This is a genomic window from Nitrospira sp. CMX1 (genome assembly GCF_054902215.1).
Window position 1 is genome coordinate 1 of sequence record NZ_JBUBKD010000019.1, and the last position, 115,343, is coordinate 115,343.

The 115,343-nt window shown below is 54.4% G+C and carries 103 protein-coding genes and 3 tRNA genes; 64 read left to right on the forward strand and 42 right to left on the reverse strand.

Translation table 11 applies throughout. The annotated features are described in order from the left end of the window. The first annotated feature begins 567 nt into the window (after positions 1-567). The 4 genes from ACYX34_RS06010 to ACYX34_RS06025 all read left to right on the forward strand — a co-directional run bounded on the left by ACYX34_RS06010 (position 568) and on the right by ACYX34_RS06025 (position 4,674). The gene (locus ACYX34_RS06010) at positions 568-1,938 is read left to right on the forward strand and encodes an MBOAT family O-acyltransferase (protein WP_462075648.1); all 1,371 of its coding nucleotides are present in this window, start codon (positions 568-570) and stop codon (positions 1,936-1,938) included. Between the two features lie 109 nt (positions 1,939-2,047). Continuing rightward, entirely contained in the window at positions 2,048-3,034 is a 987-nt protein-coding gene (locus ACYX34_RS06015) for an SGNH/GDSL hydrolase family protein (protein ID WP_462075649.1), read from the forward strand. Between the two features lie 531 nt (positions 3,035-3,565). Continuing rightward, complete coding sequence (locus ACYX34_RS06020; RefSeq protein ID WP_462075650.1) at positions 3,566-3,889, forward strand: hypothetical protein; 324 nt, start codon at positions 3,566-3,568, stop codon at positions 3,887-3,889. 92 nt (positions 3,890-3,981) lie between these two features. Next, on the forward strand, positions 3,982-4,674 hold the full coding sequence (locus ACYX34_RS06025) for a hypothetical protein (RefSeq protein WP_462075651.1): 693 nt from the start codon (positions 3,982-3,984) through the stop codon (positions 4,672-4,674). Between the two features lie 55 nt (positions 4,675-4,729). Here the strand turns inward: ACYX34_RS06025 and ACYX34_RS06030 are convergent, their stop codons facing one another. From ACYX34_RS06030 to ACYX34_RS06050, 5 genes are all read right to left on the reverse strand, one after another. Beyond that, the gene (locus ACYX34_RS06030) at positions 4,730-5,809 is read right to left on the reverse strand and encodes a type IV pilus twitching motility protein PilT (RefSeq protein WP_462075652.1); all 1,080 of its coding nucleotides are present in this window, start codon (positions 5,807-5,809) and stop codon (positions 4,730-4,732) included. A gap of 290 nt (positions 5,810-6,099) precedes the next feature. Then, a complete protein-coding gene (locus ACYX34_RS06035) occupies positions 6,100-6,510 on the reverse strand; it encodes a hypothetical protein (protein ID WP_462075653.1) in 411 nt (136 codons plus the stop codon). 297 nt (positions 6,511-6,807) lie between these two features. Further along, complete coding sequence (locus ACYX34_RS06040) at positions 6,808-7,584, reverse strand: alpha/beta hydrolase family protein (RefSeq protein ID WP_462075654.1); 777 nt, start codon at positions 7,582-7,584, stop codon at positions 6,808-6,810. Between the two features lie 68 nt (positions 7,585-7,652). Continuing rightward, positions 7,653-8,453, reverse strand: a complete 801-nt coding sequence (gene thiD, locus ACYX34_RS06045) for a bifunctional hydroxymethylpyrimidine kinase/phosphomethylpyrimidine kinase (protein ID WP_462075655.1) — start codon at positions 8,451-8,453, stop codon at positions 7,653-7,655. A 10-nt stretch (positions 8,454-8,463) separates the two neighbouring features. Continuing rightward, positions 8,464-9,432, reverse strand: a complete 969-nt coding sequence (locus ACYX34_RS06050) for a FlgO family outer membrane protein (RefSeq protein ID WP_462075656.1) — start codon at positions 9,430-9,432, stop codon at positions 8,464-8,466. Positions 9,433-9,829: 397 nt separating this feature from the next. On the opposite strand from ACYX34_RS06050, the gene ACYX34_RS06055 reads away from it, so the two are divergent. Both ACYX34_RS06055 and ACYX34_RS06060 read left to right on the forward strand, forming a co-directional pair. Next, positions 9,830-11,101, forward strand: coding sequence for an ammonium transporter family protein (locus ACYX34_RS06055; RefSeq protein ID WP_462075657.1), 1,272 nt, complete (start codon positions 9,830-9,832; stop codon positions 11,099-11,101). Positions 11,102-11,780: 679 nt separating this feature from the next. Continuing rightward, positions 11,781-12,167 carry a transposase gene (locus tag ACYX34_RS06060; RefSeq protein WP_462075658.1) on the forward strand — a complete coding sequence of 129 codons (387 nt, stop codon included), beginning with the start codon at positions 11,781-11,783 and terminating at the stop codon, positions 12,165-12,167. 74 nt (positions 12,168-12,241) lie between these two features. On the opposite strand, the gene ACYX34_RS06065 is transcribed toward ACYX34_RS06060, so the two are convergent. The 9 genes from ACYX34_RS06065 to ACYX34_RS06105 form a co-directional block, all read right to left on the reverse strand. Continuing rightward, on the reverse strand, positions 12,242-12,853 hold the full coding sequence (locus ACYX34_RS06065; protein ID WP_462075659.1) for a hypothetical protein: 612 nt from the start codon (positions 12,851-12,853) through the stop codon (positions 12,242-12,244). Positions 12,854-13,193: 340 nt separating this feature from the next. Beyond that, positions 13,194-13,499, reverse strand: a complete 306-nt coding sequence (locus ACYX34_RS06070) for a hypothetical protein (protein WP_462075660.1) — start codon at positions 13,497-13,499, stop codon at positions 13,194-13,196. 319 nt (positions 13,500-13,818) lie between these two features. Continuing rightward, positions 13,819-13,894 (reverse strand) — tRNA-Arg (locus ACYX34_RS06075). A gap of 222 nt (positions 13,895-14,116) precedes the next feature. Then, the gene (locus ACYX34_RS06080; protein WP_462075661.1) at positions 14,117-14,467 is read right to left on the reverse strand and encodes a fibronectin type III domain-containing protein; all 351 of its coding nucleotides are present in this window, start codon (positions 14,465-14,467) and stop codon (positions 14,117-14,119) included. Between the two features lie 318 nt (positions 14,468-14,785). Next, on the reverse strand, positions 14,786-15,010 hold the full coding sequence (locus ACYX34_RS06085) for a hypothetical protein (RefSeq protein WP_462075662.1): 225 nt from the start codon (positions 15,008-15,010) through the stop codon (positions 14,786-14,788). Between the two features lie 443 nt (positions 15,011-15,453). Continuing rightward, entirely contained in the window at positions 15,454-15,648 is a 195-nt protein-coding gene (locus ACYX34_RS06090) for a MoaD/ThiS family protein (protein WP_462075663.1), read from the reverse strand. Between the two features lie 79 nt (positions 15,649-15,727). After that, the gene (locus ACYX34_RS06095) at positions 15,728-17,113 is read right to left on the reverse strand and encodes a CCA tRNA nucleotidyltransferase (protein ID WP_462075664.1); all 1,386 of its coding nucleotides are present in this window, start codon (positions 17,111-17,113) and stop codon (positions 15,728-15,730) included. Further along, on the reverse strand, positions 17,114-18,118 hold the full coding sequence (galT, locus tag ACYX34_RS06100) for a galactose-1-phosphate uridylyltransferase (RefSeq protein WP_462075665.1): 1,005 nt from the start codon (positions 18,116-18,118) through the stop codon (positions 17,114-17,116). It lies immediately after the preceding gene. A gap of 130 nt (positions 18,119-18,248) precedes the next feature. After that, complete coding sequence (locus tag ACYX34_RS06105; protein ID WP_462075666.1) at positions 18,249-20,450, reverse strand: glycoside hydrolase family 57 protein; 2,202 nt, start codon at positions 20,448-20,450, stop codon at positions 18,249-18,251. Between the two features lie 98 nt (positions 20,451-20,548). Between ACYX34_RS06105 and ACYX34_RS06110 the strand changes: the two genes are divergently transcribed. The 3 genes from ACYX34_RS06110 (at position 20,549) to ACYX34_RS06120 (ending at position 23,331) form a co-directional block, all read left to right on the forward strand. Beyond that, complete coding sequence (locus ACYX34_RS06110) at positions 20,549-20,941, forward strand: VanZ family protein (RefSeq protein ID WP_462075667.1); 393 nt, start codon at positions 20,549-20,551, stop codon at positions 20,939-20,941. Positions 20,942-21,380: 439 nt separating this feature from the next. Further along, positions 21,381-22,484 carry an aminoglycoside phosphotransferase family protein gene (locus tag ACYX34_RS06115; RefSeq protein WP_462075668.1) on the forward strand — a complete coding sequence of 368 codons (1,104 nt, stop codon included), beginning with the start codon at positions 21,381-21,383 and terminating at the stop codon, positions 22,482-22,484. Positions 22,485-22,581: 97 nt separating this feature from the next. Next, positions 22,582-23,331 carry a nucleotidyltransferase family protein gene (locus tag ACYX34_RS06120; protein ID WP_462075669.1) on the forward strand — a complete coding sequence of 250 codons (750 nt, stop codon included), beginning with the start codon at positions 22,582-22,584 and terminating at the stop codon, positions 23,329-23,331. 51 nt (positions 23,332-23,382) lie between these two features. Here the strand turns inward: ACYX34_RS06120 and ACYX34_RS06125 are convergent, their stop codons facing one another. From ACYX34_RS06125 to ACYX34_RS06135, 3 genes are all read right to left on the reverse strand, one after another. Next, a complete protein-coding gene (locus tag ACYX34_RS06125) occupies positions 23,383-24,750 on the reverse strand; it encodes a sigma-54-dependent transcriptional regulator (RefSeq protein WP_462075670.1) in 1,368 nt (455 codons plus the stop codon). 95 nt (positions 24,751-24,845) lie between these two features. Then, entirely contained in the window at positions 24,846-26,171 is a 1,326-nt protein-coding gene (locus tag ACYX34_RS06130) for a DUF1015 domain-containing protein (protein ID WP_462075671.1), read from the reverse strand. Positions 26,172-26,303: 132 nt separating this feature from the next. Continuing rightward, complete coding sequence (locus ACYX34_RS06135; RefSeq protein WP_462075672.1) at positions 26,304-27,308, reverse strand: polyprenyl synthetase family protein; 1,005 nt, start codon at positions 27,306-27,308, stop codon at positions 26,304-26,306. Positions 27,309-27,543: 235 nt separating this feature from the next. Here ACYX34_RS06135 and gltB point away from each other — a divergent pair, with 235 nt between their 5' ends. The 3 genes from gltB (at position 27,544) to ACYX34_RS06150 (ending at position 36,223) form a co-directional block, all read left to right on the forward strand. Beyond that, a complete protein-coding gene (gene gltB, locus ACYX34_RS06140; protein ID WP_462075673.1) occupies positions 27,544-32,061 on the forward strand; it encodes a glutamate synthase large subunit in 4,518 nt (1,505 codons plus the stop codon). A gap of 47 nt (positions 32,062-32,108) precedes the next feature. Next, positions 32,109-33,545 (forward strand): glutamate synthase subunit beta, encoded by a 1,437-nt coding sequence (locus ACYX34_RS06145; protein ID WP_462075674.1) that lies wholly within the window; start codon positions 32,109-32,111, stop codon positions 33,543-33,545. Between the two features lie 485 nt (positions 33,546-34,030). Continuing rightward, entirely contained in the window at positions 34,031-36,223 is a 2,193-nt protein-coding gene (locus ACYX34_RS06150) for a DUF2235 domain-containing protein (RefSeq protein ID WP_462075675.1), read from the forward strand. Between the two features lie 245 nt (positions 36,224-36,468). Here ACYX34_RS06150 and ACYX34_RS06155 read toward each other — a convergent pair whose 3' ends face one another. Next, positions 36,469-36,834, reverse strand: a complete 366-nt coding sequence (locus ACYX34_RS06155; protein ID WP_462075676.1) for a PilZ domain-containing protein — start codon at positions 36,832-36,834, stop codon at positions 36,469-36,471. 158 nt (positions 36,835-36,992) lie between these two features. Here ACYX34_RS06155 and ACYX34_RS06160 point away from each other — a divergent pair, with 158 nt between their 5' ends. Together ACYX34_RS06160 and ACYX34_RS06165 are read left to right on the forward strand one after the other, a co-directional pair. Further along, positions 36,993-37,430, forward strand: a complete 438-nt coding sequence (locus ACYX34_RS06160) for a DUF5069 domain-containing protein (RefSeq protein WP_462075677.1) — start codon at positions 36,993-36,995, stop codon at positions 37,428-37,430. A gap of 174 nt (positions 37,431-37,604) precedes the next feature. Further along, complete coding sequence (locus tag ACYX34_RS06165) at positions 37,605-37,859, forward strand: hypothetical protein (RefSeq protein ID WP_462075678.1); 255 nt, start codon at positions 37,605-37,607, stop codon at positions 37,857-37,859. Positions 37,860-37,871: 12 nt separating this feature from the next. Here ACYX34_RS06165 and ACYX34_RS06170 read toward each other — a convergent pair whose 3' ends face one another. The 7 genes from ACYX34_RS06170 to ACYX34_RS06200 all read right to left on the reverse strand — a co-directional run bounded on the left by ACYX34_RS06170 (position 37,872) and on the right by ACYX34_RS06200 (position 46,378). Next, positions 37,872-38,546, reverse strand: a complete 675-nt coding sequence (locus ACYX34_RS06170) for a hypothetical protein (protein WP_462075679.1) — start codon at positions 38,544-38,546, stop codon at positions 37,872-37,874. A 134-nt stretch (positions 38,547-38,680) separates the two neighbouring features. Continuing rightward, the gene (locus ACYX34_RS06175) at positions 38,681-39,112 is read right to left on the reverse strand and encodes a hypothetical protein (protein WP_462075680.1); all 432 of its coding nucleotides are present in this window, start codon (positions 39,110-39,112) and stop codon (positions 38,681-38,683) included. 196 nt (positions 39,113-39,308) lie between these two features. Then, positions 39,309-40,148 (reverse strand): NlpC/P60 family protein, encoded by an 840-nt coding sequence (locus tag ACYX34_RS06180; protein WP_462075681.1) that lies wholly within the window; start codon positions 40,146-40,148, stop codon positions 39,309-39,311. Between the two features lie 25 nt (positions 40,149-40,173). Next, positions 40,174-41,034 carry a hypothetical protein gene (locus ACYX34_RS06185; RefSeq protein ID WP_462075682.1) on the reverse strand — a complete coding sequence of 287 codons (861 nt, stop codon included), beginning with the start codon at positions 41,032-41,034 and terminating at the stop codon, positions 40,174-40,176. A 104-nt stretch (positions 41,035-41,138) separates the two neighbouring features. Then, on the reverse strand, positions 41,139-42,566 hold the full coding sequence (locus ACYX34_RS06190) for a hemopexin repeat-containing protein (protein WP_462075683.1): 1,428 nt from the start codon (positions 42,564-42,566) through the stop codon (positions 41,139-41,141). Positions 42,567-42,586: 20 nt separating this feature from the next. Continuing rightward, positions 42,587-44,722: a hypothetical protein gene (locus ACYX34_RS06195; protein ID WP_462075684.1), complete on the reverse strand. Its 2,136-nt coding sequence runs from the start codon at positions 44,720-44,722 to the stop codon at positions 42,587-42,589. A 153-nt stretch (positions 44,723-44,875) separates the two neighbouring features. Beyond that, positions 44,876-46,378, reverse strand: a complete 1,503-nt coding sequence (locus ACYX34_RS06200) for a hypothetical protein (protein ID WP_462075685.1) — start codon at positions 46,376-46,378, stop codon at positions 44,876-44,878. A gap of 849 nt (positions 46,379-47,227) precedes the next feature. On the opposite strand from ACYX34_RS06200, the gene ACYX34_RS06205 reads away from it, so the two are divergent. Next, positions 47,228-48,964, forward strand: coding sequence for a hemopexin repeat-containing protein (locus ACYX34_RS06205; RefSeq protein ID WP_462075686.1), 1,737 nt, complete (start codon positions 47,228-47,230; stop codon positions 48,962-48,964). A gap of 28 nt (positions 48,965-48,992) precedes the next feature. Here the strand turns inward: ACYX34_RS06205 and ACYX34_RS06210 are convergent, their stop codons facing one another. Continuing rightward, positions 48,993-49,712 (reverse strand): hypothetical protein, encoded by a 720-nt coding sequence (locus ACYX34_RS06210; RefSeq protein WP_462075687.1) that lies wholly within the window; start codon positions 49,710-49,712, stop codon positions 48,993-48,995. A gap of 84 nt (positions 49,713-49,796) precedes the next feature. Here ACYX34_RS06210 and ACYX34_RS06215 point away from each other — a divergent pair, with 84 nt between their 5' ends. Both ACYX34_RS06215 and ACYX34_RS06220 read left to right on the forward strand, forming a co-directional pair. Continuing rightward, a complete protein-coding gene (locus ACYX34_RS06215; protein ID WP_462075688.1) occupies positions 49,797-50,462 on the forward strand; it encodes a hypothetical protein in 666 nt (221 codons plus the stop codon). 48 nt (positions 50,463-50,510) lie between these two features. Further along, on the forward strand, positions 50,511-51,149 hold the full coding sequence (locus ACYX34_RS06220; protein WP_462075689.1) for an MBL fold metallo-hydrolase: 639 nt from the start codon (positions 50,511-50,513) through the stop codon (positions 51,147-51,149). A 347-nt stretch (positions 51,150-51,496) separates the two neighbouring features. On the opposite strand, the gene ACYX34_RS06225 is transcribed toward ACYX34_RS06220, so the two are convergent. The 4 genes from ACYX34_RS06225 to ACYX34_RS06240 all read right to left on the reverse strand — a co-directional run bounded on the left by ACYX34_RS06225 (position 51,497) and on the right by ACYX34_RS06240 (position 55,674). Then, positions 51,497-51,799, reverse strand: coding sequence for a hypothetical protein (locus ACYX34_RS06225; protein WP_462075690.1), 303 nt, complete (start codon positions 51,797-51,799; stop codon positions 51,497-51,499). 152 nt (positions 51,800-51,951) lie between these two features. Further along, positions 51,952-52,950, reverse strand: a complete 999-nt coding sequence (trpS, locus tag ACYX34_RS06230; RefSeq protein WP_462075691.1) for a tryptophan--tRNA ligase — start codon at positions 52,948-52,950, stop codon at positions 51,952-51,954. Beyond that, entirely contained in the window at positions 52,947-53,687 is a 741-nt protein-coding gene (locus ACYX34_RS06235) for a site-2 protease family protein (protein WP_462075692.1), read from the reverse strand. Before ACYX34_RS06235 ends, trpS begins: the two co-directional genes overlap by 4 nt. A gap of 10 nt (positions 53,688-53,697) precedes the next feature. Next, positions 53,698-55,674 carry a penicillin-binding protein activator gene (locus ACYX34_RS06240; protein ID WP_462075693.1) on the reverse strand — a complete coding sequence of 659 codons (1,977 nt, stop codon included), beginning with the start codon at positions 55,672-55,674 and terminating at the stop codon, positions 53,698-53,700. A 120-nt stretch (positions 55,675-55,794) separates the two neighbouring features. On the opposite strand from ACYX34_RS06240, the gene xerD reads away from it, so the two are divergent. The 22 genes from xerD (at position 55,795) to ACYX34_RS06350 (ending at position 76,078) form a co-directional block, all read left to right on the forward strand. Continuing rightward, positions 55,795-56,745 carry a site-specific tyrosine recombinase XerD gene (gene xerD, locus ACYX34_RS06245; protein WP_462075751.1) on the forward strand — a complete coding sequence of 317 codons (951 nt, stop codon included), beginning with the start codon at positions 55,795-55,797 and terminating at the stop codon, positions 56,743-56,745. A 99-nt stretch (positions 56,746-56,844) separates the two neighbouring features. After that, a tRNA-Val gene (locus ACYX34_RS06250) sits at positions 56,845-56,920 on the forward strand. Between the two features lie 135 nt (positions 56,921-57,055). Then, positions 57,056-57,133 (forward strand) — tRNA-Asp (locus ACYX34_RS06255). Positions 57,134-57,212: 79 nt separating this feature from the next. After that, complete coding sequence (locus ACYX34_RS06260) at positions 57,213-57,914, forward strand: MotA/TolQ/ExbB proton channel family protein (RefSeq protein ID WP_462075694.1); 702 nt, start codon at positions 57,213-57,215, stop codon at positions 57,912-57,914. Then, positions 57,911-58,357 (forward strand): biopolymer transporter ExbD, encoded by a 447-nt coding sequence (locus tag ACYX34_RS06265; protein WP_462075695.1) that lies wholly within the window; start codon positions 57,911-57,913, stop codon positions 58,355-58,357. Before ACYX34_RS06260 ends, ACYX34_RS06265 begins: the two co-directional genes overlap by 4 nt. 14 nt (positions 58,358-58,371) lie before the next feature. Next, on the forward strand, positions 58,372-59,466 hold the full coding sequence (locus ACYX34_RS06270) for a TonB family protein (protein ID WP_462075696.1): 1,095 nt from the start codon (positions 58,372-58,374) through the stop codon (positions 59,464-59,466). 3 nt (positions 59,467-59,469) lie between these two features. Beyond that, a complete protein-coding gene (gene tolB, locus ACYX34_RS06275) occupies positions 59,470-60,810 on the forward strand; it encodes a Tol-Pal system beta propeller repeat protein TolB (protein WP_462075697.1) in 1,341 nt (446 codons plus the stop codon). Between the two features lie 81 nt (positions 60,811-60,891). Further along, complete coding sequence (gene pal / locus ACYX34_RS06280; RefSeq protein ID WP_462075698.1) at positions 60,892-61,605, forward strand: peptidoglycan-associated lipoprotein Pal; 714 nt, start codon at positions 60,892-60,894, stop codon at positions 61,603-61,605. 64 nt (positions 61,606-61,669) lie between these two features. Beyond that, entirely contained in the window at positions 61,670-63,058 is a 1,389-nt protein-coding gene (gene ybgF, locus ACYX34_RS06285; protein WP_462075699.1) for a tol-pal system protein YbgF, read from the forward strand. Positions 63,059-63,061: 3 nt separating this feature from the next. After that, a complete protein-coding gene (ybgF, locus tag ACYX34_RS06290) occupies positions 63,062-63,832 on the forward strand; it encodes a tol-pal system protein YbgF (RefSeq protein WP_462075700.1) in 771 nt (256 codons plus the stop codon). A gap of 64 nt (positions 63,833-63,896) precedes the next feature. Next, the gene (mutL, locus tag ACYX34_RS06295) at positions 63,897-65,675 is read left to right on the forward strand and encodes a DNA mismatch repair endonuclease MutL (protein WP_462075701.1); all 1,779 of its coding nucleotides are present in this window, start codon (positions 63,897-63,899) and stop codon (positions 65,673-65,675) included. Between the two features lie 95 nt (positions 65,676-65,770). After that, a complete protein-coding gene (gene miaA, locus ACYX34_RS06300; protein WP_462075702.1) occupies positions 65,771-66,745 on the forward strand; it encodes a tRNA (adenosine(37)-N6)-dimethylallyltransferase MiaA in 975 nt (324 codons plus the stop codon). Between the two features lie 25 nt (positions 66,746-66,770). Beyond that, positions 66,771-67,670 (forward strand): S-methyl-5'-thioadenosine phosphorylase, encoded by a 900-nt coding sequence (mtnP, locus tag ACYX34_RS06305; protein WP_462075703.1) that lies wholly within the window; start codon positions 66,771-66,773, stop codon positions 67,668-67,670. A gap of 3 nt (positions 67,671-67,673) precedes the next feature. Then, positions 67,674-68,585 (forward strand): PfkB family carbohydrate kinase, encoded by a 912-nt coding sequence (locus ACYX34_RS06310; protein ID WP_462075704.1) that lies wholly within the window; start codon positions 67,674-67,676, stop codon positions 68,583-68,585. Then, positions 68,582-69,265 (forward strand): tetratricopeptide repeat protein, encoded by a 684-nt coding sequence (locus ACYX34_RS06315; RefSeq protein WP_462075705.1) that lies wholly within the window; start codon positions 68,582-68,584, stop codon positions 69,263-69,265. Before ACYX34_RS06310 ends, ACYX34_RS06315 begins: the two co-directional genes overlap by 4 nt. Before the next feature lie 7 nt (positions 69,266-69,272). After that, a complete protein-coding gene (locus tag ACYX34_RS06320) occupies positions 69,273-70,205 on the forward strand; it encodes a helix-turn-helix domain-containing protein (RefSeq protein ID WP_462075706.1) in 933 nt (310 codons plus the stop codon). Between the two features lie 378 nt (positions 70,206-70,583). Then, positions 70,584-71,030 carry a c-type cytochrome gene (locus ACYX34_RS06325; protein ID WP_462075707.1) on the forward strand — a complete coding sequence of 149 codons (447 nt, stop codon included), beginning with the start codon at positions 70,584-70,586 and terminating at the stop codon, positions 71,028-71,030. A gap of 441 nt (positions 71,031-71,471) precedes the next feature. Next, positions 71,472-73,241 carry a hypothetical protein gene (locus ACYX34_RS06330; RefSeq protein WP_462075708.1) on the forward strand — a complete coding sequence of 590 codons (1,770 nt, stop codon included), beginning with the start codon at positions 71,472-71,474 and terminating at the stop codon, positions 73,239-73,241. A gap of 458 nt (positions 73,242-73,699) precedes the next feature. After that, complete coding sequence (locus ACYX34_RS06335) at positions 73,700-73,879, forward strand: hypothetical protein (protein WP_462075709.1); 180 nt, start codon at positions 73,700-73,702, stop codon at positions 73,877-73,879. A gap of 130 nt (positions 73,880-74,009) precedes the next feature. Then, positions 74,010-74,318, forward strand: coding sequence for a PIN domain-containing protein (locus ACYX34_RS06340; protein WP_462075710.1), 309 nt, complete (start codon positions 74,010-74,012; stop codon positions 74,316-74,318). Positions 74,319-74,602: 284 nt separating this feature from the next. Next, complete coding sequence (locus tag ACYX34_RS06345) at positions 74,603-75,784, forward strand: hypothetical protein (protein WP_462075711.1); 1,182 nt, start codon at positions 74,603-74,605, stop codon at positions 75,782-75,784. 126 nt (positions 75,785-75,910) lie between these two features. After that, positions 75,911-76,078: a hypothetical protein gene (locus ACYX34_RS06350; protein ID WP_462075712.1), complete on the forward strand. Its 168-nt coding sequence runs from the start codon at positions 75,911-75,913 to the stop codon at positions 76,076-76,078. 188 nt (positions 76,079-76,266) lie between these two features. On the opposite strand, the gene ACYX34_RS06355 is transcribed toward ACYX34_RS06350, so the two are convergent. Then, positions 76,267-78,159 (reverse strand): caspase family protein, encoded by a 1,893-nt coding sequence (locus ACYX34_RS06355; protein ID WP_462075713.1) that lies wholly within the window; start codon positions 78,157-78,159, stop codon positions 76,267-76,269. Positions 78,160-78,436: 277 nt separating this feature from the next. Between ACYX34_RS06355 and ACYX34_RS06360 the strand changes: the two genes are divergently transcribed. From ACYX34_RS06360 to ACYX34_RS06410, 11 genes are all read left to right on the forward strand, one after another. Continuing rightward, positions 78,437-79,939, forward strand: coding sequence for a Do family serine endopeptidase (locus ACYX34_RS06360; protein ID WP_462075714.1), 1,503 nt, complete (start codon positions 78,437-78,439; stop codon positions 79,937-79,939). 89 nt (positions 79,940-80,028) lie between these two features. Further along, positions 80,029-80,973, forward strand: a complete 945-nt coding sequence (gene tatC, locus ACYX34_RS06365) for a twin-arginine translocase subunit TatC (protein ID WP_462075715.1) — start codon at positions 80,029-80,031, stop codon at positions 80,971-80,973. A gap of 55 nt (positions 80,974-81,028) precedes the next feature. Further along, positions 81,029-81,997, forward strand: coding sequence for an Mrp/NBP35 family ATP-binding protein (locus ACYX34_RS06370; RefSeq protein ID WP_462075716.1), 969 nt, complete (start codon positions 81,029-81,031; stop codon positions 81,995-81,997). Next, complete coding sequence (locus tag ACYX34_RS06375; RefSeq protein ID WP_462075717.1) at positions 81,994-83,292, forward strand: molybdopterin molybdotransferase MoeA; 1,299 nt, start codon at positions 81,994-81,996, stop codon at positions 83,290-83,292. Before ACYX34_RS06370 ends, ACYX34_RS06375 begins: the two co-directional genes overlap by 4 nt. A gap of 24 nt (positions 83,293-83,316) precedes the next feature. Further along, positions 83,317-83,835 (forward strand): molybdopterin-guanine dinucleotide biosynthesis protein B, encoded by a 519-nt coding sequence (gene mobB, locus ACYX34_RS06380; protein ID WP_462075718.1) that lies wholly within the window; start codon positions 83,317-83,319, stop codon positions 83,833-83,835. Further along, a complete protein-coding gene (locus ACYX34_RS06385; protein ID WP_462075719.1) occupies positions 83,819-84,529 on the forward strand; it encodes a cytochrome c3 family protein in 711 nt (236 codons plus the stop codon). The genes mobB and ACYX34_RS06385 overlap by 17 nt, the downstream gene beginning before the upstream one ends. A gap of 22 nt (positions 84,530-84,551) precedes the next feature. After that, positions 84,552-85,298, forward strand: a complete 747-nt coding sequence (locus ACYX34_RS06390) for an ABC transporter ATP-binding protein (RefSeq protein WP_462075720.1) — start codon at positions 84,552-84,554, stop codon at positions 85,296-85,298. Beyond that, entirely contained in the window at positions 85,295-85,705 is a 411-nt protein-coding gene (locus ACYX34_RS06395; protein ID WP_462075721.1) for a hypothetical protein, read from the forward strand. The genes ACYX34_RS06390 and ACYX34_RS06395 overlap by 4 nt, the downstream gene beginning before the upstream one ends. Then, positions 85,702-86,493, forward strand: coding sequence for an ABC transporter permease (locus tag ACYX34_RS06400; RefSeq protein ID WP_462075722.1), 792 nt, complete (start codon positions 85,702-85,704; stop codon positions 86,491-86,493). Before ACYX34_RS06395 ends, ACYX34_RS06400 begins: the two co-directional genes overlap by 4 nt. Before the next feature lie 225 nt (positions 86,494-86,718). After that, a complete protein-coding gene (locus ACYX34_RS06405) occupies positions 86,719-87,054 on the forward strand; it encodes an RNA recognition motif domain-containing protein (protein ID WP_462075723.1) in 336 nt (111 codons plus the stop codon). Positions 87,055-87,219: 165 nt separating this feature from the next. Further along, positions 87,220-87,846: a 2OG-Fe(II) oxygenase gene (locus ACYX34_RS06410; protein ID WP_462075724.1), complete on the forward strand. Its 627-nt coding sequence runs from the start codon at positions 87,220-87,222 to the stop codon at positions 87,844-87,846. 43 nt (positions 87,847-87,889) lie between these two features. On the opposite strand, the gene ACYX34_RS06415 is transcribed toward ACYX34_RS06410, so the two are convergent. Both ACYX34_RS06415 and ACYX34_RS06420 read right to left on the reverse strand, forming a co-directional pair. Next, complete coding sequence (locus ACYX34_RS06415) at positions 87,890-88,396, reverse strand: response regulator (RefSeq protein ID WP_462075725.1); 507 nt, start codon at positions 88,394-88,396, stop codon at positions 87,890-87,892. Between the two features lie 153 nt (positions 88,397-88,549). Beyond that, positions 88,550-89,980: an Rqc2 family fibronectin-binding protein gene (locus ACYX34_RS06420; protein WP_462075726.1), complete on the reverse strand. Its 1,431-nt coding sequence runs from the start codon at positions 89,978-89,980 to the stop codon at positions 88,550-88,552. A 226-nt stretch (positions 89,981-90,206) separates the two neighbouring features. On the opposite strand from ACYX34_RS06420, the gene ACYX34_RS06425 reads away from it, so the two are divergent. The 5 genes from ACYX34_RS06425 to ACYX34_RS06445 all read left to right on the forward strand — a co-directional run bounded on the left by ACYX34_RS06425 (position 90,207) and on the right by ACYX34_RS06445 (position 94,023). Beyond that, complete coding sequence (locus ACYX34_RS06425; RefSeq protein WP_462075727.1) at positions 90,207-91,778, forward strand: aKG-HExxH-type peptide beta-hydroxylase; 1,572 nt, start codon at positions 90,207-90,209, stop codon at positions 91,776-91,778. Positions 91,779-91,911: 133 nt separating this feature from the next. Then, a complete protein-coding gene (locus ACYX34_RS06430; protein ID WP_462075728.1) occupies positions 91,912-92,430 on the forward strand; it encodes a DUF2059 domain-containing protein in 519 nt (172 codons plus the stop codon). 130 nt (positions 92,431-92,560) lie between these two features. Then, positions 92,561-93,115: an Lcl C-terminal domain-containing protein gene (locus ACYX34_RS06435; protein ID WP_462075729.1), complete on the forward strand. Its 555-nt coding sequence runs from the start codon at positions 92,561-92,563 to the stop codon at positions 93,113-93,115. A gap of 280 nt (positions 93,116-93,395) precedes the next feature. After that, positions 93,396-93,623, forward strand: coding sequence for an AbrB/MazE/SpoVT family DNA-binding domain-containing protein (locus ACYX34_RS06440; protein ID WP_462075730.1), 228 nt, complete (start codon positions 93,396-93,398; stop codon positions 93,621-93,623). 37 nt (positions 93,624-93,660) lie between these two features. Continuing rightward, positions 93,661-94,023: a type II toxin-antitoxin system death-on-curing family toxin gene (locus ACYX34_RS06445; protein WP_462075752.1), complete on the forward strand. Its 363-nt coding sequence runs from the start codon at positions 93,661-93,663 to the stop codon at positions 94,021-94,023. A gap of 23 nt (positions 94,024-94,046) precedes the next feature. Here ACYX34_RS06445 and ACYX34_RS06450 read toward each other — a convergent pair whose 3' ends face one another. Both ACYX34_RS06450 and ACYX34_RS06455 read right to left on the reverse strand, forming a co-directional pair. After that, positions 94,047-95,111 carry a PKD domain-containing protein gene (locus ACYX34_RS06450; RefSeq protein WP_462075731.1) on the reverse strand — a complete coding sequence of 355 codons (1,065 nt, stop codon included), beginning with the start codon at positions 95,109-95,111 and terminating at the stop codon, positions 94,047-94,049. Further along, positions 95,108-96,922, reverse strand: a complete 1,815-nt coding sequence (locus ACYX34_RS06455) for an APC family permease (RefSeq protein ID WP_462075732.1) — start codon at positions 96,920-96,922, stop codon at positions 95,108-95,110. The genes ACYX34_RS06450 and ACYX34_RS06455 overlap by 4 nt, the downstream gene beginning before the upstream one ends. A gap of 320 nt (positions 96,923-97,242) precedes the next feature. On the opposite strand from ACYX34_RS06455, the gene ACYX34_RS06460 reads away from it, so the two are divergent. The 3 genes from ACYX34_RS06460 to ACYX34_RS06470 are packed head-to-tail and all read left to right on the forward strand — an operon-like array spanning position 97,243 to position 99,370. Then, positions 97,243-98,529, forward strand: coding sequence for a DEAD/DEAH box helicase (locus ACYX34_RS06460; RefSeq protein WP_462075733.1), 1,287 nt, complete (start codon positions 97,243-97,245; stop codon positions 98,527-98,529). A gap of 58 nt (positions 98,530-98,587) precedes the next feature. Next, a complete protein-coding gene (locus ACYX34_RS06465) occupies positions 98,588-98,965 on the forward strand; it encodes a PilZ domain-containing protein (RefSeq protein ID WP_462075734.1) in 378 nt (125 codons plus the stop codon). Further along, positions 98,966-99,370, forward strand: coding sequence for a PilZ domain-containing protein (locus ACYX34_RS06470; protein WP_462075735.1), 405 nt, complete (start codon positions 98,966-98,968; stop codon positions 99,368-99,370). It begins immediately after the preceding gene. Positions 99,371-99,421: 51 nt separating this feature from the next. Here the strand turns inward: ACYX34_RS06470 and ACYX34_RS06475 are convergent, their stop codons facing one another. Both ACYX34_RS06475 and ACYX34_RS06480 read right to left on the reverse strand, forming a co-directional pair. Next, the gene (locus ACYX34_RS06475) at positions 99,422-100,654 is read right to left on the reverse strand and encodes a murein transglycosylase domain-containing protein (RefSeq protein WP_462075736.1); all 1,233 of its coding nucleotides are present in this window, start codon (positions 100,652-100,654) and stop codon (positions 99,422-99,424) included. Positions 100,655-100,752: 98 nt separating this feature from the next. Further along, complete coding sequence (locus ACYX34_RS06480; RefSeq protein WP_462075737.1) at positions 100,753-103,059, reverse strand: GspE/PulE family protein; 2,307 nt, start codon at positions 103,057-103,059, stop codon at positions 100,753-100,755. A 41-nt stretch (positions 103,060-103,100) separates the two neighbouring features. On the opposite strand from ACYX34_RS06480, the gene ACYX34_RS06485 reads away from it, so the two are divergent. Continuing rightward, the gene (locus ACYX34_RS06485) at positions 103,101-103,229 is read left to right on the forward strand and encodes a hypothetical protein (protein ID WP_462075738.1); all 129 of its coding nucleotides are present in this window, start codon (positions 103,101-103,103) and stop codon (positions 103,227-103,229) included. A gap of 154 nt (positions 103,230-103,383) precedes the next feature. On the opposite strand, the gene ACYX34_RS06490 is transcribed toward ACYX34_RS06485, so the two are convergent. The 5 genes from ACYX34_RS06490 to ACYX34_RS06510 all read right to left on the reverse strand — a co-directional run bounded on the left by ACYX34_RS06490 (position 103,384) and on the right by ACYX34_RS06510 (position 109,486). Then, on the reverse strand, positions 103,384-105,102 hold the full coding sequence (locus ACYX34_RS06490; RefSeq protein WP_462075739.1) for a proline--tRNA ligase: 1,719 nt from the start codon (positions 105,100-105,102) through the stop codon (positions 103,384-103,386). Positions 105,103-105,156: 54 nt separating this feature from the next. Next, entirely contained in the window at positions 105,157-106,548 is a 1,392-nt protein-coding gene (gene rseP / locus ACYX34_RS06495) for an RIP metalloprotease RseP (RefSeq protein ID WP_462075740.1), read from the reverse strand. Between the two features lie 61 nt (positions 106,549-106,609). After that, positions 106,610-107,773, reverse strand: coding sequence for a 1-deoxy-D-xylulose-5-phosphate reductoisomerase (locus tag ACYX34_RS06500; RefSeq protein ID WP_462075741.1), 1,164 nt, complete (start codon positions 107,771-107,773; stop codon positions 106,610-106,612). Positions 107,774-107,803: 30 nt separating this feature from the next. After that, on the reverse strand, positions 107,804-108,646 hold the full coding sequence (locus ACYX34_RS06505; RefSeq protein WP_462075742.1) for a phosphatidate cytidylyltransferase: 843 nt from the start codon (positions 108,644-108,646) through the stop codon (positions 107,804-107,806). Between the two features lie 54 nt (positions 108,647-108,700). Further along, the gene (locus ACYX34_RS06510; protein WP_462075743.1) at positions 108,701-109,486 is read right to left on the reverse strand and encodes an isoprenyl transferase; all 786 of its coding nucleotides are present in this window, start codon (positions 109,484-109,486) and stop codon (positions 108,701-108,703) included. 208 nt (positions 109,487-109,694) lie between these two features. On the opposite strand from ACYX34_RS06510, the gene tldD reads away from it, so the two are divergent. The 5 genes from tldD to ACYX34_RS06535 all read left to right on the forward strand — a co-directional run bounded on the left by tldD (position 109,695) and on the right by ACYX34_RS06535 (position 114,496). Then, on the forward strand, positions 109,695-111,125 hold the full coding sequence (gene tldD / locus ACYX34_RS06515) for a metalloprotease TldD (protein WP_462075744.1): 1,431 nt from the start codon (positions 109,695-109,697) through the stop codon (positions 111,123-111,125). A 78-nt stretch (positions 111,126-111,203) separates the two neighbouring features. Then, positions 111,204-112,580: a TldD/PmbA family protein gene (locus ACYX34_RS06520; RefSeq protein ID WP_462075745.1), complete on the forward strand. Its 1,377-nt coding sequence runs from the start codon at positions 111,204-111,206 to the stop codon at positions 112,578-112,580. A gap of 102 nt (positions 112,581-112,682) precedes the next feature. Next, positions 112,683-113,387, forward strand: coding sequence for a dienelactone hydrolase family protein (locus ACYX34_RS06525; protein ID WP_462075746.1), 705 nt, complete (start codon positions 112,683-112,685; stop codon positions 113,385-113,387). A 69-nt stretch (positions 113,388-113,456) separates the two neighbouring features. Continuing rightward, positions 113,457-114,014: a YbhB/YbcL family Raf kinase inhibitor-like protein gene (locus ACYX34_RS06530; RefSeq protein WP_462075747.1), complete on the forward strand. Its 558-nt coding sequence runs from the start codon at positions 113,457-113,459 to the stop codon at positions 114,012-114,014. A 26-nt stretch (positions 114,015-114,040) separates the two neighbouring features. Beyond that, positions 114,041-114,496 (forward strand): hypothetical protein, encoded by a 456-nt coding sequence (locus tag ACYX34_RS06535; protein ID WP_462075748.1) that lies wholly within the window; start codon positions 114,041-114,043, stop codon positions 114,494-114,496. Positions 114,497-115,343 lie beyond the last annotated feature (847 nt).

Genomic DNA, 115,343 nt, shown 5'->3' on the forward strand with positions numbered 1-115,343 from the left:
ACGAGCCGGATGTTCTGAGGCGTGATTTTTACAATTCGCTGCTGGCAGCTTTTACTGAAGATGAGATTGGTTCACAACTGGCCAGAATGAATCTCACGCGATTGTTGATCGATGTGCCGGATGACCGGCACTGGGTGGTGGGAGGGATTATTTATTGAGAGACATATGAGGAGAAATATTGGGGCCAATATGTCACGAGACGATTGCTGAATCGCTGTGCTTTAGGGCTTTTGGCCATTCTGACTGCAGTTATTTCAGTTGGCTGTGGTCAGCGCGTGAATATTCTGATGGTCGATCAACCCACCGAAGTGCACGCTACTACCCAGGCCGCTACTGCTTCTGACCCAAGCATGAACATTCAGACAGGGAAGGCTATTGCGACGCTCAAGGGTCAGTGGGATGACGCACGCGATCAGCGTCCACCATGGATAGGGTGGTGATGCTTTTCAGGTTCAGTGTCTTCGCGTATGATACCTTCGAAGTTGGTCTCGCAGTGGGAGCTGTTGCTTGGCCATGCTTCGTATTTATGAAAACGGCAAGAATTTTTAAGAGGACTGATTAGCAGGAATGCTGTTTCAGTCTCAATTCTACGTACTCGTATTCTTGCCATTGGTGACGATGTGCTATTACGCCGTTGCCAATTCAGAGCGAGCGCGACATTTGGTCCTAATCGCTGCATCACTCGTGTTTTACTCCTGGTGGGATGCACGGTTTCTTCCTCTCTTGCTTGGTCAAATTGGCTCAACATGGGTTCTAGCGTTATGGCACGAGCGTACTGGATCACCACTGGTACTACGTATTGGAATTCTCCTCAATTTAACTTCGCTTGCCACGTTTAAGTACCTAGACTTCCTCGTCAGTCTGATTGAATCGGCGAGCGGGTTGCAGTTGCCTCGTGCAAATGTCGTATTGCCCATCGGTATTAGCTTTTTCTCGTTTCAACTCATCTCTTACCTTGTGGATCGGATAAGGGGCGAGGCACCCATCTATCCTCTCCGTGTATTCGCTCTGTTCGTCATCGTCTTCCCACACTTAATTGCTGGTCCAATTGTACGGCATAACGAACTGATCCCCCAGCTCTTGCTCAACCCACTTCGTGAAGGTATCTATCAAAGGCTCAGCGCGGGGTTCATCGTGTTTACTGTAGGCCTGGTTAAAAAGGTCCTACTTGCAGATCGATTAGCGGCTATCGTGGATCCACTTTTTAAGAAGGCTCAGATACACATGTTGTCTTTCGGGGAGGCCTGGTCGGCAGCATTGGGATTTTCATTCCAGCTGCTCCTTGATTTTTCAGCCTATACAGAGATGGCGGTTGGGACGGCACTGATGTTTGGGCTTCTGTTGCCGGAGAATTTTGTCCGGCCATATCTCTCGAGTGATATCCGTGAGTTCTGGCGCCGATGGCACATCTCGCTGTCAAAGTTTATTCGGGATTATCTGTACATTCCGCTGGGCGGAAACCGTCATGGCCCGCTGAGGTATGGATGTGCGACGGTTATTGCCATGTCTATGTGTGGGTTATGGCATGGAGCTGGATGGACATACGTTGCATGGGGGGTCTGGCATGGGAGTGGCCTGATTCTCCATCGAGGTTGGCAATGTGTAGGGCATCCCTTGCCAAAAATAATAGGCTGGTTTGTGACAATGGCATTTGTCATCATAGGATGGGTGTTGTTTCGTTCCAGCGACTTTGGGATTGCGGGGGCTATTCTTTCTTCTCTCATCGGTGGCAATGGTTATACCGGGGTGTTGCAAGGTGGCCTGACCTTGGCTCTTTCGGCCCTTGTGAGCCTTCTGATGCCATCGGCTCATGAGATGAAGGATCGCTTTTTATTGCCTTATCCCGTTCTTGCCGTTGGTGCAGCAGTACTTGTTGTATTCTGTCTACTGGAGGTTGGTAAGGGGGCACCAATAAATTTCATTTATTTTAAATTTTAACGATGAAGCGCGGTTCGCAAGGGTGTGAATGATAATGCGCGTCACGAACACAGAAGAGACCTGGAAGCGTTTTGTTGAGGTTTTCCTCGCTGCATTCGGAATATCTGCAGTGTCTGTTTACTTGTTTATCTTGTTGGTAGACCCCTATGGGATCATCCCATTTTCATTGCCGTTTGAGAGGCGCATCGTAAGCATCAGCCAGGCTTTTGTCTATCCTCAAATCGTGCTGAGCAAGAAATTCGATTCGCTTATAGTCGGCACGTCGACTTCACGATTATTAGATCCTGACTATCTCAGCCGAAGGTTCAACGTACGGCTAGCCAACTTAGCCATGAATTCTATGCGAGCCTGGGAACAAAACGAAATGATCGATTACTTCAGACGCCGTATTGGTCCTCCTAAAGTGCTTATCGTTGGAATTGATTGGGTGTGGTGTCACGAGCAGGCCGACAGCGTCCGCCATAACCCACATGGGTGGCCAGACTGGATCTATGACGATAGTCCATGGAACGATTATCTGTATCTGTTCAATGAATCGACTGCGGAGATAGCCGTTAGGCTTGTCGGGAATAAACTCGGGCTCTACCGTGAACGTGTTCGGTTTGACGGGTTTGAGGTCTTTACACCACCGGAGAACACATACGATTTCGAACGTGCACGACGGCATATCTGGGGGGATATTAACCCAGAGACATTCAGAGATCTGCCCTTGCCCATACTATCGGCCGGAGAGAGAGCAGCACTGTCGTTCCCCGCGCTGAAATGGCTCGACGCAACATTGCAGAAGTTGCCAATGTCCACGGTAAAGATTTTGGTATTCATGCCGGTTCATATTGCTGCACAACCGCGACCAGGCACAACAGAAGCTGCTGTGGAGGTGGAATGCAAGGCAAAGATTGCTGAAATCGCTCAGAAGGGTGGTGCCAAGGTTATTGATTGGCGTCTGCACTCTCCTATCACGCGCGAAGATACAAATTATTGGGACAACCTCCACTATCGGTTGCCGATTGCACAACGTCTTCAACAAGAGTTGGCCGATGCGGTTCTAAATGGCCGTGATTCACACGATGGCAGTTATCACATCCTTGTTCGCTAACCCGGGCTACAAAAACCAATTGAATAGCTGGAGAGACAGATGGAGTATTGTTCTTGTTGGAGGAGCAGCATGGAGTCGCATCTTGTTTTGTGCACACAACGCGCCTTTTGGGTAGATAGGGGTTTCCCTGATCGTCTCTTAAGGATCGTCTGGCACAGTTATAGGGTCGGATACCGTTTCCATCATCCGGTGAGGGTGGTTCATCGGCGGTAGGTGAAATAGATTCATCATGACCACTTCCTGCCTGGCGCAGGCCGTACGAGCGAAGTCTAACCACTTGCAAGATGTGTTTTTGTCAGGATTGCTTGAGCTGCCGCTCGGATTTGTATCTTGGATTCTTATAGGGCAGAATCGTGCGGGAGCTTGCCATCTATCGATGGCATAGCCCATTGCCTTCGCTCGTTCCATTCGATTACTGTCAGAATTTGATGTACATGTAACAGAATCTTCGTCAGCAGGCGATGTCGGCTGATAGAGGTGCCGCTAAAAAGTTAAATGCGAAGTGCAATGGGTGATGTGGAGTAGAATGCCGTGAGAGAATGTCATAATCGTTTGGCATGGACTTGGTTCCTTGTCTTGAGCGCTGGGTTCCTTGGTGGTTGTGGTGAGCGTGAGAACATTCTTGTGGTCGAGCAACCCACGGAAGTCCACGCCATCACGCAGGCCGCTTCTACTCCAGACCCGAATGTGAACATTGAGCCGGGGAAGGTTATCGCGACGCTCAAAGCCGGTGAGACAGCCAATGTAGTTGCGGTGTATCACGGCCAAGCATATGACGGTTTCAAGGTGAAGCTGGCTGATGGGACGGAGGGGATTATCATCGCAGGGGATACCTTTACTGTTACCTCCCGGTGAGGACTCCACGTTCTGCGAAGTTCGGGTACCTTTTTTTCGTTTGTCTCTAGCCTCTTGTACCGACCTACCATCATCGATTACTGTCACTGTCTATGGAAGAGGAGCCGCGAGAATCACCGGAGCCGGACGACCTATCCGAAAAGATCGTCATTTACTGGGAGCGGGAATATTCCACTGCTTTTCCGCCGGAGCGGTTGAAGTTGGACTTCCATCCGCACCGGCCGATGTTGAGCAATATGACGCTGGAGGAACAGCGGGCACTTGCCGCCAGCGGATACAAAGTGATGCCGGATGACTGCGGGCCGGTCAGGACGGTGGGGAGCTATGGTTGGCTGATCCGCTGTCCTGTCGACGTGAAGTTGCGACGTACAGCCTCAGGAGTTCAGTGGCAGTCGCCGTCGATTCTGCCGGAAGAGCGACTGCTCGGGTACAAGAGCTTTACCGGCATGTATGTCGATTTGATTCTGAACAGCGGCTATCCAAAGCTTTGTTGTGGAGTCCGTCTGTACTACCCCAAACATGTCGGCTTAATGATGAAGGATCTGCCCAACCATTTCTATCACCACCCAGACCGTACGTTCTCTATCTGGGAGGGGATTAAAACACAGGAGTATAAGCGCACGCCGAATCAGTATCCCTGGTTGCCTGACTACGAAGCCTTCACCGCCAATTTTCTGTTACAACTGCACAAACCGACGACGATCAAGCGTGGTGACCCCATCGGTGTGATCCTGCCGGTGCTCCTCCCGAAACAGTTTACACTCCAAGAAATTCAGCAGCCCTGAGCTGCGGGTGCTCAGTTCCTCAATGATATTTTGTGGGTCGGGTTCCGATGTAGGACTACTGCAGTGCATCCGGTGGGGTCTTGAGGAGTTTGGCAAAGCGATTCTTGTCGATCGCCTTTTCATAGGCTTCTTCCGGGGCGATCCATTTCTTGGTGAGGAGATCCTGAATCGCATCATCCAACGTCTGCATGCCGATGTTCTTCCCTGTCTGCATCTGCGAGGCGATCTGAAAGGTTTTCGCGTCTCGGATGAGATTACTGACGGCCGGGGTGCACACCAAAATCTCCAAGGCCGCACAGCGCCCCTTTTGATCGATCCGCTTGAAGAGGTTCTGTGCGACGATGACGCGCAAGGCTGTGGAGAGTGTGTTGCGAATTTGTGGCTGTTCGGACGCTGGAAAAACTTCGATGATACGATCGACAGTTTTGGCGGCGTTCTCGGTATGGAGCGTGCCAAATACCAAGTGCCCCGTTGCCGCTGCCTCGACGGCCAAGGCGATCGTCTCGAGATCTCGCATCTCCCCGACGAGAATGATATCGGGATCCTCCCGAAGGGCTCCCCGCAGTGCAGATCCAAACGTGATGGTGTGTAAGCCGACTTCACGGTGGTTGACGATGCAATTCTTACTCTGGTGGACGAATTCGATCGGGTCCTCGACGGTGAGAATATGATCCTTCCTGTGGCGGTTCGCGTAGTCAACCATGGCTGCGAGTGTCGTGGACTTTCCGCTACCGGTGGGTCCGGTGACCAGCACCAGCCCTTTTCGCAACATGGCTGCACGGGTCAACACAGGTGGCAGCGCGAGGTCTTCGGCAGAGAGGATAGTGGTCGGAATCTTCCGAAAGACGGCCCCGACCCCGTGCTTGTGGTTGAAAAAGTTTGAGCGGAAACGGGCGACTCCTGGAATCTCATAGCCGAAGTCCACGTCACCCGTGGATTCAAATACGTCCTTCTTCGGCCCTGGAGTGATCTCATAGAGGAGTTCATGGAGGCTTTGGTTATCGAGAGGCGTGTGCTCTGGTAGACGTTCCAGTTCACCGTGGATGCGAAAGGCAGGGACTTGTCCTGCGATCAAATGCAGGTCCGAGGCTCCATGCTCAATCATCTTGCGGAAGAGTTCATCGATCTTAGGCATCGTGCTCAGTCTCCTCTGTCCTTCCTGTTGTAGTATACGGATTCTCGACGTATCGACAATTGAAACTCGGATCTTGAACAGGCTCCTCGTCAGCGGTCTGCATGAAGGTTTCGGCGACAATGTTCGTCATACGCTCTTCGATACGAATTGATGGCTGTGAGTCTGCCGGACGGTGAAGCATGAAACGTGAAGTGTCCGAATTCGGGCACGACATACGCTTCACGCACGACGTTTCACGAGATGCGTGATCTCGTCACGAACCGTTGTGAAGAATTGGGGTTGACCCATGCTTATCGGGCTTCGGCGTTGACTGCTTCCGGCGATTCTCGTGGAGGTATTATTGCTAGTTCCGGTGGGGCGTCATCAGGATTGTAGAATTGAGAGTCCGGTGGTGGAGGATCAGTCTGTGCTGAATTGCCTGGATCCATTGGAGCGACTTCCACAAGGGGTGCTGCAGGTCTCCTCACGACTTTTCGCCGAATGGGCTGTGAAGGTGTCGAGGGTGAAGGAGAAGACGAGTGAAGTTGAGGCTGGGGTGCGGAAGAAGCTGGTGTGAGGGCTGGAGCCGGCTGAATCTGTGGGCGATGGATGAGGCTATGCCGGCCACGCACACCATCGGCCGCCTCTGTGATCTGCCACGAGAGGGGCATGGTTAGCGTCATGACGAGGCTGAGAGCCGTGGCTTTTGGAACATCAATCATGTTGATGGGTTCCCTTTTAAATGGCTATGACACGGCATAGAAATCCTAGGGTTATGCAACCCATGTGCTAGAGGTTCGCGAAGAATTTGGATGAGCAGGTTGTGTCAAACTCCTGTGTTATAGGTGGTTTCTGTCAGATAGTGACGATCCGGGGCCTCGGTGGGTGGCCAGCCCGTACGAATCGCCGCGTTGGGTGAACCGATTGGTACAGCTCCCCGGTCAGGGAGAAAAACTCTTATGATCTGGAACCATGGAGGGCGGATGTGTGGTTGGAGGGCGTGTGCTACGGTCGATTGGTTAGCCTGGAGGACTGGAGAGGTGCTGAATCAGCCATCCGGCGATGAGCGTTGTCATCCGAGTAAAATCTTCTCCCTTTGTGAACTGGTGGTCTGCGCCCGGCAGCATCTCGAGATGTTTCTTCCCCTGTAGAGCCTCGTACAATTGTCGGCTTTGATGTAGCGGAACGTGCTCATCCTTGTCGCCCTGTACGATGATGGTCGGTGCACTGATTGATCGTGCGGGATCATAGGCGATTTGGCGAAGGGCATCTTCATAAAAGACATAGCGGAGCCTGATTCGGTTAGGATCACCCATAATATTGGGGATGGTATCGGTCGTCTTCCATCGTATCATCTCATCGGGGCCAAACCCCAATCGTAACTCCTCCGCGAAATCGACGACCGGGCATTTGAGTGCCAGACAAGCCAGGTCTGTCCGCTGAGAGGCCGTCAGAATTGACACCAGTCCGCCGAAACTCGACCCCATCAATCCAATGTGTCGATAGCCTTTTTGCTTCATGAGATCGATGGCGGCCTGTGCTTGTTGCACTCCCAGGGTCGTGGTGATCTGCTCAAATGGACCGTCGCTTTCTCCTTGTCCAAAGAAGTCGAAGGAAAAGGTGCCGATCCCGTGGTCGATCAGCAACCGCGTGAGTGCCTTATTCGTCGAACTGGTTTTTGAGGACAAGAACCCGTGACACAAGACGGCCACCTTGTCCGTTCCTCCGGGAGGGAGGCTCAAGATCGCGGAGACTCGATGCTCTTGGGAATCAAGAAATGAAAACCGTTCTTCCACGCGAGTATTCTACCAGAGTTGGCGTGGGTGGGTAGAGTTGAGAGCGAGATCGTCGGCGACGTCTGTCGCTACCGCTCCAAGAAATAAAAATGATCAGTTGGTCCGTGGCCGTGGCCGATTGCCAACCCATGGCGGATGGCTTGCGTGACGTAGTCCTTTGCCGCTTGCGCGGCATCCAAAACGGAACGCCCTTTGGCAAGGTGAGCGGCCAGCGCAGAGGCGAACGTGCAGCCGGTGCCGTGAGTATGGCGTGTCTCGATGAACTCGCCCTTCAAGACATTGAAGAATCGGCCGTCATAGAGGAGATCCGTCGCCCGTTCGCTGAGCAGATGGCCTCCTTTGATCAGCACGTGCTTGCAGCCGAACCCATGGATGACCTTTGCGGCTCGTCGCGCATCGGCTAAGGAGGTGATCTGGACTCCGGACAACTGTTGGGCCTCATGGATGTTGGGAGTCACCACAAAGGCGAGTGGGAGTAACTGTGTCTTCACGGCGTCGACGGCATCCGGCTGTAACAGGGAATGACCGCTCTTTGAGACCATCACCGGGTCTACGACCAGGGCAGCGATCTTTTGAAGGGTCAGCATCTTGACGACAATGTCAACGATGGTGCTCGACGACAACATTCCTGTCTTCACGGCGGCGACATCAAAATCGTCAAAGACCGCGTCGAGTTGGGAGACGATGATGCTCGGTGGCAACTCAAACACGTCCGTCACTTCTTCGGTATTTTGAGCGGTGATGGCTGTGATGACCGACATGGCGAAGACACCATTGGCGGACATGGCTTTGAGATCGGCCTGAATGCCGGCCCCTCCACCGGAATCCGATCCGGCAATCGTCAGTACTTGTTTGATGGCTTGTGGCATGCGTTGCTTTCTAAGGCACGACTTCTTCTTGACTGGGAGTCGGCTCCAGCTTCAACCGATCGATCGTGAATGAGGCATCGCGCCTTGGTAATTGCTCGTGAAACGATAGTGTGAACTCGGAAGCTGAGGTTTCAGATGGTTGAGTGAATATGAAAACCACTCGCTGCTTTCGACGAGGAGACAGTTCGATACCTCGCGTACAGAGGCCTTCACGGTTCTGCTCAACGGTCTGATGCCACACACGTCCATGTTCGTCTTTCAACACCGTGTTTTGCAAGTGACAGAGGAGCTTGAGATCACGAGCGGAATGATTTGCGACGGTGGCATCCAGCTTGACCCGGCTATTCAGCCGCTCGATTGATGTGACGACAAACTCATAGGAGTCGTTTCGATGGGTCCCCAGACCGGGCGGTGGTGTCGGTTCTTTCGGCTTCTCGACCGGCAGAGTTCCGGGGGCAGGCTCTTCTTGTTTAAAAAACATGCTCAGGGGACCGGTTTTCGGGAAAATCGTCCGAGTGGCGCTGATAGACTGAGCCTGCTTAGGGGTGATCAGCCGTACGGTGACTTGTAGCCCTTCTGGTGTTTCCGTGTAAGTCCCTGATACGAAGACGTCGGCGCGGACGGCCTTGGCGGCGCGTCGGACGGCCTTGGCATGGGCTGGATCGATGTGCTCAAGTTGCATCTTTTTCAAGGTCGAGGAGAGCAGGGTGTGGTCGACCGTAGTTAATTCACCGGCCACCATGATTTGTGTCCCAAGCTCTTCGGCGAGGAATCGTCCGACCGGCGTTTGCTCACCCTGTGCGTCGGTAAAGTCGAGCACGGCGAGTCGTTGCTTCTTTGCCTTGGCGGCCCTTTCCGTCACACCCTCTGCCAGTTGCTTGAGGCTATCTTCGTAACTGGCTGCTGCCCATGACGATGGTGGAAAGGGAAATGGCAGGACAAGGGCGATCAGAAGGAGCAGCGGACCGATCATACGCATAAACTGTTGTCATTATACTCAGTGAGATGCCGGTGTCTAGCAGGCCACAAAAAACGGTGATTCTTTGGAGCCTCCTGGAGCTTGTTCCCGTGACCCGTTGGCGGGATATGGAGGTTGTGGGATGTGTACCACCGCATGATGCAGCTGAAATCTCTGGCCTCATGGCGATCAGGGGGATTTGTGATGTCTCGGCCTGACCGGTGCGCTCAGGGCACCTACCGAACCGATTTCGCCCTGTTTGTGTCGACTTCATCAGTGCCCCAGTGAGAGCTGGTGCACAGGATGTCCAAGCCTGTGGGCAAGCCTTCTGTGGGGTTTGACAAACGCGCTTGTGAGTGCAGTACACTACCAGCCCAATAGCTCCCCCCATTCACTCCTACTGTTCAAGGAGGCCTCCATGCAGAACAGTTTCTGGGTAAAGATGCTCAGCGTAACGAGCCTGTTGCTCTTGTGTCTCACGAGTTGGGTCAGTGCCGAAGAGTCAGCTGGTGCTGTCAGTGAGGCACGTCTGGTCGCGCAATATAATTATTCCATTCACATCCTGGCCATGTTGGTGGTGGGATTCGGATTTCTGATGGTGTTTGTCCGCCGCTATGGCTTTGGTGCGACGACCGGTACTTACCTTGTGGTTGCAACGGGACTGCCTCTGTATATGTTATTGCGAGCCAACGGTGTGGTGGGGCATGAGTTGAAAGCCCATACGGTCGATGCGCTCCTGTACGCTGAGTTTTCCGTTGCGACGGGACTCATCGCGATGGGGGCGGTGCTGGGACGTTTGCGGGTCCTTCAGTATGCGCTGCTCACGTTGCTGCTGGTGCCGCTCTATGCGCTGAACGAATATCTCGTGTTGGACAATGGGGCCGGGTTGACTAAAGGGTTTCAGGATTCGGCTGGGTCGATCGTTATCCACGCGTTCGGAGCCTACTTTGGTCTCGCGGCCTCGTTGGTTCTGACGACTACCGCGCAGCGGAGTCAGCCGATTGAATCCGATCCGACGTCAGATCGCTTCGCGATGCTCGGGTCGATGGTGCTGTGGCTGTTCTGGCCGAGTTTTGCGACGGCGATTGTGCCGTTTGAACAAATGCCTCAGACTATCGTGAATACAATTCTGGCTCTGAGTGGGGCTACACTCTCGACTTATTTCCTCAGCACCCATTTTCATCATGGGAAAACATCGATGGTCGATATGGCCAATGCGGCGTTGGCAGGCGGGGTGTCGATCGGCTCGACGTGCAACCTTGTGAGCCCAACCGGTGCGTTTGGGATTGGGTTGCTGGCCGGTGCGCTGTCGGTTATTGGCTATGTGTTTATCCAACCTATGCTTGAATCGAAGATCAAGCTTGTCGATACGTGCGGCGTCCACAACCTTCATGGGATGCCGGGTTTACTCGGCGGACTCATGGCGATCATGGTCGTGCCGGGCGTTGCCGGTGTTCAGCTTGTGGGTATTGCCATGACGCTGGGCATCGCCATCATTGGAGGCGCAATAGCCGGTGCGGTGATTCGAGCGACCGGGACCACCGAACAGGCCTACGAAGATTGTCACGAATTCTCACATGTGCCAGGCCCTGAGAGTGAACGACGGGTGGAGGAACTGGCGCTTGGAGCCAAGGCCGATATCGACGCCTTGCAGAAAGAAATTCTTTCTCGGACCGCCGTTCGCACGTGAGCGTCAGGGTCTTTTTTGATTGCCTGTGAATGACATGGTGGGAGGTCTGGGAAGCTAGACCTCCCGCCATCGCCCTGAACCTTGTACGATGCTTAGTGCAGAGCTAGCCCTTTCGGACGTGTGGAAGATTATTCCTGCCGCCAACGAAGGAATGGTATAGAGGCTGGCTGCCTCGTGGATACCATTATCAACTCCTCCGTAGCGCTTGTATTGAAAACGGCATGTCAGCAAGCGTGCAGGACTGCGCACCGCTATGGTTTTAGACCAGACAGGTTTACGGGCGCAATGGTCATACTGCTGTTCACTCTGGCACCGTGGAACGGTGAGTTGCGGGCAGAGGGGGCACCTAGCTCGATAGTTGAGAAGTCTGGAAGTCAGTTATTTTTTTAGTCCGCAATAGTGCTTGCAATTCCCCTCACGCTCAATTGCAGTTGCAGACACGCCTGGAGTCAAAACGGTAAGCCGTTTTTCACTCGAATCGTCACCGGGCTGATGAACATACCTCCGGTGCCGGCATAGCTCAAGCGCTCTGAGAAGGGTAGCTTAAGCCAATGATCTCTGTTCGGCGGGACCGTCTACGTGAGAAGCAGCAAAGGCGGCGCATGGATTTGTTTGTTGCTGGATTGACGGCCCCAGGGGAGAAAGTGTCAGTTTGTGGTCGATTAAAGCGAGATGGGAGGTGTTTACCGAGACTATTACCATTGCCAAATCAAGCACGCCTCTGCCGATCATTCAGGAACAAGTATCGCCGCACACCATCCGTTATATGGACAGTTTCACGGTGTGCGCTGGGCTAGACGTCTCAGAATTTCATCGCCAACGCGTAGACCACAGCACTGTGTTTGTGACGAAGCGAGGACATCACATCAATGGAAGTGAGAAATTCTGGAGCAAAGCGAAGCGGCACCTGCGTCAGTTCAATGGTTTCACGCCAGACAGATCTACTTGGTTTCTGAGGGAATGCCAATGGCGCTTCAATAACGGCAGCCATCAACAGCTGCTAAGACAGCTTAAATGTTGGTGCACATTAATTCAGTTGGAATTCTTAAATTTGCCAGCATTGTAAAAGGGTAGAGGTCAAATTGACAGCATATGCTAGAGCAGGTCCAACGTCTGCGGCATTCGCTCCTTCGCGCATCATTACGGCGGGGAGGTCAACTCTGTGCCCTCGACTCGATCAATCAAGTCCGACTCTGCGTCGAGGGCTGGGGGCAAGGATGTCTTCAGAAGAGGACACGACTTGTTGCCCAAAAATTTTCGAAGGTATTCCGCGTCCCGTGCCAGTTGATTGGAAACACGTCGCGTCATTGATCCTGCGAAAGAGTCTTTCTGGAGGTCCAGATCCATATTCCCGACGTAGGTACAGGCACCAGACTGAACTGTAAAGGTGGCGGGGAGCACCGCTTGCCACACTCCTTGCGTAACATCGAGATTAGTACTCAAGAGTCGATATGTGCCAGCCGGCAATGTGAATGCAAAGTGTCCATCGATCGGAAGCGCATCGATTGTGATCGATTTCCCCTCACCGTTTTTAGATAGAAGCCACTGCATATCGGATGGCAGGACGACTTCCGATGTCCGGCTTTTCTCGTTGACTGTGACATGCATATGTCCAAAAACTAATCCCTGACCAGAGCCTAGAATTGCTGCATCCCCAGGAGCCAGGGGAACAACCACCGTGGAACAACCCATCATGAGGTCAGACCCGAGCAGAAAAGCAGAGAGAAGCACGTGTCGGCTTAATAGTCGCATGCTCCTCGATCCGTCAGCGTTCTGCCACCACTGTTGTAACGTATTGAGGCCAGCAACTGCGCGAGATAGCCGAGGCGCTATCTCGTAGAAAGTGTTTTTAGTATTCATGTCTTAGTCCCATCGGTACTGGTTCATCGGTACAACTGTACAACTCGTCTAAAAGGTCCAGATGAGGCGTCAAAATAGACAGAAGACTCTCGAATGAGGAATGCACCTGCTTCAAGTCTGAGGACATCCCTGCAATCCTCTTCCCTAATGACACCGATAATTCCTTGCATCCCGCTTGCTTCCACCACTGCCTCACTCAGGCTGTCCCTATACCTCAGCGTGACCTTGGTCGTCAATAGTGGACTCTATGAAGCGGAGCCTCTTCCGCCGTTCTCTGGGCGATCAACAGAGGCTGCTTGGACTTGATAGCTGTTTCATACTGCAACACGCTATCCTTCAGGATCCCGATGCTGAACAGCTCTGCCTCGATGGCCCTGAGCCCTTCTGCCATCACGGCGCCTTCGATCGGGCTAAGGCGCCCACCCAAGACCAGGCTTCGCAATGGCACACTGGGGAACATTTTCGGGACGTTCACTCCCTCTGTATGCCGAACTTCCTCCACTGCTTTATATGCGTACCCGTGTTTGTCATGTCCCATCACATGTCCCTCGCTGTGACAATCTCTGCCGACGATCGAGCGCGTTTCGATAGGAACGTCTGCTTGCTCCAATTCGTGAATTGCTGTTTCCGTATTAGCATGTCCGTTATGGGTTGCGACAATTGCACGTTGAATTTACGGAGGATTGCCGTTCATGCTGAGTTAGTCGAAGCACACGAATCAAGTTTTAAGCAAACTGCTGGAGCTGTTGATACGAGACCAGCGAAAAAAGCCGGGTGGGTGTGGTGCCCCAGGCAGGGCAGCAAGTGGTAGGACCTGATTCGTCAGCGAGGCGTGAGAAACGATTCAGGGCTTGGAATGGTGCGCCCGACAGGACTTGAACCTGTAACCTTCTGATCCGTAGTCAGATGCTCTATCCATTGAGCTACGGGCGCATATGAGGGTAGTGATGAGGGTTGAGTGCGGAGTTCTCGGTTACTCCGTCGGTTTCAACATGGCAGCTCTCATTCAGAGATCGCCCACTTGAATGACGCATGTCTCAGCACACAGCATGTTCGTCTCAGCACTTGTTAGAGCTAGTGGTTATACAGTTCTCCATGAGGAAGGGTCAAGTGATGGGTAGCAGAAAAGTCTGCAAGCTGGGGTGCCCCAGTTGGTTAAGAGATGATCGTACTTGCTTCGTTTGAGAAGGTACTTTCAGTCCCATCCGTGGTGAAGGCGGTGACGACGAAGAAATAGGCAGTGTTGGGTGCCAGACCAGTGACGGTGTAAGAGGTGGTATCCGTGGATGTCGTAGCAATTGGCGTCCCATAGCTCCCTGATGCCGTTGTAAGATAGATCTTGTATCCGGCGAGATCCGCTCCGGGATTTGGATCCCAAGAAAGCATCGCGGTTCGGGTATTATACGGTGAGATATTTGTGTCGAGAGAAGGATCAGCCGCTGCACAGGCTGTCAGAATGAGCAGTACGACACCGAGAAGCAGATGATAGGAGCGAGTCATGATCATCTTGGCCTCCGTTGTCAACTGAGATGGTGGTGTGAGTTGACTTGGCCCTTACCTTCCGCAAGCTTTGTACCGGCGTCTATGCGGAAAGGGATCTGCGGAACCTGTTTGAAATATTGATGAGTGGGAGTGGGCGCCTATGGCGACTCGGATGGAGGTTATCGAGTAGAAGTCAATTTTGTACGATTACGTCAAAATCTGTCCATACTCCATACCTTGTACCGACCATTGTTAGGAAGAGCCTGGACTGCTCACCTGAAAACGACGAGGGGCTTCCTACGGAGTAGGAAGCCCCTCAATCCAGCATCAGCAAGCTGAAACTTACTTGCCGCCTTTGTCCTTCTTGTCATCGCCGAAGGTGTCGGCATGGCCGCCCTTCTTCTCTTCCTTCTTGTCGCCATAGATGTCCATATGGCCACCCTTCTTGTCCTTCTTCTCTTCAGCCATCACAACATGGCCGCTCTTCTTCTCTTCCTTCTTCTCGCCAGCGAAGGCTGGTGCGCTGAAGGTGATTGCCACTGCGACTGCCATCACTGCCATCAACATGCTCTTCATTATAGGAACCCCCTTTAAGAGTTTAGAAGAATGTGTGCCATTCATTGGCACTTGAGTCAGGTATACAGCAAAGGTAATGCCGCTCCTGACTATTTCTCACATGAGACAAAGAGCAGCGATGAATCAGTAGGTTAGAGATTTTTTCTCATGTAAGCTCGAAGGGAATTCCCTACAGCTAGCTGTAGCAGAATAGCCGTGATCGAGCTAAACCGCCTCAGTTCATGGAGGATAGTAGGGGCTGCCGCGACGGATGAATATTCTTAAGCCCAGTATGAATTGGCACAGGGTAGCCAATCGGTGGCTTCGAGTGAGCGGAGGGTTCCTGGTCTTTCACCCCTGGATCGATGCACGTTAGTTGAAATACTATATGTGTGTGTTCCTAATTTATATTGGAAAGGCAACCCCACGCGGTGCCATGATGCGCGGGCGTGCCATCATCCGCCCGAAATCACCGGTCGGATTTCGATCTGATCTTGGTCGTAGAGCATTTCATCTTCGGTCACTAATTCATTACCGCGAATGACGAGGTGTGCTTCGATGACCAAATTCAATTCCCGTAAAAGGTCCTTCGCTCGCTTGGGACCCTTAATGTCGATCGATCGTGAGGGGTGACTTAATTGTATCTGCATATCTGGATGATACGAGTAACTGGGATCAAGGGGCAAGGGGGGAGTATGCACGCGTACTCTTCGTGAAACCTGATGTCGTTTAGCATGGAGCTGACAGTTTGCTTTTCGCGTAGACAAGTCCTTCTTCCAATGTTAAAAATTCTCCGTCTAACTGAGCCTCAAAACAGTCATCGAGTAGTCGGCCCATCTCCGGTCCAGGAGGAACTCCGAGATTCAGCAGATGCCGGCCCATCACGAGAGGCTGTGGGACTTGCCGATCCACCGCCAGCGCCGTGGCACGGCTTAGGAGCCAGTCTCCAGCCGGAAATCCATCAAACGGTTTCGGTGGGCGGCCTGCGTGATCCGCCCGCGCTACGCGGACCAAACGGTCGATGCGGGAGACCTGCTTGGCAAGACGCCGAATCGCGCTATCTGACGCCCGAACATCGAACAACGCGCGGGGACGGAGATGGCACTGGACCAAAGGGATGACGTCATCGATCAGGTCCTGTTGATTGGTCAACCGTCCGAGAAAGTCCTTCGTTGGTCCGATTCCCTCCGATTCGTGTCCTCGGGAGGTGATGTGCTCGCCGTCGACTTGGGTAGTCGCCGGTTTCCCAAAGTCATGGCAGAGGACCGCCAATCCCACGATCAGATCGTCGAGTTCATGACCTGTGCGTTCGGCTGCAAACCAGTCTAAGCAGTGAAGGGTGTGAATCCAGACGTCACCTTCAGGGTGCCAGTGAGGATCTTGAGGGCAGCCTTGAAGCGCTGCGAGCTCAGGATAGAAGCGCAGCCATCCGCATTGGTGTAAAAAGTGGAGCCCGAGAGAAGGCTTCCGACTCAATAGGAGAAACTTCTTCCATTCCTCCCACAGCCGCTCACGCGGATGCCCGTCCTGCGACAATGTTCGGCAGAGGGCAATGGTTTCCGGGACCACGCTGAACTCGAAGCGAGCCGCGAGGTGCATGCCTCGAAGCACCCGCAAGGGATCCTCTACAAACTGGTTCGAAACGTGACGTAATCGACCGGCAGCCAAGTCCTCTCGACCATTGAAAGGATCACGGAACTCCCTGGTGTCGGGATCCCAGGCCATGGCGTTGATAGTGAAGTCACGGCGTGCCAGAGCCTCGTCGATCGGTAGATTGGGATCAGCCTGTCGTAGGAGACCATGGATCGACGTGGTCTCGGTGCTGTGGAGGCGGGAGGGGATGGAGATGTCGACGGGAAGCCCTTGGAGTTTGAATACGGCAAAGGCCTTTCCGACGAATTGGACAGAAAACTGTTCAGACAGCAAGGCATGAAGCTGTCCGGGTGGGAGACCGGTGACTTCGAGGTCCAGATCTCGAGGCTGTTCCCCACGCGCGAGATCGCGGACTGTGCCACCCACTACCCAGATTCTTCCACTGCTGCGACGGACGCTCTCTTCAATGCGGCGAAGGATCCCAGCAAGTGCGGGATCTTCGAGACGGAAACGGATGGGCACTTAGATCTCCGCTTCACGAAGGAACTTAGCCGACTCTTCCGGTGAAACGGGATTGATGTAGAACCCCGTGCCCCACTCGAAGCCGGCCACTTGCGTCAGTTTAGGAATAATTTCAAGGTGCCAGTGATAGTACTCTCCGGTTTTTTCATGCAGAGGAGAGCTATGCAGGATGAAGTTGTAATGTGGGCGTGCCAGGACCTTGTCCATGCGGCGCAACGACTCCGAGAGAATTGGGGCAAGAAACTCAAATTGAGACTTCTGACTTTCTTCGAAGTAGGCTGCGTGGCGTTTGGGTAAAATCCACATCTCGAACGGGAAGCGCGGCGCGAAGGGGGTCACACAGAGGAATTCCGGGTTTTCCGCCACAACGCGTCCTCCATCGGACAGGTCCTGCCGGAGGATATCGCAGTAGATGCACCGTTCTTTTTGCTGATAATGCTGATGGCATCCGTCGAGCTCCTCTTGTACGCTGGTTGGGATAATCGGGAGGGCGATCAGTTGGGAATGGCTGTGTTCCAACGTCGCTCCGGCGGAGGATCCATGGTTTTTGAAAATCAAAATGTAGCGGAACCGCAGGTCTTTGCGGAGATCCAGCATGCGGTCACGATAGGCCCAGAGCATGTCCTCGATTCGCTTCGTCGGCATCTCGGCGAGGCTTTCGACATGGGTCGGGGTTTCAATGATGACTTCATGTGCGCCGATTCCGTTCATCCGGTCATAGAGACCGACGCCTTCGCGCCCCATCTCACCCTCCACCTGGAGCGCGGGAAATTTGTTCGGGACGACCCGGACGGTCCAGTTCGGGGAATTGGGAGCCGCCGGTTGCGGTCGATATGCCATGATTTCTTTCGGAGTCAGTCGTTCTTGTCCAGGGCAAAATGGGCAGAGGGACGCGGAACTCGTTCGAGCGGGTGACGGGGTGATGAAATCATGCGGGCGACCGCTGCGTTCCGTTGAAATAATCACCCAGCGGCCGACTATCGGATCACGTCGTAAATCGGGCATCTCTTCTCCTCCTCATATTAGGTAGGGGTGAAAGGTACGGGGTGAGGAGAAAGAAGACGGACCGAGACCAGCTGGAAACCGACGAACTTCTTCTCACCCCTTATGTCTCACCCGTTACCTCTTACGATGATCACACTCTCCACATTTCCGCCTCAAACTCAGGCCCCGGCACGGTGAGCACGGCGGGGCGCTGACCAGGATACCGGGCGACTTCGAGGCTATGTTCTCGCACCGCGACCGATAGCTGAATCGTATGCCCTGCTTCCAGCCCAAGGTCCTTCCAGGGGATGGCCAACTCCAAGCTGGTCTGTGCGGCGATGGACCGATGGGAAGCAACCGATTCCCAACTGTTCGTGGTCGTCTGACGAGACAGGTGAAATTCTCCTGGACCGGACAAGGAGAGGGGAAATGTGAGCCGATACTTGGAGTGCGGGCCTTGCAACAGGAGATCGACGTTGAGCCCTTCTCGCTTGAGGTTCGCCTCGTCGAGGTCGAAGCGCATAACAAACTGAGTGAGATTCCAACCGAAGAGAATGGCCGTGAAGATCCCATCGGCCTTCCACATCGCTCCAAGAGGCGGTTGGGTACTGATGCGACCCGCTCCGCGCCATTCGAAGAAGTTGGTGACCTTGCCGTCGATGGTGGGTGTGATGAGAGTGACCGGCTGCTGCACCATCTCGGAGTCAAATGGCATCGTTTTTGCGCAGATCGCATGGTTGAGCTGGTCTGGAGGCGGGAGGCCCATGTGCGTCCAGACGTTGCGAAGATGCGTTCTGAAGAGCCGATCGAATTCGGGCTTAAAGTCGGTGTCGAAATCGTCCCCGTACCACCAGAACCAGTCACTGCCTTCTGCGGCATACAGCTCTCGCCACGCAGCTTGGGCACGATCAGGCGGAAGGGTCGGTCCATGATGTATGAGTTGCGTACGAGTATGTCCAAGAAGATCCCACCCCTGATTGTCTTCGTGGTGTCCGATCCAAATCTTGTAGTCGGAATTGATCCAGGAGCCTGAGTGAAGCGACGATAGGTGCTGCGTGGGCGGTACCGATGCCAGTGCATCCGAGATCGTCGAAGACCGGACCGTCAGTTGTCCGGCCTGATCCAACGCATGATGCGTGAAGCCTTCATAGAGGAGCGAAAGGAATCGCTCTCCTCCGTCGTGGTAATGTTCCCAAGGGTTTTCGCCGTCCAACACAATGGCAATGAGGAGTCGGTCTTGCGGGCTGTCGTGGATGATGCCTTGCAACCGACGCGTGACATCGTCGGCGGCCGCTTCCGGTGTCGTTTTGTGATAGACGAATCCAAAGGCATCGGAGATCTCACGGTCCCGGAACAGTATGGCCAAGGATTGCCCGGCGTCGCCGATATGATACGGTTGATACAGGGCAGATGATCGGTGCCAGGGCAGACCGTCCATCGCGAGGGTTCTAGCCAGAATGCCCTCGTCGGTGGCCAACCACCGAAGGCCTACTTGATGGACGAGCGGGAGCATTTCTGGACAGACCGATCCCTCTGAGGGCCACAGGCCTGATGGCGGCTGTCCGAACGTCTGTTGATGAAAGAGGACGGCTTCTCGGAGCTGCGCTTCTGCATCTTCATGAGCCCGGAATCGGGCCGGCAAGGGGAGGTCGGGTCTCGCGCGTCGGGTGATGTCGGTGTCGAGCACTAACGGCAGAATCGGATGGAAGAAAGGAGTGGTGGTCAACTCGATCTGTCCCCGTTCCATGAGGCTTCGGTACAGGGGGACAATCTCTTGGACCGCAGTGCGTTGCAGTGCCAGAACTTCCTGTTTGTCGTCCTCGGTGAAGCCGCGATTTTTCTGGCGGAGGTCGGCCAGACGGGGATACTGTCGGACGGTGCCGTATCCGAACCAGGCCAGGTTGTGCCAAACTTGAAGATCCAGGAGTTCTTGTGTTGAAAAGTGACGGGCGATCCGAGGAAGATCCTGGTCGTTGACTTCCAACCCTCGTTTCACGAGCAACTCATGGTACCGAGGATAGGGACGGACCATGGTTGCCCAATTGGCAGAGAAGAAATGCCGAACCAAAAAAGCCTTTTCTTCCAGCGTGAGGTCTGCCGCTGGCCGTTGGGCGTGCTCGAGAAAAAGATCGAGCACCGTGCCGGTTCCAATCTCTTGTAACTGAAGGAGCAGCGATGGGGTAAAGTTGAATGTGGCACGCACCTCTGGAAATTGTTGGAGTACATAGGCCATATCATAGTAGGCCTTGGTCGCATGGAGCCGTACCCATGGCATACTGGCCGATGCGGCTACCGGATCCGTGTAATAGGGCTGGTGCATGTGCCAGAAGAAACAGACGTGGACCTGCTTCATCGAGATCGATTCCTTTCGTTTTTTGAGTATGTCATAGGGGGTATAGGCATGCAATGTGCGGGCAGGTTTTTGGAAATGCGGAGTACTGGGGGAACGATATGAAGTGCTTTCTGTGGTTGTGGGGGCCAGTCTGTGCTTATGCTGCGCTCATTTTCTATGTGTCGTCGCAGTCTCATCCTGAAGAACAAGTCCCATTCGTAACCTTTTTCAGCGATAAGGTCGTTCATGCCGTCGAATATGCGCTGTTGGGGGTCTTGTGTTGCCGCGCCTTTCAGGCGAACCAACGTGAGGTCTGGCGACGGCAGGCGATACTGTTGGCGATTGTCCTGACGTCGCTGTATGGAATCAGTGACGAGATCCACCAAGCCTTTGTGCCGTTTCGAGAATCGAGTGTTTTCGATTGGATTGCCGACACGGTCGGCGCGGCGGTGGGTGCGGCTGGTTTCAGCCGACTCTCCCAGTTCGTCGTGGCACGCGCGAAACCTATATAACTCTCTCATTATAGGACGCGCGAACTCTCCCCATGATTCATAACGGATCGTGCCCAGTTATGAATCATGCCGGATCCAGTTCCTCCCGGTAACAGGCCATCAATGTCCTTCCCCTGTCTCCTCCAGCGATCCAGGATCGGTGCCCCTCTCCTGTATTGAGGGTGAACCGGACAAGGCGCTGAAGTCATTGGTTGTTCAAGGAACTGCCATGATGGTGGGTCGTTGTTCTGACCCAGGACCAGGGGGTCTTGTGATGGGCAATAGTCAGACGTTGGATATCTGGGAGGAGAGGTTCAGGCTGTTCGGTAGGTGTCCATGCACGCTCGTGATTTTGAGCGAGGCTGCTTCTTGCTGGTTCTCACTTCGGGAAATCGATGGCGCAGATGTTTTCTGATGGTCTTCGTGACAAGTTGGGGTATCGTGGGTATAATCCGCCCATATGTCCACAGCACATTCCGTCGCGTCTCGAGCCCCTCTGGTACCTCCAGATCGCAGACTCATTGCCCGTACCATTGAAACGAGATTTTCGCCGGGCCTGGCATTGCGCGAGGTGATTCCGCTGGCCGGCGATGCCTCCAATAGACGATACTTTCGCGCAACCCTTACAGGAGGGCCACCACATTCTGTGATCGTGATGCAGCTTGCTGAACCGGAAGGGTTCAAGCAATCGGAGGAGGCAGTCAGTGGTACGGCCCATCAGATTGTGGAATTGCCGTTCACCAACATCCGGTCGCTTTTGGCCAGGGTGAAGGTCCCCGTGCCAGCACTCTATTACTATGATCAGTCGGCAGGGCTCCTGTATCTGGAAGATTTTGGCGATATGACGTTAGCGGATGCTGTGAGTCGTGCCGATCACGTGAAGATGGAATCATACTACAAGCAAGCCATTGACATACTGATACGAATGCAGATCCACGCTACCAAGGCAGAGGATCACACCTGTCTTGCGTTTCACCGTGGGTTCGATGCCCCGTTACTGATGTGGGAGTTTGATCATTTTCTGGAGTATGGAGTCGAGGTACGGAACGGCACACCGTTGGCCGATGTCGATGCGGAGGCCATTCGGCGAGCGTTCAGCAATATTGCCGATCAGTTGGCGAGCCAACCGCGGATCTTTACGCACCGTGACTATCATTCTCGTAACTTGATGGTTGATGGAACACGGCTCGGTGTGATCGATTTTCAAGATGCCTTGATGGGACCGGCTGGCTACGATTTGGCTTCGCTAGTGCGGGATGCCTACGTTCAACTTGATGAGGCGCTGGTCGATGAGTTAGTGGAGTATTATCTCGATCACATGGTTGACCGAGGTATGGGCGGAACTGATCGAACGACCTTCCGCCGACTGTTTGATCTTACGAGCATCCAGCGAAACCTGAAGGCAGCCGGTCGATTCGTGTATATCGACCGGGTGAAAGGGAACCCCAAATTCTTGGCGGATATTCCTCGTGTGCTGAGTTACGTCAAACGGAATCTTCGAAAGTATCCCGAGCTAGAACCGCTTCGGAAGCATCTCACTCCATATGTGCCGGAGTTACAGTAAGAGTTCGTGAGGGGTGAAAAGTAAGGGGTGAGTCGATGAAATTCTGGCTAGCAGAATCTTTACCTTATCTTTTACCCCGTATTCCTTACGAGATGCCATGAAGGCCATGATTCTTGCGGCTGGGCTCGGGACTCGTCTCAGGCCGCTGACCAACACAATTCCTAAACCGTTGCTTCCGGTTGCAGGCACGCCACTCATCGTCTGGAATCTGTTGTTGCTCAAGCGGCATGGATTTCACCAAGTCGTTATCAATTTGCATTATCTGGGGCCGATGATCGAGCAGGCCTTGGGCGACGGCTCGAAGTTCGGGATACGGATCATCTATTCGCATGAACCGATCATCCTCGGGACCGGCGGAGGAATTAAGAAAGCCGAGCCATATTTTTCAGGGGAACCGGCGTTAATCCTGAATGCAGATACGTTGGTCGAACTTGATCTTGAAGCCTTGTGGGACTTTCATCGCTCGCGTGGAGCAGCTGCAACCTTAGTTTTGCGGGAAGATCCCGATGCCGCGCGCTGGGGCTTGGTTGAGGTGGGAGACCACGATCAGATCGTACGCATCACAGGGCGCGGGAGGGAGGAGACTACGCCGATTACCGAGCGGATGTTTGCAGGGATTCACATCCTTCACCCCCGGCTACTTCAGCAGGTACCGAAGGGGGTTATTTCCTCAATCATTGATCCCTACGTAGCAGCCATCCAACGGGGAGAACCTGTGCTTGGCTATGACCTGCATGGATACTGGTCGGACATTGGAACCGCCGAACGCTACACACAAGCGGAGCAGGATGCTCGCGCCGGACGGATTCGTTTGGACGAGCGGTCCCCACACTGCACATCTCATTAAGACCATCATACTAGAAAGCGGCGTGCCGTTTGGCCGAAGGTGATCCGGCGCTTAGATCTTTTGGTGCTTGAGAAGGCGCGCAAGATAGGTGCGCTGAAGTTTGAGGGATTCGGCCGCTTTGGTTTGATTGCCCTCGGCCCGTTCCATGGCGCGTGTGATGATGTACCGGCTGTGCTGCTCCATTGATTCATGGTAGGGCAGGTCGAGATAGGACAGGAGTGCATCATCCTCATGCTGACGGAGATCTGCGTCATCCGACAGGAGTGCCAACATATCCGGCTCAATCGTGTCTTTGGGGCTGAGGACGACGGCTCGTGCGATCACGTTGTCTAATTCACGGATATTGCCGGGCCATGGGTATCGTGTCAATGCCTCTAAGGCGGCCGCACTCAGGGCCATACCGGGGCGTTTGGCATCTCTCGTGTGTCGTTCCAAGAAGAATTGGGCAAGAGCCGGGACATCTCCTTGTCGTTCGCGGAGCGATGGGAGGGGCAGCGTGACGACATTGAGACGAAAGTACAGATCTTCTCGGAATTGGCCGGCTTTGACGGCCTGACGAAGATCCTTGTTGGTGGCAGCGATGATGCGGATGTTGACGGATACGGTTTTGGATCCGCCGACTCGTTGGAACTCCCGATCTTGAAGCACGCGAAGCAACTTGGCCTGCAAGGTGAGCGGCATATCTCCGATTTCGTCGAGGAAGACCGTACCGCCGTCGGCCATTTCCAACTTCCCTTTTTGCTGCCGGTCCGCGCCGGTGAACGCTCCACGTTCATGGCCGAAGAGTTCGTTCTCGAGCAGGGTCTCGGTCAATGCCACACAGTTGATGACAATGAGTGGCATGGCACAGCGAGGGCTCCACTGATGGATCGAGCGTGCAAAGAGTTCTTTCCCCGTTCCACTCTCCCCCAGCAGCAACACTCCCGCATCCGACTTGGCGGCTCGTTGTGCTGCTTCAACAACGGATCGGACCAATGGACTATTACCGACGATATTGGCGTACCGGCCGTCAACTTCAGAGCGGAGATAGGCGACCTGTCGTCGGAGTGCGTCTCGTTCCAGCGCTTTGCGGATGACGATGAGGAGGTGGTCATTGTCGAGCGGTTTGGTTAGAAAGTCGTACGCTCCTTCTTTCATGGCCTCGACGGCGGCCTGAATGGATGCGTGCGCGGTCATGACAATGACGGGAGGACTGTCCGACGGCTTCATCTGAGCCAAGCGCTTGAGCACGTCAAGGCCGGAGAGTTTGGGCAGTGTCAGGTCCAGCAGGATGAGCTGAGGCGACTCCTGAACAATGAGATCAAGGGCTTGCTGTCCTTCGAGTGCGGTCACGGTCTCGTATCCCGAGGCCTGTAGTCGATCCTCCAGCATCATGATGATATCCGGATCGTCGTCAACGATGAGAAGCTTCGTGTTCATACTTCAGACGTGAGAGGTGACAGGTTGAGCGTGATGAAAAGATGCCATTTCACAGGGTTGCGCTACCGACCCATGACGGCTCATTTCTATCCCCTTCACCGACGGTCCATCACATTGATGACGAGGCCTGTCAATGGCTTCGGATAAAAATACGTAGACTTGTGCGGCATTCGTTCTCCTGCCGCAGCGACGGCCTGAACTTCGCTGACTTTCGTTGCATTGAGTAAGAAGGCACCAGTCCCTGTTCCACGCTGGACCCAATCGAGCGCTTCGACGTCATCCTTGGTGTAGAGAATTGCTTCCTGCTCCTGCTGGGTCGGACAGAGCTTGGTGACGATGAGTTGTTGAAGCAGAGAGACGTCGAGTTTAGTGCGTGGTGACGCCGCTGGTGACGGTTGATGACTCGGCTTTAAGGTGAGGGTCAGGTATCGAAGATCACCTTGTCTTGTCAGGCCAAATACCGGCGCCTTCGTCCCTTCTGTCCGTAAGCTGGTTAAGAACTGGGTGCGGATTTGCTCGTGTGAGGATGAGGTGAAGGGAAATTCTCGGAACTCGAACATCTCCCCCAGTGTCTGTTTGATGTGCTCGAACGGAGGCAGGGTGGTGGTGGTCACCCGGTGCGTTGGTAACACCGTCAGTCCTGGATCTTCAAGCGGAGCCAGTAGCATGAGGACGGAGTCATAGGGCTGCAGGCTTGTCTGCATGGAGGCCTGTTGTCGCCGGAGTTTTTGATAGTTCAACGCTGTTTCATAACGGTGGTGGCCGTCGGCAATGAACAACGGCTTGCTCTGCATGGCATCGGTGACCTGTTTCAGGACAGCGTTGTCGGTGACAGTCCATAGACGTTCTCGGCAACCGGCCTCATCCTGGAAATCATAGCAGGGAGTCGTGCTTATTGTCTTCGCTTCCAACAGTTGGATGATGGTGCCCTGTGGATCGGAGTACAGCGACCAGATCGGGCTAAAATTCGCTCGACAGGCCTCAATGAGATTCAGTCGGTCGGTTTTCGCTGCGGCACGGGTGTTCTCGTGCGGGTAGATGTGTCCGGAGTCCAATGCCTCCAGTTTGACCAACGTCAGGAATCCTCGCAGCACTTTTTTCGGAGCCTCGGGAGCGGAGTAGGGAGGATGGTATTCAATCGTATGGTAGTAGAGGGTTGGTTGTGCATCCCGCTTGAGGATTCCTTCGGTGATCCAGCTTTGGAGCGTCGCGGCAGCGCGGGTATAGCGGTTGTGGGTCGAGCTGTCACCTGGTTGGTCAAGACCCAGTTCCATGCGGATGATGTTGTGGGGATGCCGGTCATGGAGCTGCTTCTGTCCGGCTGCATCGATAATATCATAGGGTGGAGCAATGACCTCTGTGATCGCTCCGACAAGCGTCTGATCGTACCGCACACCGTGGAACGGAAAAACCTGTGACATGAGCAACTCCCTGGCAATGTCGTGGTCGTAACAGCGACGACGGTTTGATGGTTACAGGAGAGAGCAGGGTCCCTTCGCCCTACGCCGTGCCGCTCCCACGGCCAGGCGTCTTTCCGACTGGCGGGAAGACTGTTACCGGTCTCGGGTAATCATATAATCCGCAGCGACGGATAGCGCACGTCGTGCCGTACTATCCTCGAAGCAGTCCAGTTCATCCTTTGCGGCAGTGATATATGCGCGCGCACGATCCATGGCGTAGGTGATCGACCCGAAATTGGCCATCAGCGACAAGATGCGCTCCAAATCCGCTGTGCTCAGTGTCCGTGTTTCCATGCGGTCCTTGATCATCTGACGGTCCTGCTCGGAACACTGCTGCAATAAGTGCAGCAGCGGCAGCGTTGCCTTACCTTGTCGGAGATCCTGTCCGATCGTTTTGCCAAGTGATTCGCCGTTTGCGATGTAATCCAACGTGTCATCTGCGACTTGGAAGGCGATGCCAAGGTATTGGCCGAAGCGAAATAGCGCGTCCTGTTGCGGCTCCGATGCTTCGGCGAGAATGGACCCCATGCGGCACGCGGCTGCGATCAACCCTGCTGTCTTGTGTTCGACGATCTTGATGTAATCGACTTCGGGCATGGAGGGATTTCCATTGTAGTAGAGCTGCAGCACTTCCCCCTCTGCCATTTTCTTGCAGGCCTCGGCAAGGACCTCATTAATCCCCTGACTTTGAAACTCAACGACTTTACACATGGCTTTCGTATAGAGGTAGTCGCCCACCAGAATACTGATCTGGTTTCCCCACACCTTGCGCGCAGTTCGCCTCCCTCTCCGCAGATCGGCATCATCCACGACGTCGTCGTGCAAGAGAGTGGCCGTGTGGATGAATTCGACGATGCTGCCGAGTTGGTGGTGTTCGGTTCCCGTATAGCCGCAGAGACGGGCCGAGAGGAGCAAGAGAAGAGGTCTGATCCGCTTTCCCCCACCGCTTAAGATGTGTGCAGCGACGGTGTTGACCAAGGTCACGCTGGAGTCGAGATTCTTTCGGACGCGATCCTCTACTCCGTCCAGCTCACTTCGATAGGACTCCCACACATCCGACATGTTGTGCAGGGTGGCGATGACTGGACCTTGTGTCATGCGGCGGATGGTATGGCAGCCAAGGAAATAAAGTCAAGCAAATGAAAGGGGTATAGGCCCTACGCAACCTTGACAGAGGAAGGACCCATCCAGTAAGGTCCCACTCATAACAACACACTTGGGTGAGGTTCACCCTGAATACGGATGGAAGGGTGCGTTCACCCGAGGGTGCTGCTTGCTCCGTTCCCCATGTCATCCATAGAGAAAACGTCCATTGTTTGAATGAGATAGATCTATGAACATTCCTGGATTTCCCCATCGGCAGGGGCTCTACGATCCTCAATACGAGAAGGATTCCTGCGGGATCGGTTTTGTCGTCAACATCAAAGGGAAGAAATCCCATGACATTGTCCGTAAAGGACTTCAGGTGTTGGAGAATCTGACTCACCGGGGGGCACAGGGTGCTGATTCCCATACTGGAGACGGGGCAGGTATTCTGCTACAGACTCCGCACACATTTCTGAAGCGGGTCGCGGGCGATGGGGGTATCACGTTGCCGGACCTGGGTGAGTACGGAGTCGGTCAGCTATTTCTCCCGCCTAACGTCGATTCCAGACGGCTGTGCGAGAAGGTATTCGCCGAGATTCTTACCGAGGAAGGTTTGCGCCTGCTTGGTTGGCGTGATGTGCCGGTCAAGAGTGATCAGATCGGCGCGGTTGCCCGAACCACCGAACCGTTCATGCGGCAGATCTTCATCGCGCGAGATGCGCTCAACGAAATTCAGTTCGAGCGAAAGCTTTATGTGATCCGCAAGCGAGTTGAAAAGGCTGTCGCGGAGTCGGCCATTCAAGGGCGAGAGCACTTCTATGTTGCGAGCTTGTCGGCCAACACGATCGTCTATAAAGGGCTGCTGTTGCCCCATCAAATGGCGGCTTACTATCAGGATCTCAATGATGAACGAATGGTGAGCGCACTGGCGCTCGTGCACTCGCGCTTCAGCACCAATACGTTTCCCACATGGCCACGAGCCCATCCCTATCGGTATGTGTGCCACAACGGCGAGATTAATACCCTGAAAGGGAATGTCAATTGGATGAAGGCGCGCCAAGGCCGTCTTCATTCTGAACTGTTTGGGAAGGACATGGAGAAGCTCTTCCCGATTGTTTCCGAGAATCAGAGCGACTCGGCTTGCCTGGACAATGCCTTAGAGTTTCTTCTGCTTGGCGGCCGTTCACTGCCGCATGCCATGATGATGTTGATTCCAGAGCCGTGGGTAGCGAATCCCCAGATGGATTTAGATCGTCGTGGGTTCTATCAATATCACGCAGCGATGATGGAGCCATGGGATGGTCCTGCGGCTGTATGTTTCACCGATGGGAAGTTGATCGGTGCCACGTTGGATCGGAATGGGCTACGCCCCTGCCGATATCATGTGACGACCGACGGTCTCGTGGTTCTCGCATCTGAGGCCGGGGTCTTGCCGGCTGAGGCGAAAGATATTCGTATGAAGGGTCGGCTCCAACCGGGCCGTATGTTCCTCGTCGACACGGTGCAGGGTCGCATCATTGATGACGAAGAGATTAAGGCTGGGATCGTCGGTCGTAAACCCTATCGCAGTTGGGTCACGCAGTATGGTGTGTCGCTGGATGAGTTGCCGGATCCGCTGAACGTTCCGCAGCCGGATCACCCCACGATTCGTCAGCGGCAGCAGGCTTTCGGCTACACGGTAGAAGAACTGAAGATGGTCATCACCCCGATGATCGTGACGGGTGAAGAAGCGATCTCTTCGATGGGTACCGATACGCCGTTGGCGGTGCTATCCGATCGGCCGCAGCTCTTATTCAAGTACTTCAAACAGCTCTTTGCGCAGGTGACGAATCCGCCGATTGATCCGATTCGGGAACAACTCGTGATGTCGCTGGTGACCAACATCGGTCCGAAGCCGAACTTGATGGATGAATCGCCTGAGTCCTGCCGTCGTATTAAAGTGCAGCAGCCGATTCTCACGAACGCCGATTTGCAAAAAATCCGTGGTATTTCCGATCCACACTTCAAGAGCAAGACGCTCCGGATGTTATTCCGCGTCGCCGAGGGGCCGGATGGGCTCGGTGAGGCGGTCGACGATCTCTGCCGGCAGGCTTCGCAGGCCATCAAGGAAGGCTACAAGTTCCTGATTTTGAGCGATCGAGGTGTGAACGAGGAGTGGGCGCCGATCCCAAGTTTGATTGGTATCTCTGCCGTCCACCACCATCTGGTTCGAGAGTGTACACGAACCGAAGTGGGTTTGATTCTGGAAACCGGTGAACCTCGTGACGTGCATCAGTTCGCCTGTTTGATCGGCTATGGTGCCGGGACGATCAACCCCTATCTTGTGTTTGAGTCGCTCGTCGACATGGAGCGCGACAATTATCTGCCTGAAGGACTTGATGCGCAGACGGCAGAGGGAAAGTTCATTAAGGCCATCAACAAGGGGTTGCTCAAGATCTTCTCGAAAATGGGTATCTCCACCGTGCAGTCGTACTGCGGTGCACAGATCTTTGAGGCGATTGGGCTGAATCGCGAGCTCATCGACCGCTACTTCACCGGGACCCCATCGCGCGTAGAAGGGGTTGGTATCCGCGAAATCGGGGAAGAAACGTTGCGCCGCCACCGCGTGGCCTATGAACCGGCGGCGATTCGCCAACTCGATTTCGGCGGTGAGATCCATTACCGCATCCAGGGTGAACATCATAACTGGAATCCGGAGACGATCTATAAATTGCAACATGCCAGTCGCTCGAACGATCCGAAGACCTATGCCGAATTCGCACAGGTTGTGAACGACGAAAGTAAGCGGTGGTCGAACCTGCGTGGTCTGCTGGACTTCAAGTTCGATCCCCAGCCGATTCCGATTGAAGAGGTGGAACCGGCCAAAGAAATCGTGAAGCGTTTCAACACCGGTGCTATGTCTTTTGGCTCGATCAGCAAGGAAGCGCATGAAACGCTTGCGATCGCGATGAATCGGCTTGGCGGCAAGAGCAATACGGGCGAAGGCGGTGAAGATCCTGAGCGGTTCAACTCTTTGCCGAACGGGGATTCCAAGAACAGTTATATCAAACAGGTGGCGTCGGCCCGGTTCGGTGTCACGGCCCATTACCTTGTGAATGCGCGTGAACTACAGATCAAGATGGCACAGGGAGCTAAGCCTGGGGAAGGTGGTCAGTTGCCAGGCCACAAGGTGGACGAGAACATCGCCCGATTCCGCTATGCGACACCTGGCGTGCAGTTGATCTCGCCTCCGCCACACCACGATATCTACTCGATCGAGGACTTGGCTCAGCTGATCTTCGATCTCAAGAATTCGAATCCCGAAGCCGGCGTCTCGGTGAAGTTGGTCTCGGAGGTTGGTGTGGGGACCGTCGCGGCTGGGGTCGCAAAGGCCCATGCGGATAAAGTGCTTATCAGCGGTGATTCCGGCGGGACGGGCGCGTCGCCGCTCTCGTCCATCAAATATGCGGGCATTCCCTGGGAGCTCGGACTGGCGGAGACGCACCAGACGTTAGTGCTCAACGATCTGCGGGGGCGTATCCGTGTGGAAACAGACGGCCAGATGAAGACCGGCCGCGATGTGGTGATCGCCACATTACTCGGGGCGGAAGAGTATGGATTCGCGACAGCTCCGCTCATCGTCGAAGGCTGTATCATGATGCGCAAGTGTCATCTGAACACCTGTCCTGTCGGGATTGCGACACAAGATCCTGAGTTGCGCAAAAAGTTTAACGGCAAGCCGGAGCACATCGTCAACTACCTGTTCTTCGTTGCAGAAGAAGCGCGGCAACTCATGGCAAAGCTCGGCTTCCGGACGATCAACGAGATGGTGGGGCGTGTCGACAAGCTCAAGATTACTAACGCGGTCGATCATTGGAAAGCCAAGGGGTTGGACCTCACGCCGCTGCTGACGGCTCCGGAGGTTTCCGCGGAGGTGCCGCGGTATTGCGTGCAGAAGCAGGACCATGGGCTTGCCGATATTCTGGACAACAAGCTGGTCGAACTCTGTCAGGCTGCGATCGAGAGAGGCAGAAAGGTCTCGGTTGATCTCCCGATTAGGAATATTAACCGAACGACCGGTACGGTGCTCTCGAGTAAGATTGCGAAAAAGTACGGTCCTGACGGGTTGCCCGAAGACACGATTTCAATCAAGTTCTCCGGCTCGGCTGGTCAATCGTTTGGGGCTTTTCTCGCAAAAGGTATCACGCTGACCCTGGAAGGAGAGTCCAACGACTACATTGGGAAGGGACTGTCCGGAGGCAAGATCATCGTCTTCCCGCCGAAGAACATCCTGTATAAGCCGGAAGAAACGATCTTGATCGGCAATACCTCGCTCTATGGGGCGACACAAGGCGAAGCCTATTTCTACGGAATGGCGGGCGAACGGTTCGCTGTGCGGAACAGTGGTGCGCAAACCGTCGTGGAGGGAACAGGCGATCACGGGTGTGAATATATGACGGGTGGCGTAGTCGTGGTACTCGGGATGACAGGCCGCAACTTCGCAGCCGGTATGTCGGGTGGTGTGGCGTTTGTGCTGGATGATGCGGGTACGTTCCAGAGTCGCTGCAATACGGGAATGGTCGAGCTGGAAGCTGTGACCACGAAGGAAGACAAGCAACTGCTTCACGGGTTGCTGACCAAACATTTTATGTACACAGGGAGTCGTAAGGCCAAGCAAGTGCTTGATGCGTTCGAGACCACCGTACCGAAGTTTGTGAAGGTGATGCCAGTCGATTACAAACGTGTCATTGAGGAACGGAAACGCAAAGCGAGTGCTGTGCACTAGCTGGTGAGAAGTGGAAAGTTACACGTAAGGGGTTAGAAGAGAAGAAGATGGGTGATCCGAAGGGTTTCATGAAATATGCCCGTGAGGGCCCGAAACGTAAGCCGATCGAGTTGCGTGTGCTCGATTGGAAGGAGATGTATGAGCCGATCCCTGAGGATAAGCTGAAGACCCAGGGTGCGCGCTGTATGGATTGTGGGGTGCCGTTTTGCCAGGGCCATAGCGGTTGTCCGGTCGTTAATTTGATCCCGGAGTGGAACGATCTCGTCTATCGTGGCCGTTGGAACGATGCGCTGAAGGCGCTCCATACCACGAATAATTTCCCTGAATTCACGGGGCGTCTCTGCCCGGCCCCCTGTGAAGGGGCCTGTGTGCTTGGGATTAACCAAGATCCGGTCTCCATCCGTATCATCGAGTGGAATATCGTCGATCGGGGGTTCAACGAGGGGTTTGTCACGCCTATCGTGCCGGTCGTAAGTACCGGCAAGACCGTGGCGATCGTTGGTTCTGGTCCCGCTGGTTTGGCTGCCGCGCAGCAACTGGCCAGAGCCGGCCATGATGTGACGGTCTTCGAAAAGTCTGATCGGATCGGAGGCTTGCTTCGCTACGGTATTCCCGACTTCAAGATGGAAAAGTGGGTGATCGATCGCCGTCTGGAGCAGATGAAAGCCGAAGGCGTGAAGTTTCAAACCGGCGTCTCGGTTGGGAAGGACATCACGGGCGAACAGTTGCGCCAGCAGTTTGATGCGATTGGGTTGACCATGGGGGCCGAGTTGGCCCGTGAGCTACCGATCCCAGGTCGCGAACTGAAGGGTGTGCATCTGGCAATGGAATATCTCACCCAACAGAACAAGCGTACGGCCGGTATTCCTATGACGGATGAGCCGATCACCGCAAAGGGGAAACGCGTCGTCATCATCGGCGGGGGAGATACAGGCTCTGACTGTCTTGGTACGGCACATCGCCAAGGGTGCGTTGAAGCGCATCAGTTTGAATTGCTGCCGGAACCCCCACCGCAGCGTGCCGAGTCGACCCCCTGGCCGCTCTGGCCGATGCAACTCCGTACGTCCCATGCCCATGAAGAAGGCTGCGACCGGCAGTGGAGCGTGTCCACGACGAAGTTCTCCGGCCACGACGGTCATGTCACCAAACTGCATGCGCATCGGGTTAAGTTCGAGAACGGCAAATTCACACCTGTTCCTAACACAGAATTTGAGCTGAATGCCGACTTAGTGTTGCTGGCCATGGGATTCACCGGTCCCATGAAAAATGGGTTGCTCGATAGCCTGGGAGTGAAGTACGACGCACGCGGTGCTGTGGCAGTCGACGAAAGCTTCATGACCAATCTCGACGGCGTCTTCGCCGGTGGTGATACCAAACGAGGCGCGTCGTTGATCGTCTGGGCCATTGCCGAAGGCCGTAAGATGGCTGCGGGGGTTGATAGGTATCTGCAAGCAAACCGCTCTGCAAAGGAATCTCTGTCATAGATGAGGCCCAGCTTCTGGGCCTTGTTGTCGATGAAAAGAGTGCAAGTTCCCTCCGCTCCCCACCGATTACAACGTAGTTAGTAGGGTGTTGATCTGCGGAGGAATGAGCGACTCCGTGAGAAGCTCTGCCCATCCTCCTTGAAGCGAAGACCATGTCCGGACGAGTTTCTGAAAAGCGTACCCACCAAGCAGTCTCCAGTAAGTCATTCGGGCGGTTGAGTTCTCAAGCTCATTCTTTCATGCACGATAGGTCTACTAGGCTGGAACAAAATGATTCAGCTTAGAATCCTTTTAGATACGGAGAGGCGACACTCTCCTGCTTCTCCCTATCGAGTCACAATTACGGTACCGAATCAATTTCTTCGCTGAAAGTCAAAGTCCTGAGCAAGTTGAACCGTATAAAACGATATAAGATGTGAGCCTGCACCATCAGGTACGTATATTGCGTGCCATGATCCGTACAAGAGGGCGTATCGGAGGGCCGCATGTCTAAACACATCGTGCTGTTGTCTGATGGTACAGGGAATAGTTCTGCGAAGGTGGTCAAGACCAATGTGTGGCGGTTATACCAGGCCTTGGATCTTTCCGCGACGAATCAAAGCAATTCGCGGGTACCTGTCCAGGTTGTGTGCTATGACGATGGCGTGGGGACATCGTCGTTCCTGCCCCTTGCGATACTCGGTGGCGCGTTTGGCTGGGGGCTTAAACGCAACGTACTGGATCTCTACTGTTTTCTTTGTCGAAATTACGAACCGGGTGATCAGATCTATTGCTTTGGGTTCAGCCGAGGTGCGTTCACGATTCGAGTGTTGGTCGGGATGGTTACTTCTCAGGGACTGGTACCGGCAACCGGCCTCACAGAAGACAGACTACGAGGCCTCGCCACACGACGCTATCGAGAGTTCCGCAGGCGGTTTGCCCATGAGGATATGATCGTGAATGCTTTCCGCCAGGTACGCGATGCGGTTCTGTCCATCTGGAACGATGCCGAAGTGCGTGATGGATCTCACAAGGACATTCCCCCGATCCACTTTGTAGGCCTGTGGGATACCGTGGCCGCCTATGGGTTACCAATCGATGAGCTCACGAGGGCGTGGGATAAGGTTTTTCCCCTGTCGGCACCGGATCGGAATTTAAGCAAGCACGTAAAGCGGGCCTGTCATGCCCTGGCCATCGACGATGAGCGGCAGTCATTCCATCCGGTTCTCTGGAACGAGGCTGACCCATCCGATTCCCAGCGCATTACACAGGTCTGGTTCTCCGGCATGCATGCGAACGTTGGAGGGGGCTATCCGGACGATGCGTTGGCCCATGTGTCGCTTGACTGGATGATGACAGAGGCTGCAAGTGCCGGCTTGGTATTTCTTCCCACTGAGCGAGACAAGGTACGGGCTTCGTTGGACTTGAACGGGAAACTCTATGACTCACGTTCGGGGATGGGAGGGGTGTATCGCTATCAGCCGCGGGACCTTGCTCTTCTCTGCAATGATCGGGTTCATGAAGACAATCAAGTGATTGTCGAGCTTCCTAAGATTCACCACAGTGTGATGCAACGCATTGCATTGGATGTGGATGGGTATGCACCGCTTGGGTTACCTATTCGTTATGTCGTGATTGGACCAGACGGAAAGCCTATCGATCAGAAAAATGGAGATCCGTCAGGGCGTACCTTGATTGAAACCGAAGTGGCTGCCACAGCCCGTCGTCATCGTGAGGAATGTGTCCGGGATCTCGCTTGGCAAAAGCGTCTTGTCTATTTTCTCTCAGTGATGGTCGCACTTTCACTCCTGGTTTTTCCGGTGTGGCACCACGACTCGGCGGCGTGCGAGGGAAAATCTTGTTGGGCTGCACCGTTCATCAATGCCATTGAAATGGTGGTCCCTGGGGCTCTGTTCCCCTGGATTGACGCCTTCAAAACCCATCCTGCTGCACTTGGTACGCATGTGGCTCTCATCGCGTTGTTGATCATGAAGGGCAGTCAATTAGGGTCAAAAATCAAGGGACGGATGCGTGGGATTTGGGACGAGGAAAAAACGGAGGGAGAAGCAGGTTTCGTGCGATGGCTCAGAACCAGCGGGTGGTATCAGGGATTCATGGCGTTCACACGCGTGTGGGTCATGCCATGGCTTGCGAGTCTGGCGGTCCTCTGGTTGTTATTCGCGGGCATATCCCAGGGGGTGTTCTCAATATTGAATTCCGGCGGTTTCATCTGTCCTGCAACATCTATCCCTTCTGAAGAGCACTTTGTGACGAGTCGTATCTGTTGGAACAGTGACAAGATTGCGCAGCGGGGAACCCGGTACCGTGTGACCCTCTCACTTGGTGAAGGAGGATGGACAGATAGGGGTGTGCCCGCTGGGCTTAGTGGGGTGCTTTCTTCTGATGTAACCGGGCCCATGCACTTCTTCACGCTGTTCAAACGAGACATCCATCAACCGTGGTTCAGACCCATCCTACGAATTGGTGCGGAGGGCGCCGACGAGTATCCGCTGATCGGGGAATTGCAGGAGGGTGATCGCGTTCTTATGGCAGAAATTACGGCACGTCGGTCTGGGCCGGTCTATCTCTTTGTGAACGATGCCGTTCTGCCTGGCCCGGCAAGCTGGCAAGGGTTTTATGGCAATAACGATGGCACCGGCACGTTCAAGTTCGAGGAGTTGGGGCATACATCACATTGAGAAAGATTTCGCCGCGTGGTCCAATTTCTGGTGACAAGACAGCGACGGAAAAGTGGTAACATCGGCGAAGCGTCGTGCAGGGGGAGAATCAAAGAGGTTGGCTACGGAAACGCTCAATCATCGCAAGCAGCAGCCTCTTTATCGGCGGGGACACCAAACGGGGAGCGTCACTCATCGTCTGGGCCATCGCTGAAGGCCGAAAAATGGGGGGCAAAAGGTGGCGGGAAAGTTTGAGGGTGATAGGCTTATGCTAAGGCGGCGCTGAGCACCAACTCTTCTTCGTCGACATAATGGGAGACGACAGATGGCACGCGACCTTTGACCAGATCAGTGATGCGCTCGCGATTGTCTTCGGCGTACCGTAGAAACTCGATCCCAAACTGGTTGTCTTTGTGCCAACGCACGATTGAGACTTCGACGGCAAGGGAAGATTCGGCTTCTGGTGCTTCAAAGTGCAGCGCGAGGTAACTTCCTAGAGTCAGCGCCGCGTTGATTTGCATTCTGCAGCCTGTTGCAGAGAGATCGAAGAGGGTTCCTTCTGCCGCGCCGTTGTCGGTCTGGACACTGGCGGAATATCGCACGTATCTTCTGGGGCTATTCCTTAGCCTCATAGATGCCTCCTTGCTAGTCCCTATCTGGTGTCTATATCGGCAAGGCCAATAAAAACTTAAAGGGTTGAGCCAGAGTGTTCCCCCGCTTAATTCCTTATAGACTTGGCCTATTCTCTTTCTTTATCCTGCGGAGAGTTTGTACCTCGGAGAACTGATCAATGACCAATCAAACCTATCCCCGTAGCCCCAAAGCGCTTCTTGGCGGGATTGCTCACCTGGGGCGGTTTATCGACAAGATTCGCTTGCGCCATGCTGGGCAGATTCAGGACTACAACTACATCACGATGGGGTTCGATAAGTATCTGATCGATTTCTTTGGTATCGATGCGAAAGCGTTTGAATGGCAAGTGTTAGCTGGTGGGGCGGATGAGGAGCTGGTCAACTGGGTGAAAACTAATGGCCGCAAGCCATCCGATGAAGAAATCACACAGTGGAGCACGAACCTTCTCGCCTCCGGGCCGAAAGACGAGTCGGCTCGCCAACGGTTCCAAGGTCGCCTGCAAGAGGTTGCAACTAAACGTGGTGTGTCGGTCGATTCCCTTCCTCCTGTCAGCACATGGGCCGATGTCATTGAGCTTGATGAAGACCGACTCTGATGTCTTTGGTGTCTCCTGCCGGATCGCCGCCTCATCCACCTTCTTGCGGTCATTGTGATTCTAAATGTGCTGTATCTCGTCGACCATATCTTCCAAGGGGCTTTTCACCGGCGGATCGATGAATAGTCGATAAGATTTCTCGTTGTAGCGACCGTCATTCTGGCTGGAAAGGGATTGAGTGTCTCGCTGTATCGAGCGGGACGGGTAGGCGTTCGCTTCTGGACGGTTGTTGGAATACTCGGGTTAGGTCTCGGGTGGTTCTCGCATTTCAGCCCGATGAGTGATCAGCCATTGTTAGTCATTTATCACGGATATACGGCTCCTTGGGCGGGTATCTTAGCGGTGGGCTGCCTTATCCTGCTCATGCTGTTTGTCCTTGGGGCAACTGTCTTTGCCGGGTATCTCTGGAAGCAGCAGAGTCGTTCATAGTCAGAGCCGTTTCTATCTCATTTCCGTCCAGAGTCCTATTTGTGAGCGGAATGCTAATTGGCGGACGGTAGTGCGCACCAGTGTGACATCGTTTGCCTGATCGATAGACTGGACCTGCTCGTTCGGTGAGAAGCGAATCGAGAAGAATCCTCCCGTGAACGCAGAAAATGCCAAAGCTCGTTCCGGCGTGATCGCGATGGCTACGTGGCCACGCCCCTGTAGTTGTTTAACGGTTTCATTTGGTCCCAATGCTTCGCTGAACCAATGGCCACGGCTCTCTTGAAAACCATAGACTTGTTGATTGGTTTGGACCAGAAGCACCCGGGGGAATACCCGATGTTGCTCAACATGTTCCTCGACGCCCAATTGCACCTCCGTCCATCGGTGTAAGCTCGAGGAAAATCCCAACAGCCGTCGGTTGGTCTGAGCAAAGCCCGCTGGTCCGTGAGCCGCAGTGGCGACGATCGTTTCATTGACGCCCAACGACTCTTCAACAGGACTCCCACCTCCTGGTAGGGCAACGACCCGGTCCTTTACGACAGTGATCAGGACATCGACCGGCCGGACTTGTGCGCTAGCAGAACTTGGGGATAGGGCGGCTATGATGAGGAGGGAGAGCCCCCAGCATCTGATCGAAAGAGCCAGCGGTATCTTGCCTGTCGAGCTGCTTCCTTGGTGTCTTTCCATGCTGCATCATACTAACAGGCTGTGAATGAAGGCTGCCAGAGGCAGCAGCGGGTGCCTGGGCAGAGACATCACAGCCGTCGATTCAGTAGAACCGACGGCTGTGATGTCTCTGGAGCTATCGAGTTGTGCGGTTTCTACACAGAGGGCAGTGTCAGCAGCTTTTTTATCTCGCAGTGGGCTAGTACGACGTCAGGGGCGCGCTGCAACGCCTCATAATAACTCCGTTCATATCCATCCCCCAGTTCTGAGGGGCGAATGAGCCCTCGGATTTCCGTCAACAGGACTGCGACCTCATCAACCGTCGGGTGATCATGCCCGTCGAGCAGTTCGTCGATACGGACGACCATGTTGGAGAGCGGATGGAGCCAGGTAAACCACGGATCGTTCATCACCAGCTGGAGGAGTTGACCAGTGGAGTCCACTCGGCCATAAATCCGCTCGTAGGTCAGTTGTTCGGCGACAATCAGGGCTTTATGCAAGCCCAGGAGACCGTGTCGAACATCGGCCAAGGTTCGCCGAAGGGGATTGGTTTCTCGGACGTCGGTGTGTTTTGATGAAATAGCCATGGTAATCTTAACAGCTCGGTTGAAATTGAAGGATTCGCCTGCCATTCCTCTGTGAGTGACGCACTAGGATTCTTATCGGATAAGTGACTGCGGTTCTGTAGTCATACTCAGGATCATCGGTGGAGTAGGCTCTCATTCTCCTCTATCAGGCATCTGCCGTGTGATACGAGGACTTCATAGTGCCATGAAGTGTCCATCACGGTTCAGTACCTCCTGAGGATGAGAGGTCGGAGATCTGTTGTTGGTACGGAGGCTGTGTGGACTGCATTTGGAAAGGCTCAATCTTTTGAGGGCTTAGCAGGTTTCCATAACGGGAAAAGAGCTCGCCGGTCAGTCGAGCCGTATGGTCGGGATCGGTAGAGCGTTTCCGTCGTATATAGTCGTTCAACACACGTCCCTCGGTTGTTTTGTGGATGTGAGGCTGGTTCAGGTTCATGCGGTAGCGTGCTACGGCATCAGCCACTCTGCTGATGAAGATGACTGTTCCATCTGGATCAATTTGCTCGACGATACCAACATGCGTCAACGGATCATTGAACAGACCGTCCCCATTGAAATCCCAGGTGTTATCAAAAAACACCAGATCACCTGGTCGTACGTCCTCGTCCTGATGAAGAAGCCCATGTTGGCGTACATGGTTGTGGATCAGCCGGACGCCGTTTGCATGCATCTCAGAGTAAGCACTTCGGTATAAGTCGATCCCGTGCTCCAAAAAGATGGCGCGTGTGATGCCTGCGCAGTCGTAATCGATACGCCGGCCTTGGATGGTGATGGTTTTTGATCCGAGTAACCGCACAGCAGACTGAACGATGGCGGATCGGCTGGGGAGGGATGTGAGGAAAGGGGCAGGAGCAGGCTTGTGGGGCATGAACGGCGACGGCTGACGCGAGACGGATGTTGGTGACCGGTCAAGCTTTTCACTGGAGCTTCGCCACGGGGTGGGTAAATCCACTGGTGCTTGTTGTGGCTTCTTGACCGGTGAGGCACAGCCTGTCAGGGCTGCGATGGTGATGGCCACCATGATGATGTACCGCATCGGTCCTCCTCTCACCCCAGTACGTTCACAAATCGTCCCTTGGCGTCTGTCGGAGTGTCTCGATATTTTCGTGCCTGCTTACGACAGGGGAATGGTCCTGAGTATTTCTTCCATGAGTAAATCGGTTGTCCTCCAGGGGATAGTATTTCAACAGACCGCCATCTTTGATCACTTGCACCTTCCGGTTCAGGATGGTCTGCACATCGTCGGCGGAGAGGGTGTCGCGTTCAATGAGACAGTGGGCGATGACCTGGCGGGCTTGACGGAGCGTGAGACCTTGTAATGCATGGAGGATCGTATCGGACTCTTGGTCGGTTGGACTCTTAGCGGCACTGGACCTGCTGGTTGAGTCGAGGGTGCCTTCCGCAGAGGTGGTGGAACGTACACGAGAGGCGGATCGTGAGCCCAGTGACTGCCGTAGACCTCGGAGCATCGATCGCAATTCCTCTCGATCCGGCAGCTTCAAGCCCAGCCGGACGGCAATTTTATCGAGATCCGGTGGCAGCGAGAACGGTTGACCGGTCAATACGCAGGTTGCCCGCGATCGGCCATAGACGGCTGCCACCTCCCGTAACTGACGGCACACAGCAGGATTTTGTAGATGCGGGCCCAGATCCTTCAGCCAAAAGATTGCTTCGACCGTTAAGCCATGGAGATGCTGAAGAACCGCCAAAGGGGTCGTGGTCATTTTACTCAAGGTCGGGCCTTCATCGGCGCGGGTGAGTCCTCTCGTGATCGACCATTCGAAGAGCGGCATTCGTTCCTGGGCTGTGACGGATTGCAGGAGGGCCAGTACCCGCTCCTCTTCCACTGTTTCGATGATGACCAGGGGATGAGCAGAACGAATCAGTATACGGAGATCATGGACGGTGGTTGAGAGAGCCATCGAACAAAAATGCTAGCACGAGGCTCTGCCCTGACCAAGAAAACCGATGAATGTGATCAGGGGTTAGTTACAGCTTTCGGTATCAAGGCGAAATCATTTCAAAATCAAGCAGTGAATCTTTCTATGTTCTTCCACGAGTCGTCTAACATGAACGGCATTGATGAATCATTGTGCTCATGATTGCTTCGTAAGGAATTGTCTCGTTCGAAACACGCAATAACGTCTCCCTTGAAAACTTTTTTTACAACGTCTAAGTTTGCTAGGCGGGAAATGCCTGCTTTAGCCATGATTCCATTCAAGGCGGAAGCGATCTTGTCGCCGAACGGAGCTTGTACCGTCGCTGAATTGCGGTTTCCGTCATCGACAACTCGAATCTCAATGTGCCCGGGATCATTGAGTCCCTCACCAGCAACATTTTGATTGATCCAAGCCGTATATATTGCGAGTTCTAGCTTTTCCACTGAGGGAAGTTCTAGCGTTTGGAGAACAGTCATTTCATTTTTGAGGTTGGTTATATGGCTGTCACGAGTCTCTTCATCGTATAACTCGTAGTCGCTTTCTAGTTGCATCTTTAGGCGTTCTGCGCTCTGATCCGCTGAGAACAAGTTCGTCAAAGACTGTTGAACCTGATCAAGCCAGTCTGTTCCTGAGAGGGCATGGTTTGCCTCGGTGTTAATCGTGTCGGAAGCTCCATGAGTCAGGTCTATGATTGGTTGAAGCGCTGACCTAATAGGTTCTTTGAGCGTAGCCGCTAGTATCTTTTCAATAGTTGCCAATCCAATTTGTAGTACGGAGCTAAGAACGTGCGGTTGAATTTCTTCCGATGGGACAGCCGACTGGATTAGTGTACGGAAGTTGTCAATGGCAGACAGATAATTAGTAGCTATCTTATTCTTTGCCGTTATGATTGCTGATGCGTACGCGTGAATAGTTTTAGCCGCGGCAGTGAGGCCGTCCGGGGTGTTCTCCTCACCGTAGGATTTTAGATGTGAATGGAGACTCGTGGGGTAACCGGTATCGGCGCGATCATACTTTAAGTCATACAGTATGACCTGACCGTCTTTGAGAAAAAGAGCTTTATCTTGTCCCATGTATTCGGCCCCATCGATGTTATTCCACACACCATGCCATCCGTCTGTGATGGGTCTAGGGTAATCATTATCAGCTTTGCCTAGTTGAATATCGTAACTGATGTACTGCGCCCTTCTAAAGAAAAACACCTTGTCGTGGATCATCATGGCATCACTCAAATCGGAAGGCCATATGCCCTTCCAATCAAGGAAAATCTTCTTTGGGTATCCTGGTACGACAGCCTTTTTCGTCATGTCGTACTTGACATAGTCCATCCCCTTGAAAAAGAATACTGTTTGGTCATCCCATCGGAGCGCTGCATCAATGGTCGAATAGGGAATACTGAAGCCTGCCTGAATTGATTTTGGGAGCGTATCGGCGTTCTTAGCCAATAGATCGTGAAAGAGGTAAGTATTGCCTTGAAATACGAAAAAGCCATTATTTATGAGTAATGCACACACGAGGTACTCCGTTTATTGTGTCAAGACCATTTGAGTGAGGGGTCTGGATTCGGCGATTTAGGAAGCCTCTTGCAAACGTAGGCTAAGACAAAGAGGCCATCAAAAGGGAATGTTTCGGTAATCAAGTCTGTACGTTGGCTCGGTGTTGCTGTGATAGTCGGATTAACCCATGCGGCCCAGTCTTGCCCAGAGCTTCCACCGGCATCAACGCGTAGCTCTATGGAAATAGATTGCCCGGCATATGCGCTCAGATCGACATCTATGGTGTCTAAGCTTTGCGTATACTTCTTGAAGTGTTGGGCCACTGGCTTCCATTGTTCCACGTTTCCGGCAAACCCTCCGATTAAATAGTGTACCCAGACCCAGAATGTGACCCCATCCGTACCTAGTGCTCCTCGAAGAAACCCTACTTGTGCCTGAAAATGTGCACCAGTTGGGATAGGTCTCCAAGCCAACCAACCTTTGATTGTTCCCTGGTCGACCCACTTTGGATGTGTTCGTAAAACGGAAGGCCATGAACGACCATCTTCCATTATGACGTTTACGTCTGAACGAGCAAACCCGCGTGAGTCGCCAGCATTGCCCATCCACGGTAAGTTGGCATTATCGGTAGTATTATGTGCATCTACGAGTCGACCGCTAGCCCACCTACTTTGTGGATCACCTGCGAGTTGACAGAGATCGATGCTAGTTGAAGGCTGAGCCGAGGAGGTGTTAGGGGGGATGTCGAGTATCGGAGTGGCGATTACAGTGCTGTCATATTTTAGGCTCGCATAGTTGAGTTTGGCGGCAAATGGTTGTTTGTCAAAAGCTGAGGGATCGACGGTTGCTTCCGGTTTGAAACGTTTCACCATGGCAGGAGCGGGTTCAGCCATTGCCCGAGTGCCAGACAATGTAGAGCTAATTGTTTGACCTTTCAGCGTTGCCGTCTGTTGAAGCTTGAACATCATGCTGTTTTGTGTCCCTGTGTTCACATGAGCAGATACAGGAGCAATGGTATTCACCGACACAGTACTTAGGATCGGTAGGATAAGTGGCGCAACTGACGATGCGTGCACTGTTGCCTTGCGAGTAACGGTAATGTTTCTCGCCACAATCATGCTGGAAATATATACGGGAATTTTACCTCGGCAAGGAATCAATCCATCTGATACAACAAGATTATCCGGCAGCTTCCAATAACGAGATTCAAAATATTCTCGGTGTAGCCAGGTGCGGATTACCGCGACGGTATTGTATTCAAGGGAAACGGCCTCTATGTCGTCATTCCCCTCACCGCTGTCGAAAAGGGATCGTAATTCGGGCGGCGCTTGTGCTGAAAATGCATTAATCTCATCCTTGCTAAGATGAATGCTTGTCCATGGTATGGACTTATTTGCTATATCATGGGGACTATAGAAAGTAAGTTTGGTTGGAAGCCCATTCGCATTCAAGTCAGGAACGTCGGACTGTTCTAGGTCGTTGATATAAGAACTGCTAATCAAATTGGCATATTTTTTCTGTTCTAGGGTCGCTTTTACAGCGGTGTAATTTTCTACCGCAGTCTTGTGTCCGAAATTTATCCAATCGTTGTTGGCTTGGTTGACTAAATCTGATAGTTGTTTTTCGCGATGCTCTCGCCATTGTTTTTTGCGTTCGTCGCCGTCCGGTCCAGTTGCATTTTCAACGCTGAGCTTTTCATCGAGATACGCATTATTCGCTTTGTCGAAGAGAGTCTTGTATTGGATGTAGGCATTATACCGGGGTGAAGGAATTGTGATGGGACCATCTGCTCCTGGTTGCATAATGCTCAGAAACTGTGTGGCCTCCAGAAGTTGCTTTTCTTCTTGTTCCGTTAGGGTAGATTGAGGGAATGCAGAATTTCTTAGGATGGTTTCATAGGAGTCCCATAAAAATGCACTGGTATCCGGAAGAAATTGCGGGCTATCTTCAAACGATGCGTTCATCATGCGCGAGAACTCACACTTGGCATTTTGTTGTGCGACCGCGCTAAGCCCGCTTTCACCAGGAGGAAGCATGAACTTCAAAAAATCGTATGTGAACGCGATACCCTTGGGGAAACTGAGAAACTTATCTCTCCTGTCCGGCTGTTCAAATAACACTTTCAGTTTGACAGCTAGGGCTAAAGATATTTTCGACGCAATAGATGTTGTCATGTGCAATACCTCTGTCCGTAACCAAATTGAGGTGGCAAGCTGAGCTAGGAGCAGCAGAGCTAGCTGCTCCTAGCCTAGCACCGGATCGTCTGCGCCTCGCATTGATCCCCCATGCACGGGCGATGCAAGCATGGACCTGAAAACGAATCCTGCTTAGTTCGACTCTTCCCCACCGACTAACTGTTCTGGCTTGATGTCCGGATGTAAGTTGGGGCACTTTGGAATCACGTTGTTGATAAACCCAACCAACTGCATGCCAGGAATAGAGACTCTTCCACCTTCAAAATGGCCCTGAACGTCTTTTCTGATGTTTCCGCTTTCATACGATCCTCCTGCCACAAATGGGCCATAGCTCACACATCCGCCACCACTGATATGGCTTTCTGCATACTGCCTATGCTGGTCAGCCTCGGCAAAGTGAAACTCGACATTCCGTACAAACAGTGCGTTGACAGGATAGGCGATCAATCTTCCTGTCGGTTTGTCGGCTCCGTCTGAAACTGTTTTGTTGTCAAAATTCAGGTACCACGTTTTATCCAAATCCCACGCCCTCATCCAGTAAAAACCTGGCTCATGCCATGGTTTACAGACTGGCACTTGTGTGAATTCAAGGGTTGCGAAAAAATTGCTACATTTTGCATCTTCCTTAACATCCTTTTTTGAGCCGCCCGCTTTTGCCCCAATGGAGAACAGACCGAAATGTACGCCGCCTGCTGCTCCCCATTTGCTGGTGCGCTCATCGTAGTGAGTCTCGTAATCACCGTCGTAATAGGTAAATTTGGTCCACCCTGGACTTGTTGCAAAGTTGCCAGGAAGTAGCGTTGTGTAATAAAAGTCAGAGCCTCCATCTAGAGGACTCGTCAAGCGACTCTGATTAAATTTCCTGAGAAGATCTTGTTTGTATAAAACCATGCTTTTCTGAGTTACCTGATCGATGTAAGCATTAATGGTTTCATATTCATTCTTGTACCCCTGTGAAACCCATGCCATTTCAGCAGCTTCCATTTTCTTGCGTATAAATTTTGACTTATTGGCGAATGCGGCAACTCTTCTAATAGCTTCAGGACTATCACCCTTTGCGCTTTGAGCATCTATGAGCAAGTTCATGTACTCATCAGCGGCATCGATGTAATCGTTCATTTTTGCGGTGTATGCCAGTGTTAACGGACCTGGTTCAGAAACCTGCGTCTTCTCCCCCGTAATAATGTCTTCCTTGTCTTTTGTGACAGTGAGGAGATTTCTGAATTTCTGAAGCTTTTCTTTTTCTTTGTCACTCAGTTCATTGTTGAGCACACGACTGTATTTCAGGACGTCGTTATACACACTGCTCAAAGTGTCTTGAGTGGTAGTCCACAGTGTTTGTTGCATGTCGTGCGAGAGAAACTGTGGATCGGCACTGACTTCGGGAACAAAATCCAACAGCTTGGATAACACAAATCCCTGATGGTACAGCTGTTGAGTCTCCTCGGCTGTATTGCCGACAAAACCCTTTGAACAAAAAAGAAAGTCAGAGGGATCCATCGGAACTCCCGGCATCAGCCACGAAACAAATTTATTTCGAGGCATCTTAATTTCGCCATCGCCATTACCCGTTATTGTTTTGTAAAGCTTTTGCATGAGTGCTTTCATAAGATCGGCAGAGACATCCTTAGCCATGGATCATTCTCCTTCTTGCTCTAAAATTAAGTGACTATCATTTGCTTAGTCTTTGCGCGCACTGTCCGGTCAACTCTTGGATTGGCCTCCCATAAGTCTCGCCTCCTTTCCCAGTCCAATCATGATAGTGTGGTGTAATCTGAGCTCACAGGATGTATTTTGTGAGCCGTCTGGTTCCTCACTCTGGTACTGCGTACAAGAAAATCCTTATTAGTGTCGTAGGACTCACCGTGCATGGCTACGGCAGTGGCCTCTTGGCGATCTGGCTCATCTTGAGCGGCTCTGATATTTGTCATAACGGGACATACCAAGTGCATTTGATATGCCACGGAGAAAGCGTATCGAAGCGCTATAGCTGCTGCTCCTTCACCTTGTAAGTGTCATGAAAATGCATTTCCTGGCGGTTGGTGAGGAATATCTGTCGGCACGAAGTCGATTGTCCTGTATCGAAAGCGATTCACATATGTATCTAAATGGATTCTACATACGTATGTCGAAGCGGGCTGGTAATGCGTCCCACGACCTCGTGGAACACATTGTATTTCAGCCTCCATATGCTCCTGTTGGTAGACGTATGGATGAATGCGTATCTATTGAGATACGAGGTGAATCAAACTGGATACGTAGTAATGTGTGGCACGAAGGGCGATGTGAGCGGTCTCGTCGTAGATAGGCTGCAGTGACACGTCTATTTCTCAATAAGATGGCATCGTTGGTTTTGCCCTATTGCGTACTTATTTGGATGGGAACGTGTCTTGCTTGGGCAGGGAGGTGACGACGTTATTGAGAGAGAGTAAGAGGTAGACGGGATGGTCCGCAATAGATAGTTTGGCGAGAAAAGGAGTGCATATGAAAATAGCACTGAATGTATGGAGAACAGTGCTCTATGGGATATTCATCGTGGTGGGGATCTCTGTAACATCGAATGTTTGGGCACAGTTGACGGGTTCAGAGAAGCTAGTCCCGGTAGTGTGGAACAACGGCAAGATCTATTTCTTCCAAGGCAATGAATATGCGCGCTATGATATCGCCCAAGACAAAGCTGATGCGGACGATGGCAGTGGCAATTTGTATCCTCGCTCTATCCAAGGCAGCTGGACCGGGCTCTTTGGAGAGAGCATTGACGCTGCGGTTTTCTGGCCGACTCCACCGCCTGGAGGAGCAGAAAACAAAACGGTCGCGTATTTCTTCAAAGGTAATCAGTTTATGCGATACGATGTGGCGGCAGATCGTGCAGATACAGCCGATGGTGCAGGACGGCCGTATCCGCAACCTATCTCATTGAAGTGGCCTGGAATTTGGCCTGATCGAGTGGATGCGGTTGTGGTATGGCCGGTTCCAAGGAATGGGAGGAGCGTCGCGTACTTTTTTCGAGATGATCAGTACATCCGGTTCGATGTGAAGAACCATCGAGCTGACCCTGGCTACCCGAAACCAATTGCCGGAAATTGGCCGAACTTCAAATTTCCTGATGGAATCGATGGAGCGATAGCTTGGCCACGCAGGATCGATGGGAGGTCGGTTGTTTATTTCTTTAAGGGCGATCAATACATGCGGTATGACGTTGATGCCGATCGTGGGGATGACCAGTCTGAGGGAGGGCTTGTGTATCCGGCAGCTGTTGCCGGGAGTTGGTCAGGCCTCCTTGTGGCGGCTACGCCGGGACCTGTTGACGCACTCGCGGCCTATGCCAAGGAGTGTGATGATGCCATCGGCGTCACGGTTCCAGATTTCGACATTGACAGCCCGCTGGGGACAACGGTTCCTACCACCAATCTCATACCAGTTCACGCGGCCTACGCGGATGCGTCCACCTGTGATCGTCCAAACGTTCTCAACGGAAAATGCGATCATGGCAGTCGTTTCCGAGTGTTGGTTAACACGGCGGATGTCTTTGTGGTTGCGCATGCTCGGAAGATGGGCTTATCGCAAGGGCAATATGGTGATGTGGCCATTATCCAGCACAATAAGAACAATGGTGCGACCTGTTTTTATCAAGGAGCGCTGGAAGACTTTGGCTTGAGCCATGATCATAATGTTAAGGCGCCTTCCAAGGGTGTGGGGGATCCAGCTTTCTGGATGACTCCGTCGCAGATTGCCAGCAGCAAGTTCCCCTGCGGCAGCTGTCACGACAATGGACCCATCATCCGATCACCTTACCTCGCGCAGATAACAGGGCCCAATCAACTGCCTGGTGCAGGGGATGTTACCTTCAACAGTGATGGACAGCCCTATTCATTTGTCGGTGCAGATTTCGCCTCATGGAAGAGCTATAAGGTGGAGGTGAGTGGTAATACATGCAACGGCTGTCATCGCATGGGCGTGAACAATCTCAGTAATATCGGGATTGTCCCAAGCAATGGCACGGCATTGGATCTAGGAATGAAAGCGACAGATCGTACACAGGTGAGCAAGAACCCACATTCTGCCGACTCACCGATTTGGATGTTGCCAGGACAGACAACCTTTCAACAATCGGTGGCTGACGCCGCACAGGCAATCCAGGATTGCGCACGACAGTTTCGTCTAGGTTTGCCATTGCCTAATTCACCGAGCTGTACGATTACTCAGTTTTCGAAGCCGTAAGTTTCCAGCTGGGAGGCATTCGAGCGGCTTATGTCTTGCTTGGGCTTTCGAGCGCCTTATTGATTTCAGTGATGAGGCGACGCTCGATCTCAGTGGTTTCTTCGTGACTCACACTCAAGATCCGTCCTCCCTGCGCGACCCGTTCGAACTCTGCTTTGACGCCAAGCTTTGTCACACTGTCCGGAAGGGCCTCAAGTGACACGAGATATTGATTTCGCGAGCCCGTCACCTCAAGCGTTGCAGGGCTTGAAATCTTCCGTTCGGTCACATAGACCGCCCGTTGATCGGTCTTGACACTCACTTTCAGATGATACCCGTTACGCGCCAAGGCGTCTTCAACCACTTTGGCCACGGTCGGCATGGGTCTCGGCAGTGTATCGGACTGTGCCCCTTTCTCCTCGACTTTCAGAGATTCCGCCATCTGGTTGGCGATCATTCGTTTGGTTTCAGCCAGTTGCAGCTCCATGTGTTCGTTGAGCCGTTTCGCGTCCGCTTTGGTTGCTTCCATGCTGCTCTTGGCATCGCGAAGCTCTTGATTCAGCAGATCAATCTGTTGCTGCATCACCTTATTCCCGTCCTGCAGCGAGCCCAAGAGAGATTCTTGCTTCGCGAGTTGCCGCTTGAGTGCTTCGTTCTCTACCCGGAAGGGATTGTCCCGATTTCCATCGGGTGCGCAGCCGAGCGCAAGCATGAACCAGACGATGCCAATACTCAGTGACCGCGGACTGACCAGTGTTATATCCTGCACGTGTGCTCCTCCCAGTAGCTGGTAAGATTATCTACGCTTCAGCTCAACTTGTAAATGCGATAGTAAAAATTTGATCGGTTCATTATGACTAGCAATCGGCTTGGAATTATGAATGTGATGGTTGCTTTTGTGATGATCGTGCCCTTGCTTTTCGTAGAGTTGTCCTCTGCGACAGAGGGAGGACAGGTTGTGGCTGTTGTCCCTCCGGAAGATTATGCTCTGTACGACCGGATCATCGAGGACAAATTTTTGACGTCGCAGATTCGATTGGTCCTCCTGGAACGGATGACTGTCTCACGGCTTGTGCCGAACCAGCCTGAGTCCATGGCACAGGAGTTTTTTCAACGACAGGGAATTTTTGATGGGATGTTGCCGCAAGAGCTGGTCCGTGATTTTGTTGGTGTCAATCAAGCACGAAGCCGACTCGAAGGCCGATTTCGACTTGGTGTGCGCTATCGATTTGTGTCGGAGGATGCCGCGGATGAAGCAGAGGCCACCCTGGCACTCTCCGTGAAGAATGTCGATGATCTTCCACTGCACACTCCGACCGTGCTTGATCGACTTGCGTTGTCGCGGGTGGGACGGACTGCTCGGAACGACCAGGCCCTTGTGTATGTTGAGAATGTACGTCCTGACGGAACCGGCGCAGGGTTCTTAGTGTGGTTACATCGGCGGGAACAGGAATGGGAGATTCTCGATACGGAAGTCGTTTGGACTATCCGGGGCGGGGAAGATGGAGACGAATCGTAAGATCTCCGGCTTGCATCAGATACCAGAGCCCTGTAGCATGCCGCTGTCATGGCTTCGCTGATTCGAAAGACGTTCTCAGTCCCGCCGCTTGGCTGTAATTGCTCGATCATCGGTGACCCCGTCACAAAGCAGGCGGTTGTGATCGATCCTGGTGGTGCTCCAGAGCGAATTCTTCATGAAGTACAGCAGCTGGGATTCGCCGTCACCCACGTCTTGCACACACACGCTCATTTTGATCATTTTCTGGCTTCCAGCGAGATCAAGCGAGCGACCGGTGCAACGATTTGTCTCCATCAGGACGATCTCAAGCTCTGGGAAAACCTCGAACTGCAATGCCGCATGTTTGGGGTGTCCTACGTGCCGGCGGTGTCGCCGGACTATTGGCTGGCGGATGAGGAAAAAGTGCTGCTGGGACAGGTGCCCATTATCACACTCCATACGCCGGGACACACGCCAGGGTCGATGAGCTTCCACGTGCCGAATGATCAGCTGGTGCTGGCAGGGGACACGCTTTTCCGTGGCAGCATCGGCCGGACCGACTTGTGGGGCGGAAACTTTGAGGCGATCGAAGAGTCGATTCGAGAACGACTCTACACCCTCGATGATGCAACGACGGTGGTCACTGGTCATGGGCCTGAAACCGAGATCGGACTTGAAAAAGAGTCCAATCAGTTTGTCCGCCTGTGAGGGGATGGAAGGATATGCCGCATCGACTCGTAGCTGTTCGCAAAGGTCGCCCTGCTAGGCCACAACGCGCGAGGAGGCGAGTCGTACGTTGAGTTGTACGGGGAGCCTCTAACCTGCAGTATTCATCACTCTTCCGCTGCAATCGCCGATCTGCGGTTACGACAACCATGCGGCCGACGGGCACGTCCCTCAGACCTTCGACGTACTGCGCGAGTATGCCTCAGGGTCTCCGGGCTCCGCGCGTCGGTCTCACAACGCGGCTGGGTGATTTCGCCACGAACAGTCATGAATAATGCGGGCTAAGCGATGCAAAAACAACGCAGGCGGCGTTTTTCAACAGCTGCAGGTTACTCCTTGGCCATCCGTTCTTTCAGTCGTTCAATCCGTTTCTCTGTCGATTGCTTAATGAAGTTCATGTTTTCGGCAAGATGTTGCTGGGCGTTGATCGTTCCCTCTTCCCGACGTTTCTGTTGATCGAGACCAAACTGAGCGATACTCGGTCCGTCCTCTTTGTTGAGTGCCGTCCAGATTTCCAAACAGCGGGACTGTTTGGCTGGTGGATAGGCATCACAGGGTGGGTTCGCGGCAGAAGTTGAGGTGATCGCAAGACTGAGGATGAGAGCAATCAGGCTACACCAAAGCTGATTCATGCCGCACTCACTTGAGAGAGGGTTTCCTGAACGAGACACCTTACCATAACTGCTGCTGCGGCAGCTTATCGGATCGATGAGGAAGGATCAGGCGATGGTGCACTGAGAAATACAGAACAGAAATATGTGGGGACGAATGGGTTGCTTTGACATCACGTCTCAATCTTCATGGCCTCGTTAACTTCTTGCAAGGTTGCGCTTGCAACTGCGGCGGCGCGCTTACTTCCGGCCTCGACGATCTCATCGACACGTGATGGCTCGTGGGTGAGCTTGGCACGTTGGTCCCAGATCGGCCTGAGCTGTTCCACCATCCGATCCGCCACCAGTTTCTTGCAATCGATGCAGCCGATTGCGGCAGTTCGGCAGTCTGTGTTGACCTGATCTTGAATTCCCTGGGGAGAGTAGATCTTATGGAATTCATAGACAGGACAGAGGTCCGGGTTGCCGGGGTCAGTCCGTCTCACACGGGCTGGGTCGGTGACCATGGTTTTGAGCTTCTGGCGAACGACCGATTCGTTGTCCGAGAGGTTGATCGTATTGTGGTAACTCTTGCTCATCTTGCGACCATCGGTCCCGATTACTTTGGGAAACTTCGTCAGATGTTCCTTCGGTTCCGGAAACACGGACATCTTGTAGATATCGTTGAAGCGCCTCGCGAGTTCCCTTGTCAGCTCAAGATGAGGGAGTTGATCCTTGCCGACCGGAACGAAATCGGGCTTGTACAGGAGAATATCGGCGGCCTGCAGAACGGGGTAACCCAGAAAGCCGTAGGTCGTGAGGTCTTTCTCTTTGATCTCCTCTTGCTTCTCCTTATAGGTCGGATTGCGTTCGAGCCATGAGACGGGCGTCATCATGGAGAGCAAGAGATGCAAGATCGCGTGTTCGGGAATTCGGGATTGGATGAAAATCGTGGATCGATCCGGATCGATGCCACCGGCCAACCAATCGATCAACATTTCACGGACGAAGGTCCGAATACGGCTGGTGTCCGCATAGTTCGTCGAGAGGGCATGCCAGTCAGCGACGAAGAAGTAACAGTCATACTGCGCTTGTAAGGCTTTCCAATTTTCCAGCGCCCCAAGGTAGTTTCCAAGGTGCATCAGGCCGCTGGGCTGCATCCCACTCAACACTCGCTTTCGAGGTGCCGTCATTCAGTCGCTCCTGGTCGTAGGCCAAGTGCGGTGGACAGAATGGTTCCGGACAAGCTCTTGGCAAAGGTTCCTGTGATCATGTGAATGATGCCCAGTTCTTTGTCGAATATGATCAGTCCCACCAAGATGAGCATCCCGTATGGCTCCAACCTGGCTAGGGCCATGGCGGATTTCGGTGGAAGCACGGCGGTCAAGATGCGTCCACCATCAAGCGGTGGAATAGGAAGCAGGTTGAAGAGCGCAAGGAAGACGTTGATCATCACGGAATAGAGTGCCATGACGGCAATCGGTCGTAGAAACATGCTCCCAAACAGACTGGATGTCGCATCGGCTTCTCCATTGTTGCGGACGGACAAGGTCGGTTCGATCGTTAAAATCGCGGCTAAGAGCAAGGCGCTCGCGATGGCCAGCAACAGATTCATGCCAGGGCCAGCAGCAGCCGTGAGTGCCATATCGCGTCGAGGCTGATGCATATTTCCAGGGTTGATCGGGACAGGCTTGGCCCAGCCCAGCAGAAAACTCCCCGGCAGCATCAAGCAGATCAACGGGAGAATGACGGTGCCGAATGGGTCGATGTGGGCCAATGGGTTGATGGTGAGACGACCTTCGAGTCTGGCGGTTGAGTCGCCGCATTTCTCCGCCATCCAGCCATGGGCATACTCATGGAGGACCATGGCAAACAAGAGCGGGAGTCCCATGTAGGAGATGGTGTGGAGGATGTGTGACAACGAACTCATACTCTTGTGCTTAGTTCAGCTGCACAAACTTACCTTGTTTCACTTGAAGAAGAAAGAGCGGTCGGTGGAGAGCGCCGTCTTGCCCGAACCAGGCCGGTCCCGCCAAGGTCGGAAGGTTGTGCGAGGTCGTGAGGTAATCGTGTAGGGCCTCTCCGGAGGTTGCACCATGGCGGATCCCATCGATGGCGATTCTGGCGGCGTCATAACCCTGGAGGGTGAAGAGCGAGGGGGGTGATTCAAAGCGTGTCTGGTGGCGTTGCACAAACTCCTGCACGTTGGGATTCGGACTATCGATGAAAAAGCCATCGACGAATGTCGCGCCGTCAACGGCGCGATCCGCCGTGCGAGCAAAATCTTGAGCATTCCACCCGTTGGTCCCTAGAAGAGGAACCTTGATATCATGGAAAGCCAGTTGCGCGGCGAGCAGACCGATTTCTTTTGAGCGACTCGGAATGAAGATGGCGTCGAATCCAGGTGTGTAGAGGACTCGCTTTTCACTTCGGTTCTGAGGTTTGCCGGTTGGGTGGGCCACCTCTACTGGGATAGCCAATCCATATTTTTTCAGATCCTCGGCTTTGAGCCGCTGGATTTGCGGAGCAAAATCGGTGTCGCCCTCCTTAAACGCTTCCATGGCGATAATTTCGCCATCCAGCCGCCGCACTTCTTGTGCAAAGAGGCGGGCCAGCTCTCGGCCATAGACGGTATCGGGATGGAGAATACAGATTCGTCGATAGCCCTGGTCCTTGGCCGCGTAGGTTGCGATCCGTTCGGCCTGCATCCCATAGGTCAGTGCCGTGCTGAAGAGGTAACTGCCGAGGCGACGCACATTGGGGAGCGTGGCAGCCGGTGTGATCAATGGGATTCTGGTCTTTTGGGCCATCTCAGCCATGACGGGAAGATTTTTAGACAACATCGGACCGATGACGATGAGCGGATGATCCTCATTGAGCAACGTTGAAAGATCGTCCAAGAATCCGTGTCGATCGGCGTCATGGTCTTTGACGATCAATCCGATCGGCGGTGACCCTGGCTGCTCACGAGCCCGTTCCACCGCCAGTTGGATCCCCTGAAGGACGTCTGTGGCGAATGTGGAGAGCGGTCCCGACAGCGGGAGGACCGCAGCGATGAAATGTTGATTGGCTTTCAATCTCGTTTTGATGAGATCCAATGATTCGTGCACTTTCGGGACGGACGGGTGTGCAGGAAATGCCGCGAGAAAGTGCCGAGTTTCTCGTTCCGCCAGGTGGTCTTCCCCCCGTCCGGTGTAATAGTCGATCAGACGAAGAGAGGCGAGGTCTCCGGGATAGGAGCGAGGATACGCTTCACGCACGCGGGTCAGGCCGCGTTTATCCAGCTTCTCCGAGACGAACTGGCGGATTTGTTCCCGTATCTCCGTCATCTGGGCATCTGAGCTGCCGGCCATTCCTTCCAACAATGTATGAATCGCTCGCACATAATCTTTCTTTTTGGCCAGAACCTCGGCCGTTAGCTGCTGTGCCTCACGTTTCGTGCTCTCGTCCTGCGTGGTTGTCCGAACTTGGGCCAACAATGGCAGGGCCAGGTCAACATTGCCCATCGCCGCATGGGTGCGGGCCATCAAAAGCTTACCCCGGTCCAGCAGATCGGATTCAGGAAACTCCGTCTGGAGCTGGCTGAGAGCACGAAGGGTTTCTGCATAGTCTTTCGTGCCGTAAAGGGCGGCACCGAGCAACAGGTAGGTGTCGTCCAGGTATTCAGGAGGGGGCGTCGTGGTTAAGAATCGACGCAGAGCGGTCACTGCTGCCTCCGAATCGCCCTTTTCGATCAAGTGTTTGGCATGGTTCAATACCGGAGGGATGGGAATCTGAGGTTTGGATGATTCAGTTGCTCCTGGTCCCTCCGATCGCGGCAGGCCAAGGGCTTCACCGAGCGAGAGTGTCCCACTGATGGTGATCACCAGCAACAGTCGAGCGGAGTTGAGTAATGGGCGATGTGAATAGGCGAGCATTCCGTTCGGCCGACGGTAGGCCGTACGCAGACTAGTATCGGAAAGGCGGTGGCCTGTCAAGGAGAACCGTCATGAGAGTGTCATTGTGCGGAACGCAAGAGTTGGCTATAGTTGTGTGTGATGCTCACGAGTGCCCCACCGGCTGCGCTCCTTGATCCCCTGGTTGAACGGTATCTGACAGAGTTGAGAGTTGAGGGAGGGTTGGCCACGAATACGGTGGAGGCGTACCGGCGCGATTTATTTCGATTACAGCGACATTTATTGACGCATCGTCTTTGCATGAGGGATGTTGTCTCCTCGCAGGTGATCCGGTCGTTTTTGGCCGCACTCAAACAGGAATCGCTTGCGGTCTCGTCGGTCGCCCGGATTCTCTCGGCCACGCGAGGTTGGTATCGGTTTCTTGTGCGGGAGCGTGTCTTGGAAGGGAGCCCCCTCCGTGAGGTTGCGGTGGCACGCCGGCCTGTTCGCTTACCCAAGACGTTGACGAGGTCTGAGGTAACGGCTTTGTTGGAGTTGCCGGTGCGTGATCGGGTAGAAGATCGACGCGATCGGGTGATGGTGGAATTGTTGTATGCGTCAGGTCTTCGCGTGTCTGAGCTTGTGGGGTTGACGCTGTCTCAAGTCGATCTGAGCCTCGGCTGTCTTCGAGTCCTGGGGAAAGGTGCCAAGGAGCGTATGGTCCCGATGGGACAGACTGCTCGGGATCTTTTGAGCGAGTACCTTGATCATATTCGTCCGGCGCTCCTGAAGCGTCGCTCGACGCGCGTGTTGTTCGTCAGTCGCCGAGGACGAGGGTTAACGAGGCAAGCTTGCTGGAAACTGCTTCTGCAGCGGGCACGGCGTGCTCGGATTACGAAGTCGATCTCGCCGCATGTCCTGCGACATTCGTTCGCTACGCACTTGCTGGAAGGGGGAGCCGATCTTCGGGCCGTCCAAACGATGTTGGGACATGCCGATATCGCGACGACTCAGATCTATACACATGTGGAACGGAGCCGGCTTAAGCATATTCACCGAAAATTTTTCCCGAGACAGCTTAAGGGACGAAGATCGGATGGAACAAAAGTGTAGCGTGGAAGTCTCTTCTTGATGCATGACATGAAAAGAGCGGTGAAAGATATGTGCCCGGTTGACAAGGCAGTATGGACTTGATACGTTGCTAAGAAAATTGGGCGGATAGCTCAGTTGGGAGAGCGCTGCCCTTACAAGGCAGAGGTCACAGGTTCAATCCCTGTTCCGCCTACCAATGTGACATTATGGTAAGCAGAGGCAGGGATGGGTGGTTTCATACGGAGGGTTTGTTCCTCAGCTCGGGGCTTGATCGGCGACCAAACTGAGAGCGTCTTGTCATTTTCAATCTTCCGCCATAGCTAGATTTTGCGGGGCCGTCGTTCAGCCTGGTTAGGACGCCAGATTGTCAATCTGGAGGTCGCGGGTTCAAATCCCGTCGGCCCCGCCATTTTTCCCCAGTTATAGTGTTTGGTACAATCCACGTTGCACAGAATGATTGAACGCTAAGGAGGCACGTCGACACTCGTATGTTTCAAGCTGGCCCGCTGGGAGTTATCATGTCGTTGGGGATCGTCTCCAAAGTGGTCCTCTTGCTGTTGTTGGGGTTTTCCATCATTTCGTGGGCGATTATTTTCTATAAATGGGCGAGCTTTCGCGCAGCCGACGAGAAGGACCGCCGTTTTATGGCGGTGTTATTGCGGGCCAGAGATGTGGAAGAAGTGACCCGGCAGGTACAACAAACCACGGGAAGCCCTTGCGCAAAGATTTTTTACACCGTGGTCCAGCGGATCGGCTACATCCCTACAGAGACGAAAGAAAACGGCGCCCTTATCTTTGATCGGCATGTGATGGAGCGGACGGCAGCCCATATCGCTCAGGGGCAAATCGCCAAGCTGGAAACCTTTCTTCCTTTTCTTGCTACGACCGGGAATATTTCCCCGTTCGTTGGATTGTTGGGAACCGTGATGGGGATCATCGATTCGTTCCGGGAAATTGGAGCCCAGGGTACGGCCAGTATCGCGGCTGTGGCCCCCGGAGTATCTGAAGCCTTGATCGCCACCGCCGCCGGATTATTTGCGGCGATCCCTGCCGTCATCGCCTACAATTATTTCCTGACACGTATCAGGCGTACCGCCTTGCAGATGGATTCCGTCGTGGTGGAGCTTCTTGCTCTGATCCCGCCTCAGGCCAAACCCGTCGATCCGGTTGCTGTCGGAGTTAAAGGATGATTTTCGAGACGAGGCAGCGTCGGTTTTTGGCCGAAATCAATGTGATCCCACTGGTCGATGTGGTCTTGGTATTATTAGTCATCTTCATGGTCACTGCGCCGATGCTATATCGTGGAATGGACATCAAGCTACCAACCTCGGCCGCGAACACCATCAAACCGGAAATCCGGGCCGTGTTGACGATCGAAAAAGATCAACGGCTGTATCTCGACAAAGATCAAGTCAGCGTCGCTCAACTCGAACGAAAATTGCATCTCCTGAAGCAAGAACACGCGGATGTCTCCTTGTATTTACGTGCCGATCGTGATGTGCCGTATGGGGTCGTGGTTCAAGTCATGGATGGAGTCAAAAAGGCCGGGATAGAGAAACTCGGCATGGTGACCGATCCCACGACCGGACCCGAACGGATCACGGAGGCGACGTCTTCTCTACCTAACCAGTAGGATTAAGGCTCACGGTGCAGGCTTGGACATCAGCCGGTATGCTATCGGATGATGAGTGGCAGGCGAAGCTGGCTCGCCGCCTGAGTCGTGCCCTGTTCGTGTCCCTTGCGCTGCACGTGGGCATCTTAGCGCTTGTAGCGTGGGTTCGATTGCCGCATCACGGCGAACGACCGCTTGCGTCCATCGAGATTTCGCTGGCTAGTCTTCCCGCACCCCAGGTGAAGACGCTTGAGCCTCAAAAAAGCCAACCGATCTCAAAAGAAAAAGAAGTAGAACGTCCCAAGCCGGTGCCGCAGAACAAGTCTGTCGACTCACCAAAGCCTGTCGAGCGTACCACGACGATCGCGCCGCCGAAGGCCGCTCCCGTTGCAAAGTCGGCACCTGTGCCGCCTCCGTCTGTTTCACCTCCGCCAGTATCTCCTCCGGTCACTCGGGCGAAATCATCGAATGACGTGATGAGCGAGATCATGAAGGATATCGAGCTGCCGCCCGATGCTCCAAAGCGCGGGGATATCAGTCCGGAGGAAAGACCCAAGGCTCCATCGGCGATGAAACTGCCGGATGTGCCGGTCGCGTCGGATACGAAAGACCTTGCAGGGAGACCGGTGGCGCAGAAATCTTCTTCGTCTCTGACGGAAGATTTGGCGAAGGACTTAGATGAAGAGTTCAAAAAAATCAAAAAGCTGGAAGTGCCCAAAACCGTAGCGTCAGTCGATGTTCCCTCAAAACCCACGCCCCAACCGGCTCCCCAGATTGAGGCAAAGGTGCCCAGTGTCAAAGCCGTCGACACAACGCTGAAGGTTCCAGGAATGGCTCCAGGGTCAAATGCCTATCTTGCACTGGTGCGCCAACGCATCAGTAATTGTTGGAGTGCTCCACCCCTGGATTTAACCAGCCAGGCTTATGTGGTTGTCGTCCAATTCAGGCTTCATCGAGACGGGAAAGTCACGGGTATATCCATCGAACAATCATCCGGGAATGAGTATTATGACTTGGCGGGGAAGCGGGCGGTACTGAGCGCAAACCCGTTACCGGTCTTTCCGGCCGATATTTCCGATTCGTATTTTGATGCCCACTTCACCTTTACCGTTGGCGAGCCCCAAGGATAAATTATGACGTTGCGAACGTTCGTGCTTGGCGGGTTGTGTACCATGGTCGGCCTCGTGTGGATCATCGAATCCGGGGCGGCCGACGTATTTCTCGAAGCGACGAGGCCGGATTTTCAAAAGATTCCGTTGGCGATTGCCGGAATTGAGAATCTGGGCGGGACGGAGTCACCGGAAGGGCGGGTGAAGCTCGGGAGTCGTATTGAGGAGGTGCTCAAGGCAGATCTACGTCGGTCTTTGGTGTTCGCTCTCGTCGATGTGAACGGCCTCGGCATCAAGCCCGGGCAACTTGGGGCGGAGCCGGATCCGTCTTTCAAACATGCGGTTGAGAACGGTGTGTCGGCCGTGGTGTGGGGACGCGCTGGTATCAAGAGCGGGAACAAAGATGCCGATGTAAATATGGATGGCTATGTCTATGACGCCGGGAATAACGAGGTGGTCGGTGGAAAACGCTATGTCGGCTCGACATCGGTGGTCCGACTGATGGCCCATCGGTTTGCGGATGAGTTGGTGTTCCGCTATGTCGGAGAACCGGGGATCGCTCGGACGAAAATCGCCTACGTGTCTGAGCTGGGTTCGGCGCGTGAATTGTTTCTGATGGACTATGACGGGTACGATCCACGGCAACTGACAGCCGACGGGTTTTTGAATTTAATGCCGCGCTGGTCCCCCGATCGCCGATTTTTGGTCTTTACGACCTATCGTAATCGGAACGCACAGGATATCGATCTTCTCGAGCTCGCGACCGGGAAACGCTGGACGCTGGTTTCGCAAGGGGGGCTGAACATCACTCCCGCGCTCTCTCCAGACGGGAATTTTCTGGCCTATTCATCCAGTTCCGAGGGGAATGCGGAACTCTATCGCATGGACACCCACACCAAAGCGGTGCAACGCCTGACGACCAATGCCGGCGGAGACCTCTCTCCGTCCTGGGCGCCGTCCGGTCGCGAGTTGGCCTTTACGTCCGATCGAAATGGCGGACCGCAAGTGTTCCTCATCAGCTCGGACGGCTCCAATGTGCGCCGATTGACCTTTGAGGGAGATTACAATGCTGCTCCCGCCTGGTCTCCTCGGGGGAATTGGATCGCCTACGTGTGCCGGACACCAAAGAAAGAGTACAAGCTCTGTTTGATCACGCCTGACGGGCAGAAACGTGTGCAGTTGACGACCGGGCCGGGAGTGGATGATTCCCCTTCGTGGTCTCCGGATGGACGCCACATTGTGTTTAGTTCGACGGCGGACGGGAAGAGCCATATCTATATGATCAATGCGGACGGGAAAGACTTGGAACGAATTACCTTCACGGGGACTCACAACAGTGCGCCGACGTGGTCTCCGGCGTCGTGATTTTTGTGCAAGGCATTGACGAGAATCGTCCTCCACGGTATGACAAAGAGAGAACGTCTGATTGAGAAGGGACGGGATCCAATGAAAACGTTAGCCATCATCCCCCTGCCAGTGATTCTCGGTCTGCTCCTCCTGGTAAGCCCGGCGTGTTCCAAGAAGGCGGTCCAGTCGGGGGGAGATACCCGTGCCTTACAGGAAGAGATGGCACGAGGTGGAGGGGCGAAAGGTGGGGCCAGTTCAAGTTTTCCCGATACGTCGTTGTCCGGAAGAGATGATGCGAGCGGTCTCCGGGGGTTGGACCGAAACCCCTCTGAAGAGCGACTCGGCGGCGGCACGGGTAGCGATGGCCACAACGGAAGCGGAACCAATGGCAATCGGCTGATGACCAAGTCTGATCCCGGGGCTGCTGCACGTCAGCTCGCTGAAATACGTGCGGAGCAGACGGCATCGGTTGCTGCCGGTTTGCGGGATGTGTTTTTTGGGTATGATAGCTTTTCTATCACCGATGAGGGGCGCCACGCGCTCAGCAGCGATGCGGAGTGGATCAAATCAAATCCGCAAACGCAGCTGAAGATTGAAGGACATTGTGACGAACGCGGCACCTCGGCGTATAACCTGGTGCTGGGGGAGAAACGGGCGAAAGCCGTTCGAAACTATCTTGTTGAGCTGGGGATAGCTCCTCAGCACCTCTCGGTCGTCTCGTATGGAAAAGAACGGCCGTTTTGCACAGAGCATGGGGAACACTGTTACTCGATGAATCGTCGAGGGCATCTCGTGGTCAAGGTGGGGAAGTAGTGTGTAGGGAAGGCCGCTCGTGTGCGCCTCTCTTCTCCGGAATCAGCCCATTGGAGTGCAGGATATGAAGTCTCAACTGCGAACCACGCATGGGGTCCTGCTTGGGCTGGCCGTGGGCGGACTCTTCTTGCCGGGCTGTGTCGCACAGCAGTCTGACCTGAAAAAGACCGAAAAAGATTTTAAGCAGACCAGTGCCAAGCAGACGCAAGAAATTACCACGCTGCGCGAGTATGAGATCCCCCAGTTGCGGGGAGAACTGGAGAAGGCGCTGCATCTGGCAAAGGATCTCCAGGCGCGACAGGAAGATCTCAAATATCGGTCAACGCAGGCGGAACAGCAGACGAAGAAGCTGGAGCAGTTGGCGGCGAAGCTGGAAACTGACGGCAGTACTCGTTATCTCTGGATGCAGAAGAGCTTTGAGACCCAGGATGCGAAGGTGTCCGCACGTCTGGACGATCTGTCGAAGGCGATGGAGGCGCTCAAGAAAGAGGTCATCGACGTCGTGCAACGGACGAATGAGGGTTTGGCCAAACGTGTCGATGCGAAGCTGGACGGGCATCAACGGGAGCTGGTGGATCATCAAAATCGGATGGAGCAGATCTCTCAAAAGTTTACGCAGTTCAATCAGGCGCTGACAGGGTTTCGAGAGGCGCTGACCGGTCTGAATGATCGTGTGGGTGAAGGGGAGCATGTCTCGAAGAATCTTGCCGCGAAGCTCGACGCGGATTCAAAAAATACGGCGACGCATGCAGAAGACGTGAATCGGAGCGTGGTCTCCATCACGAAGGCGCTTGAAGCCGTCGGAAAGAAGGTCACGGCTCGCCTTGATGAGCAAGACGGCCGTATTGATGCTCTGGTGAAGACGGTTGAACAGGTGTCACATAAGCCTGTGTCATCGCCCCAGGCTCCTAAATCTGTCCCGCATTCGTCGTCGGGGCCGAACGAGCTCACGTCGGAAGGAGGAGATGCATCAAAAGTTTCTTCCGGGCAGGATACATCCGGTGGTATGACGACGATTGTTCCGCCTCAAGAATCGCCGAAGTCGGAACCTGTTCAGGTGACGGCCGATCCCCCAGATCGGGTTCGCTATGAACGGTTGTTAGCCTTGTTTCGAGATGGCGATTTGGAAGGGGCCAGGCAAGGATTCGCCGGATTCCTCGATGAGTTCCCCAATTCGAACCTTGCGCCGAACGCAAGATTTTGGCTGGGAGAGTCTTATTTCGGAAAGAAAGATTTTCAGAAAGCCATTGATGCGTACGATAAGGTCGAGGTCGACTATCCGAGCAGTGAAAAGGTGCCGTCGGCCATTCTGAAGAAGGGCTATGCGTATCTGGCCATGAAGGACAAGAAGCGAGCCTCATCGGCCTTCAAACAGGTTGTCACCCTCTACCCTAAGAGCGTCGAAGCAGGGAAAGCATCGGATAAGTTGGTTCAACTGAAGGAGGGACGGTAACGCATGCGAGTCCGTACCGTCATATCCACAGCGATTATAGCGGGATGGTTGGGATGGGGGATGCTGGTGGCCGGATGCGCGAAGCACGCGGACTTCATGCAGATCCGCGACCAACTTTCGACCATCTCCAAAACGCAGGATCAAGATCATCAGCGGGTCGATGCCGTGGTCCGTCGCTTGGAGGCAATCGAGCGGAGCAAGGATAGCAAGGATACAGATGTCACCAAGTCACGATTTGATGACGTGACCGCTCGTATTCAAAAGCTGGAAGGTCGTCTTGCGAAGTTGGAAGAAACGGCCGGCCAGTCCTCTGCCAAAATGGACTCCTCATCCGAGCCGCGTGCGGCGAAAGCGGTGAAGTCGACACCCCCGGTTGAGGCTGTGGTGACGGCATCAGGCATCACACCGACCTCGGCGTTTAATTTGGCCTACAATGACTATCTGAGCGGAAAATATGAGCTGTCAGTTGCGGGGTTCCAGCGGTTCATCAAAGACTTTCCCGGCACGTCGCTGACTCCCAATGCCCAATATTGGTTGGGAGAATCCTATTATAACTTGAAAGATTATGGGCGGGCCATCCAGACCTTTGATTATCTTGTGGCGGAGTATCCGGGGAATGAAAAAATGCCTGCGGCACTCTACAAGCTTGGGTTGGCCACGGCTGAAGCCGGTGATCTTGCCAGATCGCGAAAGAATCTGAAACGGGTGCTTGAGGAGTTCCCCACATCGGACGAGTCCAAGTTGGCCAAGCACAAGTTGGCCGAGCTCCGATGAGCGTCCTTGCCGTTCGGTATCCTGCCTTGTTTCCATTCGCATCGTTCCCAAGGAGCATGGTGCCGTGCTGAAGACCGACGACGGTACGAAGATCCGTCTCCTGCCGGAAGACGTCATTGGGCGCATTGCAGCGGGTGAAGTGATTGAGCGTCCCGCTGCGGTCGTGAAAGAGCTTCTCGACAACAGCATCGATGCAGGGAGTCGTTCCATCTCCATCGAGGTGAAGGATGGAGGTCTCTCCTTGATTCGGGTGACCGATGATGGAGAGGGGATGAGTCGTCCCGATGCGATCTGTGCGTTTCAGCGCCATGCCACGAGCAAACTCCGGTCCGATGCAGATCTGTGGTCCATTCGGACGATGGGGTTTCGTGGGGAAGCGTTACCAAGCATCGCCGCCGTAGCGCATGTCCGGTTGCTGACCGCGACACGGTCCGATGAGGTGGGCACGAAGTTGGAGGTTGCCGGGGGGTTCGTTGGGAACATTACCGACGCGCCTCCAGTCGTTGGGACCAGGATTGAGGTGACGGCGTTGTTCGAGCATCAGCCTGCACGAAAAAAATTCCTAAAGTCCGCCCCAACGGAATGCACGCACATCATCCGAGTGGTGCAACAGGCGGCGTTGGCATGGCCGGCCATTCACTTTCGGTTCACCCAGAATGCGCAGGAACTGTTGAACTATCCATCCGTACGATCAGAAAGGGAGCGGATCGCCCAGGTTTATCCACGCGCGTTTCTCGATCACGGTCTTTCGCTCAACAGGGAGCAACCGGGCGCCCGGCTTACGGGGTATATCATTGACGCGATCCACGCCAAGCCCTCACGGATTCCGCAAGAACTGTTTGTGAATCGTCGACCGGTTCGGAACCTGACGGTGTCTCATGCCGTTGGAGAAGGGTATGGCTCTTTTCTTCCCCGGGGGAGTCATCCACGATTCGTCTTGTTCCTGGATGTGGATCCGGAGCGCGTGGATGTCAACGTGCATCCGACGAAACGGGAAGTGCGTTTTTCGGACAATGAGTTTGTCCATCAGCTTGTTCGACGGGCAGTTCGTCAACGGCTGAGCGGTGAAGGGAGCGCACCGGAGCCTGGCGACTCTGTGAAAGTAGACCAAGTTACTCCGTCTGTTGCTGTTTCGTGGCCGGATCCTTCGAGGATGGCCACGTCTCTTCCGACAGAGGCGGTATCCTTTCCGGGGCCAGGTTCCGAGATGCAGCTGGCGTTCGTCAGTGAAGCGGCGGAATCGTATGTCCGAGTCCCTGCCGGGGAAGTCGTGGCATTGGGACAGATCAATCGGACCTTCTTGGTCGCTCAAGTTGGTGGAGACTTAGTGGTGGTTGATCAACATACCGCCCATGAACGGGTTCTGTTTGAACGACTCTATCGGGCGTGGACGGCCCGCAGTCTTCAGACCCAACCGCTGCTCCTCCCTGATCCATTGGATGTATCCCCGGGTCATTCGGCCTTGATCCAACGGTATCAGGAGGATCTTGAGAAATTGGGGCTTGAGATTGAGCCGTTCGGCGCGACCACCGTTTTGCTCCGATCGGCCCCAGTTGGGCTTGGGCCTGTTGATCCGAAAGTGTTTTTGGAGGACCTCCTTGAGGACTTACAGCAATGGGAGCGAGTTCCGGCCCTTGAAGCTCGAGTACGATCGGTACTGGCATCGTTGGCCTGCCATAGCGCTGTTCGGGCAGGGCGATCTATGAAACCGGATGAAATCAAGGTATTGGTCGCGGAGTGGCGGTCAGAGGGAGAGATCACCACCTGTCCCCATGGAAGACGAACGTCGTTTCGGCTCAGTACCGACGATCTTGAAAAAATGTTCGGACGCGTCGGTTGGTAGGTCATGCGGGATCAAGCGGTAATCTCTGTTCGATGGATGTTGCGGAACGCAGAGGTTCTCTCCTGATCGGCAGTGATCTGACCATGGATGTGGAGATGGCACGTCGTCACCGGCCCTTAGTCGTCCTGCTGGGGCCAACCGCCGTTGGAAAAAGCCGAGTCGCGATACAGGTGGCCAAGTACTTGAACACCGAGATTCTGACGGCAGATTCGCGTCAGGTGTATCGTGGGATGGATATTGGCACGGACAAGCCGACCGTCGAGGATCGGCAGGTGGTGCCGCATCAGCTGCTGGATCTGGTGAGTCCAGATGAAACGTTCAATACCGGGTGGTATCGACGTGCCGCACTGGAGCATATCGAGCGGTTATACGTCGCCAACCGGCTGCCCTTCGTTGTTGGCGGGACCGGCCTCTACATCAAAACGTTGGTCAGAGGGTTGTGTCCGGCGCCGCAAGCTGATCCGATCGTGAGGGCGGCCCTCAAGGAGTTGAAGGAGCAGGCGGGACGACAGGGTCTGCATGCCGAATTGACGCGAGTCGATCCTGCCGCAGCGGCCCGATTGCATCCGAACGATGAGTCGAAGGTGATGCGGGCTCTGGAGGTGTTTTGGTTGTCAGGACGCTTGATGTCCGAGATGCAGGATGAACACCGGTTTCAGGAAGAATCGTTTTCTCCGCTGTTGATCGGGCTTCAGCGGACCACGGAGACGCTCTATCGAAGAATCGATGAACGAATCGATTGGCAGTTGGCTCATGGGATGGTAGAAGAGACGCGATCGCTGCTCGAGCGGGGATACGGACGTGAGCTTGGGGCAATGAAAGGGCTCGGGTATCGTCACATCGGTGCCTATTTGGCAAACGAATGTGATGAAGCAGAAATGGTACGTCTATTCAAACGTGATACCAGACGGTTTGCGAAGCGGCAGATGACCTGGTTTCGAAAGGAGCCCGGTGTCGAGTGGTTCTTGATTGATGAGGGTGAGGCGTTTGAACAAGTGGGGCGGCGAGTCATCACACGGATCGAACAATTTCTGCACGGCCATGAGGCCCCAAAGCACTCGTTAGCATGACGGACATAATAAGAAAAGGACTGGTATGCCAAGCAAGAAACAGCATGAGCGGGTAGCGGTTGGGGTGATCGGGGGAAGTGGGCTGTACGAAATAGAAGGCCTGACAGGCGCTCGCTCGATTCGAGTGCGTACGCCCTTCGGAGCCCCCTCCGATGTCATTAGGGTGGGCACGCTCGAGGGAATTCGGGTGGCGTTTCTGTCGCGCCATGGACAGGGGCATCTGCTCAATCCAAGTGAAATTAATTATCGCGCGAATATTTTTGCGCTCAAGTCCCTCGGGGTGTCGCACGTCATTTCGGTCAGTGCTGTCGGCAGCATGAAGGAGTCGATTCATCCAGGGCACGTCGTCGTGCCTGATCAATTCATCGACCTCACGAAACGCCGCGTCTCGACGTTTTTTGAGCGCGGTCTTGTCGCGCATGTTGCGTTTGGTGAACCGATTTGTAGGGAATTAAGTCAAGCGTTGTGCTCTGCCGGTGAACGGGTCGGGGCCACGCTACACCCGGGTGGCACCTACGTGTGCATGGAGGGGCCGCAGTTTTCGACCAAGGCGGAATCACGGCTGTACCGTCAATGGGGCGTTGACGTGATTGGGATGACCAATATGCCGGAAGCGAAGCTGGCACGTGAGGCGGAGCTGTGTTATGCCACATTGGCCTTGGTCACGGACTATGACTGCTGGCATGAGACGGAAGAGGCGGTCACCGTGGAGGCTGTGTTGGATACGCTCCACCGCAATGTCGCCTTAGCAAAGCAGATTCTCCGCACGGTGATGCCGGCGTTCGCGAAGCCGATTGATTGTGCCTGTCACCGAGCTTTGGACCATGCGATTTTAACCGCACCAAAACGGATACCACCAGCGGTGCGGAAGAAGCTTTCGGTACTCATCGACCGTGCCCTGACACCACAGAAAGGAGCTCGTTAGGCAATGGGGAAATTGTTAGTGGTCGGATCGGTTGCGCTGGATACAGTGAAAACTCCATTTGGCGAAGGGACGGAGATTTTGGGAGGGTCGGCGACATACTTCTCTACGGCAGCGAGTTTCTTTACATCGGTGGCGCTCATTGCGGTGGTCGGAGAGGACTTCCCCCAACAGCACGTTGCGTTTCTGAAGAGTCGCGGAATTGACCTGACGGGATTGGAGCGGCGACCAGGAGCGACGTTCCGCTGGAAAGGGGAGTACACGCATCAGTTGAACGAGGCGCATACCTTGGACACGCAACTCAACGTGTTCGAAACCTTTCGCCCCCAGATTCCCGAAGCCTATCGCGAGCCGGACGTTTTGTTCCTGGGGAACATTCACCCGGAGCTTCAGCTTGATGTGCTGCAAAAGGTCAAACGTCCCGGGCTGGTCGCCTGCGACACCATGAATTTCTGGATCAACGGTCAGCGAGAGGCCTTGTGGAAAGTGCTGGAGAAGGTCGATGTGTTGATCATCAATGACGGCGAAGCGCGTGCCTTAGGCCAGGACTCCAATCTCGTGAAAGTTGCGAAGGTAGTGCTGTCACGAGGGCCCAAACATCTCATCGTGAAGCGGGGAGAATACGGTGTGCTCATGTTCAATGAAAAGCAGGTATTCGGGGCACCGGCGTTTCCGCTTGAAGACGTGCGCGATCCGACCGGTGCCGGCGATACCTTTGCTGGCGGGTTTTTGGGCTATCTCGCTGCGACCGGAAACCGTTCGCCTGAGGCGATGAAGCAGGCCATCATCTTTGGAAGCGTCATGGCGTCATTTACAGTAGAAGCCTTTAGTCTTGACCGATTGCGAATCCTGGATTACAAAGAGATTCAGGCACGGTTCGCTGAGTTTAAGCGACTCACGCATTTTGAGGATGTATGACCGTCCGGAACAGAGCCCGACTCCATGAACGTCGAGTCTTTCGCGCAGTGCTATGGGTGGGACTCATCGGTCTCGTGGGCGGCTGTGCGAGCGAGAAAGAGGTCCTGCAAAAGTCACAGGGACACTATCAAGAAGGCGTGGCCAGTCTCCCTGGAGATCGGCAGAAGGCCTTCGTGTCGTTCCAGCGAGCAGTTCAGTTGAACCCGGACAACAAAGAAGCACGGTATGCCTTAGGACATGTCTACGCGCTGCAAGGCAAATTGCCCTCTGCAGAGGAGCAGTTTCGGGCGGCGTTGAAGATCGATGAGAACTACTCTGAAGCGCATACGTATCTGGGGCAAGTGTTAGCCAATCAGGATCGGTGGAGCGAAGCGGTCCAATCGTATCGATCGGCGCTGGCCAATCCCTTGTATCCGACGCCGGACCTGGCTCGCTTCCATCTCGGTCGCGCCTTGGCGCATCAGGGCGATCTTCAGGGGGCGATGGAGGCGTTTGAGGACGCGGCCTCCGCCAGTCCGCCGACGGTTCCGCCGGCGATGACGCATCTTGAACTTGGTCGTGTGTACTACCAGTTAGGGTATGCGACACGCGCGCGCGACGCGCTGAAGAAAGTGGCGACGTTGGATAAGGGGGGCGAGTTGGCGACAGCGGCGTCAGATCTCTTGACGCGATTGAAGTAGGAGACCTATGGAGTCGGTCGGCGAATTCTTTCGGCAGGTCCGTGAAACCAAGGGATTGACCATCGATGAGGTGGCGTCGAAAACCCGTATTCGCACGGATTTCGTCAAGGCGCTTGAGGACGGCAATTTTGCCAAACTGCCTGACCAGGTCTTTGCACGGGGGTTCGTACGGTCGTACGCGCGGTCGCTCGGGTTGGATGAAGAGGATGCGATTCATCGGTTTATTCAATCGGCCGGCTCCTTTTATGAGAAGCAAGATGAACGGGAACGGCTCAAGGTTCGTCAGGTTGAAGAGGATCGGAAGCGCCAAGCCAATCGGAAGGCGGTGGCGATCGCCATCGGGATCGCCGTTTTGACCTTGGTGTTTCTCTTGAGTCGTGAACAGTCCACCGTCTTTCGCCGTGGTGCCCCGGAGCAAACTTCTGCGACGAAGCGGGCCACTCAACCGAGTAAGGATGTGGCAGAATCCGGAACGCGTGAGCCTGAGCGTACGGTCGACGCAGCAAAACCGGCTGAATCGCCGACTGTCGTTCCCTCCAAAGCGACTGCAGAGACTCCGCGTCGGCAGGAACCAGCTGTGTCCGAGGTAGTGGCTTCACGTGTTGAACCCGAGGCGACGTCTGCAGGGTCGCTGGGTTCTCCCGGCAGTGATGGTCCGCTGGCAGGGATTGGTCTGAACGCGATTGAGAGTCGTGGCGATGGGCAATTGGTTTTGGATCTGGAAGCGACCGAGTTGAGCTGGGTCGTCGTGCAGATCGATAACGGGAGTCCGCAGGAGTCATTGCTTCGTCCCGGTGAAAAGGGCCATTGGACCGGGCAGGATCAATTTATTCTCACCCTCGGAAACGCGGGTGGCGTGAAGGCTGAGCTGAACGGCAAACCGCAAAAGCCATTCGGCCCAAGCGGCAAAGTCGCCCGCGATATTGTGCTGAAGCGGTAGTTCTCCCGCGCCGTGCTCATTTCTTTTCAAGCGATCAATATCAGCAAACGTTCACCAGCCTCAGTGAGGCGTGGATGGCCTTAGTGGGGCGCAAAGGTGTCACGAATAGACCAGATGCTGGAAACGGTGGTCCGGTAGGTCACGTAACCGGCGAGATTTGCATGCGTTCTCTTTGGCAGGATTGGCATGAGGCTTGAACTTCCTAAAATTAAGGTCAGAAAACAATCCTGGTGGTGCAGAGGGATGTTTTCTTGACAGGAATTTAGAGCCGTTGATATAGTTCGGGCGTTTAACTGAATTTGAAAGTAGAGGGGATGAGTCGGCGGCCTGACGATCCATTCAGGCTGGGTGGGTTTAACATATCAAGGAGGACATGTGATGGGGTATCTGTCCAAGTTTCTGGGAATCACTGCAGCGGTTATGCTTCTCTCCGTCTCGGTGGTGGGAGCAGAAGAAAAAGATCCGACCAAGCCTCGCGTTCCGCCGGATCAGATGGCGGATGCAAAGGCACTGAAAAATCCAGTTGCCTCGTCGCCGGAAAGCGTCGCTAAAGGCAAGGCCCTGTATGAAGGGAAAGGCACCTGCTTCAATTGCCACGGCAAGGCCGGCGATGGACAGGGCGAAGCGGGCAAGATTCTCAATCCAAGCCCACGCGACTTCACCAACTGCAAGTTCCACAAGAAGCGGAAAGACGGCGAGCTCTTCTGGGTCATCAAGAACGGTAGCCCGGGGACCGGTATGGTGTCCTTGATTCCAGCTGCTATCACCGAAGAAGAAGCTTGGAACATCATCAATTATGAGCGGAGCTTCTGCAAGGGCGAGTAATCCCTGCAGTGGACTCTCAATCAGATTGTCTGGTTACAGATGGGGGTGGGAAGCGGGCTTCCCACCCCCATTTTGTTGATCTCCGGTGATATTCGACGGAGAACGATCCTCGCCCAGTTGCTCAGTTCCCATCCACCTGCGTAGAAAGTCAGCTACCTCAAGTGCTTTACGACACATGCTCACCCCTCAGTTAGGGGGGATCGCAAGAATATCTGTCGAATCAGGTTGCAGGGGATTGCGCCTTGCATACAAAAAAGGGTACAGTCCGCCCGACGAGCCAGAACAGACGGGTACAGCTTAAGCGCAGTGACAGCGACAACAAGCCGTCGGTTTTCTGATTTGGAACAAATTAGGAGGGCGACTATGCGCAGCCTATGTTCGTGGAGGAAGTGCCGAGTAGCAGTCATAGCAGCATCGCTCGCGTGTGTTTCTGCTGGGTTCATGCCCGCTACTGCGGTTGATCAGAGTTACGCCGGGGAGAATTCCCTACCGCCCGGGATCGTGGCGGCAGATCTTGAATATACCGGTCGAGTCACCGTTGGAGGAGAGTCGGTGACGGTGAAGATCGCGTCCCCCAACAAGAACGGGGTGATGACCTTCGAGGGGACGGCAGGGCAGCGGATCAATATCGGTTTCAGCAATGTTACACTCACACAGTTTCATGTGTCGGTCTATGGGCCGGATGGCAAGGTGGTGCCAAGGCACGTCTCCGCGGTGAAGAACTATTATGCGACTATGGGCGAGCGGCCACGATCCTCACTGACGACAGTGCATACATCCATGGCAGCCTACGAATTTTCAACCGATTCTGCGGCTGCAATCTCCCCTAGCCAGATGAACGGTGCAAGTGTGGATCTTGAGGAATTGCCTGTGACGGGCGCCTACACAATTTTTTTGGATCCTCTTAGTACCTACACGGGAAGCGTGACGATCACAGTTTCGGGTGAGATCGAGGGTCAGATAGTGCCTCACGGGCTACCGGTGATTGCCGATATCAATCGGGTCGGGCAGAAGATCCGCTATACATTCTCAGGGGAGAGTGGCCAAACAGTAAGTTTGCAATTGAGCGACGTAACCATCCGGAGTGGGTATGTATCCATTGTGACTCCAGATGGACACTTGTTAGGAAAGCCGACATCCTTTGTGTCTGGGACAGCTGGCGGTGCTATGATACCGGGGCAAGTTCTTCCTGCCACGGGAAATTATGCCATCCTGGTCGAATCGGATCTAAGTTACACTGGAAGACTAAAGCTTTGGCTTTATAACGCACCAGAAGTCAAAGGGACTCTGACTCTCAACCAGGCCACGGTGAGACCAAATCTAACTGTGCCGGGTCAACGGGCGCGTTATACGTTCAACGGGACTGAGGGGGAAAGGGTCAACCTCGGTTTTACCGAGGTTTCAATTCCTATGACGACTGTAGCCATACTGAAACCGGATGGCAGCAAGTGGGAATCCACCACAGTTGGCCCAAGTGGCGGTAGTATCGATCCCCTGACGCCTCTCCCCGCAAGCGGCGCCTATACCATTGAAGTGGAGCCGGTTAGCAACTATACCGGCAGCATGACGGTTGCTCTTTCCTCCCCAGCTACAGGTACGATCGCTGTTGATGGGGTTTCAGTGCCTGTTAGCGTAACCAAGGTTGGTCAGACGGCACGCTACACTTTTAGTGGCAAGGCCGGGCAAAGGGTGAATCTTGGGCTTTCGTCGGTGAGCATTACGTCCAGTTCAGTCTCGCTTCTCACATCAGATGGGACGATTCTTGCCTCAACGGCGGTTGGTACGGCTGGTGGGAGCCTCCGAGGTCAAGATCCCTTGCCAACGGATGATTCCTACACGGTTCTGGTCGATCCGGTTGGCGGCTACACCGGCAAAATAACATTAACTCTCTCAAGCGAGATTTCAGATTCATTAAAGGCAAATGCCCCTCCTAAGCCCATAACGGTCAGCCGTGTAGGTCAAAACGGTCGCTACACGTTTTCGGGGGATGTGAATCAACAGGCTACCATCAAGATCAGTAACAATAGGCTTGGAAACGTGACTGTGAAGCTCTATAGCCCGACCGGCATTCTGCAAGCTGGAATCACGAGTTCCGAATCGAGCTTTGCCCTTAATCCGGTCACATTGGCTTCGGCAGGTTCATACACCGTTACCATTGATCCTGCGTTGACTGAAACCGGCAGTGTTCACTTGCAGGTCATCAGCCAGTAGAAGCTGCGCATGACATGAATAGAGGCGATCACTCGCCTGTATTCACATCGAAGCCGATTAAAAGAGGGTGGGGAAAAAACTTCCCACCCTCTTTTTGTGTCACATCACCGACGACTACACGTTCAGGACACGGATTTCCACCATGCGAGTGAGGAGGTGACTTCTCGTCGAGAAAGACACAAGCTTTGCCGTCGTTGCTCCTGAGGACCTTATCCTTTCAAAACCGGAATGGGCGAAGGATAGCCGCAGTTCCATACAGCTCGACGATGTGCGGAACGTACTCAGGTCTGTGAAGACGCTTGACTATATGTACATGAAGCGATGGGCGGATCATCTGGGGTTGATCGCTCTGTATCGCGAGATTCAATCATGAATGATACCCCGCCTGAGGTGGACGAACGGTATCGGGCGATGCTCATGCAGCGCACGGGAGAAGAGCGACTGATCATGGGTGCGCCATGCGCGACACGGCTTGTGCACTGGTGGAAGCGTCCCTGCGGGAACAGAACCCGCAGGCTACGGAGGCAGAGATTCGGAAAGGCGTGTTCCTTCGCTTCTACGGCCACGAATTCGACGCTCCGACGCGTGACAAGATTCTCGCCGCCATCGAGCGAGCAGCGAAATCGGCCCCGCGCTGACTGATTGCCGATTCGAGATACGCCACCATTCGTCACGCCGGGCTCTCGTTGATCGAACACACAGAGGCCTAGTCATCGCTTGACTCAAGGATATACAGCGATCCATCAGTGCTCGTAAGCTGACCTGAAATTGCTCTCTGACTCCAATTCATTTCGGCAGCATCTCATCACATCGACGATCGTGCTGTATGAAGTCTACAAGAAGATCAAACGGGAGCGAGGCGAGGAAATGGCCTTGCAGCTTGCCGGGCGCCTCCATGCGACTCACGTGATCCCATTGACGGAGTCGAGCGCGCTCCTCGCCGCTGATCTGAGCCTCCAGCACGGACTGGTCATGGCGGATGCGATGGTGTATGCCACAGCACGAGATCAGGGGGCCGAGATCCTCACCGGTGACGCGGATCTCGAAGGCTTGCCCGGCGTGGTGTACATCAAGTAGGGGGGTATCGTGATCTCTTCTGCGACCATAGCCGGTTCAGAAGAGATGGGCGTCTGTGCGCAGGGTTGGCGAAGACGCATCGCAGTGCACGCTTTATGCGTCAGCTGGGAAGTTAGGGTAAACACAAATCGTCATTCCGTCCCATGCATGATTCAAGGTCCGATCTCGAATAAGCCTCGCGGTTACCGAAAAGCAAAGAATGATTTACACATAAGGACAACTTGTTATTCTTTGCCAAGCAGGTTCGCCACTGTTGATTGTTGCAAAGCAACTCTATACAAGGCATGAAACAACATACCACTCCTTTGCTCGTACGTGCGCAGCGCACTGCTCGACTAGAGCGATTGTCCCTGCATACAGGGCCTTATGATGAGAGCTGGCTTCAAAACCTTTGCTATGACAATCCTACGCTGCTGCCGATTGATGAGATTGAACCCTCATTCTCCGGAATCGTTCCGATTTGCCGTGAACTTCAAACGGATTCTGGAGCATGTGATCTAATTTATCTCAATGAAGACGGATTTATCACCATCGGAGAATGCAAACTGTGGCGAAATCCTGAGGCTAGGCGTCAAGTGGTCGGGCAAGTCCTCGATTACGCTAAAGACCTGTGCAAGTGGACCTATTCAAAACTTGAACAGGAATGTCTCAAGGCGAGAAAAGGACCAGAGAGTTCTCTCTATAGCATAGTGGCAGCTGAAATCCCTGAGCTCGATGAACAGAAATTTATTGATCATGTCCAGCACAATCTGACACTGGGTCGATTTCTACTCCTCATCATTGGTGATGGCATCCGTGAAAACATGGAGGGTTTGGTTCAATACATTCAGGGCCAGGGCGCCTTACACTTTTCGTTGTCACTTCTTGAAATCCCAATCTTCAAAGGCCTTGATGATAACGATTTGCTTATTACCCCTCGAGTTCTTGTGAAGACGAAGGAAATTGAACGGACGATTGTCCGCGTGATTGATCACTCTACAAGTAGGCCTCTCTCGCAGCCCGATGAGCCAGCAGCTCGTACCGTTTCTGAAACGGTATTCTATGAGCGGCTCGCTTTGGTCAGAGGGAAAGGCAATGCCGACAACTTAGAGACATTTCTCGGTAACCTCCATAAGGATCTGGGTATTCTCTGTAAATTGGGCCGTGGGAATCGGCTATCATTGAACATCAAATCGCCGAACGACACGTACAACTTTGGATCTATTCAGCAGAACGGTGAAGTCTGGTTCTATGGCAGCGTGACGAATGCCGATCGGCTCGGCGGTAAACAGATTGGATTGACTTATCTGAAAGATTTGGCCGTTCTGGTTGGTGGAGAGCTAGACACCAGCCTTAAAGAATGGAGTTGGGGAGTGAAGCGATACCGGCAATATATTATGGTGGATGATTACCTTGCACACAGTAGCCAATGGAAGGGACTGATTCAGAAAACTCTTCAGGCATTCCAGCAGGCTGAAGACGCATAATCTCACGGGTACCCGCATCGCGATGATCATTGAGAGCCGAAGTTGGATCTTGTATTGCGCACGTAGAGAGTCGGTTGCCCGCTACTACCGCTTTAGTTAGAAGGAAGCCAGTCTGCTACAGATGAGGTGTCAGCGCGTCCGCTCGACGGTCTCGCTCGTGAGGTGCGAGATTGGCCGATCCGGCATGGCAACAAGGAACAGGCCACGCTTCTTCGGCTCGACGGGAAGCGGTGCCGGCTCGATTTCAATCAGTCTCTGCCGCTAGCGGATCTCTATCGTTATACCAAGCTGTAATCCTGCTTCTCGCCGTAGTTCCTTGGGAATTACCAATCGCCCGACAGCATCGATGGTAGTTTTCATGTGATGAACGATACGATTTCGTTCCTCGTCCTACAAGCATGACTGGCCACGCTCAACGTGGGAAGGGGTAATAATGGGTGCTATTGAGGCACTTGCCGGGGAGCCGGTGTGAATCGTGTGGATTACGGCGTTTCCGATGCCGCAAGGGAGGGCAGTGTGGTGAGGACTAGGTCAGCGGCCTTCTCGTCCGATTTCAGCGGCGGGATCATCTGTGGACGCTGGGTCGTACTGAACTGTGATTTTGACGCCCAGGCGACTTTTTGTCGCACGAATCCACTGACCTCTCCGAGGCTGATCTTTCCATCGCGGTTCGTATCCGCTTCTCCGCGCAGCCCTCGCAACAGGTAATAGGTGAAGAGACCGTGACGATGGGCGTCGTCTTCGACTCCAGCCGCGAGGCCCTCGACGGCGATCAATCGAATCGTGTTCTCCCCATCCAGGTCCCATCGCGGGGTGGCGGGTGTCTTGGCCTGATCGACAATGGGAGAAGTTCTCCCGTCGAAGATCAAGATGGCCTGCTGTGGGCTTAGTTTGGTGAGAACTGATTCGAGCGTGCTCAAGCGGTACAGGCTGGTGGGGATCTTTGTCCCATCATAGGGGACGAGCATGATTTCCCCTCTTGGAGAGACCATCGCCTGGCCAGAAACATAAATGATCACAATCCCGTCCTTCGTCGAACGAGCCGGGAGCCATTCGCGCAAGGTTTTTTCGATATGCGCAGACGTGGCCGTGCGATCCGTCAGGAGAGCGATATTGGACGACGGCACGCCCCCGAGCGTCTGGAAATACTTGGCAACCGCCTCTGCATCCTGTGCCGCATACTTGCGTGATGGAATCTGCTGGGTGAGGGTTGCACTGAGGCCGATGGCAATAACGGAAGTTTCAGGGTGCCGAACGGTTGATGTTTGTGGCGACACATGATCGACATTGTTCCCTCTGGATCCTGTCGGGGCAATCGTGAAGGACAGGGTTTGCGGTGGGGCTGAGGTTCCGCTGCGTTCTTCCACGATCACCCGAATCTCGACTTGCTCTGCTTGTGCGAGCAGGGGGAGGGTCGCGACAAATTCCAACGACTTTGTTTGGCCCGGTTGCAGCGGCGGAATTCTCAAGACGGTCGTGGGAAACTGTTCGAGGACGAGCCGAGTCCCGGTCAAAGAAGCCGAGGCGTTCTCCACCGGTGTTGCGCCGGTGTTGACGACGTCGACGCGGACACGGATATGTTCGCCCCCTTCAAGCAGAAGGTCGCTATTTTCATCGAGGAGGAGCGCCTTGAACCGGAGCGCGGTCGAAGCGCTGGTAAGGGCTGGTGGTGGTTGGGCAAGTACTGGGTTCAACGTGGGGGGGGTGATGGACGTTCCCGGCGATGGAGCAGTTGGTTCGGTCGAAGTGAGACCGTTCTGGCTCATGGCGACCTGCTTGGCAGTGAGGGACACACGGGTCGAAAAGTCGATCGTGGTATCGCGAATGAACGGATCAATGACGTAATCGCAATTCTTTGAGAGTTGTTCAAGTCGCAGTCGTTCTTGGCGTGACACGGCGATGTCCGCTTGCCGGAGCAATGTTCCCGTCTGGTCGTAGATACGAGCGATCGCGTTGAGATGTAAGACGGCAGGGGCACGGTCGTAGAGGGCCTCTTTATTGAGGTCGAATGACGAGTCAACCAGGTCCACCTGAACGAGATGATCAGGGGGAGGACCAGTTTCGTCGTTCTCCGAGATCACCCGGGTGAAGGTTCGGCGAAAGCCCTCCTGTAACGCGTCTTGCAGGCGTCCTCCTAACGGAACCTCCTGGATCTGCCCGCATGAATCCGTGTAACGAAGTACGAGGTTCTTCAGGGCGGCGGACGTTTCCAGTTTGGCACTGGCGGAGAGGGGAGTGCCCATCGGAGGGAACTCAAGATGTGGAGCGCAGCCGGTGAGGACAAGGAGTGTCCCACCAATCCAAACCCCTGCCAGAGTGCGGATACCGCTGAGTCGGTTGCGTTCGGTCACTGCCTGGGCTATTTCTGGTAGCATGTTGGAACTGACCGTCTGTCACGGTACTGGAAACTTCACGTGAATGCAACGGGTCCATAAGGAATCCTGTCGAGAGCAAGTTCACTTGCTCTATCATGGAGGAGATTTGCCGTGCATCCGCCGATCCATCGGATCGGGTTCCGTTCCCGTGGCACAGCCTTTTCTTCTTTGAAGCCTATAGAACGAGTAGTGTAAGATAGATAGATTGTTCGGCTGGTGGGAGACTCATTTCCAAATAGGACTCTGAAGCAGAGTCACATCCTGGAGGAATTCAGATATGTTCATGTGGACTCAGCAAACGACGAACGTGCTCATCGCTTGTGGGTTGACCCTGTCTGCTTTCGTCGGAAGCGGATGCGCGACACCCGTCTCGGCCGCAGGGGTTCCTCCAGCATGGGCCCAGGGATTCTCAGAAATTGTGAAAAAGACGACGCCGGCCGTCGTCAACATTGCCGTCACCGGTGGTGGGGAAGGGAGTCGGAGGCGAGGAGGGATTCCTCCCAATCCATTCGGAGCCCCGCCTCCTGGGGATGAGCCCGGTGGTGAGTCACCGACTCCGCCAACCCCACATGGGCCTCCCGGTCCGCACGGCAAACCTGACCAGAGTGCCGGTTCCGGAGTCATCCTCGATTCCAGCGGATTTATCGTGACCAACAATCACGTTGTGGAAGGGGCGACCCAGATTACGGTGACGTTGAATGATCGGCGGGAGTTTTCCGGCAAGGTTGTCGGGACCGATCCCAAAACCGACTTGGCGGTCATCAAGATCGAGGCCAAGGATCTGCCGTCGCTCAAGTGGGCTGAGTATGAGAGGCTCCAGGTCGGGGACTTGGTGTTGGCCGTCGGGAGTCCATTTGGTCTGAGCTCGACCGTGACGCTCGGCATTATCAGTGCATTGGGGCGTGGCAATGTCGGAATCGCCGACTATGAAGACTTTATCCAGACCGATGCGGCCATCAACCCTGGAAATTCGGGTGGAGCGCTCGTCAATATGAACGGAGATCTGATCGGGATTAATACCGCGATTTTCTCGAGGACCGGCGGATCGGAGGGCATTGGGTTTGCGATTCCCAGTAGTATCGCGCTCGATATCGTGGATAGTCTCCAAAAGACGGGGAAAGTCGTACGCGGATGGATGGGCGTGGCGATTCAGGAAATCACGCCGGCCTTGGCGAAATCGTTCAAACTTCCGGAACAGCGGAAAGGCGTGTTGATCAGCGACGTCAATGAAAATGGCCCCTCGCATGCCGCGGGAATCAAGCGGGGCGATGTGGTGGTGGCCTTTAACGGGAAAGAGGTGCAGACGGTGAGTCAGCTGCGCAACCTCGTTGCCAGAACGGTCGTCGGCAAAGATGCCCAGGTGAAGGTCGTCCGCGAAGGGAAGGAGCAGGTCATTGCCGTGAAGGTGGCGGAGCGTCCCTCGGATGAAGTCTTGGCGAAGAAGGAGCCGGGGCCACCGAAGGAATCGGGGGAGCAAATCAAGCCACCGGACAATGTCTTGGCATCGCTTCGTGTTCAGGCGCTGGACAATGCGTTGATGAGCCAATTGAACATCCCTGCCAAGACGGCAGGTGTGGTGATCACCTCGGTGGAGCCGGGCGGACAGGCGGAAGCGGCCGGCTTGCAGCGCGGCGATGTCATCCAAGAAGTCAATCATGAATCCGTGAAGACACTCAGCGAGTACCAGAAGGCCGCCGAGAAAATTAAAAAAGATGAGCTCGCGGTGTTGCTCGTCAACCGTCAGGGGAACAGCCTCTTCGTGGCGATCAATCCGAAGTAAGGCGCACAAGGGCATTTGTTGATCTGTCGATCTGTTGACTGCCAGAAGCCCGATCGTCGGATCGACAGATTCCACAGTGACGAGGCTCTGTGTTGAACAAGCTAAACCAGTGGCTGCAAGACTCGGTCTTCAAGCCACTGGAGGACAAGAAGATGCCGGTCATGGAACACCTGGTGGAGTTCCAGGTCCGGCTGACCCGTGCGGTGATCGCGTTGGCGGTCGTGTTCATGGGGACCTTCTTGTATGCCGACACGTTGGTCAAATGGCTGCGCATTCCACTCCAGAACATGTTTGTTCCCAGTCAGCTGACATGGGAACCGACTGATCTCCCGACCGTGCCGTTTGTCTTTCTTGCCCCGGCGGAGGCGCTCTGGCAGAACGTCAAGGTGGCGGGCTTGTGTGCCATTGTGCTCGCCCTTCCGTATCTGCTGTATGAGATCTGGCGATTCGTGGTTCCGGGGCTGCACGCACAAGAGCGACGGTTTGTCGGACCGTTTGTGTGTGTAAGTGCGGCGGCGTTTTATGCGGGGGCGGGCTTTTCATTTTTTTTCGTTCTGCCGTTTGCGTTGAATTTTTTGATTTCGTACGGCGTCAACGCAGGATTTGCGCCGCAGATTTCCATTGCGCAATATGTTGGCTTCGCCCTCTGGTTTCTGATGGTATTCGGGCTGATTTTTGAGGTGCCGTTGGCGCTGACGCTCATGGCGAAGCTCGGGTGGGTGGACGCGCCGTTCTTGATTCAATATTGGAAGTGGGCCCTGTTAGGGTCGTTCGTGATTTCCGCTATCCTGACGCCCACGCCGGACCCGTTCAATCAAACGTTGATGGCTGGTCCCATGTTTCTACTCTACTGGGTCGGAATTTTTGGCGCGAAAGTGTTTGGAAAGAAGACGGAAGCCGAATCCAGCCGGCCGTCAGTTCCAACGGTCGTGATGGCTGGAGCTGGAGCCGGAAGGAGTGCGGCGGGGGTGGCGATGTCGAACTCCTCCGCGAACGATGACTATGTGGGCGTTCCTGGGGGACGACAGCAGTAGCGTCGTAAGCGAGCATGATGGGTATTAACGAACCTGATTGTTAGAAAGCACATTCATGACACGTGAACTTAATGTGATCAATAACAGTGGAAGCGAGGATGCCTGCACCTACATGTGGGCTTGCGCCATCTGTGATGAAACAGAGCGATGTCAAAAGGATAAAGAAGGGCATAGCCGTTGGCTGGTGGCCAAGCGGATGGAGCGGATTGAGTACAAGGTGCTCATTATGAGCAATAAGGGTGGTGTGGGGAAGAGTACCTGCACTACGAACATTGCGGTCAGTTTGGCGCTCAAGGGATGGCATGTTGGCATCTGTGATATGGACATCCATGGCCCCAATATTCCCAAGATGGTCGGGGCCGAAGGACAGAAGCTCAAGATCAGCACTTCCGGGGGGATCATTCCCTTCCAGGCGTACAATTTGAAGATCGCCTCCATGTCGTTTCTGCTGCAGAACTCGGATGATCCTATTATCTGGCGAGATGCCTATAAGTATGAATTCATCAATCAGCTGCTGGGCGGAGTCGATTGGCAAGATCTGAATTTTCTCCTGATCGATCTTCCTCCTGGTACCGGCAACGAATCAGTCACCACGATCGACTTGCTCGGCCAGGTCAGCGGCGCGGTCATCGTCACGACTCCTCAGGAAGTGGCGCTGCTCGATTCGCGCAAGTCAGTGACCTTTTGTAAGGATAGTGACGTGCCGATCATCGGCATTGTGGAAAATATGAGTGGGCTTGAGTGTCCACATTGCCATACGCATATCGATGTGTTCCGAAAGGGTGGTGGGGAAGCTTCCGCGAACGATATGGGGGTTCCCTTCTTGGGGCGAATTCCGCTCGACCCGGATGTAGTCACCCAATCGGATGCCGGGGAACCCTTTGCGCTCTTCAACTCTGATACGCCCACGGCGGAGGCCTACCATCAGATTGCCAATCAGGTCGAAGCGTTCTGCAAGAAGGGGGCATCGCTTCTGAAAGTAGGAAAGCCGACCGCCGGGCCGATGAGAGGAATACGCCAGTGAAAGCTGCCGATGCCATGACTGGTTTGACCCAACTCCACGATGCACAACGAGTGGTGCTTGATGCCACGCCGGTGTTAGGAATTGAAAAAGTCTCGATTGTGGATGTCTTGGGCCGTGTGCTGGGTGAGAACATCGTTGCCGAGCGGGACAATCCGCCATGGGACAACTCTGCCATGGATGGGTTTGCGGTGAGGTGGGAGGATATCAAACAAGAGCATGCTATCCAGAAGCCGGTGACGCTTTCGATTATTGAAGATGTTCCCGCCGGGACGATGCCGACAAAAACGGTTGGGCCTGGTCAGGCAATCCGGATCATGACCGGTGCCCCGATGCCCCGAGGGGCGGATACGGTGCTCAAAGTCGAGGACACTGAGCCGACACCGGCATCCGTGCGCGTGTTGAAGCAGGAACCGAAGGGCGCCAACATCAGGCCCCAGGGTGAGGACGTCAAGAAAGGCGACTGCATCATCGCCCAGGGGACCAGGATTCGTCCCGGTGAGGCTGGGATGCTGGCGATCCTTGCGAAGGCACTGGTGTATGTCTATCAGCGGCCTCGGGTGGCGATTCTGTCGACCGGCGACGAATTGGCTGATTTGGATGAGCGCTTCAGTGAAGAGAAGATCATCAACTCGAATAGTTACGGCATGGCCGCGGCTGTGCAGGAAGCCGGAGGGGTTCCGCTCTTGCTCGGTATTGCCCGCGATACACCAGCCGCCCTCAAGGAGAAGATTTCGCAAGGGTTGAATGCCGATATCCTGGTCCTGTCCGGTGGAGTTTCGATGGGTGATTATGATTTCACCAAAGCGGTCTTCCGTGAGCTCGGGGCCGAGATGAACTTTTGGAAACTCGCGATCAGACCCGGGCAACCCTTGGCATTTGGCAGGATCCAAGGCAAGCTGGCCTTCGGCCTTCCTGGTAATCCCGTGTCCTCCATGGTGACGTTTGAGCAACTCGTAAGACCGGCACTGCAGAAGATGAGCGGTTGCCGGACCTATGGACGGCCGGTGCTGCAGGCGATCTTTCAGGAGAAATTTTCCAAGCGTACTGATCGGCGTCATTTCTTGCGAGGGGTCCTGACACGAGAAGAGGGGGTCTTCAAGGTTCGCACGACCGGTGACCAGGGTTCCGGTATTCTGACCTCAATGGTGAAGGCGAATTGTCTCATCGATATCCCGGTAGAGACGGAGCGACTTCAGCCCGGTGACGAGGTCACGGTCCAGTTGTTGAGCGGCGAGGCCTGGTCCACAAGAACCGAACAGATCCATTCCGGAGCCCATCGGCTCTCTTGTTGCTAACGAGACAAACTGCACGGTCACAGCATGTCCATTCCAATCGTTTCGTTTATTGGTCGCTCGAATAGCGGAAAGACCACGTTGATTGAGCGGGTCATTCCTGAGCTCGTGCGGGCCGGGTATCGTGTTGCAACGGTAAAACACGCCGGTCACGGATTCGATCTCGATACCGAAGGAAAAGATAGTTGGCGCCATAAACGCGCCGGCGCCGGCAGTGTCATCGTCGTGTCGAAGGGGAGTCTCGCCCTCTTTGCCGATGTATCCGAACAGCTCAAGGTGGAAGAAGTCCGAGACCGTTTCCTGGATCACTCGTACGATCTCATCATTGCGGAGGGATGGAAGAGTGAGGACTATCCCAAGATCATTGTCGTGCGCGATCAGTTGGAGGAAGTTTCCTATTCGTCCGACGGTCTTCTCGCCGTCGTGTCCGATAGGCCGGTCGATCTTCCAGTGCCTGTGTTGCATCTGGACGATGTCGCTGGCGTGGCCGCACTCTTGATTCGGCAGTTTCCCCTTCGGCACCGGGAGCATGAGCTGGACGTCTAGGACCACGATTGCGTTGGCCGTCATGGTCGGGGCTGTCGCTCTGGCGGGGATTGCGATTCCATTGACTAATCAACCTGAGTTCTGTGCCGGATGCCACACCATTGCGCCCTCTTACCAGAGTTGGGCGAAATCCTCACATAAAGACATCAGCTGTGTTGCCTGCCATGTGCGGCCTGGGCTTCACGGGTGGCTTACGGACAAGGTGTTGGCTGGGGCCAAGGATGCAGCCATCACGCTCCTGGGGACTCCGACGGAGGCGCACAATCTGAAAGCGACGGTGGATTCTGGCGTCTGCCTAAGCTGTCATCGACACATTCTTCGTGTCTCGGAAATTGCGTCCCGCGATCTCCCGCTACCGGTGAAGGAGGTGGGGTTAGTCGTGAGTCATCGCCAACATATGGAGGCATTCACGGTTCGCGGACAGGGAGAAGGCTGTACGACCTGTCATGCCGGTGTCGTGCATGATGAACCGATCAAGGGCTATCCCATTGTGATCCCACGTGGCCATGTGTCTGCCGACAGCAAACCATGGTATCCCCTCTATCCGGAAGGGTCCTCCCTGCGCACGAGAGCCCTCAGCGATTGTTTCCGTTGCCATGATGGAAAGACGCAGCATGACGGTAGGGTGTTGGACAGAAAATGTGACACGTGCCATAGCCCCGAGAAGATCAGCGGGGCCTTGTTGTTCAATTGACTCAACCGGCATGATGAGCTCGATGGCGAGTCCCGTTTTGAAAGTGTCACAATTGACGAAGCGCTTCGGCGACTTCACGGCAGTGAATGGCGTGTCGTTCGAGATCCGGCCGGGAGAGATTCTCGGATTGTTGGGGCCTAATGGGGCGGGCAAGACAACGACGATTCAGATGTTACTGGGGTTGGTGACACCGACATCGGGCTCCATCGACGTATTCGGTCTGGATTTGTCGACGCACCGGGAGGAGATTTTACAACAGGTCAACTTTTCGTCTACCTACATCTCAATGCCCCAAGCGTTGACGGTTGAGGAAAATCTCTGGGTGGTGGCGAGGTTGTACGGACTCTCCGATATGGCGAAACGGATCGACACGGTAGTGAGAAAACTTGAGATGGAAGAGTTTCAACGCAAAGTCACCCGCAAGCTGTCATCCGGGCAGATGACGCGGCTGGCGCTGGCCAAGGCCATTCTCACGGAGCCGCGCATTCTCTTTCTTGACGAACCGACGGCGAGTTTGGACCCTGATGTGGCGTACAAGATCAGAGCTCTGTTGAAAGAGGAGCAGCGAGCATCAGGCCTGAGCATCTTATACACTTCCCACAATATGCGGGAGATGGAAGAAATGTCGGACCGGATTATTTTTTTCCAGCGCGGGCGGCTGGTGGCCGAGGGGACAGCACAAGCCATCGTTGATCGATTCGGCCAAACCGACCTTGAGGAGGTGTTTTTGAAGTTGGCACGGGAATCAACGGCTTCTTTGCCATCATGATACATCCCCTTATCGATTTCGTCTTGGGGTTTGTCACCGGAGGGTTGGTCGTCAGTACGGCCTGGGGACTGTTTTGGCTGGTCGTGAGCCTGATAGGCCGAGCTCGAGGAACTTGCGGATGGCTGATTGTGTTCAAAAGTACGATCGCCGGGGTGGTTCCATTTTCATTGGTGGGTGCGCTGCTCTGGTGGATGGGAGGACCGACGAGCCTGACGCTGTTGTTCGGCGTGGGGCTTACTGGGGTGCCGACCCTGCTGTTGGGGCTCTGGTTGCGCCGGATGCCTGATGGGCGACGGGCAGGGACTCATATGGTGGCTGGGGTCAGGCAGTTGATGGCAGAACTGCTCAGTCCACAACAGGGATGCGGTGGTTGTCATCATGAGCACACACATGAGTCCTGCGGATGAAACTTCATCGGATCACGGCACTGATCTTCAGGCATCTGTATCTCTATCGAAGAAGTTTGCCGCGGATCATGGAGATTTTCTATTGGCCGTTTCTCGATCTCGTGATTTGGGGATTCATCACGTTGTATCTTGTACGGTATCAACCACAGGTTCCCGGGTTCGTGACGTTCTTCTTAGGGGCGCTCATCCTCTGGGACATTCTCTTTCGTGCGCAGCAAGGGATCACGATCACGTATCTCGAAGAACTCTGGGCACGGAATATCATGAACTTGTTTGCCAGCCCGCTGAAGCCGAGCGAATTTCTCGCGGCGACGATGGCCATGAGCGTGATGAAGGTCACGGCGGTCTCAATCATCATGGCAGTCTGTGCCCTCATCTTTTATTCCTATAACGTGCTGATGATCGGTTTGTGGCTTGGTCCCTTCGTGCTGAATCTCGTCGTCACTGGCTGGATCATCGGCGTGTTGACTACATCGCTCATCATGCGATTTGGGCAGGAAGCCGAGGTCTTGGCCTGGAGCACGGTCTTTCTGTTTCAACCAATCTCGTGTGTCTTCTATCCCTTGGAGATCCTGCCGGACTGGCTTCAGGGGATTGCATGGGTGAACCCGGCCGCACATATTTTTGAGGGGATGCGGGCGGTCTTAGCGACGGGACAGGCGCCGCTCACGCACCTGGCCTGGGCTATCGGGCTCAACGGAGTACTGGTGATCGGTGTGGTCGGCTGGTTTTATCGAACGATGACCTATTGCAAAGATCAGGGGCTTTTGGTTCGAGTTGGGGAGTAAGGTTGTAATTAGCGAATCTCTATGCTACTGTTGCTCTGACTCGTATCGACCGGGGCCTCGCGATACTGAGTGACTATCAGAGAAGGCCCACAATGTCGATGTTGCCTTGTCCGGGAATCTTGTCGGAAGTCAGACCTAAGCCGCTGCATCGATCGCGTCTTCGGCCCGCTCCTTCCCCGTTCCTCGTGCTCAAGACAATGTCATTATCCTAAAGGAGGAACCCCAATGGGTTCGAAGATCTATGTCGGTGGGTTGCCCTACTCGGCGACCGAGCAGCAATTGAGTGACTTATTCGCGGCGCATGGTGCAGTGGCTTCTGCCCGCATCATCACGGATAAGTTCACCGGGCAATCCCGGGGATTCGGCTTTGTGGAAATGTCGTCCGATGCCGAAGCTCAAGCTGCCATCACGGCACTCAACGGGTCAGAAATGGGTGGCCGGACGCTTACAGTCAATGAAGCACGTCCCCAGGAGCCGCGGACCGGTGGTGGTGGCGGGCGTGGTGGATTCGGTGGAGGCGGTGGTCGCAGCGGAGGCGGTGGAAAGCGCGATCGCTGGTAAGTAATCGGTTCCAGACATTTGGACGGAGGGGCTGCCATCATGTGTGGCAGCCCCTCTTTTTTTATCAGCGAAACAGGTAACGCGTGCTGTCTTGTGGGGGCCAATGTCGGCCAGGGTGTGAGTGGAATCATGAATGGAATGCCATCATCAGTAACATCAGACGACGTGAGTACATTTTCGTTTCGAAGCAGTCCCGTATTGGTGATTGAAAACTTTTGGTCCGCCGAGGAGCGACAGTTCTTTCGTGACGGGATGAATCAGGCGGCTTGGAAAAGTCTCTCAGATCTTCCCTCTGTCCGGGAAGACTTTCCGCAGTCAGGAAACTGGGCGAAAGCAGAAATTGGTCCTCCGGAGGGGCAGCGGTTCCTGTCGCGGATTCAATTTCCGTTCATCCATGACCACATCGAGTCCTTCCCCGACATTGTCGGGCGACATTTGGGATTTAGCTACTACTCGTATGCGGCAGGCGATTGTCTCCTTACCCATGACGACACGGATCAGGGGCGACCGATTGCGGGGCGGCGGACCCTGCATCGTCGGATCGCTGTGGTGACCTATGTTCATGAGGAATGGCAGCCGGATTGGGGAGGGGAATTGATCCTCTATACTTCGCGATCAGGTGGCCACGCTGCTCAACCTGATCTGTTCCCGACTCATTGTATTGAGCCGCGCCCGGGATCCTTGGTGATGTTTACCGTCCCTCGATTTCATCGGGTTTGTCGAGTCGATGCGACGGCTGGCCAGCACCGGAGGTTATCGATCGCCGGATGGTTTATGACGGAGCATGCGTAGTAGCGAGACGTAACGTGGTCCGGACAAGAAACGATCTGCTCGGCTAACCGAACCACTCGGCATCATTGGCGGCACGGGGGGGCGGTTCCACTCCAAGGGGCATTGGCGGTTGTGAGAGTACGTTTTTTACCAGGGCGAGCAAGCGCTCACGTTCGAACGGTTTTGCCAGAAACGGGAGTGTTCCCCGTTTGATCCCGTGGCTCACCAGGTCTTTCTCAGGGTTGCCGGACATCAGAATGATGCGAAGCTCGCTCCGGATCATGGTGGCTCGAACGGCCAGCTCATGACCATGGACGTGTGGAAATTGGTTGGAGGTTGAGGCGAGCTGAAAACCTGGTGGTGGTAACACAAGGTCTGTCAGCAAGAGATCGATTGGTCCCTTATGTTGGGTGCAGATCTTGAGGGCCTCCGAGCTGCCCTCGGCTTCAAGCACGGTATATCCCGCTTCTTCGAGCATCATTCTGCAGAGTCTGATGATCGCCGGTTCGTCGTCGACGACTAACATTGTTGGAGAGCTGGCTTGCGCCGGAGCACGTTGCGGACTGGTCATCGATTGCGTCTCCCATCTCCATCATAGTGCTGGACAAGTCAAAGAGCGAGAGAAACCGTTGTTTCAGCCTGGAACGACATATCCGGTGAGGCCAAGATTTGATGGGAGCAGTAGCTGTCTTGGGCAAGGCTGTGAGGTAGGGTGAGATGCAGATCAATCCAGGCTAGTCCGATTTTTGATTGCGTCCAGTCGGTTTTTATCCAGACTGACGTGCACTGATTTTTCCTGGGTCACGATCACCGCGCCAGGGGCCTGCCCCTTGGCTTTCTTCACCCACTTACGCCTGGTGTAGATCACATCGCCTTTGCCGCTTTTCTTCAGATCGCTGTAGAGCAGGGCCAGTGTAGCCGCGTCACGAAGCGTTTCCGGTGGAGGCTCTATCCCTTTCCCTAAGCGAACGACGACGTGTGATCCTGGTGTTCCACGCGCATGCAGCCACAGGTCGTCGCTCTTGGCGAGACCAAATGTCAGTTCATCGTTTTCTCGCGCATTGCGTCCGACGAAGATCGGCAGCCCATCGGTCGAGGTAAATCGACGGAATGGACCACGTGGCTGATCAACGGCACGAGGCGTCGTCCTGGTGGCGACGTTTGGACGGGGAGAAGGTGCGGCAGGTGGAGTCCAGGTTCCTTGCTCGATGTCCCGAAGTTCTTGGCGTAACCGCGCGAGACCAAGCTCGGCTCGTTCGATGCGCGGTTTGAGTTCTCTCTCAGCGGCAAGATATTTTCGGTGCTTTCGAAAATAGTCGTCCATATTGCTCTGGGGAGATTTCATGGGGTCGAGGGGAATCCTGATGGTGGGGAGCTGGTCATCGAAGTAATCGGTCACCTCAATCCGATCGGTTCCCTTCGTGATGGCTCCAAGGTTGGCCTTGATCAATTCTCCATACCGGGCATAGGCGTGGTAGGCGGCTGCTTTTGCAAGGTCACTCCGCCAGGCCTCGATCAACCGCTGCTCTTTCTTGAGCGTCTTTTTTAGAGCACGTAGGCGTTCTTCTTTGATCCGGTCGACGGCCAGTACGGATTCCTGCTCACGGTAATGGGCATCGATCGCCTCTGAGACAGGGTGTAGACCTCCGATGGTATCTGCGAAACGACTCGGTGCCTGTTTCTGAGATGTGGTGCTTTGACTCGGTGGCTCATACAGTTTTCCAATATTCGTGCATTGGCGAGTCAAATCTCGCAGGACTCGGCGTTCGGCATCGAGGACCAGGAGATTGGCCTTGGCCCCAGTCAATTCGCACATGATCGTGCAAGGTCCGTCTCGACTGGTGATCTGTAGTTCGACGATGCGGTCGTTCTCGATCTGATGGATGCCGTCGAGTCTGGCCCCTTGAAAACGGGCTCGGAGAAACTGGCAGAAAGGGGGAGGTGTCGGAGGATTCAGATGAGAGCCGGTGGTGAGGTGGAGTCTCGCGCTGTCCGGCTCGCACGAGATGAGCAGCCGATGGGTCTCGCCCGGCACCCGAATATCAAATACGATGGTGCGGGCCTGTGGTTGATGAATCTTCTGAATCCAGCCGCCCTGCAACAGCGGAGCAATCTCCGCGAGGACCAGGGTCAGATCTGTCCTGTTTAGTATCATGAGAGTCTTTCACCATTGAGAGGCAGGGCATGACTTCCCTCACTGCCGTGCCTCAGCGTGTAGAAAGCTCCATGTTAGTGCCTGCCGAGGAAGAATATCCAGGCACTCATGATGGTGTGCTGGCTCATGCTGGCAAAGGACAATACTGCGTCGCTTAGCTTCGCACTTGCACCCACTTTCTCGCTGCGCTAGAGTCCTCCCCACCATTGCGCGCACTCGTCTCACTATGCACCTGCTCGATCCGCAGCCTCTCATCAAACTGCAGCATGAATTTCGTCTTTCGATGCGTCGACTCTACGCTGATCTGTGTCGGGAACTGCACGCTGACTACGTTGACCTGTCGAGAGAGCTGAAGCTTCCCACTGGGTTCTTTGACCATCTCCGGTCAGCCTTTCCGTTGGAGTCCTATTCTACCTGGAAAGTGGTCGGCTGGATCGAGACGCTGAATGATCTTGTGTATCTCCTCGATGTGTATCGGCAATTGAAAATAGAGCAGGATCGGACCGAGTTTGCAGCGCAGTTTTTCGACGAATGCCGGGAGAAGTTTTTTGAGCATGGCTACTTTGACGACATATTCCCAAGTGGCCGTCCGCACGTACGTGGTCTGGAGAAACGGTTGTGGGCCTTGTGTCGACGGTTGGCGGGGGAGCTGACGCAGGAGGCCCTCTGGTTTGATCCGGGGTTGTCGGTCACATGGCTGCGGCGGCAGAAGATGGGACGGTGGGATATACCGGGAAACCTGAAAGAGCATTTTGAGCGGGCCAAGCTTCCAGGAGCCATTTCCACTGGTCTGACTGGAGTCTGGTGTCAGGCACCAGATGATATGCGGAAGGTTTTGTCTCACTCGTCAGGAGCGGTGGTCTTTCGAGTGGAGTCCGGTCGGATAAAAGTGAGAGTCGGCAGAACGGTGTCATCGGTCTGGTCTGTTCAGGGAAAGGCAGGGCAATGGTATTGGGCGTACTGCTCTCCTATGGTTGCCGCCAAGGGCAAGCCTGATCCCGTCACCGTTGGCCCAACGTTGGTTTATGGGAAGGACCGTCAACCCAAAACCGTGAAGCCTACTGGTCCGAGACAGGTTGATCGAATCACTCGTGCTTGGGAAACGATCCGACTCGCGTGGACGGAGGGGCACGATCTCTTAACGTTGCTCACTGACCGCATTATTCCGCTGCAGGCAAAAGGTGTCGTCAGTTTCAGTTATCGCCACCAGCCAGGGCTGTCCTTCATCAACTGTTTTGATCGTAGCAACCTTGATTTGGTCGACGATCTCATCCATGAGAACAGCCATCACCATCTCAATTTGCTCTTGCGAAAGCAGGTCATGTATCGCGGCGACCGCAACCAGCAGATCTTCTACTCGCCCTGGCGACGAAGCCTCCGTCCGCTGCGGGGCATTCTCCATGCGACCTTTACCTTTACCATGGGAGCGCTCTTGTTCGAGCGGCTTTCCTCGTGGGGAGTCGGCCGTCATGGAGCATCAGAGTGGAAACGGGCGGGGCTGACCATGCGAGATTTGCAGCGAGCTCGATTCCGCTGTCTGGAAGAGCTGGCTTCCGTCCGTTACTCACTGCAAGATTTGCATTATGCCGATCACCATCTTGGATGGCTGACGGGCTCAGGCCGGCGCTTAGTTGGACAGCTCAGCGACTTGATTGATCGTGTCGAGCGCAACAGCAAGCGCATGACACGTGAGATCGACCGTTCTTCGTTTGCTCCCGCCTTGCGGAAACATCTCAAGGAACTGCAGACAGCCCGCCACACGTATGGGCCGATGCGCATCACTCCCGTCACATCGTAGAAGGTGCTCTATTTCTTGACGAGCAGTCCAATCGGAGTAGACTCGGTCGCAAGAGGTGAGAACTATGCGCGACCAGGAGAAAAGACAACAGGGCTGTGTTGCACGGGTTGCTCTACTCGGGTGCTTCTGGAGCATGACAGTGGTCGTTGGGGGGGCTGTTGCCGATGCGGCCACGATCGAGAACTCCAAAACCATCAAGATTGAGAAGTTGCTGACGCTGATCCGAGTCTCTGAACTTGAGTCGGAATACGAGACGCTCACGCAAAAGTATGTCAGCGAGTATGAGCAACAGATCCGAAAGTCCATTGCGGTCAGCTATCCCACTGTGTCAGGTGAGACCAAGAAGGAAATAGAACGGCTTCTTGATGCCTTTCTCAAAGACATTAGGCAGTCAATGGGGAAGATGGAAACCCTCCATGATCATCTCAAACAGGCGTACTCGAGAAATTTTGGTGAAGATGAACTGGATCGTCTGATTGCGCACTATTCCTCTCCGGTCGGTGAAAAAGATGCCGGGATGAAGAAGAGTGCGGCCATCGAATACAACACGATGTGGACGGCTCAGTTCATGAACCAATACAAGGCTCGAGTGGAAAAACTGTTACAGGTGGTTGCGCTGGTCGCGCGAGGCAAGGCGAAGCAGGGGGCATAGCGGCACGATCTCACTCCGGCCTCCCATCCATTCTCGACGTGTCTTGTTCTGTAACGAATCTCCGCAAAAGGATTGATGCAATCGGACTAGTGTGACTGGTCGCTTGATCGTCTAGAGTGGGAGGGGTAAGGTGGAACCGAAACGTAGGCGAATCACCAATGGAGTAATAGTCAGCAGCGCCCTTGTCTTCTGTGTCGGTCTGGCAGATGTGGGGCAGGCCCTATCCACGCCAGATCGGTCATCGCCATACGTCGTTTCGTGGAATCGGACCCTCCCAACGGAGATGCGGTTTGTCGTGCTGGCAAACTTCAACAGCGAGGCGGTATTGGATCAGAATACAGGATTGGTTTGGGAGCGATCCCCCGTAACAGTCCTCACTGACTGGAAGTCGGCTCGGTTTTCCTGTCTGAACAAGACGATCGGTGGCCAGAGGGGGTGGCGGTTGCCGTCGATTGTGGAACTGACCAGCCTGCTTGATCCATCCGTCCAAGATTCTGGTTCCATGCTTCCTTCCGGCCATCCGTTTCTCAACAACCCGTCGGGGTTCTATTGGTCCGCTTCTGCGGATGGGGAATCCTCAAAGGCTTGGCATCTCCACCTGAGCAATGGTCATGTGCATATGACCGGTAAAGCGTCCACCTTTAAAGCTTGGTGCGTGCGGGGAGCAAGTACAGGGGCTCAATAGTGAGCAGTTGTGTTCGGTGACGATGTGTGAACAGCGGGTGTGACCTCCTCATTCTCCAATAGCGCTTCGCAGGCAACTCAACCTCGGTATAGCCTTCAGATTGAGGATTGCGTTCCCCTTTCCCTTGCACCAGGGAAGCCAATGAACAAGCCAACTTTGTCCTACACACCAGTGAGCCTATGAGGTTGATACACGCAGAGGAAGCGTAATCGTTCCGATATCCCTCCATCTAGACATTCCTTGGAGCACGTTGTAACACTGTAAGGACGCGAGGTGAGGAATGATCAAAAAATTACAAAAGCACGGCAACAGTGCTCCGCTGATCATTGAAAAGCCGGTGATGCAGGCACTGGGTATTACAGAAGAAACGCCACTTCAAGTGACGGTGAATGGGAATGCACTCGTCATCACCCCGGCGAATGTCGGCGTCGGTCCTGAGCGCATGAAGGCCACGATTAAAGAGCTGTGCAACAAGTATGGGCTGATGCTCAAGCGACTCGTGGACTGAGGCGGTGGAAGACATCTTCTTCCTCGGCGTGGATAACGTGTTATTGCTCCACACCGATACTATCGAGATTGGCTGTGGCTCATATGGTATACGAGATCACAGTTTGCTCGATGCTGCCATAGCCATGCCTCGTCAACAGTTCGGAGGCAACTATCTCCATCAAGATCTTCCCGGAATGGCGGCTTCTCACATGTTCCACATCTCACAAAGTCATCCCTTTATTTATGGAAGTAAGCGGACAGCAGTTCTGTCGGATCTTGTCTTTCTCAGCCTGAATGGAATCCGAGAACTTCCCGATCTCAATGAGCTAGAGCGTGTCACGCTTCAGGTGGCTGCTGGCGAAATGGGTAAGGATGCGTCGACGCGGTGGATTCGGAATCAAGTATCTGGGAAGAAATAGGGCTAACCGAACTTGGGAATCCGCTATGGTTCCACCGTCACATCCACAAACGCCGGTAAGCTATCTGCCCCCTTTTTATCCGTGACACGCAATTTAAAGCGATAGATTCGGGGTTCGGAGACGGTCGGGGCCAGGAAGGAGGCTTCCAAGTTGTTGGCGTCGAGCAGGGAGACTTTACTGCCGCGCACTTGGCTCCAAGTATAGTAGAGGGCTTCGCCTTCTGGGTCGCGGCTCTTGAGTCCACTCAGCTTTACTCGAGTGCCGGCCTTGACCGATCTGTTTATGCCGGCATCGGCAATCGGTGGCTCGTTCGGCTCGTCATTCACATTGACGTCGACGTCCAGTGAGGCTTGTTTCCCACGATTGGCGACGGTGATGGTGGCTTTGCCATTCCCGACGATCTGAAGCAAGCCGCCGGGTAAGACTCTGATGACTTTGGGACTTGACGATTCATAGTTGGTGCCGCTGGCTGGGGTGCTGATGCGCCGGGTGACACCATCGGCAAAGTCCCCGATGACCGAGAGCTCAAAGATCTTGCCCAAGGAGTCCACATGGCCAAAGGCTGATGATTGCCCAGCTCGTCCCAGTTGCAGCGGCTTCTCCGTTTCAAAGTCGATCGTGGTGAGGGCGGCAGGGGGCTCGACCATTAGGATCACTTCATCGTAAACGGATCTGGTTCCCAATCGCCCACGAGAAACCTCAGCCACTGCCAAGAGGCGCATCGGCCCAATGGCGTTGTGTGGAACGTTGAGTGGGCCACCAAACGCAGGCTCTTGGTCGATGGATCCAAGCATGGCGATTGGTGCTACGATGGATCCTGTGGCGGTTGAGTCATCTTGTTCGACGAGGACTTCATCCTGCTCGCCATACCAGTAGTAGCGAACCGTGACGATACCAGTGTCTTTCCCCACATCCACGCGAGCTGTCATGGTGGCTCCTGCAGTGAGCTTGATACCTTCTGGTGGCTCGGTAATTTTGAAGGCATGAATCGGAGACGCCATTGCAAGGCAAGCGATGAAGAGAGTGAGACGAGAGGTTCGAAGCTGCGCTTCACGTTTCACGAGCCACGCTTCACGAGATATCGTCATCGCGTCAAATGGTAGGGGACGTCGATGAGAATCACGCGTTCTTTGAACAGCAGTGAGGCTTTGAGCATGAGTGCCCGTTGGTTATGGAGGATGTTCTGCCACCACCGTGCCGGCAGGATCTCCGGAATCACGACGGTCACCCAGGTATTCTGATCCTTTTCGAGGACTTCCTCGACATAATCCAGCAACGATCCCAGGACCGAACGATAGGGGGACGACAGTGCGATCAAATTCACGCCGCCTCCCCATTGGGCCCACTGGATCTTGACCTTGGCGCTTTCTTCAGGATCCACATCGATGAACACAGCACGAATTTCACCGGGGCGACTCCTTGCGTAGTCCAGGGCACGCACCACGGCACGATTCATCCCACTGACGGGAATAATGACGATATTGCGCCGAGGCAATGGCGGTCGTTCCCCTCGGCGCTCCAGGGCGATCTGTTCGCTGACGGCCTTATAGTGGGAACGTATTCCCTGAAACATGAGGAGGAGGATGGCGACAAGCACAAAGACGATCCATGCACCCTGCATGAACTTGGTGCTGGCGATGATGATGGTCGCAATGCCGGTCGTCAGGGCGCCGGCTCCGTTGACGAGCAGTTTCGTCTGCCAGTGTGGGCCTTTCTTCACGAGCCATCGTTTGACCATACCGGCTTGAGACAGCGTAAACGATGCAAACACCCCGATGGCGTACAAAGGGATCAACCCGTGGGTCTCCCCCTCGAAGATGACGAGCAGGAGGCAGGCAAAGAATCCGAGGATAATGATGCCGTTCGAAAAGACCAGTCGATCACCGAATGTTGCCATCTGATGCGGCATGAACCCGTCGCGTGCCAGAATCGATGCGAGATGCGGAAACCCGGCAAAGGCACTGTTTGCGGCCAAGACCAACAAGGCCATGGTTCCGATCTGTACGGAGTAGTAGATGGGGCCCGTGCCAAACGTCAATCGAGCAAGCTGGGAAATCACGGTTTCATCAACCTTGGCTAAAATGCCGTAGTGATAGGCCATCCAACTGATCCCCATAAAGAGCGACGCCAGGATCGTGGACATCCAGATCATGGTGATGGCGGCATTTTGTGGCTCCGGTGGTCGAAAGGCCTTGACCCCGTTAGAAATCACTTCCATTCCGGTCACGGCTGAACATCCTGCCGCAAAGGCACGGAGGATGAGGAACAGGGTCAGCGCTTCTGTTTCGTGAGAGTTTGGGGGTGGAAGGACTGCGCCACTACTTGAAAGAGAATGCGCGGTTCCGACGATGACCAGAAGGCCAAGAGCTCCGATGGCAAAATAGGTTGGAACGGCAAAAAATTTACCGGATTCACGAACCCCGCGGAGATTCATCATGATCATAAACAAAATGGCGACTAATCCAAGGGCTTCGCGGTGAACGAATAGACTGGGGATGGCGGAAGTCAGGGCCGCGATGCCGGCGGCCACGCTGACCGCCACGGTCAAGACATAGTCGATCATCAGGGCTGCCGCCGCGACGAGAGCCGGCCGGTCGCCCAGGTTCGTCCGTGCAACGACGTAGGACCCACCGCCTTCAGGATATGCGTGGATGATCTGTCGGTAGGAGATCGTCAACACCAAGACCAGAAACAGAATCGCGAAGCTGACGGGAATGGACCAGGCGATCGCTGCCGGCCCGGCGAGAATCAAGACCAAGAGGATTTCCTCCGTCCCATAGGCGACGGATGAAATCGCGTTCGAGGAGAAGATGGCCAGAGCGATTGTTTTGGAGAGTCGTTCGTGCCTTGCTTGAGCGGTCTTGAGGGGATCTCCGACGAGCCAGCGTTTCAGAAACATATGTGGGATTATCGCATAATCCTCCGACTCGAGTGAATGTTAAGATGGTCTGAGTATAGGGCGAAAGACCCATGGATGCCGAGATTTGAGAGTGTGGTGTACCCTACCGCAATCTCTGACCAAGTTGACGCGCACCGGTCGATAGGATATGGTAGGTACACATTTCGCTTGTGCTGGTCCGGCGAGAGAAATGCTTCAACCATAACGGACTTCGCGATCGCATCGCGACCAGGTCCAGTTTGGAGCGGCACCCGCCCGGTTGTTTCTCCCCTCGGTTCTCTGATCCCGTCATAATGCGATCAAACTGAAAGGATAGTTTAGTGGATACGTCTGCTTCACGCAATTTTCACACCCTCGGTTTATCTGAGGCCCTTTTACGCGACCTGGCCGATGCCAAGTTTGCTTCACCAACTCCAATTCAAGAACAAGCCATCCCTCCCGCTCTGGCAGGACGAGACGTGATCGGATGCGCCCAGACCGGCACGGGGAAAACGGCCGCGTTTGTGATTCCGATGATTGAACGGTTGTCCACCTTACCGAAAGGGCAGCCGAAAGCGTTGATCCTCGCACCGACACGAGAGCTGGCCTTGCAGACTCTGACCACGATTGAGAAACTTGGGCGGAGTCGGCGCATCTCTGCGACTGTCATCGTGGGTGGCGCAGACATGCAAGCCCAGGTGCGAGGCTTGCGACAACGCCCGGACATCCTGGTGGCAACGCCGGGTCGACTCCTGGATCACATGTGGAACGGCACGATTTTGTTGTCGTCCATCAAGATGTTGGTGTTGGATGAGGCAGACCGGATGTTGGATATGGGCTTTGCACCTCAAATCAATCAGATCCTTGATGCATTGCCGGAGGAGCGGCAGACCTTGCTCTTTTCAGCCACGCTCCCGGCGGATCTCGCCCGGCTGGTTCAAGCCAGCGTCAACAACCCTGTCCGCGTCATGGTCGCACCCTCAGCGACGACCGCTGACGGAGTGACTCAAGCGGTGCATCATACATCACATGCCGACAAGTCCGACCTCCTGTTGTCGTTGTTAGGGGCTGATAAAGATACCGCGCTTGTCTTTACCAGAACGAAGCACCGTGCCGATCGGGTGGGGCGCATGCTGGATCGCGCGGGCCATCGCGTGGCGGTGTTGCACGGCGACCGGAGTTTGTCACAGAGACGTGCCGCACTGGAAGGTTTTCGGCGGGGAGCCTTTCGCGTGTTGGTGGCGACGGATATTGCGGCTCGTGGGATTGATGTGGCCAATATCGGTCATGTGATTAATTTCGACTTGCCGAATGTTCCTGAAGATTACGTGCATCGGATCGGCCGTACGGCTCGGATGAAAACGACCGGTCGTGCCACAAGTTTTGTGACCAGCGAGGATACGCAACAACTCCGTGCGATCGAGCGTCTATTGGGACAGGCCGTACCAGTTGTTCCAGGGAGCGGGGCGCCAGTGCATGCGAGTCTGCGTGAGAACCAAGACATTCATCGGAATAGCCGTTCCTCATTAAGTCAGGCAAGACCTGATCAACCGCGTTCCTTCCGCAGACGTAGACGGTCCCCCTCCAAGTCTTCGGTGCATGGGACGACGACAGCCGTACGCCCGTAAAGTTGAAAAATAGTTCGCAGAATCCGCTTCGTGAGATAGAGTATTTCTCACGAGGTGGATGATGCAAACGATCCAACAGCCGGGTGTGATCCCAAACAAGCCTCGGAGAAACCATCGGGTTCGGATTCTTACGCCCTTCAGCTGTTCTCTTACCTCATTGAACGCCGGTTGGTGGTTTCGAAAATCCGTGCATGATGTCGGTCTGGTCCACGATCTGTCGACCGGCGGGGTCTGTGTGAGCACGGATGCGCCGATCGTGCCGGGCGATCAGGTCTCCCTGACACTCCGATTGACCAAGAGCGCTCCTCCGGCGGAAGTGGCAGTGGCCACCGTGTGTTGGAGGAATCATCAATTCCATGGGCTTGCATTTAGGCGGGTGTCCGAGTCGGTGTCACGGCAGTTGGCTGAGTACATGAATGCTACAGAGGAGGAATAAATGATCATGGATGATGCAGAGGTCAATTCAAACGGCTGTCGGAGTGTTCCTCAGTTGCGCCGATATCCGCGTGTCCGCGTGTCCGCTCCCTTCCCCTGTTCGTTTGCGCGTGTGGGGCGTTTGAGAACGGGAGCGCTGGAACAGGGGCTAGGGATTGTCTATGATGTATCGGAAAAAGGGGTACGGGTTATGACGGAGGCGGTGATTACGCCTGGCGACCGTATTGCCATGCAGTTGCGATTGCCGAATCAGTCAACATCGATGGTCATTGAAACGGCAACCGTTCGATGGGGTAAGGAACAGATTTATGGGGTAGAGTTTGAGGGGGTGTCCCCTCGTGATAATCAACACCTCCAGGCCTTCATGACCCACCAGTCGAAGGCCGGGGCCAGACTGACAGCCTGATCCTCTTCCCTTCGAACTTGATCAGGAAGCGCGTTGACTGCTGCAAGGTGGTCAACGCCCGGGGCCATCTCCCAGCGAGACAAACTGCTTACGAAATCCCACGACTTTCGCCAGATAATCCCTTGTTTCTTGATACGGGAGATTGGTGCGTAACCGGTCGTAGACGGCCGGTGGTTCAAGGCCGTTGATGTGATTGATGGCGGATGTGGAGTTGGTCGCAAACGCTTTGAAGACATTTCCCGTTCCGGTGTTGTATGCCGAGATCACACAATACTCTCGGGACACCTCATTCTCGACCTGTTCAAGTTGATTGTATGACAAGACATTCAGATAGGCACTGCCAAGCTCGATGTTGTTCTCCGGGTCGAACAGGTACTCACGTGAGGGAATCGTATCTTTCCCCTTTGCTTTTCGGTACGCATCTCGGCCTCCGCTCGTTGGAACCAGTTGCATCAGACCAAAGGCTGGGGCGGAACTTACGGCAAACGGGTTGAAGTTGCTCTCAGTCCGAATCACGGCAAAAATAAGGCTTGGGCTGATTTTGAATTGCTCCCCAAATCTGGTGACCGTTGTTCGATATTTGTCCGCTTGTTTGTTTGAGAAGTTCGCCACCATCTTGATTTCGGCGATCAGCACTTGTTTGGGAACGCCGTTCTGGTCCACCGACCTGGTCTTGGCGCTCTCGAGACTGGATGCCGCAAACGCTTCCGCCTGCACTGGGGTGCGGATCGGCTGTCCCGCCTGATCCAGAACCAGCCCAAGTAAATAAGGGGCATGATCACTGGTCAAGGTCACCGGCTTGTCGGAAAATAGATCGACGGAGCGTGGATCGTCCGGTGTGAGCAAGGTCGTCACGATCGCGTTTTTTAAACTCTCTTTGGGCGACTTGTCGTCCAGGGTTTCCACCAGGATTGTTCCGTTGTCGAAGTCAACGATGGTTCGGCTCATGTAGTTCTGCGTATATTTCACGTACTTCTTCTGTTCCGGGACCTTCACTTCTTTCTCGCCCCATGTCTTCCGAACGTTGCCTGTGAGCGCAGTCATCAGCGTGTTGAAGTCCCGTTGAATCGCTCGGAGATCTCTGATGACGGCCTCGGGGTCGCGCTGGTAGGCGTCGACCCGCTCTTTGAGGATTTGTTTGGGGTCTTTACCCGCGGCAATGTCGAGAACGGTCCGTCCCGTACGACTGCTCAGCACTCGTTCTGAATTGGTCAACACTCGATCTGCGGATTCGCATCCGCCGAGCAAAAGGAGTGAGGCAAGCAGGAATCTGGATGCTCGCATGGTAGGGGCACCTCCGTAAGAATGGCGCTATTCTATCTGGTTGTGAGTAGGAACTGAAGAGCTGGAATCCGCACCGCAGGCGCTGGTCGATGGAACAGCTATTTGATGGCGACGGCTTTCACTTCCTTATAGGTGGTATGGCCCTGCAAGACTTTTTGGATACCATCTTGGACGAGCGTGGTCATTCCATCCTCAATCGCGGCTTTCAACATGTCCTCGGTGCGTGACTTTTGTTGTACCATACGTTTCATGCGATCTGTCCCGAGAAGCAGTTCGTGCAACGCCACGCGTCCCTTGAAGCCGGATCGATTACACGTTTCACAGCCCTTCCCGCGAGTCAACCTGAATGTACTATCTTGCTTGATGCCGAGCTGATCCCAGTAGTCAGGCCCATACCCCTGCCGAAGCTCTTCGTACTCTTCTTTGGTTCCGACATATTGTTCCTTACAGTCCTTGCAGATGCGGCGGGCTAATCGTTGTGCCAGTACACCCAACATGGCGTCGGCGAAGCTGAAAGGGTCACAGCCCATATCGAGCAAGCGGGTGACGGTTTCGACTGCACTGTTGGTATGCAAGGTGCTCAAGACGAGGTGGCCGGTGAGCGATGCTTCGATTCCGGTATCGGCCGTTTCTTTATCCCGCATTTCTCCCACCATAATCACATCAGGGTCTGCACGGAGAAATGCCCGCATGGCGGTGGCGAAGGTGAAGCCGATCTTCGGCTGCACTTGGACTTGGCGTAGGCCGTATTGGGTGATTTCGACCGGATCCTCCGCTGTCCAGATCTTGATGTCCGGGGTATTGATGTTCCCAAGCACGGAGTGGAGAGTCGTGGTCTTCCCGGACCCAGTCGGTCCGACGCACAGAATGATGCCATAGGGTTTCTCAGAAATTTCTTTCAGGACTCTGAGATTCCGTTCCGAGAACCCCATTTTGTCGAGCGGCAGCGGCTCGCTCGCTGCGAGGATACGCATCACCACGTCTTCGTTATATCCGGCTGTGGGAAGCGTGGCGACGCGGAGTTCGATTTCCTTTGTCTCGGAAAGCTTGAATTTAATCTTGCCGTCTTGAGGCTTTCGACGCTCAGCGATGTCGAGGCTGGCCATGATTTTGAGTCGGGAGACGATGGCTCGTCGGTAACTCTGCGGAATCTTCATATACTCGAAGCATTCTCCGTCGACTCGAAATCGGACTAGAGTCTCTCGTTTTTCTCCATAGGGTTCGATGTGAATATCCGAGGCATTTTGACGATACGCATCGGCAATGATCTGGTTGGCCAGTCGGACGATGGCGTTATCGTTTTCATCAGGACCTCCGGTGCCAGCAGCTTCCTCCATGGCTTCGGCCTGGGCCTCGGTGACCAGTTCGCCGAGAATATCTGACACGTTTTCATCAAGTTTCCTCCCTCCTCCGCTGTCACTCTGTCCCGTTGCCGACGTGAGAAACTGGGCGATGTCGCGGCGAAGGCTGACGGCAAAACGAATGTTGAGGCCCGGGAAGGTGCGCTTGATGTCTTGGACGCGGTCCAGATCTCCTGGATCATCGGTCAGGATTTCAATGGCGGTGCGATCCCGCTTCAGCGGCATCCAGTGGTTCTTTTTGAGATAGTCGACATTGAGGTTCTTCAACAGTTCGACATCGACAATGGTTCGTTCGCTGTACTCAATGTAGGGACACTTATAGAACTGGGCGAGGGATTTGCCGAGATCGAGTTTCGGAACCTTATATTTTTCGAGGAGGATGGTTTCCAGGTCGTTCGTGCTCTTGCGGGAATCAACGATGGCCTGTTCCAAGTCGTTTTGCGTGATACGGTTGCTGCCGACCAAGAGATCGAACTTCGTGGGATTCTTTTTGGATGTTTTCTTCAGGTTGAAAAAGGCGATGCCCAGGGCCTTGGCAATTTCGTCGACAGCTTCTTCATCCTTTCGCGTAAAACGACTCCCACTCTTCTTGTTGAGTAGTTGGAGCACGCCCATGAGATATTTATTGTCGGCGACGACCGGGTAGGTCAGGACTTGCTTCGTCTTGAAGCCCGTACGCTTGTCGTAGGATGTATCGTGGACCAACGTTGGGTGGATGGCTCGCAGTTCAGCAAGATTGTATGCATCAGCGATGTTGACGGGGCGAAGGTACTTCGCGCAGAAACCGGCTAAGCTCTGCTCGGTAATGGGAATACGGACTTCTTCGGCTCCGTCAATGTGAGGGACCTTAGAGAAGATTTCTTTCTTCTCTGAATCGAAGGCGTAGAGCGTCAGATCTTGAGCGTCAAAGACGCTGAGGATGTCCTTGTGAAGATCAAGGAGGATGTGGTCGAGATGACCAGCTGCATGAATTTGTGCGGTAATACGCTTCAGATGCTCCGCATGCTCGACCTTGTGTTGGAGGTCCTGGACATTCTGCATCATTGATATGCTGTGTATCCGGCTGGAGTGGGTGAGAACCAGACATGAAGAAGTCGGGCTCCGCGTTGGATGAAATGGTGGGTACTCATGACGTGGTCACAGAGTTCGGCGGTCACAAGATGCCCCAAAAGCTCACCAGCCTCGTTCTGATGTCGATGGGAGACTCAACCTAGGGAAAGTCGAGGGCAAGGTGCCTCTTCGCCTCTTTGACTGCTGTTGTCTGTCTAGGCTCAGTCTAGACGAACAAGACGAGAAGGCAAGGAAAAGGCGATTTCTATCGGCGAGATTCGATCAGCGAGTACAATGTGAGCTGAGGATGGGGGCTAATCATCTCGTAGAGGGGGCATGTTCGAGGGAGAGCGTTTTAAGATGGGCAAGGAGCTCATTCGGTGCGATACGAGACTTGGCTCCCGTTCTTCGTATCTTCATCTCAATAATGCCATCGGCAAGGCCTTTGTCACCGACGATGAGTTGGAACGGTGCCCCAATTAGGTCGGCATCGTTAAATTTGACCCCGGCTCGATCGGTACGATCGTCCCATAAGACTTCAAAATCCTCAGCCATCAGGTCGGCATAGAGGCGAGAGGCGACCTCCGTCGTTCTCTCCGATTGGCTGACGGTCAAGAGATGCACATGGATTGGCGCGATAGGGTAGGGCCAGATGATGCCTTTTTCATCATGGTTCTGCTCGATGGCTGCGGCGGCAGTTCGTCCGACACCAATGCCGTAGCAGCCCATGATGGCCAGGCGTTCCTTCCCCTGGTCGTCAAGGATGGTGGCAGTCATCTTATGGCTGTACTTTGTTCCAAGCAAAAAGACCTGTCCGACCTCAATGCCTTTCGCGAGCGATAACACACCCGTCCCACGAGGAGAGGGATCCCCGGGTTGGGCATTGCGAAGATCGGCAAATTGTTCGACGGTAAAGTCGCGTTCGACATTGGCATCTTGATAATGGGTATCGGCTTTATTGGCTCCGACGACAACATTTTTCATCCCCTTGATGGCGTGATCGGCCACGATTCTGACATGTTGCAGGCCGACCGGTCCGGCAAAGCCTGGAGGGGATCCTGTCACACGTTGGACGGTCTCCGGATCCGCCAACACCACTTCGGTGACTTGGAGGAGCCGCGCCAATTTGACCTCATTCACCTCGTGATCCCCTCGAATCAGCACGGCAACGGGGTCGGTTCCTGCACGATAGATAAGTGTCTTGACCAGTTGGCGAGGGGTAATTTTGAGAAAGGTCGTGACTTCGTCCACCGTTCGACGCTGCGGTGTGGCAATGGGAGTCATGGGCCGAAGAGGAGACATGTCGACATCGGATGGAGGAAGCACCTCCGCTCGTTCAAGGTTGGCGGCATATGAGCCTTCAGTGCTATAGGCCACCGTAGCTTCGCCGGTTTCTGCCAGCACCATGAATTCGTGAGAGACATCCCCGCCGATAAGCCCTGTGTCGGCTTCGACCGCCCTGAAGGTCAGTCCACATCGAGTAAAAATTCTTGTGTAGGCGTCGTACATTTTTTCATAGCTGAGCTTGGCGCCGATTTCATCAATGTCGAAACTATAGGCATCCTTCATGATGAACTCACGGCCTCGCATGAGTCCGAAGCGGGGACGGATCTCATCTCGAAACTTTGTTTGGATTTGATACAAGTTCAGTGGGAGTTGGCGATAGGAACGGACTTCCCGCCTGAAGAGATCGGTGATGACTTCCTCATGCGTGGGGCCCAGGCAAAAATCTCGTTCATGACGGTCTTTGAAACGGAGGAGTTCCTTGCCGTAGTAGTCCCATCGAGCTGTTTCCTTCCAGAGTTCGGCTGGGGAGGCGATCGGCATCAGGAGTTCCTGAGCGCCGGCGCGGTTCATTTCCTCCCGGATGATCTGTTCGATTTTTCGGATTACGCGGAGCCCGAGCGGAAGATATGTGTAGATGCCGGCTGCCACCTTTCGAATCATACCGGCGCGCAACATCAACCGATGGCTGACGGTTTCCGCTTCGCCGGGATCGTCCCGCAGGGTGGGGATGAGTAATTGAGACGTTTTCATGATGTCGTCACTATTCGCGTGTGGGTTGACCAGTGGATGGTTTCCGCATTCGGCCTAGTGGGAGAAGATACGCTCAAGGTCGTTCCAGAAGGCGAAGATCATCACTCCGACCAATAGAACCAATCCGACCTGCTGGGCGACTTCCCGTTGCCGTTCGCCGAGCGGCTTGCGCAGGATGCCTTCAATGAGGAAAAAGAGCAAGTGTCCGCCGTCGAGGATGGGAATGGGGAGTAGGTTGAGCACTCCGAGATTGATGCTGAGGATGGCGATCAAGAAGACGACGCTGGAAGCGCCCTGTGACGCGGCTTCCCCGGAAATATTGGCGATGGTCAGCGGTCCGCCGATGTTTTTGCTCGAGATGTCGCCAACCACCATCTTGTAGAGCCCAACCGCGGTCAGTTCGGTCCAACCCCAGGTGGCTTCCAGTCCGTGGTAGACAGCCTCCGCGGGATTATTGGAGCGCATCAATGAACGGCCAGGGCCAGAAATACCAATTTTCCCAACCTCAACAGTTTGGCCGTTGGCAGTGACCTTTTCACTAGAGGGTGTCACGGTCAACGTCGTCCTGGCTCCTTCTCGAAGCACTTCGAACGTGAGCGGCTTGAGCGGGTGTTCTCTGACCTGAGTCGTCATTTGTGCCCAGGTGTAAATAGTGTGTCCTTCGATCGTGACGACGCGATCGCCTGGCTGCACTCCGGCCGCTGCGGCAGGTGATCCATGCATCACCGAGGTGACCAGCGGGGGCGTTTCTTCTACTCCGATGGTGTACAGCGGTTCGTCGTTGTGTGTGCCGTCTCCGGGGACCGTGATGGGGGTCGCGGTGATGGTTTTGAGTTGTGCCTCGCGGCGCACCTCAAGCGTGACGGGTTGCCCCTTGCTTTTTGCCACAAGATCCAAGAGCTCAGTCTTGGTTGAAATATCCTTTCCGTTCACCTTGACGACTCGGTCGCCGACTTCCATTCCTGCTTTCGCTGCAGGCGAATCGGGAACCAACGCTTCGATGTCGGCGCTGAGGTCGCGGAAGGTCGGGACAAACAAGGGGGTACCGGTCGACAGCCATCCGGCAAAGATCAAGTAGGCGAGAATGAAGTTAAATCCAGGACCGGCTGCAACGATCAGGACCTTCCCCCAGAGTCCCTGATGTGCGAAGGATCGTCGACGGTCGTCAGGGGTCGTGGCTTCTGCTTCGTCCTCTCCGAACAATTTGACGTAACCGCCAAGCGGGACCGCAGAAACGAGATACTCCGTTTCACCCACCTGTCTGCCAAAGAGCTTGGGGCCGAAGCCAATGGAAAACTTGAGGACTTTGACTCCCACCCAGCGTGCGGCCAGAAAATGGCCGAGCTCGTGGAAGGCGACTAGGACGCCAAGAACCACGAGGAACCACCAGGCTTTCTGGAGTAGTAACCACAAGGTATCGGGGGACCAGGCAAGTACAGACGTCATGGAATCTCCCTGACTCGGTTCAGTGTCCTACTCTAACATTCGCCGCGTGAAATGCAAACGATCATGAGCGAGGCAACGCATGCACCAACGATTCGGCCTTTTCACGAGCCCAGCGATCGGCCTCCAACGCATCCTCGAGGGACGAGATCTCCTGTGAGGTATGGGCATCCATAGTGCTGTGGATGACCGGTGCAATTTCGACAAACCGGAGGCCGTGGTTAAGAAAGGCGTCAACCGCGATTTCGTTGGCTGCATTCATCACGGCGGGCATGGTCCCCCCGATTCGAAGCGATTCGTATCCCAGATTGAGGCAGGGGAAACGGTCGTGATCGGGCTTACAGAAGGAGAGCCGTCCAATCTCCGTGAGGTCCAAGGACGGGAGATCGAGGGGCATTCTGCCGGGATATCGCATGGCATACGAGATGGGGGTGCGCATGTCTGGGAGTCCCAACTGCGCGATCATCGAACGGTCGTGATACTCGACCAGGGAGTGAATAATGCTTTCTCGATGCACCATCACATCGATGCGGGACTCAGGAATATCAAACAGCCAGCGGGCCTCGACCACCTCCAACCCCTTATTCATGAGTGTTGCGGAATCGATAGTGATCTTGGCACCCATCTTCCAGTTCGGATGTTGGAGGGCTCGTTCCGGTGTGACGTGCTGGAGGTCTTCTTGGGAGAGCGTCCAGAGTGCGCCTCCCGAGGCCGTCAGAATCAATCGCCGGACGTCTTCAATCCGGTGTCCTTCCAACGACTGAAAAATAGCGCTGTGTTCGCTGTCGACGGGGAAAATCCTGACCCCGTATTTTCGGGCTTCGTCTTGCATCAACTTGCCGGCCATGACCATTGGCTCCTTGTTTGCCAGGGCAATGTGCTTGCCGCTGCGGATGGCGGAGAGGGTCGGGAGGAGTCCGGCGGCGCCGACGATGGCGGAAATCACCAATTCAGCATGGAGTCCCGAGGCGACAGAGGCGATCCCTTCTTTACCGGATAGAATCTCTACGGGAAGGGCTGCACATCGGGCTCGAAGCAGCACGGCAGCCGATTCGGTCGAGACGGCGACCGTCTGAGGTCGAAAGCGGTGAATCTGCTCTTCTAACCTGTCGATGTTGTTGCCGGCCGTCAGCCCGACTACTCGGAATTCGTCAGGAAATCGTTGCACGATATCCAGGGTATTGGTGCCGATCGATCCGGTGGATCCCAGGATGATAATTGACTTCATGTCATCTCCTCTCCATCTCTGAGTAGAGGGTTATAGAGGCGGCAACAAGCCTCGAACATACGCGACATAGTAGTAAAAAGTGGGAGCTGTGAACAAGAGACTATCGATTCGGTCCAGCATCCCGCCATGCCCCGGTAGAATTCCGCCTGAGTCTTTGACCCCTGCCCGGCGTTTTATCGCCGATTCAAAGAGGTCTCCGACCAGACCTGTGAGGGTCAAGAGGATGCCGAGGGCGACTGCGTCGGTCCATGACAGTTCAGAGGCGAACCACAGCTGTGCTAAGAGGGCGGCCGCGATGGCTCCAACAAGTCCTCCAAGCAGCCCTTCATAGGTCTTCTTTGGACTGATGGAAGGCATGAGTGGATGTTTGCCCCACAGGGTACCGGCATAGTAGGCACCCGAATCTGATGCCCAGGTGACGACCGCCAAAAACAAGACGAGGAATGCTCCTGAGGGTAAGGACCGAGCTGATACGACCGTACTCAGAGGGATACCTACGTAGAGAACACCGAATAGGGCGAGGAGCGGGTCTTTCCATCGATAGGCTGACGAGGTGCCGATCAAAACAGTGGTGATGGCCAACGCAAACACACCTCCCAGCAGCAGTTCTAGGAGGGGCAGCGAAAGATGTGAATGGGCGACGGTTAGGAGAAACACGGCCAACCCGACACCGACAAGAACGTGATTCAACCGTGATTGGAAGCTGAGGCGATAGAGTTCAAGCAGAGCAATTGAACCGACGGCGATCAGGAGGAGCGTGAGGGCCCATGGCGCAAGGTGGACGATGATGATGTAGACGGCGGGAATCAACGCTGCGGCGGTATACAGTCGCCGGAGGTCAAATTGTCGCGTGGGTGCGGGTGAAGTGGTCACAGATCTCGAATGATGAAGGATCGCGTCTGTCGCGAGAGGGTGTCCTACAAGGATTTATGATGATACGGTACTGAGCACCCTGCCGAATCGACGTTCCCGGCGTTGATACTCGATGAGCGCAAGGAGAAACTCTCGCCGCCGAAAATCAGGCCATAAGGTCGGGGTAAAACAGAGCTCGGTGTAGGCCAGCTGCCAGAGGAGAAAATTGCTGATCCTGGCTTCTCCGCTTGTCCTGATCAGAAGATCCGGGTCGGGGAGCGGATGGGTCGAGAGGTACCGTTGGACTGTGGTTTCATCAATGAGCTCTGTCTGAACCGTTCCAGCTTGTACGTCCTTCACCAAAGCTTTCACCGCATCGACGATTTCTGCACGCCCACCATAGCTGAGGGCGACGGTCAGGATTAATTTCTCGAGATGGGCCGTTTCTTTCTCGGTCGTGCGAACCCAGTGTTGTGCGGAGGGCGGAAGCAGTTCGTGGCGACCGACGGCACGAAACCGGACACCTTGCTCAATAAGACTTGCCCGTTCCGTGGAGAGGTAATGTTCCAAGAGACTCATCAAGGCGCTGATTTCTTGGGTCGGACGATTCCAGTTTTCCTGCGAAAACGCGTAGATAGTCAGGGCATGGATGCCAAGTTCCAAGCACAGGGTAATCATTTCTCGGACGGAGTTGATGCCTTCACGATGACCGGCGATGCGAGGGAGACCACGCAGTTCCGCCCAGCGTCCATTGCCGTCCATGATGACGGCCACATGCTTGGGCAGCAGCTCCGCTTCCAACATGGCACTCAATTCACTTTCAGATAGGTGATCGAGATCTCCGGTGGGACTGCGCGTCATGTGTGTCCTGAGGAAGCGTATGGTAGTCGCCATGCGTGGGCATGAATTGTGTGCAGAGTCTACTGGCGGAAACATGGAATGTCAAACGATCTCCTGGAAAATACTAAGAAATACGAGGTTTCACGGAATTGTTACATTGCGCGACTAGAAACGAATGGGCTATACTGCCCCATTCTAGTCGACCAGGAAGAAGAAGCGAGAGGCCTGTATGCCTGAGCCAGTCCAGCTGACCACATTCGGTGTGACCGAGATCGAGGCGCAGCAAGCGCTGGATCGAGTAAAAGTCCGAGACGTTGACTACGCGGATCTCTATTTCGAATCTCGTACATCCGAATCGGTCTCGATGGAAGAGGGCATCGTGAAACGGGCAGCCAAGAGCGTCTCGCAGGGGGTTGGGGTTCGAGCCACCGCCGGAGAAAAGACGGGCTTTGCCTATTCGGATGAATTGACAAAGCGGGACCTTGAGATTGCCGCCGATACCGCTCGGTATATTGCCAATTCCCCCAAAGGGCACTCCACGGTTCCGGTCCCTACGCAGCGCCGACCGACTCGTGACCTCTATCCGGTCGAGCGGGCGAAGGCCGAGGTGGCGACAGCCGAGCGCGTGGCGCTCTTGAACGAAATTGACGCGGAAGCCAGGCGGTATGATCCTCGGATTAAGAACGTGATGGCTTCGTTTAATACGGAATACAAAGTCGTGGTGGTGGCGACCTCCGAGGGGACACTGGTGAGTGATATCCAACCGTTGTCACGTCTGCAGATTACCTGTATCGCTGAAGATCGAGAAAACCGCCAACTAGGCAGTTTCGGTGGCGGCGGCCGAGTTGCTTTCGCCTATTATCGCGAAGACAATCGCCATTTGAGTTATGCTCGGGAGGCTGCGCGGGAAGCGATTCTCAATTTGTCCGCCGTTGATGCGCCGGCCGGAGTGATGCCGGTGGTATTGGCCGGGGGATGGCCCGGGATCTTGTTGCACGAAGCGATCGGACATGGGCTTGAAGCCGACTTTAATCGAAAGAAGACGTCAGCTTTTTCAAGCCTGATCGGCAAACGGGTCGCGTCGGACGTCTGTACGATCGTGGATGACGGCACTCTTCCCTTTCGCCGTGGTTCCTTGAATATGGATGATGAAGGTACACCAACCGGCTGTACGACGCTCATCGAGAAGGGCATTCTCCGTGGCTACATCACCGACAAGCTCAACGCACGTCTCATGGGGATTCCGTTGACCGGCAACGGTCGTCGGGAGAATTATCAAAGTGTGGTGCTCCCACGGATGACGAATACGTTCATGTTAGCCGGGGAGTCGGATCCCCAAGACATTATTCGATCGGTGAAGAAAGGCCTCTATGCCGTCTCGTTTGGCGGGGGGCAAGTTGATATCACGAACGGAAAATTTGTGTTTTCCGCCAGCGAAGCCTATCTCATTGAGGATGGCCAGATTACCAAGCCGGTGAAGGGAGCCACCTTGATCGGAAATGGGCCGGAGATTCTTACGAAGGTGTCGATGGTCGGGCACGATCTCAAGCTCGATAACGGGATTGGTACCTGCGGGAAGGACGGCCAGTCAGTGCCCGTCGGGGTCGGTCTACCGACCATCAAGGTGGAAGAGATTACCGTCGGCGGCACACAGCAATAAACAGCCGACTCGTGCCACTGGTGCTTCCTCCAATCGGTCGGGGTGCAGTGAACGCATAACCTCTGAGAACAGGCCGAAATGCTCAAGAAGACGACTCTACCAGCTAGTGCCAACGGATACGCCCAACTGGCGGCTGATGTATTGGCTCGTGCCAAGACCTGTGGGGCGACCGAAGCGGATATTGTTGTTGCCGATGGCGAGACCTTTTCGGTTCAGGTACGGGTCGGGACGGTTGACCGACTGACCAAGGCGCGCGAGAAGCGTCTAGGCTTGCGTGTCTTCATTGGAAAACGATCTGCCACAACGTCCACGTCTGATTTTTCCAGGGGCTCTCTCGATCAGCTCGTGGCTGACACCTGTACCTTGGCCGGTGCCGTCGTCGAGGATGATGTCTCGGGATTACCGGATGCCGGTCAATTGGCGACAGAGCAGCCAGATCTTGATCTCTATGATGAGACGGTACTCGATACGGATACACAGATCGATTGGGCCAAGCGCGGAGAGGCTGCGGCCTTTGCGACTGATTCACGGGTGACCAATTCCGAAGGTGCGGAGTTCGATTCCTCGTCAGGCCGAGTGGTGCTGGCGAATAGTCATGGATTCGTGGGGTCGTACAGAAGCTCAAACTTTTCCCTCTCTGTGTCCCCGATTGCGACTGAGTCTGCGACCGGTGGGATGCAGCGGGATGCCTGGTACCAGGTGCAGCGCAAGTTTGCTCGACTGGCGTCTGCCGAATCGATCGGACAGGAAGCTGCGCGTCGTGCGATCCGACGATTAGGTGCGCGCAAGGTGGCGACGAAACGGGTGCCGGTGGTGTTCGATCAAGAATCTGCCGGGAGTCTGCTGGCGAACCTCTGCAGCGCGGTCTCCGGGTACGGTCTCTATAAGCGCGCGTCGTTTCTCCTCGACAAACTGGGCCAGACGATCGCATCCGATTTGATCACTGTCTACGACGATGGCCGCATGGTTGGTGGCCTTGGCTCTCGTCCATTCGATGGTGAGGGGTTGGCCACACGCAAGAATACCATCGTCGAGCGAGGTGTGTTGAGGAGCTATTTGCTCGATACCTATTCGGGCAAGAAGCTGGGCTTGCCCTCGACGGGGAACGCGTCACGCAGTGTGGGTGAGAGTCCCTCGGTCGGTCCGACCAATTTTTATCTGGTCCCTGGAACGAAGAGCCAGCAAGAGATCATTGGGTCCATAAAAGAAGGCCTCTTTGTGACGGAGTTGATCGGGTTCGGCATTAATATGGTGACGGGGGATTACTCGCGAGGAGCCTGTGGGTTCTGGATCGAGAACGGAGAGCTGGCCTACCCGGTGGAAGAAATCACCATCGCGGGAAATCTGAAACAGATGCTCAAAGATATCGAAGTGATCGGAAATGACCTCGTGTTTCGAGGTCGGATAGCCAGTCCGACGATCAGGATTTCCGAGATGATGGTAGCGGGTAGTTGAAGAAGTGTTGAGATTTGAGTTCTGAGTTGAAATTTCTCTCTTCCTGCTATCTTCGACTCTGGACTTAGCACTCGGCACTCGCGCCTAGTGCACAGGTGACTCATGGGTGCATCAATTCGAGAAACAACCGTTCAGTATCAGAGCGGAAACGTGGGCATGAAGGCCTTCGTGGCAGCTCCGCAGACGAAGGATAAGCGTCCGGCTATTCTCATTGTCCAAGAATGGTGGGGCCTCACGGATCACATCAAAGATATCGCGAGACGCTATGCGGCGGAAGGCTATGTGGCGATGGCTCCGGACCTCTATTCACGCCTTGGGCATGCGTTGACCACGGATGCCGGTGAAGCCGGTACACTGATGAACACCCTGAAACAAGAAGATGGTCTCGCTGATCTGAATGCCACAGTGACCTACCTCAAGTCGGTTCCGGAAGTCGATGCCACAAAGATCGGCGTTACAGGGTTTTGCATGGGTGGTTCCTACGCCCTCATGCTGCCTTGTGTGAATCCAGAGATTAAAGCGGCAGTGCCGTTCTATGGTCAGGTGCCGAACCCCGATACACCCATTCAGAAGTTGGCCTGCCCAGTGTTGTACTTTTATGGTGAGGATGACGGGTGGATTACGAAGGCGGACGTCCAGCGGTTGGCGGCGGCGTTGAAAAAGTATAACAAAACTGGTGAGATCAAGACCTATCCCAGTGCCCCTCATGCGTTCTTCCGAGATATCGATCCATCGGTATATCGGCCGGAAGCTGCTAAAGACGCATGGGCGAGAACCAAGGCCTTCTTCAAACAGCATCTCGGCTAACTCCTTGTTGCGCATGCATGGTGAAGCATGATGCTCAGGAGATGTGTTCTGTCAGAGAAAGGATGAACGATGAGATCAATCTGGAGTCGCGTACTCTTGGCCATCGCACTGATTCCTGGAGTCAGTACGGCCGCGGAATTTCAGCTCACCAGTCCGACCATCAAGCCCGCCGGTACGATCAGTAAAACCCACGTCTTCGACGGATTCGGATGCACGGGTGACAATATGTCCCCTGCCTTGCGCTGGGCCAACGCCCCGAAGGGGACCAAGAGCTTTGCCGTGACTGTGTATGATCCAGATGCGCCGACCGGCAGTGGCTGGTGGCATTGGGTCATCTTCAATATTCCTGAGGACATTTCGGCACTGGCTGCGGATGCTGGAAGGCCTGGTGGCCCTGGTGCGCCCCAAGGCAGTGTCCAAAGCATGACGGATTTCGGCGAGCCCGGGTACGGCGGCCCCTGTCCGCCTGCCGGCCACAAGCCGCACCGGTACATCTTTACGGTGTATGCATTAAAGGTGGAACAGTTTTCGTTGAAGCCTGCAACTCCTGCGGCGATGGTCGGGTTCTATCTCAACCAGAATGCTCTGGCCAAGGCATCGTTCACCGGCCTCTACAGCAGGAAGTAACGACGACGAGGTAAGGATGTCACGCCATGCCACTTGATGCGGAATTGGGAAAAAAAATGTTGCAGCTGATCACGTCGCGGTACGACGATCGGCATTGGCGAAAACAGATTGAGAAAACTCTTAGCCTCCCGCAGTCCGGCGTAACAGATCCGGTTCAGCAGCAGATCTTCATGTATCTCAAGCTCGGTCTGAAGGCCTATAAGTCCCGCCGGGCCGATCCGGACTCCTGGATCATCGGTGGCTACGCCACGAAAGAAGTCATCAATCGCGCGAAGTTCCAGCCGCATCTGGTTGGTGTCACCATCAAGAAAGAGGACGTGGCCTTCCTCGGGACAGATCCGGGGGAGGACGTGACCGAAACCTGGTGGGAAGAGATGCTGGTGCAGTGGTTCGATGTCCCGGAAGAAGAAAAGCCAGTACTGGAAGCAGACAGCGCAGTCAAGGATCCAGACTCTTCAATGGTGCCTCACGAAAAGGCCTAATTCCTGCCTGTAGAGTAAATGTGAAACTCGGTAACATATCAACAATGTTTCCTACAACCAGTGGCCTTTCTCATTCATCTCGGTACTTAACGCGAGCCGCCTTCCTATCCGTTAACTCCGCTTGTTTGGGTGTCACGGCAAGTCGCCCACATCAAGTGCGTACTCACCGGGACGATACTGAACCTTCCAAAATCGCACGGAACTTCCTGCGACGCGTCTGACCAAGGCGATATCATCCTTAGAAGTGCGCAGTCCGAATATCACATCTCATATCTCTACTCCAGAAAGATAGGCGCATTCTGGATCGAATGTAACGAGGCGCGTCTCCTCTTCGTACTGCCACTCGCTGGACTTGTACTGTAGGGCTTGGAGCACACCATCCCTTCCAATGGGATGGCCTGAGCTCTGGAAGTTTATCGTTGTATTCAACTGGAAGAATCTGGATTCCATCGAGGTTAGCAGGTAAAGATAGGCCAATTGCTAGTCCCTGATGACCATCGGCATAGTGAGACCACAACAGGTTGCTTGCCCAACCACGCGAAAGACTGCAGACTCGCGTCCCGGTTACGTTGAAAGACAAGAGAGTAGGAGCAAACATGGACACGCGTTCGGGATTCATGTGACAGTTGAATCCTGGAGCACGGATGAACATTTGAGCTTCGTGCGCATCATTCAGTGTCTTCCAAGGTGCGGGGAATAGCCTACGCGTTACTAGGCTATCGATTGCATGCTTGTCTACCGGCCGGAATTTGAATAGCTGAGAGCTGATCCCCATAACACATCAATCAAGTTACCGAAGTAATAAATCTGCTGCGGGCGATCATGGAGTATAGTGCGATAGCCTTAG

Bases quoted from the DNA above. Each gene is read 5' to 3' on its own strand.
- ACYX34_RS06055 (WP_462075657.1), top strand. From the start codon at position 9,830: ATGCAGAACAGTTTCTGGGTAAAGATGCTCAGCGTAACGAGCCTGTTG.
- ACYX34_RS06475 (WP_462075736.1), bottom strand. From the start codon at position 100,654: ATGCGAGCATCCAGATTCCTGCTTGCCTCACTCCTTTTGCTCGGCGGA.
- ACYX34_RS06450 (WP_462075731.1), bottom strand. From the start codon at position 95,111: ATGACGATATCTCGTGAAGCGTGGCTCGTGAAACGTGAAGCGCAGCTT.
- tolB (WP_462075697.1), top strand. From the start codon at position 59,470: ATGACGTTGCGAACGTTCGTGCTTGGCGGGTTGTGTACCATGGTCGGC.
- ACYX34_RS06135 (WP_462075672.1), bottom strand. From the start codon at position 27,308: ATGACACAAGGTCCAGTCATCGCCACCCTGCACAACATGTCGGATGTG.
- ACYX34_RS06070 (WP_462075660.1), bottom strand. From the start codon at position 13,499: ATGGGACATGACAAACACGGGTACGCATATAAAGCAGTGGAGGAAGTT.
- ACYX34_RS06430 (WP_462075728.1), top strand. From the start codon at position 91,912: ATGACAGTGGTCGTTGGGGGGGCTGTTGCCGATGCGGCCACGATCGAG.
- ACYX34_RS06115 (WP_462075668.1), top strand. From the start codon at position 21,381: ATGTCCACAGCACATTCCGTCGCGTCTCGAGCCCCTCTGGTACCTCCA.
- ACYX34_RS06425 (WP_462075727.1), top strand. From the start codon at position 90,207: ATGCACCTGCTCGATCCGCAGCCTCTCATCAAACTGCAGCATGAATTT.
- ACYX34_RS06050 (WP_462075656.1), bottom strand. From the start codon at position 9,432: ATGCGTATGATCGGTCCGCTGCTCCTTCTGATCGCCCTTGTCCTGCCA.
- ACYX34_RS06325 (WP_462075707.1), top strand. From the start codon at position 70,584: ATGGGGTATCTGTCCAAGTTTCTGGGAATCACTGCAGCGGTTATGCTT.
- ACYX34_RS06225 (WP_462075690.1), bottom strand. From the start codon at position 51,799: ATGAATCAGCTTTGGTGTAGCCTGATTGCTCTCATCCTCAGTCTTGCG.
- ACYX34_RS06500 (WP_462075741.1), bottom strand. From the start codon at position 107,773: ATGAAGTCAATTATCATCCTGGGATCCACCGGATCGATCGGCACCAAT.
- mobB (WP_462075718.1), top strand. From the start codon at position 83,317: ATGTCCATTCCAATCGTTTCGTTTATTGGTCGCTCGAATAGCGGAAAG.
- ACYX34_RS06315 (WP_462075705.1), top strand. From the start codon at position 68,582: ATGACCGTCCGGAACAGAGCCCGACTCCATGAACGTCGAGTCTTTCGC.
- ACYX34_RS06145 (WP_462075674.1), top strand. From the start codon at position 32,109: ATGGGTGATCCGAAGGGTTTCATGAAATATGCCCGTGAGGGCCCGAAA.
- xerD (WP_462075751.1), top strand. From the start codon at position 55,795: ATGCTCACGAGTGCCCCACCGGCTGCGCTCCTTGATCCCCTGGTTGAA.
- ACYX34_RS06160 (WP_462075677.1), top strand. From the start codon at position 36,993: ATGACCAATCAAACCTATCCCCGTAGCCCCAAAGCGCTTCTTGGCGGG.
- ACYX34_RS06200 (WP_462075685.1), bottom strand. From the start codon at position 46,378: ATGGCTAAGGATGTCTCTGCCGATCTTATGAAAGCACTCATGCAAAAG.
- gltB (WP_462075673.1), top strand. From the start codon at position 27,544: ATGAACATTCCTGGATTTCCCCATCGGCAGGGGCTCTACGATCCTCAA.
- ACYX34_RS06220 (WP_462075689.1), top strand. From the start codon at position 50,511: ATGGCTTCGCTGATTCGAAAGACGTTCTCAGTCCCGCCGCTTGGCTGT.
- ACYX34_RS06035 (WP_462075653.1), bottom strand. From the start codon at position 6,510: ATGATTGATGTTCCAAAAGCCACGGCTCTCAGCCTCGTCATGACGCTA.
- ACYX34_RS06345 (WP_462075711.1), top strand. From the start codon at position 74,603: ATGAAACAACATACCACTCCTTTGCTCGTACGTGCGCAGCGCACTGCT.
- ACYX34_RS06470 (WP_462075735.1), top strand. From the start codon at position 98,966: ATGATCATGGATGATGCAGAGGTCAATTCAAACGGCTGTCGGAGTGTT.
- ACYX34_RS06355 (WP_462075713.1), bottom strand. From the start codon at position 78,159: ATGCTACCAGAAATAGCCCAGGCAGTGACCGAACGCAACCGACTCAGC.
- ACYX34_RS06110 (WP_462075667.1), top strand. From the start codon at position 20,549: ATGAAGTGCTTTCTGTGGTTGTGGGGGCCAGTCTGTGCTTATGCTGCG.
- ACYX34_RS06185 (WP_462075682.1), bottom strand. From the start codon at position 41,034: ATGGCTCTCTCAACCACCGTCCATGATCTCCGTATACTGATTCGTTCT.
- ACYX34_RS06240 (WP_462075693.1), bottom strand. From the start codon at position 55,674: ATGCTCGCCTATTCACATCGCCCATTACTCAACTCCGCTCGACTGTTG.
- ACYX34_RS06420 (WP_462075726.1), bottom strand. From the start codon at position 89,980: ATGATACTAAACAGGACAGATCTGACCCTGGTCCTCGCGGAGATTGCT.
- ACYX34_RS06260 (WP_462075694.1), top strand. From the start codon at position 57,213: ATGTTTCAAGCTGGCCCGCTGGGAGTTATCATGTCGTTGGGGATCGTC.
- ACYX34_RS06385 (WP_462075719.1), top strand. From the start codon at position 83,819: ATGAGCTGGACGTCTAGGACCACGATTGCGTTGGCCGTCATGGTCGGG.
- ACYX34_RS06510 (WP_462075743.1), bottom strand. From the start codon at position 109,486: ATGACGCGCAGTCCCACCGGAGATCTCGATCACCTATCTGAAAGTGAA.
- ACYX34_RS06415 (WP_462075725.1), bottom strand. From the start codon at position 88,396: ATGACCAGTCCGCAACGTGCTCCGGCGCAAGCCAGCTCTCCAACAATG.
- mtnP (WP_462075703.1), top strand. From the start codon at position 66,771: ATGCCAAGCAAGAAACAGCATGAGCGGGTAGCGGTTGGGGTGATCGGG.
- ACYX34_RS06370 (WP_462075716.1), top strand. From the start codon at position 81,029: ATGACACGTGAACTTAATGTGATCAATAACAGTGGAAGCGAGGATGCC.
- ACYX34_RS06180 (WP_462075681.1), bottom strand. From the start codon at position 40,148: ATGCGGTACATCATCATGGTGGCCATCACCATCGCAGCCCTGACAGGC.
- ACYX34_RS06455 (WP_462075732.1), bottom strand. From the start codon at position 96,922: ATGTTTCTGAAACGCTGGCTCGTCGGAGATCCCCTCAAGACCGCTCAA.
- ACYX34_RS06105 (WP_462075666.1), bottom strand. From the start codon at position 20,450: ATGAAGCAGGTCCACGTCTGTTTCTTCTGGCACATGCACCAGCCCTAT.
- tldD (WP_462075744.1), top strand. From the start codon at position 109,695: ATGCCTGAGCCAGTCCAGCTGACCACATTCGGTGTGACCGAGATCGAG.
- ACYX34_RS06120 (WP_462075669.1), top strand. From the start codon at position 22,582: ATGAAGGCCATGATTCTTGCGGCTGGGCTCGGGACTCGTCTCAGGCCG.
- ACYX34_RS06155 (WP_462075676.1), bottom strand. From the start codon at position 36,834: ATGAGGCTAAGGAATAGCCCCAGAAGATACGTGCGATATTCCGCCAGT.
- ACYX34_RS06215 (WP_462075688.1), top strand. From the start codon at position 49,797: ATGACTAGCAATCGGCTTGGAATTATGAATGTGATGGTTGCTTTTGTG.
- ACYX34_RS06085 (WP_462075662.1), bottom strand. From the start codon at position 15,010: ATGTTGATGGCAGTGATGGCAGTCGCAGTGGCAATCACCTTCAGCGCA.
- ACYX34_RS06530 (WP_462075747.1), top strand. From the start codon at position 113,457: ATGAGATCAATCTGGAGTCGCGTACTCTTGGCCATCGCACTGATTCCT.
- ACYX34_RS06490 (WP_462075739.1), bottom strand. From the start codon at position 105,102: ATGAAAACGTCTCAATTACTCATCCCCACCCTGCGGGACGATCCCGGC.
- ACYX34_RS06465 (WP_462075734.1), top strand. From the start codon at position 98,588: ATGATGCAAACGATCCAACAGCCGGGTGTGATCCCAAACAAGCCTCGG.
- ACYX34_RS06065 (WP_462075659.1), bottom strand. From the start codon at position 12,853: ATGCGACTATTAAGCCGACACGTGCTTCTCTCTGCTTTTCTGCTCGGG.
- ybgF (WP_462075699.1), top strand. From the start codon at position 61,670: ATGAAGTCTCAACTGCGAACCACGCATGGGGTCCTGCTTGGGCTGGCC.
- ACYX34_RS06205 (WP_462075686.1), top strand. From the start codon at position 47,228: ATGAAAATAGCACTGAATGTATGGAGAACAGTGCTCTATGGGATATTC.
- ACYX34_RS06525 (WP_462075746.1), top strand. From the start codon at position 112,683: ATGGGTGCATCAATTCGAGAAACAACCGTTCAGTATCAGAGCGGAAAC.
- ACYX34_RS06390 (WP_462075720.1), top strand. From the start codon at position 84,552: ATGGCGAGTCCCGTTTTGAAAGTGTCACAATTGACGAAGCGCTTCGGC.
- galT (WP_462075665.1), bottom strand. From the start codon at position 18,118: ATGCCCGATTTACGACGTGATCCGATAGTCGGCCGCTGGGTGATTATT.
- pal (WP_462075698.1), top strand. From the start codon at position 60,892: ATGAAAACGTTAGCCATCATCCCCCTGCCAGTGATTCTCGGTCTGCTC.
- ACYX34_RS06310 (WP_462075704.1), top strand. From the start codon at position 67,674: ATGGGGAAATTGTTAGTGGTCGGATCGGTTGCGCTGGATACAGTGAAA.
- ACYX34_RS06405 (WP_462075723.1), top strand. From the start codon at position 86,719: ATGGGTTCGAAGATCTATGTCGGTGGGTTGCCCTACTCGGCGACCGAG.
- trpS (WP_462075691.1), bottom strand. From the start codon at position 52,950: ATGACGGCACCTCGAAAGCGAGTGTTGAGTGGGATGCAGCCCAGCGGC.
- rseP (WP_462075740.1), bottom strand. From the start codon at position 106,548: ATGACGTCTGTACTTGCCTGGTCCCCCGATACCTTGTGGTTACTACTC.
- ACYX34_RS06010 (WP_462075648.1), top strand. From the start codon at position 568: ATGCTGTTTCAGTCTCAATTCTACGTACTCGTATTCTTGCCATTGGTG.
- ACYX34_RS06235 (WP_462075692.1), bottom strand. From the start codon at position 53,687: ATGAGTTCGTTGTCACACATCCTCCACACCATCTCCTACATGGGACTC.
- ACYX34_RS06535 (WP_462075748.1), top strand. From the start codon at position 114,041: ATGCCACTTGATGCGGAATTGGGAAAAAAAATGTTGCAGCTGATCACG.
- thiD (WP_462075655.1), bottom strand. From the start codon at position 8,453: ATGCCACAAGCCATCAAACAAGTACTGACGATTGCCGGATCGGATTCC.
- ACYX34_RS06125 (WP_462075670.1), bottom strand. From the start codon at position 24,750: ATGAACACGAAGCTTCTCATCGTTGACGACGATCCGGATATCATCATG.
- ACYX34_RS06080 (WP_462075661.1), bottom strand. From the start codon at position 14,467: ATGATCATGACTCGCTCCTATCATCTGCTTCTCGGTGTCGTACTGCTC.
- ACYX34_RS06395 (WP_462075721.1), top strand. From the start codon at position 85,295: ATGATACATCCCCTTATCGATTTCGTCTTGGGGTTTGTCACCGGAGGG.
- ACYX34_RS06440 (WP_462075730.1), top strand. From the start codon at position 93,396: ATGATCAAAAAATTACAAAAGCACGGCAACAGTGCTCCGCTGATCATT.
- ACYX34_RS06335 (WP_462075709.1), top strand. From the start codon at position 73,700: ATGCGCGACACGGCTTGTGCACTGGTGGAAGCGTCCCTGCGGGAACAG.
- ACYX34_RS06090 (WP_462075663.1), bottom strand. From the start codon at position 15,648: ATGCAGATACAATTAAGTCACCCCTCACGATCGATCGACATTAAGGGT.
- ACYX34_RS06320 (WP_462075706.1), top strand. From the start codon at position 69,273: ATGGAGTCGGTCGGCGAATTCTTTCGGCAGGTCCGTGAAACCAAGGGA.
- ACYX34_RS06330 (WP_462075708.1), top strand. From the start codon at position 71,472: ATGCCCGCTACTGCGGTTGATCAGAGTTACGCCGGGGAGAATTCCCTA.
- ybgF (WP_462075700.1), top strand. From the start codon at position 63,062: ATGCGAGTCCGTACCGTCATATCCACAGCGATTATAGCGGGATGGTTG.
- ACYX34_RS06520 (WP_462075745.1), top strand. From the start codon at position 111,204: ATGCTCAAGAAGACGACTCTACCAGCTAGTGCCAACGGATACGCCCAA.
- ACYX34_RS06170 (WP_462075679.1), bottom strand. From the start codon at position 38,546: ATGGAAAGACACCAAGGAAGCAGCTCGACAGGCAAGATACCGCTGGCT.
- ACYX34_RS06195 (WP_462075684.1), bottom strand. From the start codon at position 44,722: ATGACAACATCTATTGCGTCGAAAATATCTTTAGCCCTAGCTGTCAAA.
- ACYX34_RS06360 (WP_462075714.1), top strand. From the start codon at position 78,437: ATGTTCATGTGGACTCAGCAAACGACGAACGTGCTCATCGCTTGTGGG.
- ACYX34_RS06480 (WP_462075737.1), bottom strand. From the start codon at position 103,059: ATGATGCAGAATGTCCAGGACCTCCAACACAAGGTCGAGCATGCGGAG.
- ACYX34_RS06175 (WP_462075680.1), bottom strand. From the start codon at position 39,112: ATGGCTATTTCATCAAAACACACCGACGTCCGAGAAACCAATCCCCTT.
- ACYX34_RS06265 (WP_462075695.1), top strand. From the start codon at position 57,911: ATGATTTTCGAGACGAGGCAGCGTCGGTTTTTGGCCGAAATCAATGTG.
- ACYX34_RS06400 (WP_462075722.1), top strand. From the start codon at position 85,702: ATGAAACTTCATCGGATCACGGCACTGATCTTCAGGCATCTGTATCTC.
- ACYX34_RS06130 (WP_462075671.1), bottom strand. From the start codon at position 26,171: ATGTCACAGGTTTTTCCGTTCCACGGTGTGCGGTACGATCAGACGCTT.
- ACYX34_RS06150 (WP_462075675.1), top strand. From the start codon at position 34,031: ATGTCTAAACACATCGTGCTGTTGTCTGATGGTACAGGGAATAGTTCT.
- ACYX34_RS06030 (WP_462075652.1), bottom strand. From the start codon at position 5,809: ATGCCTAAGATCGATGAACTCTTCCGCAAGATGATTGAGCATGGAGCC.
- ACYX34_RS06025 (WP_462075651.1), top strand. From the start codon at position 3,982: ATGGAAGAGGAGCCGCGAGAATCACCGGAGCCGGACGACCTATCCGAA.
- miaA (WP_462075702.1), top strand. From the start codon at position 65,771: ATGGCACGTCGTCACCGGCCCTTAGTCGTCCTGCTGGGGCCAACCGCC.
- ACYX34_RS06485 (WP_462075738.1), top strand. From the start codon at position 103,101: ATGAAGAAGTCGGGCTCCGCGTTGGATGAAATGGTGGGTACTCATGAC.